Origin of the sequence: Thalassococcus profundi (assembly GCF_003344785.1) — a bacterium.
Classification (GTDB): Bacteria; Pseudomonadota; Alphaproteobacteria; order Rhodobacterales; family Rhodobacteraceae; genus Puniceibacterium; species Puniceibacterium profundi.
This window is the reverse complement of the sequence record NZ_QPMK01000003.1, coordinates 280,828-394,283: the sequence shown is the minus strand read 5'-3', so window position 1 is coordinate 394,283 and position 113,456 is coordinate 280,828. Positions and strand designations below refer to the sequence as shown.

Here is a 113,456-nt window from a genome sequence, read left to right as displayed (position 1 = left end):
GCGGGCCAGAGCCCGGATCGGAAGTCCCGCTTCGATATGCGCCAGATAATGCCGCGCGTTTTGCGGAACCCAGTCGGGCAGAGACTGCAGCCTGCCGAAATCGCAATGACCGTCCAAATTCCGTCACCCTTCCGTATGTGATGGTTGTCGCACCGTGCCGGTCCGAGGGCGGGCTCAACCTAAAAGTGTACGTGTTACGTGTTTGTTAACAATGTAACGAAAAAATCATCATTGTTGCTAAAGTCTAAACAGTTGTGAAGACGCCGAACGGCGATCGGCCGCGGGACGCAACACCCGATAAACGTGTGTAATTTGGAAATTTCACAATCAAGGAAATGTTCCATGCACGATATTCTGAGCCTGCTCGCCACCCTCAGCCGCCCCCGCCTGCTGGTGCGCGCGGCGCGGTTGGGGGCCAACGACTACCGCCGCCATCCGCACCTGCGGCGGCTGCTGGGCAGCCACGCCCTGCCCGGGCACGGCGCGTCGGTCATGCGTCTGCTGGAGATCGAGGCCGAGTTCGACGAACAGCGCCGCAGCCGCGACGCCGCCTATTCGGTCAGCGATCACGTCGAGGTGCTGAGCGCGGTGATGGGCGAGGCCCGGCTGTTGCGCGCCCAGCTTTCCGCCGGGCGCGACGCGGTTACATGAAGGCGTCGGGCGCTTCGGCCTTCTTTTGGGCCACGAAGGCCTCGAGCGCCTCGGCGATGGCCGGATCGAGCGCCGGCTGCTGGTAGGTCTCCAGCTGCCGTTTCACCCGTACGCTGGCCAGCGCCATGGTGTCGCGCGCGCCCTCCTCGCTCCAGGTTTCGAAGGGCTTGTAGTCGAAGAGGTCCGAGCGCCAGAACGCGGTCTTGAAATTCGCCTGGGTGTGCGCGCAGCCCAGGTAATGCCCGCCGGGGCCGACCTCGCGGATGGCATCCATGGCCTGAGCGTTCTCGTCGATGTCGACGCCGCGGGCCAGGTGATGCAGGCAGCCCAGCTGGTCCGCGTCCATGACGAATTTCTCGTAGGAGGAGACCAGCCCGCCTTCGAGCCAGCCGCAGGAATGCAGCATGAAGTTCACCCCCGCCAGCAGCCCCATGTTGAGGCTGTTCGCGGTCTCGTAGGCGGCCTGTGCATCCGGCAGCTTCGAGCCACAGAACGACCCCGCCGACCGGTAGGGCAGTCCAAGGCGCCGGGCCAGCTGGCCCGCACCGTAGGTGATGTGCGCAGCTTCGGGCGTCCCGAAGGTGGGGGCACCCGAGTTCATGTCGATCGAGGTCACGAAGGCGCCCATGATCACCGGCGCGCCGGGGCGGACGATCTGCGAATAGGCGATGCCCGCGAGGCATTCCGCCATCACCTGCGTCAGGGTGCCCGCCACCGACACCGGCGCCATGGCGCCGCCGACGATGAAGGGGCTGATGATGCAGGCCTGGTTGTTGGCGGCATAGACCTCGAGCGCGCCCATCATCGTGTCGTCGAAGGTCATCGGCGAGTTGATGTTGATGAGCGAGGTCATCACCGTGTTCTGCTGCACGAACTCCTCGCCGAAGAGGATCTTGCACATGTCGACGCTGTCCTGGGCGCGGCTGGGTTCGGTGACCGAGCCCATGAACGGCTTGTCGGACAGGGTCATGTGCGCCAGCAGCATGTCGAGGTGGCGCTTGTTCACGGGGATGTCGGTGGGTTCGCAAACCGTGCCGCCGGAGTGGTGCAGCCACTTCGACATGTAGCCCAGCTTCACGAAGTTGCGGAAATCCTCGATCGTGGCATAACGGCGGCCCTTTTCGACGTCATGCACGAAGGGCGGGCCGTAGACCGGCGCCAGCACCAGGTTCTTGCCGCCGATGACCACGTTGCGCTCGGGGTTGCGGGCGTGCTGGGTGAATTCCTTGGGCGCGGTGGCGCAGAGCTTTTTGGCCAGGCCGCGCGGGATGCGCACGCGCTCGCCGTCCACCTCGGCGCCTGCGGCGCGCCAGCGGTCGAGCGCGGCGGGGTTGTTGACGAAGTTGACGCCGATTTCGGCCAGAACGGTTTCGGCATTGGACTCGATGATGTCGAGCGCCTCTTCGGTCAGGACCTCGAAATTGGGGATGTTGCGCTCGATGTACTTCGCGGTCTCGACGCTGACGGCGGACCGTTCCGCCCGCCGCGCCGCTCCGCCGCCGCCGCGTGTCCTGCGCCGTGTCTCTGCCTCTGCCATGATCCGCATCCTTGTCCCTGCACCCGGATCCGTCCCCGGGGTTGAGGGCGGTTCTATCGCGCGTGCGCGGAGGGCCATTTGCGATTTGCGCCGTTTCAGGGGGGAAAGCGACATTGGCGGGGGCAAGCGGGGTTGGTTCCGGGCGTGGACCGGGGGCGAGACCTCGCCCGGCAGCCAGCGGGGTGCCGCTCGGTCTTATCCGCTGCGTGCTTTATCCCAGCCACATCCGGACGACCGCGAGGCGTAGCGCCAAGACCAGCCAAAGCGGCAGCCCGGGGGGGCTGGCTGCCGCTGCCCGGCGGCTGCAAGCAGCCTTGATTCCGGGCGGGGACGCGGGTCCAATGTCGCCCGGCAGCCAGCGGGATGCCGCGACCGACCGCTCCGCTCGGCATTTCATGCCTGCACCATCCGGACGACCACGAAGATTGGCACCAGGCTCAAACAAAGCGGCAGCCCGTCTCGCCAGAGGCGAGCCGCTTTAGGGGAGCGCACCTCCGGTGCGTCTGCCTGGCTGCCGCTGCCCGGCGGCCGCAAGCGGCCTTGGCTCCGGACGAGGGCGCGCACCGGGCTTAGGATCTGATAAAGCCGGCACCGCCTACCCCCGCAGCCGCCACCCCTTCTGTTCGGGCAGGAACACCTCGATTGCAGCGGAGGCCACCACCGTCACCTCCCCGGTCTCCGGGTTCACGACATCCATGCCCCCCTGAACCGCCCGCACCGTCACGGTCCCGCGCGGCATCGCCGCCGCCAGGGCGTGGCAATCCACCGCGTCGGGCTGCGCCACGGCCACTGTCACGCGGACCTCCATCTGGCGATGATCCATCCCCAGCGCCGGAAGAATCGGCAGCGACGAATGCCGCATCGCGTCCTCGATGGCCCGGCTCGCCGCCTTGGTATAGTCCTGACCGTGCAGGTCGTTGCCCATGCCCATCTCGATGATCATCCGCCTCATGCCGCACGCTCCATGTCGAAGCTCACCGACAGGGCCACGTTGGCGATCACTGTCGCATTCCCCTCTCCTTCGGGTCGCGGGATGTCGAGCCCGCCGAAGACAACCCGCACCTGCGGCTGGCCGTAGGGGAAGAGCGCCGCAATCGCCGCCACATCCACCGCCTCGGGCTGCTGCACGCCGATCTGCACGTCGATGATCATGTCCGCCTTGTCGAAGCCGAAAAGCTCCGCCAGGTTGATCGAATTGTGCCACAGCGCGTCCCGCACCGCGCGCGCGGCGGCCTCGGTATAGTCGCCCCGGCGCAGCGATGTGCCCATTCCGAATTCCGTCAGCAGTCGCATGGCCCGTTTCTCCTTAGCGGCGTCGCGGCGCTTATTGCACTTTCGCAAGCGCCTGCCTATCAGAGCATATGATTCAGACCCAGCACGACCGCCTCCTCATCATCGACTTCGGCTCCCAGGTGACGCAGCTGATCGCGCGGCGCCTGCGTGAACTGAACGTCTATTGCGAAATCCATCCGTTCAACCTGGTGACGGATGCCTTCCTCGACGACTTCGCCCCGAAGGCGGTGATCCTCTCCGGCGGACCCGCATCGGTCATCGACGAAGGCTCCCCCCGTCCGCCCGCCAGGGTCTTCGAGCTGGGCGTGCCGGTGTTGGGCATCTGCTACGGCCAGCAGGTGATGATGCAGATGCTGGGCGGCAAGGTCGAGCGCGGCCAGGGCACCGCCGAATTCGGCCGCGCCTACGTGAAGCCCACCGAGGACCGGATCGACCTGCTCAAGGGCTGGTTCCTCGAGGAGCGCGAACAGGTCTGGATGAGCCACGGCGATCATGTAAGCCGGATCGCGCCCGGTTTCGCCGTCTACGGCACGTCGCCCCATGCGCCTTTCGCGGTCACCGCCGACCTCGACCGCCGCTTCTATGCCGTGCAGTTCCACCCCGAAGTGCATCACACCCCGAACGGCAAGACGCTCTACGAGAATTTCGTCAAGGACGCGGGGTTCAACGGCGACTGGACGATGGATGCCTACCGCGAGGAAGCGATCCGCAAGATCCGCGAACAGGTGGGCGACAAGAAGGTCATCTGCGCCCTCTCGGGGGGCGTCGACAGCTCCGTCGCGGCGGTGCTGATCCACGAGGCGATCGGCGACCAGCTGACCTGCGTCTTCGTCGATCACGGCCTGATGCGGCTGAACGAGGCGCAGGAAGTCGTCACCATGTTCCGCGAGCACTACAACCTGCCGCTGATCCACGCCGATGAATCCGAGCTGTTCCTGGGCAAACTGGACGGCGTCAGCGACCCCGAGACCAAGCGCAAGATCATCGGCGGGCTCTTCATCGACGTCTTTCAGAAATATGCCAACGAGATCGAGGGCGCGGAATTCCTGGCTCAGGGCACGCTTTATCCGGACGTGATCGAAAGCGTCAGCTTTTCCGGCGGGCCCTCTGTCACCATCAAGAGCCACCACAACGTGGGTGGCCTGCCCGAGAAGATGGGGCTGAAACTGGTGGAGCCGCTGCGCGAGCTCTTCAAGGACGAGGTGCGCGCGCTGGGGCACGAGCTGGGCCTGCCGGCAAGCTTCATCGGCCGCCACCCCTTCCCCGGTCCGGGGCTTGCCATCCGCTGCCCCGGCGAGATCACCCGCGAAAAGCTCGAGATCCTGCGCAAGGCGGATGCGGTCTATATTGACCAGATCCGCAAGCACGGGCTTTACGACGAGATCTGGCAAGCCTTCGTCGCGATCCTGCCGGTGCGCACCGTGGGCGTCATGGGCGACGGGCGGACCTACGATTTCGCCTGCGCGCTGCGCGCCGTCACCTCGGTCGACGGGATGACCGCGGATTACTATCCGTTCAGCCACGATTTCCTTGGCGAGACCGCGACGCGGATCATCAACGAAGTGCCGGGCATCAACCGCGTCACCTATGACATCACCAGCAAACCGCCGGGCACCATCGAATGGGAGTGACCCTGACCGGAACGCTGACCTGCCCGCCCGAAAGGGTCGAGGACCTGCGCGCGGCCCTGCCCGATCACATCCGGCTGACACGGGCCGAGCCGGGCTGCGAAGCGTTCGACGTGACCGAGACGCGCACAGGCGTGTTTTCAGTATCGGAACGCTTTGCCGACCGCGCCGCATTTGACGCGCACCAGGCACGGGCTGCCCGCAGCCCCTGGGCCGAGATCACCCGCGGCCTGCCGCGCGACTACACGGTGGTCGAGGCATGAGCGACGCCACCGGAATTCTCGAGATTTCCGACCCGTTTTCTACGCAGAAAACGGCGTCGCGGTCCGGTCCGGCTGATACCGGCCTTTGCCCGGTTTCGATCCCGCGCCCGCGCCCCCGGGAGCCGCAATGACCGATACACTCCGCGCCTGCCTCTGGATGTCCGGGGCGATCGTCTCCTTCACCTCCATGGCCATTGCCGGCCGGGCGGTGAGCCTCGACCTCGATACCTTCGAGATCATGATGTACCGCAGCCTGATCGGCGTGGGGATCGTGATCGTGGCCGCAACGCTCGCGGGCACACGCCACCAGATCACCCGCCGCAGCCTCGGCACCCATGCGATCCGCAACCTCTTTCACTTCACCGGACAGAACCTGTGGTTCTATGCCATCGCGGTCATTCCGCTGGCGCAGGTCTTCGCGCTGGAGTTCACCTCGCCGCTCTGGGTCATGCTGCTGTCGCCGCTGATCCTGGGCGAACGGCTCACCCGGACGCGGGCCATCGCCGCCGTCTTCGGCTTCATCGGCATCCTGATCGTCACCCGGCCCAGCCCCGAGACCTTTCACATCGGGCTGGTGGCGGCGGCCTGCGCGGCCATCGGTTTCGCCGGGTCGGCGGTCTTTACGCGCAAGCTCACCCGGACCGAGACGATCACCTGCATCCTTTTCTACCTCACGGTGATGCAATCGGTCTTCGGTATTCTCTGCGCCGGGATCGACGGCGACATCGCCCTGCCCTCTGCGGCCAACTGGCCCTGGATCGTGCTCATCGCCTGCGCGGGGCTCGTCGCGCATTTCTGCCTGACCACCGCGCTGGGGCTTGCGCCCGCCACGGTTGTGATGCCCATCGACTTCATCCGGCTGCCGGTGATCGCGCTTGTCGGCTGGGCGCTTTATGCCGAAGCGCTCGATCCGCTGGTGCTTTTGGGGGCTGCTGTGATCTTCGGCGCCAACTACTTCAATATCTGGCACGAAACACGATCCGTTACAAAAAGGTGACGCTGCGTTGCGATGCGTCACCATGACGTACGGTCAAAATTGACGCATTTGCGATGCGCCGCGTAGTTTCCACCCAGAGGAGAACAACCGACTTTGGGATGAGGGTCACTCTTATGAAAAGAACACTGCTTTGCGCCTCGGCGCTCGCACTCGGCGCCGGTTCGGCCATGGCAGGCGGCCTCGACCGTTCGGGCCAGAGCGTCCTGGCGATCTTCGACGCGAACAACACCACCAGCGTCAGCTTCGGCCACGTCATGCCCAGCGTCACCGGTGAAGACGCCGCCGGCAACGATTACGACGTCGGCGAGGATTACCAGCAGTATGGCTTCAGCTATACCAACCAGATCAACGAGCAGTTCAACTACTCGCTGATCTTCGACCAGCCCTATGGCGCCGATGTCGACTACAACAACAACCCCGCGACCAGCGCGCTTGGCGGCACCTTCGCCGACCTGAACAGCCGCGCGCTGACCTTCGTGGGCCGCTACAAGGTCACCGACCGCTTCAGCGTCTTCGCCGGCATCAAGGCCGAGCAGGTGAACGCCGAGGTGGGTCTGAACGGCACCGCCTACCGCACGCCGATCGCCTTGGGCGCCGCGGCCGCCACGGCGAACAATACCTTCGGCACCTCGAACATCACGCCGCAGCTTCTGGGCGCCAATGCCGGCCTCGCAGGGGCGGCCGCACAGGCCCAGGCGGCCGGTGTGCTCGACTCCTTCCTGCCGCCGGTTCCGGTCGGCGGCGGCGCCACGGCGCCCGCCTCGGCTGTCCTCGCGAACCAGACCAACGGCGCGCTCACCAACTTCTTCCCGACCGGCGGCTACCGCTTCGAGATGGAGGACGACACCCGGCCGGGCTACCTGATCGGTGCGGCCTACGAGATCCCCGACATCGCCCTGCGCTTTGCCGCCACCTACCATTTCGAGATCGAGCACAAGGCCGACACGACCGAACGCCTGCTGGGCCAGACCATCCGCGACGAAGTGGAATACGTGACACCGCAGTCGCTGAACCTGGAATTCCAGACCGGCATCGCCGAAGGCACGCTGCTGACCGCGGGCTATCGCTGGACCGAGTTCTCGGCCGTCGACGTGGTGCCCACCGCCTTGGGCGCGGACCTCGTGAACCTGGAGGACAGCCACCGCTACACCCTGGGCGTGGGCCGGCAGTTCAACGACAAGTTCGCCGGGTCGATCACACTGATCTACGAACCCGAAGGCGACAGCGACACCGTGTCGCCGCTGGGACCGACCGACGGCCAGTTCGGCGTGACCCTGGGCATGCGCTACGTCAACGGTCCGTTCAACATCTCGGGCGGCATCAACTACACCAAGCTCGGCGATGCGGATGCGGGCGTGCAGGATGTGGCCGTGGCTTCCTTCGAGGACAACTCGGTGGTCGGCATCGGCTTCAAGGCGCAGATGAACTTCTGATCACAGAGCCCTGTTTCGGAAATAAAAGCGGCCCGCGAATTCGAATTCGCGGGCCTTTCCTGTTTGCGCAGGTTTCGGGTCGGACGCGGGGCTCGGCTGGCCTATGGATGTACCCGCCAGGCTCGGAATCGCGCCGGTGGCGCGATACGAGAGACGCTGTCTCTCGTGCTCTCTGGAGGTTTATCGGCAAGATGAAGGAGGGGCGAATGGAGGCCTTGTGCGTGATGAACGGCGGTGCGGCGTGAAACAGGCGTCGCTGTCGCCGCGCGCCTGGGCCGAGTTGTCGTTGCTGGCGCTCATCTGGGGCGGGTCGTTCCTGGCCATCCGCACGGCGCTGGACGAGATCGGGCCGCTGACCTCGGTGCTGCACCGGACCTTCTGGGCGATGCTGGTGCTCTGGGCGGTGGTTCTGCTGCGTCGCCAGCCGCTGCCGCGCGGCCTTCGGATCTGGGGGGCGTTCTGGGTGATGGGCCTGCTGAACAACGTGCTGCCCTTTTCGCTCATGGCGTGGGGGCAGCTGCACATCGCCACCGGCCTCACCTCGATCTTCAACGCGGCCACGGCGATCTTCGGCGTGCTGGTCGCGGCGGCGGTCTTTGCCGACGAGCGCCTGAGCCTGCGGCGCGGGCTGGGCGTGGCCCTGGGCTTTGCCGGGGTGGCGACGGCGATCGGGCTGGACACTCTCACGCAGATCGACATCCGCAGTCTGGCGCAGCTGGCGGTGCTGGCCGGAACGCTGTCCTATGCCTGCGCCGGGGCCTGGGCCCGGGTGCATCTGCGCGGCGTGCCGCCTCTGGTGGCGGCGGCGGGCATGCTCACCGCGTCGACTCTGATGATGGGTCCGCTGGCCGTTCTGGTCGAGGGGCCGCCATCGCTGGACCTGAGCCTGCGCAGCTGGGCTGCCATCGGCTATTACGCGGTTCTGGCCACGGCGCTGGCTTATCTGCTGTATTATCGCGTGCTGGCGATGGCCGGGTCCGGCAACCTGCTTCTGGTGACGCTGCTGATCCCGCCGGTGGCGATCACCCTGGGCGCGCTGCTGCGCGACGAGGCGCTGGCGCCGCAGGCCTATACCGGCTTCGCGCTTCTGGCGCTGGGGTTGCTGGTGCTCGATGGCCGCATCTTCGCCCGGGGTGCCAAGAGGGTTTGACGCCTGCCCCGGCTCTGGCTACCACACCGGGCAGACCCCGTCCCGCCCCGGCGCAAAGGCCCGACCCATGATCTACGACACCGCCGCCCAATGGCATGCCGCCCCGGCCAAGCGCGTCGTGCTTTTCGCCATGTCAGGGCTGGGCAAGACGCATGTGTCGAACCTTCTGCGCGAGGCCGGCGGCTGGTTTCATTACTCCATAGATTACCGCATCGGCACGCGCTACATGGGCGAATACATCGCCGACAACGCCAAGCGCGAGGCGATGAAGGTGCCGTTCCTGCGCGATCTGCTGATGACCGATTCGATCTACATTGGGTCCAACATCACCTTCGACAACCTGTCGCCCGTGTCGACATACCTCGGCAAGCCCGGCGATCCGGCGCGCGGCGGCATGGCCATGCATGTCTACAAACGCCGCCAGGACCAGTTCGCGCAAGCCGAGAAGCAGGCGCTGCTCGACACCTCATACTTCATCGACCGGGCCGAGGACCTTTACGGCTATCCGCATTTCGTCTGCGACACGGGCGGTTCGATCTGCGAATGGGTCGATCCCGAGGACCCCGCCGACCCGATCCTGACCGAGCTTGCGCGCCGCTGCCTGCTGGTCTGGATCGAGGGCAGCGAGGCCCATACCGAAGAGCTGATCCGCCGCTTCGACCGGGCGCCCAAGCCCATGGCCTACCAGCCGCAGTTCCTGGCGCGTGTCTGGGCGGAGTATCTCGAAACCCACGACCTGACCGAAGAGGCGGTGGACCCCGACGCCTTCATCCGCTGGACCTATGCGCAGGCGCTGGCGCACCGGCAGCCACGCTACGAAGCCATGGCGCGGCACTGGGGCGTGACCGTGCCGGCGGCCGAGATGGCCGCGGTGCGCAGCCCGGCGGATTTCGACACCGTCATCGGCACCGCGTTGGAGCGTCGCGCCGCGTCCTGACGGTTCCATCCGTCACCGGCCAAAAGCGCCCGCCTGCCCGTTTTTCCGCCGACGCGCCGCGGCGCTTTTGCAATTTCCTGCCCATCGCCGGCCTGCCCCGCACGTGACCCGAGACGAATCACGTCGCACTGCGTAAATGCGATTCAGGCCCTCCACCAACGAGGGGGCCACAGCAGAGGCAGACCAAAATGAAGTTCAAGCTTGTCACCATCGTTCAGGCCGCCGCTCTTGCGCTGCTCAGCGTGTTCGGCGCCTTTGCCGCCACACACAACCCTCCGGCCTGTGCCAAGACGCAGGTGGAGACCGTCTGCGAGCTCTGATCCGGGCTCGACGAGGGAAAACTTGCGCGGCCTCCGGAGCGATCCGGGGCCGCGTCTTCACATGGAATCCGGCGCGGTCGCGTCCTGCAGGGCGGGCAGGAATCGCTGCTCGTAATCGCTGCCGACCAGCGGTCCGGCAAAGCGGAAAAGCACGGTGCCGTCGCCATCCACGATAAAGGTCTCGGGCGGCGCGGTGACGCCCCAGTCGATGGCCGTGCGGCCCTGCGGGTCGAAAGCCACGGCGGCGAAGGGATTGCCGTCGTCGTCGAGGTAGCGTTCGGCCGCCCCGGCAGTATCCTTGAAGTTGACGCCGACGATCTGCATGCCCTCGGCCTGCATCTCCAGCAACTTCGGGTGTTCGGCGCGACAGGGCGGGCACCAGCTGGCCCAGAAGTTCACCAGCGTGACCTCGCCCGATTGCAGCATCCCCGGCTCCAGTCCCGGGAAATCGGCCAGCGTCTCTTCGGTGATCGCGGGGGCCGGCTGGCCGACGCGGGTCGATGGCAGGCCCTGCGGGTCTTCGCGGAACATACCGGTGTAGAACAGCGTCGCCAGACCCGCGAAGACCAGCGGTGGCAGCACCACCAGGGGAGAGATCCTAGCCATTGCGCTTGCTCCTTTGTTCGACCCGCTCAAGCTCCGCCCGGACCCGGCGCGCGCGCCAGAGGCTGAGCGCGACCAGCAGCACGATAAGCGCCAGCGACACCGCGTAGGACGACAGCACGGCGCCCGCGTATTTGCCCAGATCGGGGATCATGCGCGCTGCTCCCGTGCCAGAAGCGCCCGGGTGCGGCGGGCACGGATTTCGGTCTGGGTGCGCAGGAAGACCAGCGCCACGAACAGCAGCACGAAGCCCGCGATGCACACGAGCAACGGGAAATAGAAGACATCCGCCACGTTTTCCTCCTTGTCGAGGCTGAGGGATGCGCCCTGGTGCAGCCCCTGGTTCCAGAAGTTGACCGCGTAGCGCGACAGCAGTGCGAAGACCGACCCGACGAGGCAGAGGATCGACGTGAGGTCGGCGGCGGTGTCGTCATCCTCGATCGCGGACCAGAGCGCCATGTAGCCCAGGTAGAACAGGAACAGGATCAGGAAGGACGTGAGTCGCGGGTCCCAGGCCCACCAGGTCCCCCACATCGGCTGTCCCCAGATCGCGCCCGTGGCCAGAGCGATCACGGTCATGGTGGCGCCCACGGGGGCGGCGGCCTTCGCGGCGAGGGCGCTGACGTGGTGGCGGCGGACGATCCAGATCAGCGAGGTCACCAGCATCATCAGCCAGGCGTTGATCGCCATCAGCGCCGAGGGCACGTGCAGGTAGATGATCTTGACCGTCGAACCCTGTCGGAAATCGTCCGGGGTGAAGAAGAACCCCCAGACCAGCCCGACGACGAGGCAGGCCAGTGCCAGCCACGAGACCCAGGGCAGGACGGTATCCGTGGTGCGGATGAACTTGACCGGGTTGGCGTATTCCCAAAGCGACATGTGCGGCGATTTCCCTCTGCTCCCTGCTGTTTAGATGACTTGGAGGCGGTCGGAAAGCCAAGGTGACAGTTCCGCGCGGGGTTGTGACCCTGCGAAAGCGGTGGCGCGCTGCCGGCAGACGGCGGTGAGGCGATTCTGGCGGGCCGTTTCGCGCTTTCATTCCACCCTACGGACACGGATGAGCGGCGAGAACGGCACCGGTCCGAAAGCCTCCCGTGCCGCGCCATCGCCAGACCGCGGGATGGCGACCCTCCCGTACAGCTTCGCGCTTTATGCCCGAAGTCTCCGTACGCCACACACGCTCCGAGTGGACGGCAGCCAATCGCCAGCCCGGGGGGCGGTCTGGCGATGGCGCGGCACCTGCGGTGCTGTTCGCGCCGGGGCGCTCTGCTCAACGCAGGTTGATCCTGTGAAGGAATGCAGGGGCTAACGCATTAAATCGTAGGATTGCGACCGCTCCTTTCAGCATTGCGGTTTCTCCTCAACCCACTGCGCTTCCCGGATGCTCCGAGCGGACGGCACCCAATCGCCAGCCCGGGGGGCGGTCTGGCGATGGCGCGGCACCTGCGGCGCTGTTCGCGCCGGGCACTTCCTCGTTCTCAGCGCAGGTTGATCCGCAGCACCGCCGCCGAGGCGAAGGGCAAGAGCGCCAGCACGCCGCAGGAAATCCCGGCCAGCATCAGCAGCGGGGTGGACACCGCCAGCCCCTCTGCGCCGCGCCGCGCCACCTCGGCGCCGAAGATCAGGGTCGGCACGTAAAGTGGCAGGACCAGCAGCGACAGCAGCAGTCCGCCGCGCTTGATCCCCACGGTCAGCGCCGCGCCGAAGGTGCCGATCACCGACAGCGCCGGCGTGCCGAGCGCCAGCGACACCACCAGCCAAAGGTATCCCGGCCCCGGCAGGTTCAGCAGCACGCCCAGCACCGGTGCTGCCAGCACCAGCGGCAGGCCGGTGGTGATCCAGTGCGCCAGCGCCTTGACCGTGACGATGCCCTCCATCGGCAGCGGCGCGGTGGCCAGCAAATCGAGCGATCCGTCCTCCCAATCGAGCGCGAGGATGCGGTCGAGCGACAGCAGGCACGCCAGCAGCGCCCCGATCCAGAGCACACCCGGCGCGATCCGCGTGAGCAACGCGGTGTCCGGCCCGACGCCGAAGGGCACCAGCACCGTGACGATCAGGAAGAACGCGAGGCCAAGCCCGAATCCACCCCCGGCCCGCACCGCAAGCTTGAGATCCCGGAGCAGCAGCGCGATCACAGGAACGCCTCGTCGGCGGCGGCGGCCCGCGGCGTGGCGCGGAAGGCCGCGACGTCCAGAACCTCGGCCTCTGCCAGCCCGAGGTCGATATGGGTGGCGAGGACGGCGCTGCCGCCCTGCCCCAGATGCGCCCGCACCGCTGATGCGAAAAGCGCCACCGAGGCGGCATCCAAAGACACCGTGGGTTCGTCCAGCACCCAGACGGGCCGCCCGCTCACCATCAGCCGCGCCAGACCCAGCCGCCGCTTCTGTCCGGCCGACAGGGTGCCCGCCAGCCGGTCGCGCAACTCTTCAAGGTCGAAGGCCGCGACAGCCGCGTCTATGTCCGAGGTTCCGAATACCGAGGCCCAGAACGCCAGGTTCTCGGTCACGCTCAGCATCGCCTTGAGCCCGTCCGCGTGACCCGCATAGGCGATGCGATCCTCCGCGCCTTCGATGCGCCCGGCTTCGGCGGGCTGCAATCCGGCGATGGTGCGCAAAAGCGTCGTCTTTCCGGCGCCGTTCGGCCCGCGCAGCACCAACGCCCGGCCCGGCGGCAGGTCGAAAGCCACGCCGTCCAGCACCGGCACGCCGCCGCGCGCGACGCTGAGATCGGAAACCGTCAGATTCATGCCAGAGGCTTAGCGCGTCTCGTTCCCCGGCAAAAGCGCCAAACGCCGGCTCAGACCGGGACGGCGGCCACCGCGACCCGGCGCCCTTCGGACAAGAGCACGTTGTAGGTGCGGCAGGCGGAGGGCGAGTTCATCACCTCGACCCCGATGCCGCTGTCTTCGAGCCGTTGGCGCAGGCTGGTGGGAAGATGCGCGATCTCGGCCCCGGTGCCGACGAAAAGCACATCCACCTCGCCCGCCAGCGCCAGCAGCGTGTCGGCATCCTCGATGCCGCCCCAGCTTTGGGTGCCATTGGCGCTCAGGCAGATGGCGCCTTCGATCGGTTTACCAGCGATACGGAAAAAACCGGGGCCATAGCCATCGACCGGCAGGGCATCGGTGAACGTGACTTCATTGAGGCGCATGTCAGCTTCCTCTATCCCATAAGGGCAAGCCGGAAAGGATTGCCATAGCGATAATAGCATAGGCCACGGCACGATAAAGTCTTTCAAGCTTAGGTTGAAAGAGCCACTGGCCAATCGCCGTACCGATGCCATACGGCACCAAGAGCACCAGTCCAAGCGCCACCGCAGCGCCTGTGAGCGCGCCCTGCACCGCCATGAGCGGCAGCAGCAGAAGGCTGGTCAGGGTCAGAAAGACCACCGCCGTGGCGCGGGACTGCGCCACACTGTCGCGGCCCGCGAGTTGGAACAGCACCATGACCGGCCCCATCAGCCCCGTCGCCCCGCCGACGAACCCCGACGCGCCGCCCACCAGCGCCCGCAGCCGCAGCGTCGGCGCGAGCCGCGTGCGCCACCCGGCCATCAGCGCCACCAGCGTCACCGTGCAGACGCCGACAACCGCCCACCGCAGCAGCGTGACATCCGCGTGGCGCAGCACCCAGATGCCCAGCGATACGGTGATCGTCGCGGTCAGGATCATCACCGACACGCCGCGCCGTTCGACCTGGCCCAGGGCGCGCGGCACAACGGTGACCAGAGACGACAGGGCCGAGACGTTGAAGGCGGCGACGGCGACCTCGATGGGCAGCAGGCGGGCGGCGACCGGCATCACCACCATGGCGGCGCCGAACCCGGCAAAGCCGTAAACGATGCCCGAGATGAAGACCGTCCCGATCAGAAGGCCCAGCCCCGGCAACGCCAGGGCCTCGGCCAGCAGGTCAGGCATCGATGTCGGCGTACTGATTTCCGGCGGTGGCGTCGGGCTTGGTCCAGTCGCGCTTGACCCCAAGCCACAGCAGGATCGCACTGGCCACGAAGATCGACGAATAGGTGCCCACCAGAATGCCCCACATCATCGCGAAGACGAAGCCGCGGATCACGTCGCCGCCCAGCACGAACATGGCGACCAGCGCCAGCATCGTGGTCAGCGAGGTCATGATCGTCCGGCTGAGCGTCTCGTTGATCGAGATGTTCAGCACTTCCTTGAGGTCGCGCTTCTTGTACTTGATCAAGTTCTCGCGCACACGGTCGAAGACCACCACCGTGTCGTTGAGCGAATAGCCCACGATGGTCAGCAGCGCCGCGATGATCGCGAGGTCGAACTTGATCTGAAGCTCGGAAAAGACGCCGATGGTCAGCAGAACGTCATGGACCAGCGCCAGCACCGCGCCCACGGCGAATTGCCATTCGAACCGCAGCCAGATGTAGATGAGCACCGCGCCGATGGCCAGAAGCACCGCGATCACCGCGGTCTGGATCAATTCCCCCGACACCTTGGGACCGACGGATTCCACCGAGGCAAAGGTGATGTCCGGCGCAACCTCGCTCAGCGCCGCCTCGATCTGGGCGATCAGATCGGCCGACACCGCCTCCTGATCGTCCTGTGCCTGTACACGGATCATCGCAACGTTGCGGTCGTCGCCAAAGCTGGGGTCGAAGACCTCGGAAATGGTGATGTCGCCCAGCTCCAGCGGCTGCAGGGCGTCGCGATAGGCGCCCACGTCCACGGCGCTCGGGCTTTCGGTGCGGATCGTCGTGCCGCCCCGGAAGTCGATGCCGTAGTTCAGGCCCTGAAGCAGGAAGGAGACGAAGGCCACGACCATCATCAGCGCCGAAATGCCCAGCCACAGCTTCGAGCGGCCGAAGAAGTCCCAGTTGGTGATCTCGGGTACGAGACGCATGCGCATGGGGTGGCCCTCTCAGACTTCGATGGTTTTCGGACGGGTGCGCCCGAACCAGATGACGATCATCAGCCGCGTGACGAAGATCGCGGTAAAGACCGAGGTGATGATCCCCAGCCCCAGCGTGATGGCGAAACCGCGCACCGGCCCCGACCCCATGGCAAAGAGGATCGTCGCCGTGATGATCGTGGTGAGGTTGGCGTCGACGATGGCGCTCAGCGCCTTTTCGTAGCCCAGTTCGATCGCTCGCGCCGGCCCCTTCGCGGTGCGCAACTCCTCGCGGATCCGCTCGAAGACCAGCACGTTGGCGTCGACCGCCATGCCGACGGTCAGCACGATGCCGGCGATGCCCGGCAGGGTCAGCGTGGCGCCGATCAGGCTCAGCAAGCCGAAGAGCAGGGCGATGTTGAGGATAAGCGCGATGTTGGCGAAGATGCCGAACAGCCCGTAGCTCAGGAACATGAAGACCAGCACGGCAGAGAAGGCGACGACCGTGGCGATCTTGCCCGCGTCGATGCTGTCCTGCCCCAACTCCGGCCCGATCGTGCGTTCCTCGAGGAATTCGAGGCCCGCGGGCAGCGCACCGGCGCGCAGCAGCACGGCGAGGTTCGTGGACTCCTCGACCGAGAAGTTGCCGGTGATGATGCCCGACCCGCCGGGAATATGGCTCTGGATCACCGGCGCGCTGATGACCTCGTCGTCGAGCACGATGGCGAAGGGGTTGCCGATGTTCTCGGCGGTGTAGTCGCCGAACTTGCGCGCTCCCGCCGGGTTGAACCGGAAGCTGACCGCGGGACGGCCGTTCTGGTCATAGCTGGGTTGGGCGTCGACCAGCTCTTCGCCGGTGACGACAGGCGCCTGTTCCAACTCGTAGAACACGCCCTCCTCGTCCAGCGACGGCAGGATCTCGTTGCCGATGCCGGGGCTGTCATTGGCGCTCGCGCCGCGGCCCACGACCGGCTGGAAGGTCAGCTGCGCGGTGGTGCCGATGATCTCCTTCAGCTCGGCGGCGGACCCGATGCCCGGCACCTGGATCAGGATGCGGTCGCTGCCCTGGCGCTGGATCGTCGGTTCGCGGGTGCCGACCTCGTCGATACGGCGGCGGATGATCTCGAGGCTCTGGCGCACGGTCCGTTCGTCGGTGGCCTGCCGCTCGGCTTCAGAGAGGCGCACGACGATCTCGTCGCCATCGCCCGACACCGCAAGGTCGGTCTCTCCGGCGCCGGTCAGCGACACCACCGGCTGCGCCAGCCCGCGCACCACCTCGAGCGCCCGGGCCATGCCGTCGGGCTGCGAGATGCGGATGCGCAGTTCCATCGGACCAGAGGGCTGCAGGCGGATCGTGCCCACCGTGTCGCGCTCGGGCCGCAGCGCGTCGCGCACCTCGGGCCAGAGCGCCTCGAGCCGCTGGGCATAGACATCCTCGACCTGCACCTCGGCCAGCAGATGCGCGCCGCCGCGCAGGTCGAGACCGAGATTCACCAGCCCCGACGGCAGGAAGGACGGCCAGCCCGCAGCGACCGCTTCGCGCTCGGGCGTGGCGCCCTGCCGCTCGATCGCGGTCACCGCGTCGTTATGCGTCTCGACCCGGGTGTAGAAGGCATTGGGCAGCGCGAGAAACACGCCAAGCGCCACGATGCCCCAGATGAGGATGCGTTTCCAAAGATCGATCTGAAGCATGACGGGCGCCTAGGGCAGGAAAATCAGGAATTGGCGGGTTCGGTCTTGGACAGCACCTGCGCGATGGTGGACTGCACCACGCGGACCTTGACGCCTTCGGCCAATTCGACCTCGATCTCGTTGCTTTCCTTGACCTTCACGACCTTGCCGATCAGCCCGCCCTGGGTCACGACCTGATCGCCCCGGCGCAGCCCCTCGACCATCTTCTGATGCTCCTTCAGCTTTTTCTGCTGCGGGCGGATCAGCAGGAAATACATGATCGCGAAGATGAGGATGAGGGGAATGAACTGGGCGAAGGCACTGCCGTCCATGGGATGCTCCTGTCACAAAGGCGGGGCGCACCCCCCGCAGAATTTGGCATTACCTATGTCGTGAGACGGGGCTTTGCAAGGCGACAAACCGGCCCCGCCGCTCGACGATCGAAGCTGCCGCCACCCCCGCCCTACACCTCCCGGCAAAGATGTTGCATAAGGCAGGCGCGACTCATTCCAAGGATCCGCCCCATGCACGACCTCCGCGCCCTTCGTGACGACCCCGCCGCCTTCGACGCCGCCCTGACCCGCCGCGGGGGCGAGCCGGTCTCTGCGCAGGTCCTGAAGCTCGACGAGGACCGCCGCGCCGCGATCCATGCCGCCGAGACTGCGCAAGCCGACCAGAAGCGCGCTGCCAAGGACGTGGGCGCGGCGAAGGCCAGCGGCGACGAGGCCGAATTCGACCGCCTGCGCGCCATGGTCGCCGAGAAGAAGGCCGAGGTGACCGAGATGCAGGCCCGCGCCAAGGCGCTGGACGAGGAGCTGACCGCCCTGCTCCTGGGCCTGCCCAACCTGCCCTACGCCGACGTGCCTGACGGTGCGGATGAGTCGGACAATGTCGAGATCAGGCGCTGGGGCACGCCACGCACATTCGACTTCACCCCGAAGGAGCATTACGAGATCGCGGGCGTGATCCCCGGCATGGATTTCGAAACCGCCGCTAAGCTCTCGGGCAGCCGCTTCATGCTGCTCTCGGGCGGGGTGGCGCGTCTGCACCGGGCGCTGGCGCAGTTCATGCTCGACACCCATGTGGAACAGCACGGGCTGGCCGAGACCTGGACGCCGGTGCTGGTCCGCGACGAGATGATGCTGGGCACCGGGCAGTTGCCCAAGTTCGGCGAGGACAGCTACCGCACCACCAACGGCTGGTGGCTGGTCCCCACCGCCGAGGTGACGCTGACCAACATCGTCAACGGGCTGACGGTCGACGAAGGCTACCTGCCCCGCCGTTACGTCGCCCACACCCAGTGCTTCCGCTCGGAAGCGGGCAGCGCCGGGCGCGACACCGCAGGCATGTTGCGCCAGCACCAGTTCGAGAAGGTCGAGATGGTCTCGGTCACCCATCCGGAGAAATCTGAAGAGGAACACGCCCGCATGACGGCTTGCGCCGAGGCCATCCTCGAAGCGCTGGAGCTGCCCTACCGGACCGTGGTGCTCTGCACCGGCGACATGGGCTTCGGCGCGCGGCGGACCCATGACATCGAGGTCTGGCTGCCCGGGCAGAACACCTACCGCGAGATCAGCTCGGTCTCGACCTGCGGCGATTTCCAGGCCCGGCGGATGAACGCCCGGTTCAAGCCCGCGGACGGCGGAAAGCCGGCATTCCTGCACACGCTGAACGGCTCCGGCCTCGCCGTCGGGCGCGCGTTGATCGCGGTACTCGAAAATGGCCAGCAGGCGGATGGATCCGTGACGCTTCCAGAGGCGTTGCATCCGTGGCTGCGCGGCAAGAYCGTGCTGACGGCCACAGGGGAGCTTGCCTGACGATGACCCGCATCTGGTCGATCCTGACGCTGATCGCGGCGCTGGCCTTCGCCGCGTCGCCCTGGCTGGCGCCCGGCTTCAACGGCTTTTCGCCGGACCAGTTCCCGGTGCCGCAGGACGACCCTCCGGTACAGCCCGCGGGCTATGCCTTCGCGATCTGGGGTCTGATCTACGTCTGGCTGATCGCCGGCGCGGCCTACGGCGCGGTCAAGCGCGGTGACGACCCCGACTGGGCCGAGATGCGCCCGCCTCTGGTCCTGAGCCTCGCGCTCGGTGCGGTCTGGCTGCCCCTGGCGCAGGTTTCGGTGCTTGGCGCGACGGTGCTGATCTGGATCATGCTGGCCACGGCGCTGCGGTCGCTCTTCCGCGTCGGCGACACCGACCGGGCGTGGCAGCAGGCGCCGGTGGCGGTCTACGCCGGCTGGCTCACCGCCGCCAGCAGCGTCTCGGTCGGTCTGGTGCTAGCGGGCTACGGCCTGCTGCCCGAGACGCCCGCCGCATTGCTGGCGCTGTGCCTCGGTCTCGCCATCGCGCTCACGGTGCAGTACCGCCTGCACCGCGCGCCGGAATACGGCATCACGGTGATCTGGGCACTGGTGGGCATCATCGTTGCCAACACCGCCCCGCTCAACATCGCCGTTGTCGGCCTGTCGATCATCGGCATCCTCGCGATCCTGGCGCTGCGCGGCACCGATACGGAATAGCGCACCCTTGGGCTACGCCGCCCCCCACAGGTCACGCCGGTCCGCCGCGGTCCGTCCCGAAACCTCAGGGACTCAAAGCGCAGCCCCCGCCACCCCGATCCCTCTTCATCTTGCCAAATAAATCTCCGGGGAGCGCGAGGGGCTGGCCCCTCGCTCCCGCCCTCACCACGGGCAATGAGGTCAGCCCTTGCGCGGCCCCTTCCCAAGGTGTTTTGTCAGCGCCCCGGCGTTGACCTTGCGCTTTCCCTTGTAGGGGTTCTTGTCGGACTGGCCGCGCATGTGCAGCCGGATCGGCGTGCCGGGCATGTCAAAATCGTCGCGCAAGCCGTTGACAAGATAGCGCGAATAGCTGTCGGGCATCTTGTCGGGATGCGAACACATCACCACGAACCCCGGGGGCCGGGTCTTGGCCTGGGTCATGTAGCGCAGCTTGATCCGGCGGCCCTGCGGCGCGGGCGGCGGGTGCTGTTCCAGCATGCCCGCCAGCCAGCGGTTGAGCTGCGCGGTGCTGACCCGGCGGTTCCAGACCGCATAGGCCTTGAGGATCGCCGCGTGCAGCCGGTCGAGCCCACGCCCGGTCTTGGCCGAGACCGTCACCAGCGGCGCGCCGCGCAGCTGCGGCAGCAAGCGGGTGAACTCCTCGCGCAGCATCTTCAGCTTGCCCTGCCGGTCTTCCTCGATGTCCCACTTGTTGACCGCGACCACCACCGCACGGCCCTCGCGCTCGGCCAGGTCGGCGATGCGCAGGTCCTGCTGTTCGAACGGGATCGCGGCGTCCAGCAGAACCACCACCACTTCGGCGAACTCGACTGCGCGCAACCCGTCCGAGACCGACATTTTCTCGAGTTTTTCCTGCACCTTGGCCTTCTTGCGCATGCCCGCCGTGTCGAAGATGCGCATCGGCACGCCATCCCAGTCGCGGCGGACGGAGATGGCGTCGCGGGTGATCCCGGCCTCGGGACCGGTCAGCAGACGCTCTTCACCGAGAATCTGGTTGATCAAAGTGGATTTTCCGGCGTTGGGGCGGCCTACCACGGCGATCTGCAGGGGCTTGGCGTCGGTGATCGGGCGCGGCGCGTCCTCGTCCTCTTCGCCCACGTCCACGTCGAGTTCCGGCGCCTCGTTCTCGGCCTCCTTCGCCTTTTCCTCGAAGGCATCGGCGAGCGGCATCAATTGCGAATAGAGGTCGTTCAGCCCCTCTCCGTGCTCCGCCGAGAGCCGCACCGGCTCACCGAGCCCCAGCCCGTAGGCTTCGAGCACACCGGCATCGGCGGCCGAACCTTCGCCCTTGTTGGCGGCGAGGATCACGTGTTTCGACCGTTTGCGCAGGATCTCGGCAAAGACCTCGTCGGTGGGCGTGATCCCCACCCGCGCGTCGATCATGAAGAGGCAGACGTCGGCCATGTCCACGGCCCGTTCGGTCAGCTTGCGCATCCGGCCCTGCAGCGACTCGTCCGTGGCCTCTTCCAGCCCTGCCGTGTCGATGACGGTAAAGCGCAGATCGCCCAGCCGCGCCGCGCCCTCGCGCAGGTCGCGCGTGACGCCGGGCTGGTCGTCGACCAGCGCCAGGCGCTTGCCCACAAGGCGGTTGAACAGCGTGGATTTGCCCACGTTGGGGCGGCCCACGATGGCGAGGGTAAAGCTCATCAGACGACTCCGGCTGGTGTCAAGCCGCCCGCCTAGCGCATTTTGGCCTCAACGGAAAGCGAGGAGTTCGCCGCGCGTATTGACCACGTAAAGCACGCCGCCCGCCACCACCGGCCGTGTCGTCGCGCCATTGGCCAGCGGTGCCGTGCCCACCAGCCGCCCGTCGGCGGGATCGAAGGCGCGCAGCGCGCCGTCGGATCCGGCGACGATCAGCCGGCCACCGGCCAGGATCGGCCCGTGCATGGCGTAGAAGCTGTCGCGGCGGCGTTGCGGATTGCGTGTCGGCTCGTAGCCCGGCAGGTCCACCGCCCAGACCTGGCTGCCATCGGTGGCATCGAGCCGGATCAGCTGGTTGCGGTCCGAAACGAAATAGACCGAATCGCCCGCCGGCCAGATCGGGTTCAGCGCGCCGTCCCGCGCGGTCCAGAGCCGGTCGCCGGAATTGACGTCGAAGGCGACGACCCGGCCCGAATGGTTGCCGACATAAAGCGTGTTGCCCGAGATCAGCGGGTCGCCGGTGATGTCGTCGATCTTGCCGATGGAGAAGCCGTTGCGGGTGCCCGCCACGTCGGCGTTCCAGAGCCGCAGCCCGCCCTTGCGGAAGGCCGATTGCAGCGTGCCGCCGCCGAAGGAAAAGATCACACGGTCGTCGTTCACCGCCGGTGCCGGGGCGCCCGCGACGTTGTTGATGTCCGACACCCCGTCGATCTGCCAGCGCACGCGGCCGGTATCGGCCTCGATGGCCCAGCCGACGCTGTCGCCCGAGGTCACGTAGACCAGCCCGTCCAGGTAGGTCGGCGCGCCGGTGGCGGTGTTGTCCACCTCCTGCGTCCAGAACTCCGCCCCCGTGGCGGGATCGAGCGCCGTGACCGTGCCGAAGCCCGAGGCGGCATAGATCCGCCCGCCGCCCGCGGCCAGCCCGCCACCCTGCGCCTGGCTGTTGTCGTCGCGCAGCGGCGTAAGATCGCGGGTCCAGAGCACCTGGCCCGCGGTCGAGACGGCAGTGACCGTGTGCGCGCTGTCCATGGTGAAGATGCGCCCGCCCGCCACGATCGGATCGACGTTGAGGCGCACCCGCTTCTTGTCGCCCTGTCCGATGTTCACCGACCAGAGCGGCGAGAACGCGCCGGAATAAGCGGCGTGATCGGTGCGGGTCGCGGGGCTCACGGCGCTTTGCGGCCAGTCGGCGTTCGAGCGCATCGCCGGCAGCGCCGCCGCGCGCGCCTGGTTGACCGGGTCGGCCTCGGGCGCTTCGCCCAAAAGGCCGGCGCGGATGCCAAGGCGTTCGCCGGGCAGGATGACCTCGCGTTCGGCGCAGGCGGCCATCGTCAGCAGGCACAGCCCCGCCAGACCGGTCTTGATCGTGAGATGTCGCAACGTGCTGCCCTTCGTCTTGGTGTCATTCTCCGCGGGACGCGAAACGGCCGGCGGCGGTCAGGCCGCGTCCAGGCTGCCCCCGAGCGCTACAATCAACTGAGAGGCGCGGCGGCGCAAGCCTGCCGTGACCTCGGAATCCGCAAGGATGGCCTGAAGTTGCGTCAGCGCCGCCTCGGTGTCGCCGGTCTCGACCGCGATCAGGGCGAGCTGCTCTTCGGCCAACAGGCGCAGCGGATTGCCCGCGGTGGCCAGCGCCTCGAACCCGATGCGGCGTTCCTCGACCGGCAGGCTGTCTGTGCCCTGCACCAGCGCCTTGAAGGCGGCGATGTCGCGGTAGATCTGCGGTGCCTCCGCGGTGGTGGCGGCAGCCTGCAGACGATCCGCGGCGGCCTCGGCCTGTCCGGCGTTGGCCTCTTCTGCGGCGATCAGCATGTCGAGCAGAACGCCCGACTCGGGTGCCGGCGGCGTGATCTCGCGCAGCGCGTCGGCGCGGGCCTCGGGTGCTTCCAGTTCGAGCGCCGCGAGGATGGCGTCACCGAAAGCCTGGGCCTGTGCGCGGTCCTGTGCGGCGGAATATTCGCGCCAGCCCGCCCCGGCGACCAGCACCACCACCGCCAGGATCGCGATCCAGCCATAACGGCGCATCAGACCGAACAGACGGTCGCGGCGGACCTCTTCGGACACTTCGTCGATGAAACTGTCGCTGTCGCTCACCCTGGGCCTCTTTCGTCCTGAACTCGCCCCCTCTTAACCTGTGCGGCAAGGGCTGCCAAGGCGTCAGAACGCCTTGGTTTTCAGCAGCGGCGCCGGGCCGGAGGGGCGTGTTGGCAGGGGCGCCCGGCTGTCGCTTGCCCCCAACTGCGGCTTTCTTTAATCTGAACCAAGCGGTTTACCGTATAACTTATGACATATTTCGTGTATGCGCGCGTCGAGTCGGCGCAAGAGACAGGATTTCGACCATGCGGATCATTCCCATCATCACGGCGCTTCTGGTGGCGGCGGTCCTCTACGGCGTGATCATCGAACGCGACCGGCTGCTGGACCTGACCCGCGCGCTGAGCCCCGCCGCCCTCACCGGCGCGCCCGAGCCCGACGCACCGATGACCGAGGAAGAGCCGGCGCCCGAAGCCGTGGCCTCGGCGCCCGAAGAGCCCGAGACCGGCGCGGTGCGGGTGATCGCCATGCAGAGCCAGGCGCAGGAAATCGACAGCGCCGTGATCCTGCGCGGCGAAACCCAGCCGACGCGGGAGGTCGACGTGCAGGCCGAAACCGGCGGCAAGGTGATCTCGACCCCGCTGCGCAAGGGCAGCCTGGTCGAGGCCGGACAGGTCCTGTGCGAGCTCGACCCCGGCACCCGCGACGCGAGCCTCGCCGAGGCCCGCGCCCGCGTCGCCGAGGCACGCGCCCAGATTCCCGAGGTCGAGGCCCGCATCCCCGAGGCCGAGGCCCGGCTGGAAGAAGCCAAGGCACGGCTCGAAGAGGCGCGGATCAACGCCAATGCCGCCAGCCGGCTGAGCGAGGGTGGCTTTGCCAGCGACACACGCGTCGCCAACACCGAGGCCGCCGTGCGCAGCGCCGAGGCGGGTGTCAGCAGCGCCGAGGCGGGACTCACCGCCGCCCGCTCGGGCCGCGAAGGTGTGGATGCCGCCATCGAAAGCGCCACCGCGGCGCTGGCCCGGATAGAGGCGGAAATCGACGACCTGACCATCACCGCGCCCTTCGGCGGTGTGCTCGAGTCGGACACCGCCGAGCTGGGCAGCCTGATGCAGACCCAGGGCGGCAACGCCACCTGCGCCACGATCCTGCAGCTCGATCCGCTCAAGCTCGTGGCCTTCGTGCCGGAAACCGAAGTGGCGCGGGTCGAGGTCGGCGCCCAGGCCGGGGCGCGCTTGACGCAGGGCGGCGAAATCGCCGGCAAGGTCACCTTCCTGTCGCGCGACGCCGATCCGACCACCCGCACCTTCCGGGTCGAGATCACCGTCGACAACGGCGACCTTGCGCTGCGCAGCGGCCAGACCGCCGAAATCGCGATCCAGGCCGATGGCGCCATGGCGCATCTGCTGCCCTCGTCGGTGCTGACGCTCGATGACGAGGGCACGCTGGGCGTGCGCACCGTGGCCGAGGACGACACCGCGCTTTTCATGCCGGTGCAGGTCCTGCGCGACACCCGCGACGGCATCTGGGTGACCGGCCTGCCGGACAGCGCCAAGGTCATCACCGTGGGCCAGGAATACGTCACGGACGGCGTTCCCGTGGCGCCAAGTTACGAGGACGTGATCCAATGACCGGCATCGTCGACTGGGCCGCGGGCCGCGCCCGCATGGTCATCGCCTTCATCGTCCTGAGCCTCGTGGTGGGCGCCTATTGCTACGTCTCGCTGCCAAAGGAAGGCGAGCCCGACATCGAGATCCCGGCGCTTTTCGTGTCGGTCCCCTTCCCCGGCATTTCCGCCGAAGATTCCGAGACGCTGCTCGTGCAGCCGATGGAGACCGAACTGGCCGATCTCGACGGTCTGAAGACGCTGGGCGCAACGGCGGCCGAGGGCTATGCCGGCGTGCAGATGGAATTCGAATTCGGCTGGGACAAGACCAAGATCATGGCCGATGTGCGCGACGCCATGACCAAGGCGCAGGCCAAGTTTCCCGACGGGGCAGAGCAGTATTCGATCAACGAGATCAACTTCTCCGAATTTCCCATCGTCATCGTGAACCTCACCGGCCCGGTGCCGGAACGCACCATGGTGCAGGTGGCCAAGGACCTGCAGGACCGGCTGGAGGCACTGGACGCGGTGCTCGAGGCCGGGATCGCGGGCAGCCGCGACGAGATGCTCGAAGTGGTGATCGACCCGCTGCGGCTGGAAGCCTATAACGTCACCGCCTCCGAGCTGATCAACGTGGTGCGCAACAACAACCAGCTGATCGCCGCCGGCGAGGTGGAGACCCGCGGCGGCGCCTTCGCGGTCAAGATCCCCAGCAGCTTCAACGACCAGCGCGACGTCTACGACCTGCCGGTCAAGGTCAACGGCGACCGCGTGGTGACGCTGGGCGATCTTGCGACGATCAACCTGACCTTCGAGGATCGCACCGGCACGGCGCGGTTCAACGGCGAGAACACGGTCGCCCTGCAGGTGGTCAAGCGCAAGGGCTTCAACCTCATCGACACGGTGGCGCTGGTGAAAGCAGAGGTCGCCGCCGCGCGCGCCGAATGGCCCGAGGAATTGCAGGCCGCGGTCGAGGCCGGCACCAGCAACGACCAGAGCCGCCAGGTCGACAGCATGGTGCGCCAGCTCGAAGGGTCGGTGCTGACCGCCATCGCGCTGGTGATGATCGTGGTGCTCGCCGCCCTCGGCACCCGTCCGGCGCTGCTGGTGGGTTTCGCGATCCCGACCTCCTTCCTGCTCTGCTTCGCCTTCCTGGCACTGATGGGCGTGAGCGTGTCGAACATCGTCATGTTCGGCCTGATCCTCGCCGTGGGCATGCTGGTCGACGGCGCCATCGTGGTGGTGGAATACGCCGACAAGCGCATCTCCGAAGGCGCCGGCCCGATGACCGCCTACGTGGAGGCGGCCAAGCGCATGTTCTGGCCGGTGGTCAGCTCGACCGCGACGACGCTCTGCGCCTTCCTGCCGATGCTGTTCTGGCCCGGCGTGCCGGGCGAGTTCATGGGCATGCTGCCGGTCACGCTGATCTTCGTGCTGTCGGCGTCGCTGGTGGTGGCGCTGGTCTACCTGCCGGTGATGGGCGGCGTCACCGGACGGTTCAGCCGCATGCTCAACAACGCCACAGACGCGCTCAAGCGGGCGACGCCCTGGATCGTGCGCGCGGCGCTGGTGCCGGTGGTGCTGATGGGGCTTTTCATCGGCGCGATGATGGTGCTGAACCCGGCCTACCTTTTCCCGCCCGTCGCTCCGGGCTTCGTCGGCATGTTGCCGGGCATCGTGGTCTTCCTGGTCTTCGCCGTCGCCTGTTCCATCGTGCTGGACGCCGCCCGCATCGAACGCCGACGCCGCCGCATCGACGGCACCAAGCGCCGGACGCTCTTTGGCCATGTCATCAAGCTCATCGCCGGCAACCCGGTGATGCCGCTGGTGACCATCGGCGCGGTCGGGTTCTTCGTCATGTCGGTCTTCACCTACTTCGGCCAGAACAACAACGGCGTCGAGTTCTTCGTGGAATCCGAACCCGAACAGGCCATCGTCTACGTCCGAGCACGCGGCAACCTGAGCCTCGAGGAAAAGGACTCGCTGGTCAAACGCGCCGAAGCCATCGTGCTGGCGCATCCCGGCATCCGCTCCGCCTTTGCCTTCGCCGGCGACGGCGGCCTTGGCAACAACACCGGCGGCGCCGAGGCGCCCGCCGACACCATCGGCCAGGTCCAGCTCGAGACCATCCCGTGGGAGGAACGCGCCGACCAGCCGGAGCTTGACGGCGACGTGGTGCTGGCCGAACTCAGCGCCGAACTGGACAAGCTGCCGGGTGTGCAGACCGAGATCCTGAACCTCGCCCAGGGCCCCGCCAGCGGCAAGCCGCTGCACCTGCGCCTTGCCGGCCAGGATTGGGACACGCTGCTGGCGGCCACCGCCACGGCCCGCGACCGGTTCGACACGACGCCGGGCCTGACGCTGGTCGAGGACACGCGCCCCCTGCCCGGCATCGACTGGCAGATCGACGTCGACGTGGAAAAGGCCGGGCGCTACGGCGCCGACGTGGCCACCGTGGGCGCCATGGTGCAGCTGGTGACGCGCGGCCTGCTGCTCGACACCATGCGCGTCGACAGCTCGGACGAGGAAATCGACATCCGCGTGCGCCTGCCGGAATCCGACCGGGTGCTCAGCACGCTCGACACGCTGCGCGTGCGCACCGCCGACGGGCTTGTGCCGCTGTCGAACTTCGTCACGCGCGAACCGGTCGCCAAACTGGCCGAGATCAACCGCATCGACCAGAAGCGCGTTTTCGACGTCAAGGCCGACGTGCTGCCGGACCTGGCCAAGCTGGTGGCGACCGGCCCGGAAGGTCCCGAAACCCGCGCCCTGGTGCGTGTGCTCGAAGACGGTGCCGAAGCGCCCCCCGGAACATCGCTGCTGAGCGATCCCGCCGGGGCCCGCTACGCCCTTGACACCCATGCGGAAGGCGTCAGCGCGCAGGAGGTGCAGGACGCCTTCGACGCGGGCGACTTGCGCGTGGTGCCGGTCAACGGCAACGAACGCATCGCGGCGCTGACCGAATGGCTGGACACCGATCCCTTCCCGGCGGGCATCGAATGGGAATGGACCGGCGACCAGGAGGAACAGGAGGAAAGCCAGGCGTTCCTCGGCAATGCCTTCGCCGCCGCGCTGGGGCTCATGTTCATCATCCTGCTGGCGCAGTTCAACAGCTTCTACAACGCCGTGCTGGTTCTGCTGGCGGTCATCCTGTCCACGACCGGCGTTCTGATCGGGATGCTGGTGATGGACCAGACCTTCAGCATCATCATGACCGGCACCGGGATCGTCGCGCTTGCGGGAATCGTGGTGAACAACAACATCGTGCTGATCGACACCTATCAGGACTACGCCCGCTTCATGCCCCGGATCGAGGCCATCGTGCGCACCGCCGAGGATCGCATCCGCCCGGTGCTGCTCACCACGATCACCACCATGGCGGGCCTCGCGCCGATGATGTTCGGGCTCAGCCTCGACTTCTTCGCGGGCGGCTACTCCATCGACAGCCCCACCGCGCTCTGGTGGAAACAGCTGGCCACGGCGGTGGTCTTCGGGCTGGGCATCGCCACGGTGCTGACGCTGGTCTTCACCCCGTCGATGCTGGCCCTGCGGGTCTGGGTCACCACCTACGCGCGCTGGATCGCGCGGCTGCTGGCACGGCTCAGCCTGGGCCGCTCCAGCCGGGCAGCGCGCGACTGGGCGATCAACCGCGAGGCGCGGCGCGTCGCGGCTCCGACGATCCTGTGGGACGATACCGACCCGGTGGCGCCGCAGCCCGCTTCGGGCCGCGGTCATACGCTGCGCGCAGCGGAGTGATGGGGGTTTGACAGAGGCAGGTGATTCGGCCGATTGGTAGATGAACCGGCCCGATGGCCACATTTGGCACCCAGACCGGTCTGGATGGTCGACGATCTAGCGACAATGCCCGCCAAACGGCCCGCTTTGTCCATATGACCCGCCGCAATTGAGGCAAGACTTTGTCAAAGGCGCGGCGTCGATTATAAGACGGTACGGATTTTGAAAGGACAGATCGTTATGAAGGCCCTGGCTTCGAAACTCGCCCTCGCGGCATTCATCACCCCTCTCACCGCGCTCAGCGCAGCGGCGCAAAGCAGCAGCTGGTGGAGCTTCTGGTACGGCTGGGGCGGAAGCTCGTCGGAAACCACCGGCAACACCGGATCTTCGGGCGGCTCATCGTCGGTTCCGGAAATCGACGCCTCGACCGGCCTGCTGGCGCTGGCAGCCGTGGCCGCAGCGCTTGTGCTGGCCTTGGAATTGAAGCGCCGTCGCAACGCCTGATCCTTCGATCGGCGGAATTTCAAACGGGCGTGCCGCGGCGCGCCCTTTTGTTTTGACGCGGCCACCTTGCGCAGCCCCGTGGGGTCAGATCAGCGACCACGCGCCGCGCCAGAGCGCCACGGCGGCGATGAGGGCATTGGCCAGCCCATGCGCCAGGATCGCATCCGCGAGCCGCCCGCGCCGCAGCATCACCAGTGCAAAGACCACTCCCGCCGCCCCCGCCGCGACAATGCGCCCGTGCAGCAGCGCGAAAAGCGCCGAACTGACCGCAACGGCGGCGACCCGGGACGCCCATGTGCCGGAGTCGAGCCGGGTCAGAACGTAGCCGCGAAAGAACGCCTCTTCGACCACCGGCACCAGCACCGCGGTGCCGAGGATGCGGCAGGCCGCCCAGGCGGCCAGCGACACGCCGCCCAGCCCGGCGATGGCGGCGTCGGCGCCGGGCGCCGGGTCGGGCGCGGTGACGATCCAGAGCAGGCCGATGAGCGCACCCGCCCCCAGAGCCACCGGGTCGAGCCGCCACTCGAGCGCCGTGAAGGCCCCGCGGAAATAGAGCAGTGCCAGCGCCAGAGCCGCCGCCTGAAGCGGGTAGCCAAGGGCCGGATCGGCAAAGAACGCCTGAACCACAAGACCCGAGACCATGAAGACGATAAAGGGCACGATCCGCGCCGCGACCCAGTCCTGCCGCAACGGCGGCACCGTTTCGGCGGGCGCACCGGCGCGGCGGTGCAGCCAGGGCACCGCCTGGACGATCACCAGCACCGCCAGCGCCAGCACCGTGAAGAACAGCCAGCCGGCAAAGCTGTGAAAGCCGTTGATCGCCAGGTCCGGCGACACATGCGCGCCGATCTGCACCAGCACGGCGATGCGGATGACGTTGAAGACCCAGCTGGCCAGCAACGCCAGCGGCAGCACAACGCCCCAGAACCGCAGGGGCCGAAGCGTGTCGCGAAAGAGGATCGCGTAGATCGTCAGGAACCCGGCGATGAGCGCAAAGCCCTCGATCCCCGAACACTGGCTGGCCACCTGGACGTTGAACCCGTCGACACCGACGGTGGCGATCTCGGGCTGCACCAGGACGTTGCCGCCGATGACCGACAGCGTCACCGCCACCGCGAAAAAGGTCAGCCGCGACAGCAGGTCAATGGTCCAGAGCGGCTCCAGCGCCACGGCGAGATCCGGGATCACCAGCGCCAGCGCCAGGATGCTGAGCGGCGCGAACCGGTGCATGCGCAGCCAAGTCAGCCAGCGCCCCGGCGGCATGATCCAGAAAAGCCCCGCCACCGCCGCCAGCGCGGCGCCCGAGGCAAGACCGGTAAAGACCGCCTCGAACCGGGCGTTCAGCTGGTCCTGCGGCACCAGCATCACAGGCAGGAAGATCAGCACCAGCCCCAGCCCGTGCAGGATCGGCCAGAGCCGCGATCCGCCCGCCGCGCTCAGCCGCCTCAGGTCGTCGCGCAAGGCCGGTCGCGCCCAGAGCAGGATCGCGCCGCCGGCCAGAAGGGAGGCGGCACGCACCACCAGCCCGCGCAGCGCGCGGCAGGCGGTCTCGATCTCGGTCAGGCGGCATTCGACCGGGCTCAGCACCTGGAACACCGCGACGATCACGCAGAGTTCGAGAGCAAACAGCGCCCCGATCCAGATGACCCGTCTGCTCACTGCCCCGATCGTCCCGTCTTGGTGTCAATGCGCGCAGACTAAAGGCAAAACACGCCGCAAGCATGACCGGAGCGGGCAAATTCCGGGGCGGTGTTGCGCTGCGGCACGTCGTCAGGCGGCGTCGTCCTCTTCCGCCTGCTGGCGGTGCCAAAGCTGGGCATACCGCCCCTGCCGCGCCAGGAGCGCCTCGTGGGTGCCCTGCTCGACCACTTCACCGGCCTCAAGAACGACGATGCGGTCGGCATCCGAGATGGTCGACAGCCGGTGCGCGATGGTGATGACCGATCGGCCCTTCGCGGCCAGGCGCAGCGCGCCCTGGATCTCCGCCTCGGTTTCGGTGTCGAGCGCGCTCGTCGCCTCGTCCAGCAGCAGGATCGGCGGGTCCTTGAGCAGGGTTCGGGCGATGCCCACGCGCTGCTTTTCCCCGCCCGAGAGCTTGAGCCCGCGTTCGCCCACCATGGTGTCGTAACCGCGTGGCAATCCTTCGATGAAGTCGTGGATCTGCGCCGCGCGCGCGGCGTCCTCGATCTCGGACTGATTGGCGCCCTCGCGCCCATAGGCGATGTTGTAGCGGATCGTGTCGTTGAAGAGCACGGTATCCTGCGGCACCACGCCGATGGCTGCGTGCAGGCTGTCCTGTGTCACGTCGCGCACGTCCTGGCCGTCGATGCTGAGCCGCCCGCCCTGCACGTCGTAGAACCGGAACAGGAGCCGCCCGATAGTGGATTTGCCCGATCCCGAGGGCCCGACCAGCGCCACGTTCTCGCCCGCGCCCACGTTCAGGCTGACGCCGCGCAGGATGGGGCGTTCGGGATCGTAGCCGAAGCGCACATCGTCGAAGCGCACCTCTCCCTTCGTCACCCGCAATTCCGGCGCACCGGGCTTGTCCGCGACCTCGGGCGGCTGGTCCAGAAGGTCGAACATCTGGCCCATGTCCACAAGGCTCTGGCGGATTTCACGGTAGACCGTGCCGAGAAAGTTCAGCGGCATGGTGATCTGGATCATGTAGGCGTTGACCATGACGAAATCGCCCACGGTCAGCGCGCCGTTCTGTACGCCCACCGCAGCCATGACCATAACGATCACCAGCCCGCCGGTGATCAGCACCGACTGGCCGAAGTTCAGGAAGGCCAGCGACGTGGCGGTGCGGATCGCGGCCCTTTCGTATTGCGCCATGGCAGCGTCGTAACGGTCGGCCTCGCGCGTTTCGGCGCCGAAATACTTGACCGTCTCGAAGTTCAGCAGGCTGTCGATGGCCTTCTGGTTGGCGTCGGTGTCCTGGTCGTTCATCTCGCGCCGCAGCTTCACCCGCCATTCGGTGACCTTGAAGGTGAACCAGACATAAAGCGCGATGGTGACGGCCACGACGGCAAGGTACCAGACGTCGAAGAGGAAGAAGAGCACGATCGCGATCAGCACAAGCTCCAGGATCAGCGGCCCGACGCTGAAGAGCATGAAGCGCAGCAGGAAATCGACGCCCTTGACCCCGCGCTCGATGATCCGGCTCAGCCCGCCGGTCTTGCGGGTGATGTGATAGCGCATCGACAGGCGGTGGATATGGGTGAAGGTCTCGCGCGCCACGGTGCGCAGGGCGCGCTGGCCCACGCGGGCAAAGACCGCGTCGCGCAACTGCTGGAACCCGACGTTCATCAGCCGCGCCACGCCGTAGGCGACGGTCAGCCCCACCGCGCCCGCGCCCAGTGTCCAGGCGGCATCGGCCGAGGCTTCGCCCGACAGCGCATCGACGGCGGTCTTGTAGAACAGCGGTGTTGCCACGGCGATCAGCTTGGCCAGGAGCAGCAGCGCCAGCGACAGGCCGACCCGCCGTCGCACCCAGGACGGTTCCTGCGGCCAAAGATAGGGGCCGACCCGGCGGATGGTGCGCCAGCCCGAAGCACGCTCGGCGGCGGCCAGGTCGGCGGCGGAAGTGTCAGGCGGCATGGATCGGTCCTTGGTGGGCTGCGGCTCAGATAGACCGGGCGGCCGGGGAAGACCACCCCGCCCCGCCTGTCCGGATCTCGGGCGGAAAGGCGGCGCCTGTCACTCTGATGGGATGGAGAAGACCTGGCCGGGATAGATCAGGTCCGGATCGCGGATCTGGTCGCGGTTCGCCTCGAAGACCCGCACATAGGCAATGCCCTCGCCATAGCGGTCCCGCGCGATGGCCCAGAGCGTGTTGCCGGGCTGGACCGTCACCGCCTTGACCCGCTCTGCGCCCGACAGCGCCGCGGCGGCATCGAGCACCGCACGGGATTCGCGCAGGAACGGACTTTCGACACGGCTGGTCACCGTGCCACCCGCGTCGACCTCGTCGACTCGCAAGGTGTAGGTGCCGGTGGCCACATCGGGAAGACGCGCGCGCCAGCGTCCGTCGGCGCGGATGCGCGACGCCGTGACCGGCGTGTTGTCGAGGTAGATACGGACGTTGCCCACGCCGGATCCGCGCCCGGTCAGCACCACGTCGCCGTCATCTTCGTAGGTGATGGCCTCGAGCGACACGGTTTCGACGACCGGAGCCGCGGGGTCTTCGGGGCTTTGCAAGAGCTCGATGCCTTCGGCGGTCGAAAGGAACACGGTCGGCGCCGCGCGGGGCGCCGCGGCATCGGACGACGCCGTGGCGACCGGCGTCGAAGCGGGCGATCCCGGCTCGGGCGCATTGGCCAAAGGTTGCGGCACCGCCGGTGCAGCGCTTTCCCCGGCGACGCTTGGCACTGTTCCGGCGTCGGGCGGCGCCGCGTCGGCGGGACGCTCCGGGATTCCGGGCGTGGCCGCGGCGGCACGCGGCTCCGGCGCCGGCTGGACGGTGTCTGTGGCACCGCCTTCCGCCGCTGCACGTGGCGCCTCCGTGTCGGCAGACGGCGGGGCAGCGGCAATCTGCGTGCCTTCCGCGCCCGAGGTCTCGGGTGATCCGCGGCCCATCTCCGCGGGCGCGGTGGCCGCCGCGGTGTCGTCGGGTGCCACGTCGTCCGGTGAACGGGATGACTCCGCCACAGCCGGAGCCGCTGCGGGCGGCGCAAGGATCACCTCTTCCACGGAGGGCACCTCCGCGCCGTCGCGGGTCATGCGCAGGCTCAGCACCTGGGGCCGGGTGCTGGGCGGCAGCGACAGGAAGCTCACGAAACTCCCGGTTTCGTCCACGGTGATCCGGTCCAGCGGCGCGCCATCCAGCAGCACTTCGATTTCGCTGTCCGCTTCGGCCACCCCGGCGAGCACCGTGCTGCCGTCCGGCTCTGCCCGCACGATGTCGACGCGCGGTACCCTCGGGGTCGCGTTGCCGTCGGTTTCGGCGGCACCGGCAGTGTCCTGCGGAGCCGCGGCGGTGTCCGTGCTTTCGCTCTCCGCGGCGGCGGTGTCCGGAGCAGCGGTACCCGGGGCAGCGTCCGTGGCAGCCGCGTCTCGGTCGGCGGCGGCGTCGGAGCCGGGTGCCTCGGCGGTGGTGGCAGCGGCCTCCCCCGTGCCCGCCGTCCCTTCATCGCCGTCCCGCCCGGCGACAGCGTCTGCGGTGCTCGCGTCCCGGGCCATCGCGTCCGCACCGCCGGCTGAGGCGTCCGCACTCGCGGCGTCTCCGGTGCCAGTGGACGGTTCCGACGACCGCGCACTCTCTGCAAGCGCCGGGTCCGCCGGTGCCTCGGTCCGCGACGGCGCCAGCCAGCCCGAGGCATAAAGCCCGATGCTGGCCACGATCAGGCCGGCCACGGCGCCGAGGATCAGTCCCGTCGGGCCTGCTTTCGCTGCAAATGTCGTCATGGCAGTCCTTCCCGCGCGAGAGCCGCGCGCGAAAACATCCCCCGATGCGCGCCGGCCCCATTGAGCGTGTATAGCAACGCCGCTATCACCGGTCAAAACAGCAAACATCGGCGGGAGCGGTTCATGGTGCAAAAGTCTGTCTGTGTCTATTGCGGGTCACGCGCGGGGGCGGACCCGGCCTATACCGCCGAAGCCGAGGCTCTGGGCCGCGCCATCGCCGGGGAAGGCTGGCGGCTGGTCTACGGCGCGGGCGACGTGGGTCTCATGGGCAGCGTCGCGCGCAGCGCCCAGGCCGCGGGGGCCGACACCTTCGGCGTGATCCCGCAGCACCTGGTGGACTGGGAGGTGGGCAAAACCGACCTCACCCGCTTTATCGTCACCGAGACCATGCACGAGCGCAAGAAGGTGATGCTGATGAATGCCGATGCCGTCGTGGTAATGCCGGGCGGCGCCGGATCGCTGGACGAGTTTTTCGAAGTGCTCACCTGGCGGCAGCTGCGGCTGCACGCCAAGCCCATCGTTCTGATGAACGTCGCGGGATACTGGGACCCGCTACTGGCGCTGATGGATCACGTGGTGGCGCAGAACTTCGCCGACAGCTCGCTATTGGGGTTCGTTCAGACCCGCGCGTCGGCGGCAGAGGTCACCGACACCCTGCGGCGCGCCCTTTCCTGACGCCAGGCGGCGCCGGTATAGAGCGCCAGCGCCGCCCAGATCAGCGCGAAGGCGGCAAGGTGCAGCGGACCGAACGGCTCTGCAAAGATCGCCACCGCGCAAATAAATTGCAGCGTCGGGTTGAGGTATTGCACCAGCCCGACGGTCGCCATGGTCACCCGCTGCGAGGCGTAGGAAAAGAGGATCAGCGGCAGCGCCGTCAGCGGCCCCGACAACAGCATCAGCCCGCTCGTGGTCCAGTCCTGCCCGAAAACCCCGTCCTCCGGCGCGCCGCCGCCGCTGTGCAGCCACCAGAGCCAGCCCAGAGCGATCGGCGCGAGGATCAGCACTTCGGCGGTGACCGACACGACCGGGCCGACGGTCAGCCCCTTCTTGAGCAGGCCGTAAATTCCGAAGGTCCCGGCGATCACCAGCGAAATCCACGGCGTCACGCCCTGCCCCACGGTCAACACCAGGACTGCCACCGTCGCGAGCACCACCGCCACCAGCTGCGCGCGGCCCAGCCGTTCCTTGTAGACGACGACGCCCAGCAGCACCGACACCAGCGGGAAGATGTAGTAGCCCAGCGAGGTTTCCGTGTTGCGGCCGATCTGGGTGGAATAGATGAAAAGGAACCAGTTGGTCGAGATCATCAGCGCCGCCAGCGCGATCACCACCGCCTGGCGCCAGCCCGACAAGGCCGCGCGCAGCCGGCCCAGGCGCCGCTGCAGCGTCAGCACCCCGGCAAAGAACACCAGCGACCACAAGGTGCGATGGGCCAGCACCTCGAGCGCACCCACATGTGCCAGCAATTTGTAGTAGATCGGCGACAGGCCCCAGATCGTGCAGGCCAGTACCATCGCCAGAACCCCGGCACGCGCATCCTTCATGATCTGCCCCTTTCGCGCCGTTCCTAGACCGCGGCGCAAGGGGGCAGCAAGCGGCTCAGGCGCGTTCGCGTGAAAGTCCGGGCGCCAAGTGGCCCAGAAGGCACTGATCCAGGATACGTGGAGGCAGACGCCCCATGCTTTCGAAGAACCCCAGGTAGTCGATCAGGATGTTGGCCATGCCGATCCGTCCGTCCCGCAGCTGCATCAGCATATGGAGCCGCGCGCCCCCGCGGCGCCCGGTCTGCAGGTCGCTGGCCCGGACGATGCCGGCCACGGCAATGCTGTCGCCGCTCTCGACCGCGTTGATCGTCTGAAAGGAGAAGTCGGAAAACTGCGCATGCGCCATTCGCCGAAACCGCAGGATGTCGTCGGTGCCGTGCAAGGGCTGCTCTTCGAGCCCGAAGACCGTGGCGTCGTCGTGAACCAGGTCTCCGATATACTTTTCGTGCCCTTCGGCCCAGATGCGCGCCATGAAGCGTTCGACAACGTCCAGATTACGGGTCATTCCATGCCTTTCGCGCGATGCAACGTCCGATGGCTGATCGCGGGACGCCCTGCACACGTTTTAAGTGAAAGTTGTACCGATACCGTACACAAACGCGATATATCGCAGTAAAACGCAGCCGCTATCCCACTCGCGGCAAAGGTTCAACATCACCACAGAGTGCACAGGCAAATATCAGCCGACGTTTTCATTGTCGAAATAGGGCTCCCGCCACGTCGGTCCAATGGCATGGCGGGAACGTCAGGCGGTCACGCCGCCTGGGGGTCGAGTTCCTTGCGCAAGAGCGCCTCGATCTTGTCGATCGGATGGTTGGTCAGGGTCTTGTCGACTTCGGCCACCACTTTGTCCTGCACTTCCTTGTGCAGATGGTCGCGCATCTCTCCCAGCACCTGCGGCGGCGCGACAAGCACGATCCGCTCGAACTTGCCCTTGTGCGCTTGCTTGTAAAGGATGTCGGCCATCTCTGCAGCGAACCGCTCCTTCGCCAACTCGTGCCAGTCGGTGTCCTCGTAGGCGGACCGGCTGTGCGGAGTGCCTCCGTCATGCATGCGCCCGGGCCGGTTGGCGGACTGGTCGTAATCCGACGGGTTCTCCTGTTCCTCGATGCGCACCACGTTCAAGTCCGGATTGGCCTGGTCCACGTCGTTTCGCAGGAACAGCGCCTTTTCGCCATCCGCTACCAGCACCCAGGTTCCGTGTGTCAAAACTGCCATCACACCTTCTCCTTGTCGCCGCTGCTGTTCTTGTCCTGATCCAGCGGCCGCGTCGCCCCGGAAGAGGTTTCGTCATACCGCTTTTCTTCGTCACGGGTGCCGACCTTGCGGTTCATCTCGCCGCCCTTGCGGCCTTGCGCGTCGGGCGCGGGCTCCATGTCTTCAGGTTTTTCGCCAAGGATTTCCTCGGTTTCGCGGGTGCCATCCTTGGATTTGATACGCTCGGCCATGACGTGCCTCCTATCGTTATGGTGTGAGAAGGAAACGCGCCGCGGCATGGCGCAGTTCCTGCCGGACAGCAAAACGCCCCGCCGGCTTTGGGCCGACGGGGCGTCAAGGCAATGGCTTGATCAGTCGCGGATCACATGCGCGATGCGACGTTTTCCCAGTTCACCAGGTTGTCGAGGAAATTGGTGAGGTAGGCCGGACGCTTGTTGCGGAAGTCGATGTAGTAGGAATGCTCCCACACGTCACACCCCAGCAGAGCTGTCTGACCGAAGCACAGCGGGTTCACGCCGTTCTCGGTCTTGGTGACCTTGAGGCTGCCGTCGCTGTCCTTGACCAGCCACGCCCAGCCGGAACCGAACTGACCACCGCCGGCAGCGGCAAAGTCTTCCTTGAACTTGTCGACCGATCCGAAGCTTTCGGTCAGCGCCTTTTCCAGCTCCCCCGGCATGCCGGTGCTGTCGGGGCCCATCATCTCCCAGAACTGGGTGTGGTTCCAGTGCTGGCTGGCGTTGTTGAAGATGCCCGACTGGGCGACGGCATTGGGATCGTAGGTGCCCTTGACGATCTCCTCGACCGACTTGCCTTCCCACTCGGTGCCGGCGATCGCCTTGGAACCGTTGTCGACATAAGCCTTGTGGTGAATGTCGTGGTGATACTCCAGAGTCTCCTGGGACATGCCCTTGGAGGCAAGAGCGTCATGCGCATAGGGAAGATCGGGAAGTGTGAAAGCCATTTTGGACCCCTCTCAGGTTATGTGAATATCTTGCCCAGTACCTGATGCCACTGTCCGCCGTCGTCAAGGCTGGACGCGGAGCAGGTTGGGCGATTGTCACAGTTTAAACGTAAAGAGGCGCATCGGGTTCCCGGATGAAGTGCGGGAACCCGAGATTCAGGTCAGAAAAATCCGACGCCCGCTCCGGGATGGGCGGCGGTGCGCAGCAGGTTGAACATGTACTCCGCGACAGAGCGGAAACAGACGACACGCGCCGAGGTGTCATCGGTCATCCACACCGCGGCGGACACCTGCGCGAACCGGGTGCGGCGGATGTCGCCGGGACCGAAGGCACCGGGTGCCATATCGATGGGCGCGACCTTGGCCACGACCTCGCGCAGTCCAGCGCCGGTCAGGGCAAAGACGGCCCGCGCGTCCGACAGGTTGGCCACCAGCGCTTGCTGGCCCTCGAGCGCCTTGGCCAGCGTCGCGACATGCGCGTCGGCCTGGGCATAGGGGCAGAGGATCATCAGCTCGTCCGGCGACATCCAGAGCACCGAGAAAGTACCCTTGGACAGCACGCGCCGGACCTTGGGCACGCCCGCACCGGTCAGGTCCTGCACCGCGCTCCGCAACGCGTCCGATCCCAGGTCGCCGCGCAGCACGATCATGCCCTGCAAACCGGCATCCGCCACCCGGCACAGCCCGTCGAATTCTGCCATCTGCATGGCGGTGACAGCCTCAGACATTCTGTTTTTCTCCTTCCGGATCAAAGAAGACCGGATTCACGATCCGCGCCTTGACGGTGCCTCCGTCGAGCGTGGCAAAGGACACCTCTTCGCCCATGCGGTCCGGGCCGTTCAGCACGAGCCCCATGGCGATGCCCTTGTCCAGCGTCGGCGAATAGTAGGTCGAGGTCACGCGGCCTTCGGTGTTGCGCTGCCGATTGGCGTTCTTGCCAGACGTCACCGCATAGGCGCCGTCGGGCAGGACCGAGCCGTCGACCGTTTCGAGCCCCACCAGCTTCCAGCGGGTCGGATCGGTCATGTGGCTGCGTTCCTGCGCGCGCTTGCCGATGTAATCCTCTTTCTTCTTCGAGATCGCCCAGCCAAGCCCAAGGTCCTGCGGAATGATCGTGCCGTCGGTTTCGTCTCCGATCATGATAAAGCCCTTTTCGGCCCGCATGATGTGCAGCGCCTCGGTGCCGTAGGGGGTGATGCCCCATTCGGCCCCGGCCTCGAGCAGCTTGTCCCAGAAGGAACGGCCCTGCCCGGCGTCGACGGCGATCTCGTAGCTGAGTTCGCCCGAAAAGGAGATGCGGAACACCCGCGCCTTGAATCCGCCCAGCGTGCCGTCGGCCCATTGCATGAACGGCAGCGTGTCCTTGCTGACATCCATGCCGCCCAGCTTTTCCAGCAGCTTGCGGGCGTTGGGGCCGACCACGGCGATCTGCGCATATTGCTCGGTGACGTTGGCGGTGTAGACCTTCCAATCCCACCATTCGGTCTGCAGCCATTCCTCCATGTGGGCATGGATCCGGTCCGCGCCGCCGGTGGTGGTGTGGCAGAGCCAGGTGTCCTCGTCGAGCCGCGCCACGACGCCGTCATCGCTGAGAAAGCCGTTTTCGGAGCACATAAGCCCGTAGCGGCATTTGCCCACCGGCAGGGTGCTCATCATGTTGGTATAGAGCATATCGACAAAGCGGCCCGCATCCGGACCCTTGACGAGGATCTTGCCCAGTGTCGAGGCATCGAGCAGCCCGAGGCTGTCGCGGGTGGCGCGGACCTCGCGGCGCACCGCATCCTCGACGCTTTCGCCGGGGCGCTGGTAGCAATAGGGCCGACGCCAGTGGCCGACCGGTTCCCAGTGGGCGCCGTTCTCGTCGTGCCAGGCGTACATCGGCGTCTTGCGCACCGGCTGGAAGATCGCGCCGCGCGCCTCACCGGCGATGGAGCCCATCGAGATCGGGGTATAGGGCGGACGGAAGGTCGTGGTGCCGACGCTCGGGATTGCTTCACCCAATGCATTCGAAAGCGTTGCGAGGCCGTTGATGTTGCTCAGTTTTCCCTGGTCCGTCGCCATGCCCAGCGTGGTGTAGCGCTTGGCGTGTTCGACCGATTCAAAGCCTTCCTGCGCCGCGAGCTGCACGTCCGACACCTTGACGTCGTTCTGGAAGTCCAGCCAGGCCTTGGAACGGCGGGCGTAGTTGGCGCCCTGCGGCATCAGCCAGACCGGGGTCAGCGGCGCCTCGTCCACGCTGTCGCCCAGCGGGGCCGAACCGGTGCCGGCAGCGTCGAAGCCCGCGGCGATGGCGGCGGATTTCCCTGCCGTATCAGCGTCTTGCAGGACGCCGTTCAGGAACATCTGGCCATTGGCGCTGCCTGCGGCGACGACGAAGGGCATGCCATCGGCGCCGGTCGGCGCGTTGTGCAGATCGGGGCGGAAGAAGGCGCCGGCCTCGTCCCAGGCAAGCTTGCCGCCGCAATGGGACCAGAGGTGCACGACCGGCGACCAGCCGCCCGACATGGCGACCGCGTCGCACTTGATCTCGTCCAGCACGCCGCCTTCGCCCGCCTGGGAGCCGATGCCGATGCCGGTGACGCGGCGGGTGCCCTTGACCTTGACCACCGCCCGGCCCTTCAGGACCTTGATGCCGCGCGCCTCGGCCTCGGCCATCAGCGCGCCGCCGCCTTCGGGCCGCGCGTCGACGATGGCGGGCACCGAAAGCCCTGCGTCATGCAGGCAAAGCGCCGTACGATAGGCGTCGTCGTTGTTGGTCACGACCACGGTGCGGTCGCCCACGGACACGCCGTAGTTCACCGCGTAATCGCGCACGGCGGAGGCCAGCATGACGCCGGGCACGTCGTTGCCGGCAAAGCTCAGCGGGCGTTCGATGGCACCGGTGGCGGTGACGATCTGCTTGGCGCGGATGCGCCACAGCCGGTGGCGCGGGCCGCCCGTTTCGGGCGCATGGTCAGTCAGCCGCTCGTAGCCCAGCACGTAACCGTGATCGTAGACCCCGGCGGCCATGGTGCGGGTGCGCAGAGTGACATTCTCCATCTTTTCAAGCGCTTCGACGGTGGCATTGATCCATACCTCGGGATCCAGCCCGTCTATGGTGCCGCCATCGACCGGCGCACGGCCGCCCCAATGCGCGGTCTGCTCGATCAGCAGGACCTTGGCACCCGCCTCGGCCGCGGCCTTGGCCGCTTGCAGACCGGCGACACCGCCGCCTGCGACGACCACGTCGACGTAGGCGTAGAAATGCTCGTAGGTGTCGGCATCCTGCGTCTCCGCGTCAGGCGCGCGGCCCAGACCCGCGGATTTGCGGATGAAAGGCTCGTAGACATGTTTCCACAGCGGGCGCGGATGGATGAACATCTTGTAGTAGAACCCGGCGGGCAGGAATCGCGACAGGTGCGTGTTGATCGCGCCCACGTCGAATTCGAGGCTCGGCCAGTGGTTCTGGCTGGAGGCGGCGAGCCCGTCGAAAAGCTCCGCCGTTGTGGCGCGCTGGTTCGGCTCGAACCGCCCGCCCTTGCCGAGGTTCACAAGGGCGTTGGGCTCTTCGGCGCCGCTGGCCACCACGCCGCGCGGGCGGTGGTACTTGAAGCTGCGGCCCATCATCATCTGGTCATTGGCCAGCAGGGCCGAGGCCAGCGTATCGCCCGCCAGGCCGCGCAGATGCTTGCCGTTGAAGGTGAACTTGACCTGTTTGGAGCGGTCGGTCAGGCGGCCGCCGGTGGCGAGACGAGTGCTCATGTGTCAGACCTTTGCGCGGATGGTGAGGCCGGAGCCTCCGGCGGGAGGTTTATTGGCAAGATGAAGGATCACGAGAAGTCCCTCCAACTCCAGCCGGGGCGTTTTTCGCGGATCGTGGCCAGCAGGTCGGCGGGCGGCTCCGTGGTCTGGGCGGAATAGGTGCCGAAGACTTGAAGCGTCGCGGTGCAGCGCGCGGCGTGGAACCACTTGCCGCAGCCGTGCACATGCCGCCAGCGTTCGAAATGTACACCCTTGGCGTTCTCGCGGGCGAAGAGGTAGTCGTGGAATTCCTCTTCGGACGACCCGGGGCCGAAGCGCGTCAGATGTGCCTCGCCGCCGCCGTGCAGTTCGGATTCCTCGGCCTTCACGCCGCAGCAGGGACAGGTCAGGGTCAGCATGGGAACGCTCCTTGGATCGGACGGGGCATCGGGGTGGCCCGGCGGGCGCACGGCAAAAGACCGGCCACGCCAATGGCGCGACCGGCCTGTCGGACCGTTGCGGCCGGTGAAAGCTTAATTGCTGTCGGTGCCCGTTCCGACTGCCTCGCCGCGGTCATCCGGACTGACGTCGACGCTGTCGCCGGCGCCTTCGATGAGGGTGGCGTCGCCGCCGAAGAACATCCATGCAGCCGCCACGACAAGGACGGCGATGATGCCGACCATGAAGGCGCGTCGCCGGTTTTGGCCGGGCGACGGTGTGGCCCGGCTGGTCGTATCGGACGCGCGGTTCGGGTCCGAGGGATGGTGTGTGGTGTGGTTCTGGTCTCCCATGGTGCAGCTCCTTTCGGTGCTTTGCATATGGAAGAAACCAAGAACACCGGGGCGAGGTTCCACGAAAGGACGCGCAGACCGGTGCCGTCCCGCCCGAGCCGGAGCGCGTTTTGAAAGGGAATCGCGCGCATCAGTGCGCCACCCCCGCGGCGACGGATTCGTCGATGAAGCGGCCTTCGCGGAAGCGTTCGAGGCCGAAGGCCGCAGCCAGCGGGCCGGGCTCGTTGCGGGCGATCATCTCGGCGGTGGCCCAGCCCGAGCCGGGGATCGCCTTGAAGCCGCCGGTGCCCCAGCCGCAATTGATGAAGCAGCCGTCGAGCGGGGTTTTCGAGATGATGGGCGAGCGGTCGCCGGTCACGTCGACGATGCCGCCCCACTGGCGCAGCATCTTGAGGCGGCTGACCATCGGGAAGGTCTCGACCAGGGCGCGCACGGTTTCCTCGATATGGTGGAAGGACCCGCGCTGGGTGTAGTTGTTGTACCCGTCGGTGCCGCCGCCGATAACCATCTCGCCCTTGTCGGACTGGCTCATGTAGCCGTGCACGGTGTTGGCCATCACCACGACGTCCATGCAGGGCTTGATCGGCTCGCTGACCAGCGCCTGCAGCGACACGGACTCGATCGGCAGACGGAAACCCGCCATCTTTGCCAGCACGCCGGAATGGCCCGCCACCACGATGCCCAGCTTGTCGCAGTCAATGTCGCCCTGGCTGGTCGAGACGCCGCGCACCTTGCCGCCTTCCGAGCGGATGCCGGTGACTTCGCATTTCTGGATGATGTCCATGCCCATGTCGGAACAGGCCCGGGCATAGCCCCAGGCCACGGCGTCGTGCCGCGCGGTGCCACCGCGGGCCTGCCACAGCCCACCGAGGACCGGGTAGCGCGGACCGTCGAGGTTTATGATCGGGCACAGCTCCTTGACCTTCTCGGGGCCGATGAACTGCGTCTCGACGCCCTGCAGGGCGTTGGCATGGGCGGTGCGCCTGTAGCCGCGCACCTCGTGTTCGGTCTGCGCCAGCATGATGACGCCGCGCGGGCTGAACATGACGTTGTAGTTCAGGTCCTGGCTCATGGTCTCGTAAAGCGAGCGGGATTTTTCGTAGATCGCCGCAGAGGGATCCTGCAGGTAGTTCGACCGGATGATCGTGGTGTTGCGCCCGGTGTTGCCGCCGCCGAGCCAGCCCTTTTCAAGGATAGCGACGTTGCGGATGCCGTGGTTCTTGCCGAGGTAATAGGCCGTGGCGAGGCCATGGCCCCCGGCGCCGACGATCACCACGTCGTATTTCTTCTTCGGGCTGGCCTTGCGCCAGGCGCGGTCCCAGCCGGTGTGCTGGCGGAGCGCTTCGCGGGCGATGGCAAAGGCAGAGTAGCGTTTCATGGGCACGAATCCGGGTCAGGCGTTTCTGGGGCTGGTTTGCACCTCTTGGACGTTTTCCAACGTCTTGCAACCGTCACAAAAGCGCGCAGTTGCGACATGGCGCGGCATCCGCGGCATTTGCCCTTTTTCCCGGGCCTCCGCACAGTTACATGAGCAGGGCAAGGAGAGAGGATTGCCCGCATGACCACCTTCTGGATCGTCACGGCCGTGCTGGCCATTGTCGTGAGCGCGACGCTTGGCATGGCGCTTCTGCGCGGACGGCGGCCAGAGGGCGATGCGGGCGATTACGACCTGCGGGTCTACCGCGACCAGCTGCGCGAGATCGCCCGCGACGCCGAGCGCGGCGTGATCGCTCCCGAAGAGGCCGAGCGCCTGCGCACCGAGGTGTCGCGCCGCATCCTTGCCGCCGACGCAAGCGCGGGCGGTGCGGCGTCCGACGCGGGCCGCCAGCCCGCGCGACTGGGCGCCGTCGCCGCAGCGGTCATGGCGCTGGCGCTGATCGGCGGCGGCTACGGGCTGTATCTGCAACTGGGCGCACCCGGCTACGGCGACCTGGCGCTGGCCGATCGCAAGGCCGCCGCAGAGCAGGCCCGCGAGACCCGCCCGACCCAGGCCGCGGCAGAGCAGCAGGCCGGCCCCGGCACCCCCGCCGCCGATGCTTCGCCCGACTACCTCGACCTGGTGACGAAACTGCGCACGGCGGTGCAGGAGCGCCCGGACGACCTGCAGGGGCAGGTGCTGCTGGCCCGCAGCGAGGCCGCGCTTGGCAATTACGTCGCCGCCTACGAGGCGCAGGAGAATATCGTCCGGATCAAGGGTGACGAGGCCACCGCCAGGGACTACGCCGATCTTGCCGACATGATGATCCTCGCCGCCGGCGGCTATGTCTCGCCCGAGGCCGAGCGCGTGCTCGAAGCCGCGCTGACCCGCGACCCGCAGAACGGCGTGGCGCGCTATTACGGCGGGCTGATGTGGGCGCAGACCGGGCGACCCGATGCCGCGTTCCGGCTGTGGGAACCGCTCTTGCGCGACAGCGCGCCTACCGACCCCTGGGTGCCGCCGATCCGCGCGCAGATCGAGGAAATGGCCTATCGCGCCGGGGTGCAGAACTTCAGCCTGCCGCCTCTCGAGGATGGCCCCGCGCAGACCGGACCCGCCCTGCCCGGTCCCTCTGCGGGCGACATGGAGGCGGCGCAGGACATGAGCCCCGAGGCCCGGCAGGAGATGATCCGCGGCATGGTGGCGCGGCTTTCGGACCGGCTGGCGACCGAAGGCGGCAGCCCCGAGGAATGGGCGCGGCTGATCGCGGCCTACGCGGTGCTGGGCAATGAAGGCCAGGCCATCGCCATCTGGGACGATGCCAAGGAGGTCTTCGCGGGCAACGATGAGGCGCTCGAGACCGTGCGCGAAGGCGCGCGCAACGCGGGGCTCGTGCAGTGACCCCGGCGGCGATCCATGACGATATCGAGGCCTTCGCCGCCGCCCTGCCCCGGCGCCGCGCGCTGATGGGTCTGGACCTTGGCGACAAGACCATCGGCGTGGCGGTCACGGACCTTCTGTGGTCGGTGGCGACCCCGGTCGAGACCGTGAAGCGGCGCAAGTTCACCCTGGACGCCGAACGGCTGCTGACACTTCTGACCGCCCGCGATGTCGGCGGCATCGTGCTCGGGCTGCCGCGCAACATGGACGGCACCGAAGGCCCGCGCTGCCAGTCGACCCGCGCCTTTGCCCGCAACTTCGCGCGGCTCTGGGACGGGCCCATCGGGTTCTGGGACGAACGCCTGTCCACGGTCGCCGCCGAACGGGCGCTGCTCGAGGCGGATACGTCCCGGAAACGTCGCGCCGAGGTCATCGACCACGTGGCGGCCTCCTATATCCTGCAAGGTGTGCTGGACCGGATTCGGCACCTCGACAGCAAGGCACAGGCATGAGCGACGACATCTGGACGCGAAAAGAGATCGAAAGCCCCTGCATCAAGCTGTGCGTGGTGCATCCCGAAGCGCGGATCTGCACCGGCTGTCACCGGACCATCGACGAGATCACCCAGTGGTCGCGTCTGACGCCGGAACGGCGCCGCGAGATCATGGCGGACCTGCCGGACCGGGCCGGATTGCTGCGCCAGCGTCGCGGCGGCCGCAGCGCCCGGCTGAACCGGGCGCGCGCCGAAGACTGAGATCAGGCGCCGACGGTCACCAGCGAGATGTCGCTGGCGGTCAGCGGGACGGCCCCGGTCAGCGCCCGGGCGATGGTCACCTCGGTCCCGTCGATCTCGAGCGTCACGGTGGTCGCTTCGAGCGCCGCCTCGTAGCTCAGATCCAGCTCGCCGACCGTGGCCCCTGCGGGCACGGTGATGACCAGCGTGTCCTCTCCGGGGACGAAGTCGCCGATCTCGGGCACGCCGGTGGTCGATCCGACAGCAAAGCCGAAGCTGTCGGCCCCCGCACCGCCGAAGGCCAGCGCCGCCTCGTTGAGCTGAAGCATGTCGTCGCCCGCGCCGCCATCCATGCGCTGGGTCGCTTCGGAAAGAGTGTCCGCGCCGTCGCCACCGTATTGCTCGGCGCCGCCGAACAACACGTCGTCGCCCGCATCGCCCCACAGCGTATCGGCATCGCCCAGCGTCCCGAACAGGGTGTCGTTGCCCTCCCCGCCCCGCGCCTCGTTGACGCCAAGGCGGCCGTCCAGCACATCGTCGCCCTCCTCGCCGAACAGCGTGTCGTTGCCTTCGATGCCGTCCAGAGTGTCGTCGCCCTCGCCGCCGGCCAGCAGGTCGTCGCCGGTGCTGCCGCGCAGGGAATCGTTGCCGATGCCGCCCTGCAGGTTGTCGTCACCGTCGCCGCCGAAGAGCGTGTCGTCCCCCTCTTCGCCATTGAGCGAATCCGCACCGGCCTCGCCTTCGATCAGGTCGTTGCCCGAACGTCCCAGCAGTGTGTCGTCGCCTTCGCCGCCGAACATGAAGTCGTTGTCCGCGCCGCCGACGGCCAGATCGTCGCCCTCACCCGCGAGCATGTAATCTTCGCCCGGACCGCCCCGCAGCAGGTCGTTGCCGAACCCGCCGTAGATACTGTCGAAGCCGTCGCGACCCTCGACCGTGTCGTCGCCACCGCCGCCGAAGAGCGAATCCGAGCCCGAGCCGCCGTCGATGAATTCATTGCCGTCGGCACCGAACACCGTATCCTCTCCCGCATCCCCGTAGATCTCGCCCGAGCCTGGGATGGTGCCGTCGGGCGTCGATGTGCCGCCGTTGCCGATGAAGTCCTCGCCGGCGCCGCCAATCAACGTATTGGCCCCGCTGCCGCCGTCGATCTCGTCGTCGCCGTCGCCGCCGTCGACGAAATCGCTGTCCGCATCCCCGTAGAGCAGGTCGTTGCCACTATCGCCCAGCAGCACGTCGAGCCCGTCTCCTCCGGTCAGGTAGTCGCCCCCGGCGCCGCCCTGAAGCGTATCGTTGCCCGGACCGCCGAGCAGATCGTCGAAACCGAACCCGCCCTTGAGCAGGTCCGCGCCGGCCTGACCGTCAAGAAAGTCGCTCCCGAACTGGCCCACAAGCGTGTCGTTGCCGGGGCCGCCGTAAAGCGCATCGTTGCCCGCCCCGCCGCGCAGAGCGTCATTGCCGCCAAGCGCTTCGAAAACATCGTTTCCGGCACCGAGCGTGACATCATCGTCGCCGTCCGTTCCCTGCAGCAAAGGCGGCTCGGGCGGCTCTTCGCCACCGTTGTCACCGCCGCCGTCATCTCCACCAAAACTGACGATGCCCGCCAGAAACGCCAAACCCAAAAGCAATAAGACAGCCATGGAATATCCCCCTGAAATTCACCCAGCGGAAAGAGTGCGGGCGTTCCAATGCCTTAGCGAGTCCAATCTTCCGTTTGTTGCCGGATTGGGGGTAATTCTCTGAATTTGACAGCTTTGTTTTCCGTTTAGGCTGCGCCTTCGCCCATAGCGTGCAACCAGGGGTGTGCGCCGCCGGGCATGGGCGGTCGGAAATAGGTCACCATCCGGCCTTCGGGCGGCGCGTCGGCCCCGTCCTGCCAGGGCGCCACACCGTGCAGCGTCATCCGATGCAGCAGCAGCGCCTCGCCCGGGGCGGCTGGCAGTTCCACGCGCCGGCAGATCTCGAACGCGCGGCGGCGGGCGGCGACATAGGCATCGGTGATGTCGGCGCTGGCCCAGTGCTCTGCCGGGATATCCGCCAGGGCCGCGCGCAGGCCCTCTGCGATGACCCTGTGGCTGCCTTCCCACACGACCAGCGGGCTGGCGCCCGGACCGCAGGCGGTCAACGGCAGGCCGAGGATGAAGGCATGCGGCTCCGCGATCCTGCGGCGGCGGTCCGGGCCGTCCGCGATCAGCCCGTCCACATGCGCCGCGTCGCGCCGCAGCCGGTAGCCGAATGCCGCGTCGCTCTCGCCCGCGCGCGGACGCGGATAGCCGGGATAGGTCACCGACAGCTGCGCCGGGTGCAGCGACGGCAGCGGTGCCAGGGCGTCGATCACCGCGCCGCGCAGGGGCGTGCCGTCGATGCTGCCATCTGGAGCCGTGGGCAGCGCGTCCACGCCGACGAACCAGGTACCCTCGCATTGCAGCCACTCGGCCCGCATCTGCGGATCCGCGACGACCGCCAGCGCGGCCCGGTGCGCGGCCTCGGCCCAGGCGCGGATCCGCGGGTCGGGCGCGAAGCGCGTCCAGCCCCGCTCGGCCGCCGCCGCTACCATCCGGCGGCCTTGCGCAGCATGTTGAGCGCCACCAGCAGGATGAACCCGGCAAAGATCCGGCGCAGCAGCACCGCGTCCAGCGCATGCGCCAGACGTGCGCCCAGCGGCGCCGTGACCAGGGTCATCGACACCGCCACGGCGAAGGCGGCCAGGTTGACCGTGCCCAGCATGAAGGGCGGACGGCCCGCGGCCGGCACCTCGACCAGCAGGAAGGCCGCGACCGAGGGCACGGCGATCAGCACGCCGAACCCCGCCGCCGTCGCCACCGCCCGGTGCATCGGCACCGAATAAAGCGTCATCAGCGGCACGCCGAAGCTGCCACCGCCGATGCCCATGAGCACCGACAGGAACCCCACCAGCGGCGACATCACCGCCCGGGTCACTCCCTTGGGCATTGCCGGCCCCAGCCGCCAGTCCTTGCGCCCGAACCCGAGGTAGAGCCCGATCCCGAAGGCCACGATCCCGAAAAGCCAGAGCAGCGTCTCGGAGCGCAGCACAGCCGCGACCAGAACGCCCAGCAGCGCACCGATGGCGATCCCCGGCGCCCAGCCGCGCAGCAGCGGCCAATCCACCGCACCGCGTCCGTGATGCGCCATGACCGACCGCACGGAGGTGACGACGATGGCCGCCAGCGACGTGGCGAGGCAGATCTGCATGAGCTGCGGGCTGTCGTAGCCCAGCGTCTGGAAGACGTAGTAGAAAATCGGAACGTGAATGATGCCGCCGCCCACCCCCAGCATGCCCGCGATCAGCCCGGCAAAGGCGCTGCCGGCGACGAGCAAAAGCAGAAGCGGGACAAGGACGGCAGGATCGGGCATCGGTATCTCCGGGTTGTGCGTGCCGGCAGGTAGACAGCGCCCGGCCCGGATTTGCAATGCCCGGTGCCGATCAGGCGGCGTCTCGCCCGGCCTCGGCCAACCGCTCCAGCGCCGCTTCGACCAGTTCCGGACCCGCGTCCGCGCCGGAGGCGCCTTCGGACAGATGCCGGCGCCAGGCCCGCGCGCCAGGTCGCCCGGCAAAGAGCCCCAGCATATGCCGCGTGACCTGGTGCAGGCGTCCACCGCCGCTCAGGTGTCGCTCGATATAGGGCAGCATGGCCCGCGCCGCCGCTTCGGGACCAGGCTGCGGCGGCGCAGCTCCGAAGATGCGCGCGTCGGCTGTCCCGAGAATATCCCAGGGCTGGTGATAGGCCGCACGCCCGATCATCACGCCATCAAGGCCGCCGTCGAGCAGCGCCGCCGCCTCCTCGAGCCGCGCCACGCCGCCGTTGATCGAGATGTGCAGGTTCGGGAAAAGCTGTTTCATTCGCCGCACCAGGTCGTAGTCGAGTGGCGGGATATCGCGGTTTTCCTTGGGGCTCAGCCCCTGCAACCAGGCCTTGCGCGCGTGGATCGTCACCCGCTCGCACCCCGCCGCAACGATCCGGGCCAGGAATTCGGGCAGCACCTCTTCGGGGTCCTGGTCGTCGACGCCGATGCGGCACTTGACCGTCACCGGCAGGTCGACCGCATCCTGCATCGCCCGGACGCACTCCGCCACAAGGGCCGGCTGCCGCATGAGCACGGCGCCGAAGGTGCCCGACTGCACCCGGTCCGAGGGGCAGCCGCAGTTGAGGTTGATCTCGACATACCCCGCCGCCTGCCCCATCCGCGCCGCCTTGGCCAGTTCCGCCGGGTCCGACCCGCCCAGTTGCAGCGCCACGGGATGTTCCGCCGGATCATGCTCCAGCAGATGCACCGCCCCGCCCCGCACCAGCGCCGGCGCCGTCACCATCTCGGTGTACAGCAAGGCATGACGGCTGAGCTGCCGGTGGAAATACCGGCAATGCCGGTCGGTCCAGTCCATCATCGGGGCCACGCTTAACCGCGCAGACCTTCGGATGTCCGAAATCCCTTGTTTTACTGGCTCTGCGCTCATGGTCACCTGACCGATCTTTCTCGATTTGTGGGCCTTTTGCCCCCGTTTTTCGGGGTGGTGCAACACAATGTTGCACCGGACCCGAATTGTTGCACCGCTCTCCGCCTCCTCCGGAGCCTCGCCTCTTCACCGAGAAGGCGAGGGCTCCGCCGGGTGCGCCGGCAGGAGATATCGAACCCTGGACAAAGTTCCGTCCGGCGCGCGCCGCCCGGTTCGATCTCCCGAACATCGGCAACAAAATCCCGAAAGGAGACCCGAATGGGTACCATCATGGAGCGCCAGAAGAAAGACGGCGCAACGAGCTACACTGCGGTGATCCGTAAAAAGAAGGGCGGCAAGGTCGTTCTTACTCTGACGGAGACTTTCAAGAATGAGACGGCCGCGGAGCGTTGGATCCGCAAGACAGAGCGCGCTCTGTCGGAGAGAGGTGCGCTCGATCGCGCCGTCGCAGCGCGGCATCGCAAGACCTGGGCCGACGTGATCAGTGACTACTGTGATGCGTCGCCAGAAGGCTTTGGCAAGACCAAGGCGGCGAACCTCTCCTATCTCCAACGCCTCGATTTCGGCAACCTTCCCGTAGAGGACACCGACAATCATGACTTCTTCCGCCTGGGGCAGGATCTTCTGAACGGCGTTCAGGCTCCACCGGCAGACCCGCAAGCTGATTGCCCAGAGCACTACATAATGAAGCCTCGTAAGCCCCAGACCGTGAACAGCTACATGGCTACCCTTCGCACGGTCGTCTGCTACGGCGGGCCGATCAGCAATATCGACATGCCGATCGGAGCCTTCGAGGTCGCAATCCTCACATTGAAGCATCAGCGCATGATCGGCCGCTCCGCGACGCGAAACCGGCGGCCCACGCTGGACGAACTCGACAGGCTGTTGACCTACTTTCACGATCGCTATCGGGCCGATCGTCGGCGCGTGCCGATGCACAAGGTGATCGGCGCTGCGATCACCCTTGGCCACCGCCAGGAAGCCCTGTGCCGGATACCTTGGGACGACTTCAATGAAGAAAAGGCACGTCTCATCATTCGGAACATGAAGCACCCGCGCAACACGGAGGGCAACGATGTCGAAACCTGGGTGACGGAAGAGGGCATGAAGATGATCATGTCGATGCCTCGCATAAAGGACCGGGTCTTCCCCTACAGTCCGGACACGATCAGTCGCCTCTTCACGGAAGCTTGCCAGATCCTCGGGATCGAGGACCTCCACTTCCATGATCTCCGCCACGAGGCAATCTCACGCTTCTTCGAAATCGGACTCGGCGGCGGCAGCCGTGAGATTATCATGAAGTATACTGGTCATTCTCCGGACGGCAGCCTTTCCCGGTACATTCATGTCGAGCAGGTCGGCGTCAAATACGCGGACTGGGAATGGTGGCCGATCCTGTTTGCTCCGCTTTGACATTGGTTCCGGGCGCTTCGGACCGTCCTCCGAGCGCCCGAACCTGACCTCGCGTTGACGCAAGAATTTCCGTGGTGACTCGCAGGGAACCAGTTCCTTGCGATGAAACACTCATCGCCCTCATGCCGCCGAAATTCGCCTGCCGCCGCCGACCTATCGGCGACCGATTACGTCCGACTGCTACACCCGTCAGGAAGCATCGGAAAGGTCTCGTTCACCATCATCCGAAGCCGTGACGAGGCGATCACGCGCACTTATTCGGTCGAGACCGCGCCGATCATCGCGGAGTCGCTTCTTGACGAAAGCACCTATCTGACGCTCAACAGATTCAGTGGCCCTCGGGGCGGCGGCCGTCTGGCGCAGATCAACACCCTCTATCTGGATCTCGATGTGCACCGCCTTCCGGGCAGCAACCAGCCCCACGAGCACTGGGTCGAAAAGCTGCATATGGAGCTCGATGCCAAGAGCATACCTCGTCCGTCTGTCGTCACCTTCACCGGCCGAGGACTCGCAGCAATCTGGTTGATTGACCCGCTTCCCAAGCAGGCACGACCCCGATGGAGCGCATGCCTCAGCTGCCTGATTGGCCTGTTCAAGCACCTGGGCGCGGACAGTGCGTGCAGCGATGTAGCGAGAGTGTTTCGGGTCCCCGGCACCACCAACCTCAAGACGGGCCAAGAGGTACGGACGGTCGACGGGACTCTTCGCCGATACAGGTTCGACGATCTTGCAGACCGGATCTTCGAGGCCGCCGGCCGTCCGACACGTCGCCAGCTCTCGAACCGGAAAGCTGAGCAAGCTGAAAAACCCCGATCTGGCGAGCCTCGTGGACTCGCCCCCCGCAAGCGTTTCGCAATGATCTCAAGCGATCTCGACAAGATCGTGAGCCACTGGGGAGGACATGTTCCCGAAGGCAAGCGCAACACGTTCCTCCACCTGGTCGCAACCTGCCTGACGCACACAGCGCCGGAGGCAGAAATTGAAAATGAAATCTTCAGTACCGCGGCCATCGCCACGCCCGGCCTTTCAGAGCGCGAAGTGGTCGGGATCATCAGGAGCGCCGAGAGACAGGCGCAGAAGGCCTGTTCATCGACGCCTGCGCTCGACGGACGGCTGCACTACACTGGCGCGCGGATCGCAGAATTGCTGGAAATCCCCGATGATGTCGCTCGGGCGTTGGGCCTTGAGCAGGTCATCTCAGAGGAGGAGCGCGCCCGCCGAAAGGCATCACGCGAAAAAGGTCGCCGACAGGCCGCTGGGGCAAAATCTCGGGACGAATGGCTCTCGCAGAACTCGGCATCGCGAGAACAACCTTGGAGGGCCGCCGGCATGTCGCGCACGAAATGGTATGAGCTCGGCTTGCACAAGGTGCCACGGGATACATGAGTGATGGCCGGACAGGTCCGTGTCCGCTCCAAGGGCGTAAGCCTCGCCGGAGGCCAAGGCCTGGAGCTTGTCTCCAGGCCACATGGCCCCCTTTCCGGAAAAACCCCACCCGCGCCCGACCGTCCGACAAACCCGCGAAACCACCAGACGACAACCGGTCAAGGTGTCTTTCCTTCCAATAACGCGAGGAAAGTCAGCGCGATCTATTGCGTTAAGCGGCAAGTCCAGAAATTCTGATGGCGAATAAAGATCGCGAGTAATCAACCAGGATGACCAGTCAGAATTTCGATCACCTTCAGGATATTGATCGTCCGCTGGCAATTCTGGCGTCGCACGCCGAGCGATACTTCGTCGACGATGCGAACACGGCCCTCATCAAGACCCGGCAGTTCGCGGAGCGCATGGTCCGGGTCGTTGCCGAGAATGCCGGCGCGGACGTCTCGAACGGCGACACGTTCTCCGACATGCTCCGAAGCATCCGCCGGGATGATCTGGTCCCTGCCGAGATCCTCGACATTCTCCATCGCTTGCGTATCGAGGGCAACGCCGCCGTCCATGGTCACGATGGCGAACGTCGAATGGCCTTCGAGGCCATCAAACTATGCCACCGTCTTGGTGTCTGGCTTCGCGCTTCGGCGACGAGACAGCCGCGCCTGACCATGCCGTTCACTCCGCCGAGGCTGACGGAGGACGATGCGCCCGATCTCAAGGAGCAGGTGGCGGCGCTGAGGTCAGAACTGGAGACGAGGTCAGCAGAAGCCGCCCGCCTCGCCGATGAGGCAGAGAGTGCGAGAAGCGCTGCCCTGGATGCCGAGGACAGAGCCCGCCTCGCGGAAGAAGAACGCGCGATCTATGCCGAGCTGGCCGAGGATGCCGAACGACGCGCAGCGAGACCAATGGAGCGCGGAAAGGCACAGATGTTCATCAAGGCCGCGTTCGACTCGGCCAGAGACATGGACTTCGACGAAGCTGACACCCGCCTCCTCGTGGACGAACAACTGCGGCAAGCCGGGTGGGATGTCGATAGCACAACACTGCGACACTCCAAAGGTACGCGGCCGGAGAAGAATCGAAACTTGGCCATCGCCGAATGGCCGACATCTTCGGGGCCGGCCGACTACGCTCTCTTCGCCGGCCGGACCTTGGTCGGTGTCGTGGAGGCGAAGCGCAAGCGCAAGAACGTGATGTCGGCCGTCGATGTCCAGGCGACCCGGTATTCGCAGGATATCCAGCCCGATGAGAGTTTCGACCTCGCGGGCGGTCCGTGGGATGGCCACAAGGCCCCCTTCATCTTCGCCACGAACGGACGGAGCTTCTATCCAGCGATGGCGACGCAGAGCGGGATCTGGTTCCGCGACACGCGCGACGCGACGAATGCCTCTCGAGCCCTGGAAGGCTGGTTCACCCCCAAGGGTCTCAACGAAAGGCTCGAGGTCGATCGTCGTGCTGCGGAGAAGGAGCTGGAGGACAAACCATTCAGTTTCGGATTCGACCTGCGCCCCTATCAGAAGAAGGCGATAAAGGCCGTCGAGAAGGGTGTGTCCGAGGGTCAGCGAGAAATGCTCATCGCAATGGCCACAGGCACCGGCAAGACGAAGCTGGCCATCGCCATGATCTACCGCCTCCTGGAGGCGAAAAGGTTCCTGCGCGTCTGTTTCGTCGTCGACCGCAGTGCCCTGGGGGAACAGGCAGAAAGCGCCTTTGAGACGACCCGCATGGTCGGCGCCAAGACCTTCGCCGAGATCTTCGGACTCCGAGGCCTCGAAGACCAGGACATAGACCGCGATGCGAAAATCCATATCTGCACCGTGCAGAGCCTCGTGAGGCGTGTGCTCGAGCGAGAGCCCGGGGACAGGCCCCCGGTCGACCAATACGACCTGATCCTGATTGATGAGTGCCATCGAGGCTACCTGCTCGACCGCGAGATGAGCGAGGCGGAAACGACCTTCCGGGACCAGAACGACTACGTCTCGAAGTATCGCCGGGTGATCGAGTATTTCGACGCCGTGAAGGTCGGCCTCACGGCGACGCCGGCCTTACACACGGCGCAGATCTTCGGCGATCCGATCTACCGTTACAGCTACCGTGAGGCCGTCATCGACGGCTGGCTGATCGATCACGATCCGCCCCACCTGATCAAGACGGCGCTCAGCGAGGCGGGCATCACGATCGAGGCGGGAGAGACCATCGACGTGCTCGACCCGCGCACGGGCGAGATCGACACCGCGACACTCCCTGATCAGCTGAACTTCACCGTCGAACACTTCAACCGGCGCGTCCGGGCGCCGAAGTTCAACCAGGTTGTCGCGGCTGAAATCGCCCGCCGGGTCGACATCATGGCACCCGATGCCGGCAAGACATTGGTCTTCGCCACCTCCGACGATCATGCCGACGAGGTCGTCCAGTATTTGCGCCAAGCCTACCGCGACGAAGGTCTCGAGATCCGCGATGACATGATCCAGAAGATCACCGGATCGGTCGACAAGCCAGGCAAGCTGATCCTGAAATACAAGAATGAAGCCGATCCCAGGATCGCCGTGACGGTCGACCTGCTGACCACTGGCATCGACGTTCCGTCGATCACCAACTTGGTCTTCCTGCGCCGGGTGAACTCGCGGATCCTCTACGACCAGATGATCGGCCGAGCGACCCGCAAGTGCGACGAGATCGGCAAGGAAGCCTTCCAGATTTACGATGCGGTAGACCTCTACCCGAACCTGCAGGCCATGACGGAGATGCGGCCGGTCGTGGTCGATCCCAAGGTGTCCTTCGAAACCCTCTTCGACGGTTTCGAGAACGCCGATGATACCTCCCACCAAGAGGAAATTCTCGACCAGATCATCGTCAAACTGTCCCGCAAGGTCCGGCGGATGAACGCGGAGATCCGGGAGCAATACACCGCCCAGGCAGGTGAGACGCCCGAGGAGACACTCGATCGCTTCCGAAACGGCCCCGCACCCGAGGTTCGGGAATGGACCCAGGATCGGCCAGGGCTGGGGAAGTTCTTCGATTTCAAGGGTGACCGCGGTGCCCCGCCCATCATCCCGATCTACACCGGCGACGACACGGTCACGGGTGTCACGCGCGGCTACGGCGAGGGCGTCCGCCCCGCCGACTTCATCGAGGCCTTCGCGACCTTCGTGCGCGACAATGCCAACAAGATCGACGCCCTCAACCTCGTCGTCACACGTCCCCGCGACCTGACTCGCGAGAGCCTGCGTGAACTTCGCCTGGCCCTCGATGCCCGCCACTTCACCGAGAGCGCCCTGCGCACCGCCTGGCGGGATCGCACCAACGAGGACATCGCCGCCTCCATCATCGGTTTCATCCGCCAGGCAGCCCTGGGCGACCCACTGGTCCCCTACGCCGATCGCGTCGATGCGGCCATCCGGAAGGTTGCATCGACTCACGATCTCGACGACGTTCAGCGACGCTGGCTCGATCGGATCGGAGACGAGATGAAGAGCCAGGTTGTCATCGATCGACAGGCCTTCGATGACCCGCCCTTCGCACAGCAGGGCGGCTACAGACGCCTCAACAAGATCTTCAGGGGCGAGCTCGACGCCATCCTCGAAGAGATAAGAACCGAGACATGGGAGCCCGCCGCATGAGTGCCACGCAGGACATCGTCGCCAAGCTCTGGAAACTCTGTGACGTCCTCCGCGACGACGGCGTGACCTACTCCGAATACGTCACCGAACTGACCTTCCTCCTCTTCCTCAAGATGATGGCCGAGACCGGGCAGGAACGTCGCATCCCCGAGGAATACCGCTGGGACACGCTGGCGCGGCGTGAGGGACTGGACCAGCTCACCCACTACAAGCACCTCCTGACCTCGCTCGGCGACCCTGAGGAGCGCGATGCCGAGGGCAAACCTAAGCCCGCCAAGGACAAGCTGGTTCTTGCCATCTTCGAGAACGCCCAGACCCGCCTGCGCAAGCCCGCCAACCTCAAGAGCCTGACCACCGCCATCGAGGACCTCGACTGGTTCGATGCGCGCGAGGAGGGCCTGGGCGACCTCTACGAGGGCCTCCTCCAGAAGAACGCCGAGGACAAGAAGTCCGGCGCCGGGCAATACTTCACGCCGCGCCCCCTGATCGACAGCATCGTCCGGCTGACGAAGCCCCAGCTGGGCGAGCGCATTCAGGACCCGGCGGCCGGGACCGGCGGCTTCATCGTCGCTGCCCATCGGCGCATCTACGAGGAAAACAACGAACTCTACGGCCTGGCCGAAGGCGCCGCCGAGAAGCAGATCCGCGACTGCTACACCCTCTCGGAGCTCGTCCCCGACACGCACCGCCTCTGCCTGATGAACATCATGCTGCACGGCATCGAGGGCGACGCGCAGTCCATGGACACCCTGACCGACGAGGGCAGCCACCTGCCCAAGGCCGACCTCATCCTGTCCAACCCGCCCTTCGGCACCAAGAAAGGCGGCGGGCGACCGCAGCGGAGCGACTTCTCGACCACCGCCGGCACCTCGAATAAACAGCTGGCCTTCGTCGAGCACATCATCCGCGGCCTCGTGCCCGGGGGCCGCGCCGCCGTGGTCGTGCCCGACAACGTGCTCTTCGAGGACGGCACCGGCCGCGCCCTGCGCCAGATGCTGATGAACTGGTGCGACCTGCACACCATCCTGCGCCTGCCCACCGGCATCTTCTACGCCCAGGGGGTGAAGACCAACGTCATCTTTTTCACCCGCAACGCCGACCGGAGCGAGAGCGGCTGGACGGAGGCCGTCTGGGTCTACGACATGCGCGCAGGCGCGCCCTCCTACGGCAAGACACGGCCTCTGCGGGCCGAGGACTTCGCCGATTTCGAGGCGGCCTTTGGCGACGATCCCAATGGTCGCGCCGAACGGCAGGATCAGGGCGAGGAAGGCCGCTTCCGTCGCTTTTCCCGCGAGGATATCGAGAAGCGTGGCGACAACCTCGACATCTCCTGGCTGCGCGATGGTGAGGAAGAAGCCGAGGACGGCCTGACCGATCCCGACGACATCACGGCGGCGATCCTCGGCCACCTGCGCGAAGCCACGCGCGAGATCGAAGCACTGGTGTTGGAACTGGAAGGCGAGGAAGAGGGCGCAGCACCGGCGGCGGTGGCGGCGGAATGAGTGATCTACCGCAAGGCTGGGAGGCCGCAAAACTTGGCGACATCCTTCGCATCCGAAACGGCTTTGCCTTCAAGAGTAAAGATTTTCGAGACGAAGGCATTCCGCTTGTTCGCCAAACGGAATTAACCGGGGACCTCGTAGACCTCTCGAAGTGCAAGTATTTGCCTACGGAGTTTCGTGAAGCCTATGAGCGTTTCCTCGTCAAGAATGGCGATATTCTTCTCGGAATGAGTGGGTCACTCGGCGAACCTTCGATTTATCAGAACGATGAGCCGGCACTTCAAAACCAACGCACTGGACTGGTCGAGTTCGACGTCGCAGAGCAGGACTTGAAAGACTTCGCATTGAGAGCCTTGGCCTTGACCGAGCGCGAATACTCGGAAAAAGGCAAAGGGATTGGCGTTCAAAACGTCAGTGCGTCTGAAATCGAAAGCGTCTCAGTGCCCGTCCCCCCACTCCCCGAGCAGAGGCGGATCGTGGCGAAGCTGGACCGGCTCTCGGCGCGCTCGGCCGCCGCGCGCGACCACCTCGCCCGCACCACCAAACTCGCCACCCGCGCCAAGCAGGCGACCCTGCGGAGCGCCTTCAATGGCGTCCTTACGGGCCACTCTGAGTTTAGTGTCGAACCGCCGAACTATGACTACTACTGGCCGATTCCTGAGGGGTGGAAATGGCGACAAGTGAGAGATGTCGGCGATGTCTCACTCGGGCGGCAAAGGTCACCGAAGAACCACAGCGGTCCCTTCATGCGGCCGTATATCCGGGCTGCGAACATCACGTGGCGGGGTATAGACACCTCGGACGTTCTTGAAATGAATTTCGATGCTGCCGACTTCGCGCGGTTCCACCTCGAGCCCGGGGATGTCCTCCTTAATGAAGGATCTGGAAGCGCCAAGGAAGTTGGGAAGCCGGCCATCTGGCATGGTGAAATCGAAGATTGCTGCTTTCAGAACACGGTTCTGCGCGTGAAACCCAAGCACTGTTCGTCCGAGTATCTCTACTGGTATTTCTACGCGACAGCTCTGGCTGAAGGGTTCGTTTCGAACACCCAAGGGATCAACATTCAGCACATCGGCAAGAAGGGACTCGCGGATTTCCACATCCCGCATCCGCCAGAGGACGAACAGACAGAAATCGTCCGCCGCATCGAAGCCGCCTTCGACCGCATCGACCGCATGACCGAGGAGGCCACCCGCGCCGCCCATCTCCTCGACCGGCTTGACGAGCGCCTTCTGGCCAAGGCCTTCCGCGGAGAGCTCGTCCCCCAGGACCCCGACGACGAACCCGCCGAAGCCCTCCTCACCCGCATCCGCGAAGCCCGCGCCGCCGCTCCGAAGGCGACGCGAGGCCGGAGGAAGACAGCATGAAGGACGGTAATTGGACATGGCCTGAAGAGACCGTGGACTTGACGCCCGAGCAACATCGCTGGCGGGCGCGGGATGTGTCCTACTACCGGGGACCATGGAACCGGTTGAAGGCGATGATCCCCGGTTTCGAACTCGCACCCTTCCGGCTTGAGCCTGATGCCCCGGAAAACCAACATCTGCGGATGGTTGTGCGCAAGCCTGTCACGCAAACCGAGCAGGCGATCCCGATCGGCACGGTATCTCCGTCTTATTCGCTGGCATCACACAGCGAGGTTGCGGACCTCTGCTTCGAGGGCCTCAAACGCTGCGGCGTGAAGCCGGAAGAGGTCCGTCCTGAATTGGGTCTCTCCGAATTGGGCGAATGGATGAACTTGCGGCTCGTCCTACCCGAGCGCTTCGCGATGCAGGAGGCCACAGGGCAGCAGACTGCACTGCGTCTCGAATGCTTCAACTCAGTCGATGGGTCGTCCCGACTGGTCATCGTGTTCGGCTGGCTGCGTTTCGTCTGTGCAAACGGTCTGATCATCGGCAAGACCATGATCCAGATCCGCGAACGCCACGATGGATCACTCGCTCTTGAAGAGATCCCAGACCGCATCGAGCGGGCCTTCAAGACAGCCGACGCCGACAGAAGAAGACGACTGCGGCTTCATGAGGTCCAAGTAGAGGAGAAAGCACTGATCTCTTGGGTGGACGGCCCGGTCGCCAAGACATGGGGAAAGAAGGCCGCTGCGCGGATCCTATACATCTGCCGCACCGGTCGTGACGCCGAGTTTGATGATCCCTTCGCCCCGGGTGAGGCCTCAGAAAAGCCCATGCGGCAGCGGGACCCGGTCCCCGGCTCGGCGGTGCCGGCCAGAAACGCCTTCGAGATCATGCAAGCCATGAGCTTCGTCGCAACTGGGCGAAATGACGCCTTGGAGAGGCAAAGAATGCAGCGTGAAGTGGACCAGCTCCTCGAAGTGTTGAAGCCTTCCTGAAGAGTGCTCCAACTGCCGCGAGGCTCGCAAAGCGCCATGCCAACGCACGCAACAGGAACCTTTGGAAGAATGACGACGCAATACCGGAGCGCACCGCTCACGGCTGACCCAGCAAACGGCATGATCCTGCGCGCTGACATCCACCGTCTTTTCGACGCTGGCCTTCTGTCGATTGACGGGGCCGGCTCCGTCTCGGTCAGCGCCGACGTGACCGACGCAGAGTTCCGGCGCTTTCACGAAGGGGTTGCTGCGACAGGCGCGGATCTGGCCAATCTGCAGGCCCGCCCATCTGTCATCGGCGGAGCGTAGATTTCTCGCCGATTTTCCCTCCGCAGTTTTTTTGCCTATCTCAAAAGAACCATCTTCTCAGCACCACCCCGTCGGGGTGGTAGCGCGAGGTAACGGTATTACCGGCGCTTACCATTACCGAAAATGGGAGCCGGACATGGCCCAGAAGAAAAACAACATGTCGCTGGACAAGCAGGTTCGCGACGCAATCCAAAAGCTGACCGCCAACGGCAAGCCGGTCACGAACCAGGCAGTGCGCGACATCCTCGGAGGCGGATCATTTCGCGACATCGCCCCCAAGGTCAAACAAGTCACTGCAGAGATCGCGGCGAAGGAACAGGCAGCGCGGGCCGCACCCGAGATGCCCGAGGATTTTCGCGACGCCGCAGCCGCCATGTGGCAGATGTCCTGGGAACTCGCCGACGAGATCGCAGCATCGGACCGTCGGGCTCATGCCACTGAAATCGAGCGCCTGAAAAGCGAAGTCGACGAGGCGCTCGCGAATTGCGCGCTGGTCGAAGACGAGCGGGACGGCGCTGAGATGCGGGTCCAAGACCTGGAAATGAGGCTCGACGAAGCTCGGGCCCTCCTGCACGATGCGCAACTCGAAATCGCGCGTCTGGATGGGCGTCTGATGGAGCGCGAAAAGGACATCGTGAGCCGGGTAAGGCGGCAGAAATTGCCCCGTGCGCCGGAGGGGCCGACAGAGAACAACACCGACACGCCTCCCGAGACAGAGGACGACGCACAGCTGGACATGTTTTCCAAGGGCAAGGCCGGCAAGAAGAAGCCCGACGACCCCGAGCCCATAGCCGCGGAGTGAGCCCGGCTATGAAACAGTTCCGACGCATCCGGACCGAAAGATTGCGATCCGGATGCGCCGCCGACATCACCCCCGAACCAGAAGTCGTTGCCGATTTCTCCTGACGATCCGGATCGGATCCCTGCGGACGGCCTTCTCGGGCGTCTCCACGCTCTTTCTGCTGAACGGTGTCGTCGCCGATGAGTTCACCCAGGCGCTCCTGGCCCTCGATGTCGCCCGCGAAGTGGGGATCGAACGGATCGTATATCTCTCGGTCATCCACAGCGACCTCTACGTGAACGTGCCGCATTTCGCGGGCAAGTTCGGGGTCGAGCGGATGATCGAACAGATGGGGCTTAAAGCCACCATCCTGCGGCCCGCCTACTTCATGGACAACGAGATCACGATCAAGGATGCGATTGCCGGCTACGGCATCTACCCGATGCCGATCGGGACTCGGGGCATCGCCATGATCGACGCCCGCGACATCGCAGAGATCGCAGCCCTCGAACTGATCCGGCGCGAAACGGCGGACGGGCCGCTGCCGCTGACCCGGATCAATCTCGTGGGCCCGGATACGCTCACTGGGCCGGATGTGGCAGCCGTCTGGTCCGAGGTGTTGGGCCGCGAGATCACCTATCCGGGGGAGGATTTCGCCGGGTTCGAACAGAGCCTGCGCCAGTTCATGCCGTCCTGGATGGCGCTCGACATGCGGGTGATGGCCGAGCGCTTCGTCACCGACGGCATGGTGCCCGAGGCGGGCGACGTCGACCGGCTGGAAACCCTGCTGGGCCGGCCGTTGCGCAGCTACCGCGACTACGCTGCCCAGATCGTGGGCTGACCTCGCGTCCGACCCTTCAAAGGGGGCACGACGCCCCCACCACATCAAAGGACATCCGCTATGATCTATTCGACCGCCACCGTCCCGGTGAACCCCGGAGGCGAAGCTCCGCTGACCCGCGAGCAGGTCTGGGCCGGGCTGGAGCTGAAGGCGCGCGATGCGCGTGAGTTCCTGCCGCCCGGCCTCTGCACCCGCTGCGACGTCACCGAGGAAAGCCCGACCCACTTCGTCCGCGACGCCACCATCGGCGGCACGGACCTGCGCGAGATCATCACCTTCGAGCCCGGCCGCAAGGTGACCTTTTTCCAGGCCACCGGCCCGCGCGAGGGGGCAATCGTCAACGAGATCATCGAGGACGAAACCGGCGCGCTGCACCTGCGCTTCTACTGCTACCTCGGGCTGCGCGACAAAGCGCCCGGTGGCCCCGCAGAAGAGGCCGAACAGGCGCAGTTCGACAGCGAGCAAGGTTACAAGGCCGCACTGCTGTCTACCTTGAAGCGCACACGTGCGTTGGTCGCCGAGAGGCTGAATTGAGATGACCACCGGCTGGCAGAAGACTGCCGGCCGGACTGGACACGGCAGCTATGTGCTATCGTTCAAGTTTGATCCAAGTTGGAGACGAGAGCCGCAGTGCAACAGCCAATGCAACAGTTTTCATCCACGCCCGTTTCGGCCAATGAAACAAGGCATCTCAGGACCGACCGGCACCATCCATCACCGTACTCGAGGTTCGAATCCCCCTGTTCTTGCCATCAATGATCGCACCGTCGAGAACGGCCAGAAGTGACTTTGGAGCGCAGCTACTGAATGCTGACGCTGAAGTCTGCATCGCCGACATTCATCGTGGTCGCGGTGCCGGAACGACTGCGGATATGCCGAGCGCAAGTCGCTGGCGCGCTTCCCACCCGCATCTAAAGGCGATCAGCTCTCAAGGCCTGGGGCGTCGTTCCTGTCCATTTCCTGAAAGCGCGCTGGAACGCTGTCGGGTCTCTATAGCCGACGAGGTGCGCGATCTGCTGGTTGTTCAGATCGCTCTTCACGAGATAGCGGATGGCCAGTCCTTTCCTCGTTTCGTCCAGAAGAAACTGAAAGGTTACACCCTCGTTGGCCAGACGCCGCATCAAGGTGCTTCGGCTCATTCTTAGGCGTCCGCAGACATGGGCAATCGTGGGGTCCGTGACCGAGAATGCCTCCAGCATCGTCGCACGGACCCGTTCCGATAGGGGAATGCCCTTGGACTGGATCATCGACTGGGCGTGAAGATCAGCCTCGGTGGCCTCCCAAAGCTCGGGATTGTCAGAGATGAAGGGAATGCGCGTGTCTGAACGGGCATAAGTCAGGGCAGCCTCCCCTTCGTCCGGGACCTGTCCGAACACGTCGGCCAGCCGATCGCGTTCGTCCTGCGGGAGAGGCAGGCACACCTGCAAGGGCCGGATCGCTTGCCGCGCAAGTGCGTTGGCCTGCGCGTGAAGATAGATGACCTGGGGGCTGCTGAAGGATCCCGGCAAGGTAATGTCGGGGCGATCCGGGGCGACGCGAACGCTGAACTCCGACGTCGTGCGGGACACGACGAACCGCATCGGTCCGAACAGGCTCTTGAACTTTGACATCCGGCCGATGCCGGTCTCGAAATCGGGCGCCGTGGACAACGCGAAGAGAACCGGGATCGCGGGACCGCCCGCCATCCGCAAGCCGAGAAGCTTCGAGACGTCCTGTTGCGTCGACAGGTCCATCATCGCCGCCCAAAGCGCCAGGTATTCTTCGGCAGAGACCAGAAAGGCCCGGTCGTTGCGCTCGGTGGCAACGATCCCCGCGCGAACCAGAACCTTGTCCCATGCGACCCCAAGCATCCCGCAGATCGGTCCGGACAGGACGGCGGATGTGTAGAGCGGGGATCTTTCCGGTTCCTGCATTCTGATACCCCTTTGGTGGGAAACCGATCCGCTTCACCAGAAACGCATCCCGCTCCGCTCGCAACAGACCTGAGACGATCTGCACGTCAATGAGCCGATCTGCATGTCCCAAGCGGTGGATGGGCATCGTGCCCAAGGCCTAACCTGTTCATGACACCTGTGATGGGAGAGATCGACTTGGACCTGAAATCGAAGATCATTCTCGTGACCGGTGGTGGCTCGGGTATCGGGCTCGAATTGACGCGGCAACTCACAACGCTCGGCAATACAGTCATCATCTGCGGGCGGGACGCTGGCAAGCTTGCCGAGGCCGCGCGGGTGACCGGGGCGCAGGCCATCGCCGGGGATGTGACCAGCGCTGACGATCAGGACCGTATCCTGTCGGGCATCGAGGAGCAGCATGGCCGGCTCGATCTTTTGATCAATAATGCAGGCATATTTCTGCCCTACGACTTCGCGACAGATCCCGACGCGCTGCACAAGATCGAGAGCGAGATCGCGATCAATGCCACCGCACCGCTGACCCTGACGCGGCGGGCACTGCCGCTCTTGAAAATGAGCGCGCAGCCGGGAGTTCTTTTCATCGGATCGGGCGGTGCCTTCGTCGCGTTGCCAGGAACGCCCGTCTATTCGGGGACCAAGGCGCTGATCCATCACTGCGCGAAAACCCTGCGCCATCAGTTGCAGCCCCACGGCATTACCGTGTTCGAAGCTCTGCCGCCGGTCGTCGAAACCGACATGACATCGGTTCTGAAGTCCGACAACTTCAAGAAGATGAAGCCCGCCGATCTGGTGCGAGCTATCATTGAAGGCCTGCGCCGGAACCAGACCGAGATGCTGGTGGGACAGTCGCGGCAGATCAAGCTCATGAGCCGGATCGCACCCGCCTTCCTGTTCCGCCAATTCGCCAAGACCGAGTTTCACTGACCCCATGGTCGAGGCCATCCAATGACTCCCGAGCCCTACCGCAGCCGTGTTCATGCGCTGACGATCATCACCTCAGCCGGGTTCTTCGGCGCGAACCTGTTCATCGGGGCGTCGATGGGCGTCTATTGGCTGAGCCTGCCTCCGGCAGACTTTGTCGCGCAATTCTTTCCGCAATTCAGCAATTTCCTCTACACGATCATGCCCCTGTTCCTGGCCATGCTGGCGGGCCTGATCCTGTCGGCCCGGCTGGACTGGGCCGTGGTCCCGGCCCGGCGCAACTGGGTGATCGCACTGTGGCTCTACCTGGGGCTCTCGCTGATCACGATCCTTTATCACATGCCGCTGAACGTGCGCCTTGCGGCGGCGATCGACTCGCCGGTGGGGGATGCGCTGAATTTCTACACGGAGATCGCCCTCATCGGCCCTGTGACGGAAGAGAACGCGGACACGGTTCGCACGATCTGGCTTCTGGGTCATGTCCCCCGCGTTCTGATCACCCTTGCCATCCCCGTCTACGCGCTGCGGGCTATGGCCGCCGTACCCATACGTTGAAACGAATTGGTCCAACGCACAGCAGGTTTCCGACAATGACGCCCGACACCTATCGCAAGACGGTCAATGTCGTGGCCGTCATCTCATCCGCGGCCTTTGCGGGTGGGGGCCTGCTCATTCTCGTCTCCTACGGCATCCGATGGCTCGGGACCGATCCTCTGATCTGCAGGGCAGGCTTCTGGGACGAGTTCCTGAACTTCGCCCTCACCATCATTCCGCTCAACCTGATCACGCTGGTCGGCCTCGTGCTTTCGGTTCGGCTCGATTGGCAGAACCGCCCGGTGCGTCGCCTGTGGATGTGGGCCGTCTGGCTTTACGTCGCCAATACCTTATTCACGCTGGGCTATTTCATCCCCCAGAATATCCTGTTGATCTGGGATATTTACACAGCCTCAGAGGCATCGAGCGTTCGGGCGACCTGGCTGGGTCTGCATGTCGTCCGGGTGGCAATTGCTCTGGCCGTTCCGGTTTTGGCCCTGCTGGCAATTCTCAAGCACTCTGAAAGGACCCCAACATGACACCGACGGTCAAATGGGCGATCACGCTCCTGATGGGTGCCACGATTTTCCGAGCACAGACCATCCTGTTCCTGCCTCAAGTGCAGATGTACGGCGGCCCGGCCCCTGACGGCTGGTTCGGCCCGTGGCTCAGCGACACGATCATCGGCTTTATCCTGCCGGTGATGCTGTACCTGTTCTGGACGCGGCGCGGTTTGGCGGTCTGGGGAGCGCTGGTTGCCTACAACGCCGTGGGGGCCTTCGACTATTCCCAAGGCCTGATTACGCAGGCGATCAGCCCCATGCCGGTCGAAATGGCTTCGGCCACAACGGTCTACCTGGGGATCGGCCTCTTCATGGTCGCCCAGCTCTTGGCCCTCGGGCTGCTGTTCCGCCGCGATGTCATCGCGGACTTCAGAGGAGCGGTTGCGAGATCAGCGGGTCCCGCTTGATCGCTTGTCGCGATGACCCGTTCCCTACTTGGTCTCCGGGTCCTGAGACTGCGAACGCGTCAGGGCCTGCCGAAAAGACGACGGCGCTTGTCCGGTCCATCTTCGGAAACTTCTGGAGAAGCTGTTGGCGTCGCGGTAGGCGAGGACACCCGCGATCTGGTCGGTGCGCAGGGTGGTCTTGGTCAGGTACCGGATCGCGATGTCGCGCCGCGTGGCGTCGAGCACCGACTGATACGACGTGCCTTCCGCGCGCAATCGCCTCTGCAACGTGCTGCGGCTGATCCCGAGGGCAAGGGCCACGTCCTCGGCCCCTGTCCGCCCCGCCGGCATCAGATCGACCAGAGCGCCCCGCACCCGGTCTGCAACCGGCCAGCGGTCGTTCTGCGCCGCCAGTTGAAGCTTCAGGTCGGCTTCGACATCCGCCCAGAAGGCAGGATTCTCGGAAATGAACCGGCGTTTCGAATCCTCGGGCGAAAAGGCGACATAGGCGGCATGCGACCGTTCCGGCATGATCCCGAGATGGCCGGCGATCATGCGGCGTTCCTCCTCCGATCCGTCGAAACCCGCGGCGACCGGGCAAACATGTTGTGCGGCTGCACCGCGAATGTTCTCGACCACGACCACGAGTTGCAGCGCGCCAAGGCTCGGCGGCATCGGAGCCCGCGCATCGACGCTGTCGAATTCCAATCTGAGCAATCCGTCCTCCCGGAAAACACGCATCAGCGTCGGACCGAGGAGCGATTTGAACTGCGACAGACGCATCAGCCCGATTTCCATGTCGGGTGCGCAGGACAGGGTGAAGAAGACCGGGATCACCGGCCCGCGAGAGATCGCAACCCCCAGGTGGGGCACATAGTCAGCTCGCGGCGACAGAACCTCCATTGTGTTCCAGCAGTCGAAATACTGCTGCGCCGTCACGCGCAGCTCGGTCCGCCCATATGGCAGCTCCCCGAGCCCGGCGGTTTCGAGCATCACCATCGGATCGACTTCGAGAATGCGGCAGGCCACGTCGGTCGCCATGAAAAGAGAATAGGTCGGTTCCGTGTCCATGGCCTCGGTCTTTGAGCTGTTTCGGCCTGCATGCCACGGGCAGAGGATCGCCGCCAGATGCCGACAGGTCCGTGACCGGATTTGCTTGCCCATGACCGTATCTGCATATCGCCGCCCGGTGTCGCCAGACTTACGCTGGGGTCTACGACGCAACTGGCGTCCTTCACTTCCCGGCCGGAGACCGCCATGGACCTTACGATAAACGGCACTATTCACACAGTAAATTTGCCGGACGACATGCCGCTGCTCTGGGCACTTCGGGACGGTCTGAACATCACGAGCGTCAAATATGGCTGCGGCATCGCACAATGCGGCGCCTGCACCGTGCATATCGACGGTGAGGCCGTGCGCTCCTGCCAGGTGGCACTGGGCGATGTCTGGGGCGAGATCAAGACGATCGAGGCGCTGGGGACACCGGACGCGCTTCATGCGATCCAAAGGGCATGGATCGACCACCAGGTTGCGCAATGCGGTTACTGCCAATCCGGCCAGATCATGCAGGCCGCCGACCTGCTGTCCCGCAATCCAGAGCCGTCCGATGACGATATCGACGCGGCCATGTCCGGCAACCTGTGCCGGTGCGGGACTTACCCCCGCATCCGCGCGGCCGTCCACGCCGCCGCCAGCGCGATGCGGGAGGCTTGAGCCATGGGGCGAGTCAAAAACATTGCCCGCCGCAGCTTTCTGATCGGGTCCGCTGCCATCCTCGGCGGGGTTGCCTTCGGGGCTTGGTTCGTCACGCGCCCGACGCCAAATCCCTTGCTGGATGATCTGGCCGAGGGCGAGGCGGCGCTTACCCCCTTCGTCAAGATCACGGCGGACGGGATCACGCTGATCGTTCCGCGCGCCGATGTGGGCCAGGGTATTGCGTCGACCCAGGCCATGCTCATCGCGGAGGAACTGGATATCGACCCGGCGACCGTCACGCTCGACCCCGGTCAGCCGCATCAGGCCTATTTCAACGGCACCGTCGCGGCGGACGGTCTGTCTTTTCCCGGATGGGATGAGGGGTTCGTCGCGGAGACGGTGCGCGACCTGATGATGAACGTCGCGCGGCTTTCGGGATCGCAATTCACCGGCGGGTCGTCCTCCACCGCCGACCTTCACGAGACGCTGCGGCGCGCCGGTGCCACCGCCCGCGAGACGCTGAAGGCCGCTGCCGCGGCGCGCACCGGTGTGCCGAGAGCCGACCTGCGGACCGAGGACGGTCACGTCGTGCTGCCCGACGAAACGCGTATCCCCTATACCGAGCTTGCCGCAGAGGCGGCAGGGATCGAGCCGGTGACCGACGTCCCCCTGCGCCCCGCGTCCGAATGGACGCGGCTGGGCAAGCCGTATCAGCGGCTCGACATCGTGGCGAAGTCGACTGGTACGCAATCCTATGGCATCGATGTGACCTTGCCCGGGATGCTGTATGCCGCAGTCCGCGCCAACCCGGGGCGCGGCGGCGGCATGGCGAGCTACTCTCCCGATGCCGCGCTGGCGATGCAGGGCGTGCGTTCGGTCGTCGAGGTGGACGAGGGGCTGGCGGTCATAGCCGACAACACCTGGTTCGCCTTCAAAGCCGCCGAGGCGCTTCAGGTCGACTGGCTCCCCCCCGACTACCCGGCCAGCAGTGATGCGATGTGGCAAGCGCTTACCGATGCGCACGCGGATGAGTTCCAGAACAGCCGACTGCGCGACGATGGTGATGTCGAGGCGGCGCTGAGCGGCGCCAAAGTCATCGAGGCGGAATACCGTTCACCCTTCCTCGCACATGCCGCGCTTGAGCCGCTGAACGCCACGGTGCTGGTCGAAGACGATGCGGTGACGATCTGGACCGCGACGCAGGTCCCACACGTGGTGCGGGATGCCGCCGCCGAGGTGACAGGCATCGATGCGGCCAATGTGATCCTCCATGCCCTGCCGGCCGGCGGCAGTTTCGGCCGCAGGCTCGACCATGATTTCGTCGTGCAGGCGATCCAGATCGCCGCCTCCATGCCCGGCACGCCGATCAAGACCACCTGGAGCCGCGAGGAGGACATGACGCACGATTTCCCCCGACCCCTGCACATGTCGCGCGGGCGCGGGGCGGTGGCAGATGGCCGCGTGCTGGCCTGCGATCTCGACTCGATCAGCCCATCGCTGATCGCCTCATGGTTCGGACGCGTCTTCATCGTGCCGCCGGGCCCGGACGCGATGCTGGTCTGGGGTGCCTTCGACCAGCCCTACGCCATCCCGAACTATCGCGTGACAGGCTATGCCGCGCCGCCGCTGATGCCGATTGGATCATGGCGCTCTCCCGGGGCCTGTTCCAACAGCTTCTTCCACGAAAGCTTTTTGTCCGAGCTGATCCACGCCGCAGGGGCGGACCCGCTCGAGGAGCGGCTGCGCCTGATCGACCACGCGGACTCGCGCCGGGTCCTGGAAGCCGTGGGCGAGATGTCGAACTGGTCAGGCGCCGACATCGGTCCGGGGCGCGGACGGGGCATCGCCTTCGCCTACACGCATGGCGTACCTGTCGCCGAGGTCATCGATGTCACCCTGACCGAGCGGGGCATTCGCATCGACGAGGTCTGGATCGCCGCCGATTGCGGCACCGTCTTCGACCCGGTCAATGCCGAGGCGCAGTTGACCGGGGCCGCCGTCTACGGACTTGGCCACGCGATGAACTGTGAGCTGACCTACGACAACCACACCGTGCAGCAGACGAACTTCGACGCTTTCGAGGGGATGCGCCTGCGCCAGACACCGAAATTCCACACGCGACTTCTGGGGCAAGCTGAAAAGGTCCGCGGTCTCGGAGAACCCGCGACCGCACCGGCGGCACCGGCCCTTGCAGACGCAATCTTTGCCGCGACGGGCCAGCGGCTGCGCGAGATGCCGTTCAACCGATCGGTGGATTTCGCGTGAGACACGCAGAGCGCCTGATGCACGCGATGGCACGACAGGGACCGGGCAAGCCGGTTTGACGACACCCCACTGAAAGGACCATCTCATGGCACATACCGCTTATCCCGCCGGCAGCACGGCGCTGCTTTGCGTCGATCCCTATAACGATTTCCTCGCCGAGGATGGCAAGATGTGGCCCGCCCTCAGCGAGGTCTCCAGATCGGTCGATCTTCATGCCAATCTGGTCAAAGTCCGTGTGGCCGTGCGTGAGGCCGGGCATCCGATCTTCATCCTGCCCCATCACCGCCACCGCGACGGCGACTTCGAGGGGTGGGCACACCTGACGCCGTTCCAGGCCGCGGCCCATGAACACCAGATGTTCGCCGAGGGCAGCAAGGGCGGAGACTGGTACGAAGGGTTCGGCCCCGACCACGGCGACATCGTCGTCAAGGAACACTGGGGCGCATCCAGCTTCGCCAACACCGACCTCGACGTGCAATTGCGCCAACGCGGTATCACCCATGTCATCTTCGTGGGCGCGATCGCCAATACCTGCACCGAAGCCTCCGCACGATATGCGGCCGAGCTTGGCTATCACGTAACCCTCGTGCGCGACGCAACGGCGGCCATGTCGGCGGAAGCGCTGCATGCCGCGCACGAGATCAACGGCCCGACCTATGCCCATGCCATTCACAGCACGGCTGAAGTTGTCTCGGCACTGACCGGCGACGGCGCGCTATGACCCCGGGCGATGCCGAAGCAACATATCGCTTCGTTCAAGCCGGAACTGCCGCCCAACCCCCAGAGGAATGACCCATGAACGACACCCAGTATCCCACGGACCGGACAGCGCTTCTGTGCATCGACCCCTACAACGATTTTCTGGCAGAGGGGGGCAAGATGTGGCCGGCGCTGAGCGAGGTTGCCACATCGGTCGGCCTTCATGCCAACCTGGCCCGGATCCGGGCGACGGCCCGCGAGGCAGGCATGCCGATCTTCATCCTGCCCCATCACCGGCACCACGCCGCGGACTTCGAGGGATGGGCGCACCTGACGCCATCTCAGGTTGCAGCATACGAATACCAGTTGTTCGCCGACGGCAGTTGGGGCGGTGATTGGTACGACGGGTTCGTTCCGGACACAGGCGATATCGTCATCAAGGAACACTGGGGGGCATCCAGCTTCGCCAACACCGACCTCGACGTGCAGCTTCGCCAGCACGGGATCACGCACGTCATCTTTGTCGGACTGATCGCCAATACCTGTATCGAGACGTCAGCCCGACAGGCTGCCGAACTCGGATATCACGTGACGCTTGTCCGCGATGCAACGGCGGCCATGTCGATAGATGCCATGCACGCCGCCCACGAGGTCAACGGTCCGACCTATGCACATGCGATCCTCACAACGGCCGAGGTGGTCGCAAATCTTGGGGTCGAGAAGGCCGCATGATCCCGGCGCCGTGCGGGCAGTCTCTCGATCACGCGGTCGTCACGACCGCTCAGCGCATGGTTTCAGACAATCAGGAGGCTCTCATGAGCATAGCCAACTCAAACGCGGACGGAGGGGCACACAGTCCACGCGGCCAAACCACGTTGGACGAATGGCAACGCATCTTCCTTCAACGGGACTGGGACGCTTTACCGGATCTTCTTGCAGACGATGTGACGTTCCACACCCCCGTCGACGCCGTGCCGCTGCACGGCAAGGATGCCTTTGTCGCCAGCTTGAAGCAGTCATTCAGCATCTTCGAGACCTTCGCCTACGCGCGGGACTTCGCGGGTGACGACGGCCATGTGCTGGAATTCCGCGGCAGCGTCGGCGGTGCGACCTTCACCGGAATAGACATCATTCGCTTGGATGAAGCGGGAAACGTGACCGACCTTGTCGTCATGATCCGACCCGCGTCGGCCTTAATGAAGCGTGGAGGAGAAGCCGCCTCATAATCCCTGGGGGCGCGGCCGGAACGCTGTTTGCGAAACGCGCTGCGTCGGACATGCCCTGAGGACGGCTTCGCCGAAGTGCTTTCCGCATCGCCATCGCGACGATCCATTTTCCGGCGTTTGGCACTCGGACTTTGGCATCGACGGGCGCGGACGGCAGTGCCCATCGATTTCCTCGTCACCCGACCTCATTTTCGAGATAGTCATAGCATATTGGGCGCACAGACCGGGCGCCCGAACCGGAACCTCGGCCCTCCTCCGTAAAAACGCGGCGGAGGGACCAGACTCCAACCTGGAGGTCCCATGGCCGAAGCGCGCGCCGTTTTTCTCGAGGGCAGCCTTTTTCGCCACATCACGGTGATGGCGTTGACCTCGTCGGTGGGGCTGATGGCGGTCTTCGCGGTCGACTTCATCGACATGGTGTTCATCGCGATGCTGGGCAACGCGGAGCTGGCCGCGGCGGTGGGGTACGCGGGCGCGATCCTGTTCTTCACCACCTCCTTCGGCATCGGCATGGCCATCGCGGCGGGCGCATTGGTGGCCCGGGCGCTGGGACAGGGCAATGCTGACCTGGCCCGCGCGCAGGCGGCGGCAGCGCTTGTCTGGGGAGTGATCTTCGGCGCGATCTTCGCCGCGGCGGTCTGGCTGAACCTCGAGGCACTGGCCGCTCTGATTGGGGCATCGGGCGAGACGCTGGATCTCGCCGTTCTCTATCTCAGGATCATCGTGCCGAGCCTGCCGTTCCTGATTGTCGGGATGGTGGGCGGCGCGATCCTGCGGGCCCATGGCGATGCGCGCCGCGCGATGATGGCGACGATCTGGGGGGCGCTGGTCAATGCGGTGCTCGATCCAATCCTGATCTTCGGGCTTGGGCTCGACCTGACGGGCGCGGCTCTGGCCAGCGTGGCGGCGCGGCTTGTCATCGCTGGCACGGCGCTGATCCCGATCTTTCGCCACCATGGCGGACTTGTGCGCCCCGGTATCCCGGAGTTGTCCGTGGCCCTGATGCCCATCGTGACCATCGCCGCGCCGGCGATCCTGACCCAACTGGCGACGCCCCTCGGACAGGCCGTCGTCACCCGCGCCATGGCAAGCTTCGGCGAGGCGGCGGTGGCGGGCATGGCCATCGTGAGCCGGATGACACCGGTCGCCTTCGGCGTGATCTTTGCGCTGTCCGGCGCCATCGGTCCGGTGATCGGGCAGAACTTCGGCGCGGGGCGCATGGATCGGGTCAGGCAGGCCTGGCGCGACGGGCTGCTGTTCTGCGGGATCTTCACCCTGGCCATGACCGCGATCCTCTTTGCTCTGCGCGGCCCGATTATCGCACTCTTCGATGCCGAAGGCGTCACGCGCGACCTGATCGTACTGTTCTGCGGCCCGCTGGCGCTGGCCTTCTTCTTCAACGGGGTGATCTTCGTCGCCAACGCGGCCTTCAACAACATGGGCCATCCGTTCCGCTCCACTTGGATCAACTGGGGGCGGCACACGCTGGGCACCGTGCCTTTCGTGCTGGCGGGCGGCGCGATGTTCGGCGCGGCGGGTGTGTTGATCGGTCAGGCTTTGGGCGGCGTGATCTTTGCTGCCATGGCCGGCGCGATGGTGCGGCGGATGATGGATGGAGAAGCGGGAACGCCCGCGCCGGAAGGGCCTTTCGACCGCCAGGCGCGGCTCATGAGCCTGATGCACCGCCGCCGCTGACCCAGCCGCCGCGACGTGGCAAAATTCGTCTTCCGTGTGGAGACCAGCTGATGATGACCGGAAGAGGCTCACGCAACCGACTTCGCGGCTATATGGCCCTTTCCTACAACCTCGGAACAACACTGAAGAAACTGGCCGCAGCCATGTAAATCTATCCCTTTCGCATGAGCAGATACCGTTCCGAGAAGGAACCGAACGTCCGGTTTCGAGCATTGCCTCGGATGTTGCCTCAGTCGCCGCGATTGATCGCGTTCCGCCCTTTCTGACGACCGGAACACGTCCGACGAAAGTGCTTCCAGGTGAACTTGGTGCTACGATTGATGTGAAACTGAGATTAGAGACGAGTTTCAGGTGCAACATTCGGTGCAACAGATTTCGCCTGCGTCAGTTTCGGCCAACAAAACAAGGCATCTCGGGATGCCTCGCCACCATCCATCATCGGGGCCGCAGACAATCTAGCGTGATGATTTATTTGCATTTTTGTGTATCTTCAAACTGTTGGCGGCGGATGCTGCTACGCTGGAATACGCCTCAATATCCCCGAATTTGCCCCTCTACGACGACTCATTGCACACACAGCACACACGAAAATGGCCTCCATCACCAAGCTCCCCTCCGGTGCCTACCGGGTCCAGATCAGACGAAAGGGCCGCTACGCGAGCGAGACGTTCTTCCGCCGCGACGACGCCCATCGTTGGGCCCGCCAGGCGGAGACCCGGGTCAATCAGGGGCTGGCGCCGAACAAGTCGTCCGTCTCCCGCCTCCAGACCTTTGGCGACCTCATTGATCTTCATATAACCGATATGTGCGAGGTAGGGAAACCGCCGCGTTGCTAGCCAAGGCCGCCACGCTCACGACGCTCAAGCGCGATCTGGGCAAGGAGAAGATCGGGCACCTCGACCGGCAGAAGCTGATCGACTACGGCAAGATGCGGGCGGAGCAAGGTGCGGGCCCGGTGACGCTCGGGATCGATATCGGGGTGATCAAGATGATCATTACCCACGCGGCAGCCGTACACGGGCTCGACATTTCTCCCGAACCCGTTGATCTGGCACGTGTCGCGCTCAAGCGTCTCGGCCTGATCGGCAAAGGCACAGAGCGGGATCGTCGCCCCACCACGGACGAGTTGAACCGCCTCTTCCGCTGCTTCGATGACAACGAACGCGTGACGACACCGATGACGCGGATCGTGAAGTTCGCTGTGGCCACCGCCATGCGGCTCGACGAAATCTGCCGCGTCGAATGGACCGATCTCGACGTCGACCGCCGCATGCTCCTGATACGCGACCGAACAGACCCACGCAACAAGACCGGCAACGACCAGCGGATCCCGCTCTTCGCCGCCACGGGGTTCGATGCCTGGGCGTTGGTAACCGAACAGGCCAAGGAACTCGGGCACGCAAGAGGCCGGATATTTCCCTACAACTCGAGATCGGTCGGAACCGCCTTCCGGCGCGCCTGCGTCGAGGTCAGCGTAAAGGTTCCGCATTTCCACGATTTGCGCCATGAGGGCACAAGCCGCCTGTTCGGGGCCGGATTCGCGATCGAACAGGTCTCGCTGGTCACCGGCCACAAGGATTGGAAGATGCTGCGCCGGTACACGCATACCAGCGCCGCCCGCGCGCCATTGCGCATGCGGATGTGCTGGCCGGGACCTTCGGGCTCGACATGGCCAAGGCGGGCTGGACGGCGACAGGCGCCAACTGCCTTGACCGCGTGACCAAGGCGCGCATCCTCGAGGCCGTGTGCGAGGCGAAGGGTGAGGACGCCGCCGACCGGATCGCCGGGCTGAAGAAGACGGAAATGGTGACGGCCGCCGAGGACCTGCTCGTGGGTACCAGCTGGCTGCCGGACCCGCTGCGCACGCCGCCGCTGCCGGAAGAGGACGCGCCGGAGATCGAACTGGTCGACCATGCGGACACCGCGGATGAAGAGCCTTCGAACGACGATCCTGACAGCGGCGAAGCGCAATCGGCGGAAGACGGCGGCGAATCGGCTATCGGAGATTCCGCCCCCTCGGCAGAAGATGATCCCGTCGCCGGTGACGCCTTCGCCCGGACAGCAGCCGAGTGACCTTCGAGCAGGTCGGAGCGTTCGTGCCCTGGCACAGGTCCCCCGGACCTTTGCCGACCGGGCACTCACTCCCCCCGAGTTCCGGCAGCCGGGGTCCGCCAGAAATGGCGGGCCCCTTTTTCTATCCACGACAGGAGGCACAAAGCATGCACAGCCCCGCCGCCGACATCGCCCGCCGCCTTGCCGAGGATGCCGAGGCCGTCTGCCGTCACTACCTTACGAACGGGCGCAAACAGGGCCGCTACTGGATCGTTGGCGATGTGCAGAATACGCCGGGCCGCAGCCTCTACGTTCGGCTGACCGGTCCGAACTCCGGCCTTGGTGCGGCTGGCAAGTGGACCGCTTCCGCAACCGGGCAGCACGGGGACCTTCTGGACCTGATCGCCCTGAACATGGGGATCACCACGCTGAGGGGCACGCTGGACGAAGCGCGCAGGTTTCTGAGCCTGCCGCAGACAGACAGGCACCGCGCCAACAATCCGCCAGCCTCTCGCGGCTCACCCGACGCGGCGCGGCGGCTCTGGGCCATGGGCCAGCCCATGTCGGGCACCTTGGCGGAACGCTATCTCGAAGGGCGCGGCCTCACTGGGCTGGGCAATCTCGATAGTCTCCGGTTTCACCCGAACTGCTTTTATTGGCGCGAGGATCACGCACTGAACGATCCGCCCGAGACTTGGCCCGCCCTGCTCGCCAAGGTGACGGACCTCGATGGACGGCTCACCGGCCTGCACCGCACCTGGCTAGACCCCGCCACTTCGGACAAGGCCCCGATCATTCCACCGCGCAAGGCGATGGGCAATCTCCTCGGCCATGGTGTTCGCATCGGCAAACCGGTCAGCGTGCTGGCCGCAGGCGAAGGGCTGGAGACCATGCTCTCCCTGCATCTGGCCCTGCCGAAGCTTCCTGTCGTGGCGGCTTTGTCCGCCAACCATCTCGCAGCCCTGCAGCTGCCCGCCGATCTGCGACGCCTATACATCGCCGTCGATGCCGATCCGGCAGGCCTGTCCGCCGCGGACCAACTGGCGTTTCGGGCCAGACAGGTCGGGATCGACGCGATCCACCTCTCCCCCCGTCTCGGCGATTTCAATGACGATCTGCGGGCCAATGGCCGCGACGAATTGTGCGCGCATCTGCGGCCGCAACTGGCACCCGAGGATGCCGTGGCCTTCCTCGACCACGCCGATCATTGATCGGGATCGGCGCAGTCGGCCAGCGCCTCCGCGATCAGAGCCACGCCTTCCGGCCTTCCGAGAGCGGGCTAGACGGAGCAGCGCCTGAACGGGCCCGCAATGGCAAGCCATCCTCCGCTTTGCTTCGGCCGCCGCAGGCGCGGCGGTGCAGACCCGCCCGGCCCCCGCTTTTCCGTCGCCCGGGAAGGCCGCGAGAGGCGCGGTCTTCGACAACCGGAGACAACATCATGACCGAGCCCCATGTTCAAACCCGATCCTCGACCGCCGTCGTGCTCGAGGAACTGCAGCTCTACGGCTGGCGCCCCTTCACGGACGAGCCCGATCCCCGCCCCTTGCCGGAGGCCGATGCCATTCGCACCGCCGTCGCCGACATCTTCGACGCGCTCGTCTCGACGCTGTCCGACACGCGGCTGGTGCTTTGCAGCGGCCCCATGCGGGCGAAGAAGATGATATATCCAAGAGCCGCAGCGGCCAGCGCCCCGAACCCGGCCGCCGCCGGGAGCGCCCAGATCAGCGTGTTTCCGGTCGCGGGAGCGAGGTTGATGGAGACGACACTGCCGAAATAACCGCCCAGTCCGTAAAAGACCGTCTGACCGAGGCTCAGCAGTCCGCCACGCCCCCAGACCACGTCGAGACTGAGACCGAGAAGCCCGAAGATGACCCAGGATGTCGCGACGAAGGCCAGATAGGGGTCGATCTGTCCGGCCAAGGCGAGAGCCAGGAACACCGTGACGGCCGGAAAGACAAGGCCCGCGTGTTTGTAGAGTCTTGCAGAGAATGACATGGCGGGCCTCACAGTTTGCGGCGCCACTTGGCCGAGATCCCCATCGGGTAGAGCCAAAGCAGCAGTGCGGTGATGACGAAGAAGAAGACGTCGCCGACAACGGAGGTCATGAAGATTGCGGTCACGGATGCGCCTCCCCCGAGACCGATTGCCGTGAGTGCGCTGCCGGTCAAGGTGACGGGTCCAGCCACGACCACCGTCAGGAACGCCTTGATGACGAAGGCAAATCCCATCGAAGGGGTTGCGGGTACGATCGGAAGGAGAACCGCACCTGCAAACCCTGCCAGCCCGCACCCGACCGAGAAGGTCAGCATGTTGGTGCGGGAGGACTCGATTCCGATGGCCTGTGCCATTTGCGGCACCTGGATCGAGGCGCGCGCCTTCATGCCGTAGACCGTTTTCGTCATCAGAAGATAGACGAAGACCAGCATCGCGGCAGCCACACCGATCATCAGAAGCGGATAAGCATCTCGACCCGGAATGGCGCAGCGCGGGCGGCGTTGATTTCGGGCGCCGTCCTGATAGGGTGCCCCCCACCTAGGGGTGTCCCGACAAGGGGCTGAGATATCGCTGGCGCGTCGGTCGCAGGGTCGTCGCGCAGCGCGGTGACCCTTTGAACCTGATCCGGATCATGCCGGCGAAGGGACAGGACAGCAGCGCCCTCTTGCCCTTGCCGGCCTCAACATGACGAGGCCGACGTGACATCTCCATCGACAGACCCGCGCCCGATATCGGCGACCATTGCCGTCCTTATTCGCGACAACCAGGTGCTTCTCGTGCGCCGCGCAAATCCGCCCGATGCGGGCCTCTGGGGCTTTCCGGGCGGGAAGGTCGACCACGGCGAGACGCTGTTCGGCGCCGCGACACGCGAACTGACCGAGGAAACCGGCGTCGTCGCCGCGCCGCTCTGCGTAAGCACGGCCCTCGACGCGTTCGACCGCGACGCCGCCGGCACCCTGCACCGACACTTCATTCTGATCGCCGTGCTGTTCCGATGGCTCGCCGGAGAGCCGGTTGCCGGCGACGACGCTCTGGAGGCGCGATGGGTCGATCTGGGCGTACTGAAGGAAAACGAACTCGCGCTGAGCCGCGATGTGGCCGAGGTCGCGCTCCAGGCCGCAGCGCTGATGTCGGAGGTGCCGGCATGATCGCCAATGTCCTGACCATCGCTGGCACCGACCCTTCGGGCGGCGCCGGCATCCAGGCCGATATAAAGGCCATGTCGGCGCTTGGCGCCTATAGCTGTTCCGTCATCACGGCGGTGGTCGCGCAGAACACTAAGGGTGTCCGCTCGTTCCAGGCGCTCGACCCCGATTTTGTCGCCGCCCAGATCGACGCAGTGCTGGACGACCTGCGCATCGACGCGGTGAAGATCGGCATGATCGCAAACGCGGGCATCGCCCGCGCCGTGGCCGACCGGCTGCGCCATCACGGGGCGCGCAACATCGTGCTCGACCCGGTGATGGTGGCGAAAAGCGGCCATGCGCTGCTGGACCCCGAGGCGGTCTCGGCGGTGCGCGACAGCCTTGTGCCGCTGGCTCGTGTCATCACCCCGAACCTGCCCGAGGCGGCCGTCCTGCTGGATCGCGACGACGGTTGGACCGCCGAGACGATGCAGACCGCCCTGCCCGCGCTACTGACGCTCGGCTCCGAGTACGTGCTGCTCAAGGGGGGCCACCTGGCGGGCGCAGAGAGCACCGACCTGCTGGCCGGACCCGAGGTCACGCAGACCCTGCGCGCCCCGCGTATCGCCACGACCAACGATCACGGCACCGGCTGCACCCTGTCCTCGGCCATTGCCGCGCTCTTGCCCCATCACGATATGGCCGAGGCCGTGGCCCGCGCCAAGGCGTACCTGCACGCTGCGCTTGCCGAAAGCGTCTCGCTGGATGTGGGCCACGGCCATGGGCCGGTGCATCACTTCCACGCGTTCTGGGGGTCAGGCGGTTAGGGCGTCGATCCTGTCCTTGAGGGCGCGGGCGGCGGCCTCGGGGTCCGGCTGGCCGCAGATCGCCGACACCACGGCGACGCCTTGCGCGCCGGCCTTCAGGGCCTGTGCCACATTCGCGGCCTTCAGGCCGCCGATTGCCACGGCGGGCACGGGGCTGGCCGCAACCTGCGCCGCCAGCCCGTCGAAGCCCACGGGCGCCTTGTGATCGCGCTTCGACGGCGTGGCAAAGACCGGCCCGGCACCGATGTAGTCGACCAGCGCCGGATCGACGGCGGCAGACAGCGCGGGCGTCTCGACCGACAGGCCCAGCACCATCGCCGCACCAATCCGTTCCCGCGCCTCGGCCACCGCCATGTCGCCCTGCCCGATGTGCAGCCCGTCCGCACCGATTGCGATGGCGGCCTCCACGTCGTCGTTCACGATCAGCGCCGCGCCGGTCCCCGCCAGCGCCGCCTTCAGCGCACGCCCCGTCTCGATCATCCTTGCCGTGTCGGCGGTCTTGTCGCGCAGCTGGACCACCGTGGCCCCGCCCGCCACGGCGGCGCGGGCCGTTTCGACCATGCCGACCCCGGCGCAAAGGCCGGGATCGAGCACGAGGTAAAGCGAGAGGTCGGGACAGCGTCTCATGCCGGGCCCGCCGCGTCGTGGATGACCGCGCCTGCCAGCGCCTCGGGCGTGACCGCCGCCAGCGCGTCGATAAAGCGCGGCGCAAAGCTGCCCGGCCCCGCGGCGCCCTGATGCGCCCGCGTCCCGGCCACGGCGAAATGCGCCAGCGCGCCGACGGCGGCGTCGAACGCGTCCTCGGCCACAGCCGCATAGGCGCCACAAAGGCAGGTCAGCGAACAGCCAAGCGCGGTGTTCATCGGCATCAGGGGCGACCCGCCCTCGATCCTCACCGCGCGGCTGCCGTCGGTCACATAGTCCACCGCGCCGGTCACCGCGATCACGGCGCCGCTGGCCTGCGCCAGCCGCCGCGCACCCTCTTCCGCCGCCGCGACCGGATCGCGTCCGTCGACGCCCTGCCCTTGGCTTGTCTCCCCCGCCAGCGACAGGATTTCCGAGGCATTGCCCCGGATGATCGTCGGACGTTCGGCCACCAGAGCCTGCACCACCTCGCGGCGATAGGCGGTCGCCTGACAGGCGACCGGGTCCAGGACCCAGGGCCGCCCGGCCCGGTGCGCGCCGCCGATTGCGGCCTGCATGCCCTCCACGAAGGGCGGTGACAGGGTGCCGATGTTCACGGTCACGGCCCCGGCGATCCCGGCGAATTCCTCGGCCTCTTCGGCGTCCGAGACCATGGCCGGGCTGGCCCCTGCCGCCAGCAGCACGTTGGCCGCGACGTTCATGGCGACGTAATTGGTGATGCACTGGACCAGCGGCGGCGTGGCGCGCAGGGCCGTCAGAAGCGTTTCAGGGGTCTGACTCATGCCTTGTCCTCCAGCGGGATGTAAAGGTTTCCGCCCTCGCGGAATTTCTCGGCCATGCGTTCCATGCCGTCCCTCTGCGCATCGGCGCGGATGTCGTGGGAAATTTTCATCGAACAGAACTTCGGCCCGCACATGGAGCAGAAATGCGCGACCTTGTGCGCCTCTTTCGGCAGGGTTTCGTCATGCATCGACCGCGCGGTTTCGGGATCGAGCGAGAGGTTGAACTGGTCTTCCCAGCGGAACTCGAACCGCGCGCGGCTGAGCGCATCATCGCGAATCTGCGCCGCCGGATGTCCTTTGGCCAGGTCTGCTGCATGGGCCGCGATCTTGTAGGTGATGACGCCGGTCTTGACGTCGTCGCGATCCGGCAGCCCGAGGTGTTCCTTGGGCGTCACGTAACACAGCATCGCCGTGCCGAACCAGCCGATCATCGCCGCGCCGATGCCGCTGGTGATATGGTCATAGCCCGGCGCGATATCCGTCGTGAGCGGCCCGAGCGTGTAGAACGGCGCCTCGCCGCAGACCTGCAACTGCTTGTCCATGTTCGCCTTGATCTTGTGCATGGGCACATGCCCCGGCCCCTCGATCATCACCTGGCAGTCCTTCGCCCAGGCGATCTGCGTCAGTTCTCCGAGCGTTTCGAGTTCAGCAAATTGCGCCTCGTCATTGGCATCCGCGATGGAGCCGGGGCGCAGCCCGTCTCCAAGGCTGAAGGACACGTCATAAGCCCTTGCGATATCGCAGATTTCATCGAAATGCTCGTAGAGGAAACTCTCGCGGTGATGGTGCAGGCACCACTTCGCCATGATCGAGCCACCGCGCGACACGATCCCCGTCACCCGGTCCACGGTCATCGGGATCATGTGCAAGCGGACCCCTGCGTGAATGGTGAAGTAGTCCACCCCCTGCTCGGCCTGTTCGATCAGCGTGTCGCGGAAGACCTCCCAGCTCAGGTCCTCGGCCACGCCGCCGACCTTTTCCAGCGCCTGATACAGCGGAACGGTCCCGATGGGCACGGAGCTGTTGCGGATGATCCAGTCGCGGATGTTGTGGATGTTGCGCCCCGTCGACAGGTCCATAACCGTATCCGCGCCCCAACGCGTGGCCCAGACCATCTTTTCCACTTCCTCGGCCATCGAAGAGGTTACCGCCGAATTTCCGATATTGGCGTTGATCTTGACGAGGAAGTTGCGCCCGATCGCCATCGGCTCGGCCTCGGGGTGGTTGATGTTGGCGGGGATGATCGCCCGGCCCAGGGCGATCTCGTCGCGCACGAACTCGGGCGTGATGACATCCGGGATCGCCGCGCCGAAACTTTCGCCGTCGCGCGCCTGCTTTGCCGCCTGCGCCTTGCGCCCGAGGTTTTCCCGGATCGCAACGAATTCCATTTCCGGCGTGACGATCCCGGCGCGGGCATAGGCCATCTGGGTGACGGCCCGCCGCCCGGCGGCACGGCGCGGGGCGTGGCAGACGGGAAACTCCGGCACCAGCCGCGCACCCTCGGCAAAGCCGTTGTCCTCGGGCTTCACGTGGCGGGCGCCGTAGCTCTCGGTATCGCCTCGCGCCGCGACCCAGCCCTCGCGCAGGCGCGGCAGGCCCCGGTCGATCGCGATCTCGGCCTCCGGGTCCGTATACGGGCCGGAGCTGTCATAGACGGTGACGGGCGGCTCGCCCGCCGTGGAATGCAGGTCGATCTCGCGCATCGGTATACGGATATCTGGGTGGCGTTTCCCCGCGTGCCAGACGCGTCGGGAGGCGGGCAGCGGGCCCGTGGTGACGGTTGGGGTCAGGTCTTTCATCGGTGGGAGCCTCCAGAGCTCAAAGCGTTGGAGACCCAGTTCTGCGCCCGAATGGGATTGCCGGTGTGGTCATCGCCCCCACATGCATGACGTGGTCGGCGGCCCGCGCGGCCAGTGCACCATCCCTACGCCAGTGTGAACTGGATCAGGTTCATCGGGTCACTGCGCTGCACGGGTGCCAGCAGTATCTCAGCCTCTTGTCGAGACCCCCCGGGTGAGTGCGGGCAGGCTGCGCGGCAAACGCGCCGATGTCAACACGCGCGGCGCACATACCTACCCGAATTCCCAAATCCGGAGTTCGGATCAATTCGTTATTCCAGGCGATCCAGGTCAGCTAGGCTGCCTCCCGCAGCGGAGGGTGACAGCCATGCAAAAAGGAGAACAGATCGGTTTCATCGGGCTGGGAACCATGGGCGCGCCGATGGCTCTGAACCTGCGCCGCGTCGGACAGCCGCTGATGGTCTGGAACCGGACGCCGGAGCGCGCCGCGTCCCTGAAAGAGGCCGGGGCGAAGGTGGCGGCCGATGTGGGCGACCTCTTCGTCCACTGCACAACGGTCATCCTGATGCTGGAGAACGCGGCCGCGACCGATGCCGTGCTGGGCCGCCGCACCGGGGCTTTCGCGGGCCGCGTCGCCGGGCATTTGATCGTGTCGATGGGCACGACGTCTGCACAGTATTCCCGGGGCCTGTCACGCGATATCGCCACCGCAGGCGGGCGCTACGTGGAGGCGCCGGTCTCAGGCTCCCGCAAACCGGCGGAGGCGGGGCAACTCGTCGGCATGCTCGCCGGACCTTCGGAAGAGATCGAACGCCTGCGTCCCCTGCTGGCGCCGATCTTCAAGCAACTTTTCGACTGTGGCGCCGTGCCCGCCGCGCTACAGATGACGACGGCGGTCAACACCTTCCTGATCACCCTGGTCATCGGCCTTGCCGAAGCTGCGCATTTCGCCGCGCGCCACGGGCTCGACATGGACCGCTTCGCCAACATTCTCAACGCCGGGCCGATGGCCAGCGATGTCTCCCGCGTGAAGATCGACAAGCTCTGCCGCCGCGACTTCAGCCGACAGGCGGGCATATCGGACGTGCTGAAAAACAGCCGCCTGGTCGTCGAGGCCGCAAAGGCCGCCGGCACCGCCCATCCGCTGATGGAACTCTGCGTGGGATTGTATGAGGCGACAGAAAAGATGGGCGGCGCTCAGCAGGACATGATCGCCGTGATCCACGCCCTCGAATCCCGGGCAGAGAGGCCGCAGTGACCCGGCCCCTAGCGCGTCACCGCCATCACCGCGCTGCCACCGCTCATTATCCCGCCGCCGGCATAACCCATGCGGCGACGCGCGCGATGACCGTCAAAGAGCCGACCAGCCTGCTCTGCGATCAGCGCGTATCCGGCCAGCAGCACCACGACAACAAGGCTCGATGTCACCGTCAGCACCGCAAGCTGCAGGGGCAAATCGCCTTGCGGGTCGATGAACTGCGCCAGAAAGGCCATGTCGAACACGATTGACCTGCCCCAACGAAGTGGTCCGGTTTCAGTCTTAGTGCATGATGGGCCTCGGCGCTACGGCCGGCGTGGCCGGCGAAGCGGCTCCGGATGGCGGAGCCGGCCACTGCACAACCTCTGGAGCTGGCGGTCGATAGCCCAACGATGAGTGTGGGCGCTTTGTGTTGTAGTGTTGGCGCCAGCCCTCGATGACGATCTTCGCCTCGGCTAGGCTATAGAAGATTTCGCCGTTGAGCAGCTCGTCGCGTAGCTTGGCGTTGAAGCTCTCGCAATAGCCGTTCTCCCACGGTGATCCTGGCTCGATGTAGGCGGTTCGGGCGCCGACGGCAGCGATCCACTCCCGCACGGCCATAGCCACGACCTCCGGTCCATTGTCCGACCTGATGTGATCCGGCACACCTCGCAGGATGAACTGGTCCGACAGAACGTCGATGACATCCGTCGATCTCAGCCGACGATCGATCCGTATAGACAGACACTCTCGCGTGAACTCATCGATCAGGTTGAGCATACGGAACTTCCTTCCATCGTGGGTCCGGCTCTCGACGAAGTCGTAGGACCAGACATGGTTAGGCCGCTCCGGTCGCAGACGGACGCACGACCCGTTGCCCAGCCAGAGGCGACTTCTCTTCGGCTGTTTCTGCGGGACCTTCAGCCCCACCCGCCGCCAGAGCCGCTCGACCCGCTTCACGTTCACGGCCCAGCCGGCATCTCGGAGGAGAGCCGTGATGCGCCGATAGCCATAGCGGCCATACTGAGAGGCGAGCGCGATGATGTCTGCGGTGAGCGCCTCTTCGTCGGGACGCCCGCGCGGCACCTTCCGCTGGGTCGATCGGTGCTGGCCGAGCACACGACAGGCAAACCGCTCCGAGACTCGGAACTTCTGCCGGACATGGTCGACGCAAGCACGGCGGCGGGCGGGGCTCAGTAGTTTCCCGAGGCAGCTTCTCGCAGGATCAGCTTCTCGAGCGTGAGATCCGACACGGCCTTCCGGAGCCGCTCGTTCTCCTTCTCCAACTCCTTCAGACCCTTCACCTGGTTCGTCTTCAACCCGCCATACTCCTTGCGCCAACGGCAATAGGTGAACTGCGTGACGCCGATCGTGCGCACCGCCTCGGCCACAGACCGGCCTTGCGACACCAACACGTCGACCTGCCGGAGCTTCGCGACAATCTCTTCGGGTTCGTGCTTCTTCTGGGGCATTCCTTCGTCCTACATCTGGCTCGAAAGCCTACTTCACGGAGGACCACTTTTTAGGGGGCAGACCAGCCGCGCTGCGCCTGCGACGCCCCGGACAGGACCGCGGTGTTGTTGGCCGCTATGAACATCTGGAACGCCGGGGTCAGCACGATCAGCGCCGCGATATAGCCTCCGACGCCGAAAATGCGCGGCAGAAACGCAAGGCAGAGCAGTCCAAGCATGGTTTGCACCAGCCCGGCAACCATCACGCGCCGGGCGTCGAAGCGGTCGGTCAGCCGCCCCGCAGGCACCCCGGCGAGCGCCGCAACCACCGGTCCGACGGCCAGCACAAGCCCGACCTCGGCCTCCTCCAACTCAAGGGAGAACGTCAGAAAAAACGGCCCGACGACCAGCGTCGCCATCATCACGGTGCCGATCAGGCTATTCATGGCAAACGCCGTCCCCGTCCTCCTGTCCAGGAGCACGGTCACTGGGACAAGCGGCGTGCGCACCCGCGCTACGACAGCCACGAAGATCACGGTCGCGGCCAGCGCAGCCGACACGAGAAAGGCGGTTGAAGCAGGCAAGCCCGGGGCGCCGCCGCTCGCGGCGAGAGAATAGGCTCCGAGCGCAACGATGAGCGCAGCGGTCCCCAGGGGATCGAGCGATCCGAACGTCGCCGGGGGCCGTGTCCCGTCGCGCCGGATGGCGAGAACCGCAACGACCAGCGCCAGCCCGGCCATCCCGGCAAGCAGCCAGAAAGCCATCCGCCAGTCGCTCCAGGCCAGAATGAGACCGCCGAGCGCGGGGCCGAGCGCGGTTCCGGCGGCAGAGGTGGTTCCCAACAGGCCCATGAACGCGCCGAGATGCCCGGACGGCACCATATCGCGCGCGATCGACATCGGCAGCGCGATCAGGATCGCCCCGCCCGCCCCCTGACACGCGCGCGCCAGAACCAGGACCCCGATGCTCGGCGCCGTCGCACTCAGGACCGACGCGGCCGCAAAGATGACCAGCCCGGCAATCAGGACCCGGCGATGGCCGAGCAGATCGCCAAGCCGCCCGGCCGACACGATGGTCACCGTCACCGCCACCAGATAGGCCAGCATAACCCATTGCGCCTCCGAGACGGTCGTTCCGAAGCTGCGTGTCAGGCTCGGCAGCAGCACCGAGGCAATGCTGATGCCGAGCGAGGCGGTCAGGGTGGCGGACGCCAGCGCCACCAGGATGGACAGCGGCGCGCGTCTTTCGGTCGGTCGTGTCATGGTCGATTCTCTTGCGTTGACGATTGGCGAGGGCTACCCTGCCACTTCAAGTCAACTTGAGGTCAACCGTGAAACTGATCGATATCGGCGTCCTTTCGGAACAAAGCGGTATGTCCACTTCGACGCTGCGCTATTACGAGGACATCGGCCTGATCCAATCGGTCGGGCGGCACGGTTTGCGGCGGCAGTTCGATGCGCAGGCTGCCACGCAACTTGCGTTGATCTCATTGGGCAAGATGGCCGGGTTCTCGCTGGACGACATAAAGGAGATGTTCGCCAAGGACGGCGCACCGCAATTGCCGCGCGCCGAACTGCACCGGCGTGCAGATGCGCTCGACGCCCAGATCCGCGGTCTCACCCGATTGCGCGACGCACTGCATCATGTCGCGGATTGCCCGGCCGAAACGCATATGAAATGTCCGAAGTTCAAGCGCCTGATGGACTTCGCCGCCCGCGCGAAAGCCAGACGACAGGCATGAGAGCTTCCGCCCGAATAGCGCGGCTTACACCTCGGCGGCGTGCCGAACCGCGTATCCGCCCGCTGTCGGCTGCCGTTCCGCGCCTTTCCGCGCCCGCTGCCGGTGCAGCAAGTCGAGGCGCTGATCGACCGGGCGGAGGGCTGTTCGTCTAGTGGCCGCGGTGCGGACCGGCGGCCCACCTCAACCTTGAACCGTAACCTCCTGAAAGGACAGCACATGAGCACATTCGACGAAGACCTCTTCCTGAAAGGCCTGGAGCAGCGCAAGGCGACGCTGGGCGCGGACTATGTGGAGGGGACCATGGCCGCCGCCGACGATTTCTCCCGACCCTTCCAGGAGGCAATGACCGCCTGGTGTTGGGGGTTCGGCTGGGGCGACGACGCAATCGACGCCAAGACCCGGTCGATGATGAACCTGTCGATGATCGGCGCGCTGGGAAAGATGCACGAATGGGAGCTGCATTGCCGCGGTGCTCTCAACAATGGCGTCACCCGCGAGGAACTGCGCGCGATCATCCACGTCATCGCCATCTATTGCGGTGTGCCTCAGGCGCTGGAATGCTTCCGCGCCGCCCGAAAGGTGCTGGACGAGTCCTGAGCGCGCGTTATCCGGTCAGTGCATGGTCCTCGATCAGGGCGAAACCGCCCTCGGTCCGTTCGCCCACCAGCGCGATCCGGTCCAGAACGAAGGGCGCGGGCAGCGGCGGCAGGTGCTGGCGCAGTGTGTCCGTCCATGCGCCGATGTCGGCGCGCGGCAGCCGGCCCGTCAGCGTGAGGTGAAAGCGGAAGTCCTCCATCACGTAAGGATAGCCCCAGCGGGACAGATGCGCCTCTTGTCGCGGGCTAAGCTGCGCCGCGCGGCGTCTGGCAAGTTCCGCATCGGACGGGGGGGCGCGAAAGCCGTCGAGGTCGCGCACGCAGGCGGCCGCGATGCGTCCGATGCCCTCCGCGTCGCCCTCGGGGACCAGCGCCAGGAACCGGCCCAGCGGCACGAGCGCAAGCCCGTCGCAGCGCGCCGGCGCCAGTCTTGACGCCAAAGCCGTCACTGCGTCGCGCAAGGCGTCGAAATCCCGCCCCTCGGCCTGCCGGAACGGCGGTTTCAGCGTGCCGTGAAATCCGTATTTCCGCGGCGCCTCCGTCGCGTCGCGCAGCCCGGGCAGATCGAGTTGCACTGCCGCCGCGCCGCGCCTGACATCCCAGCCCAGCCAGCGCGCGCCGAAGTCCGCCAGCGCGCCTTCGGGCGGCAGGTAGTAGATCGCGTAGCGCGTGAAAGTCATACTGTTTTCCATGCTTTGGCCCCCGGCCGACCGGCACCGCGGCGGTCAGTAGATCGCCGTTTCCCGCCCCTGCCCTTCGCGGATTTGCGCGCGGTACATACCCTCGCAGTTGAACGGCATCGAGATCGCGCCGGTGTGGTCGACGGCGATCAGGCCGCCCGATCCGCCGATCCGCACCAGGTCCTGCATAACCACAGCCTCTGCCGCACGTCCGATATCCTGCCCCAGCAGCCGCATGCGCGCGTCGATCTCGTGCGCCACGCTCAGCCGCAGGTAGGCTTCGCCGTCACCGGTGGCGGACACGGCGCAGCTGGCATTGTCGGCGAAGGTGCCCGCGCCGATCATCGGGCTGTCGCCGACGCGGCCCGAGCGCTTGGCGGTCATCCCGCCGGTCGAGGTGGCCGCCGCGAGGTTGCCTTGCCGGTCGCGCGCCACCGCGCCCACGGTGCCGTGCCGGCGCGACGGATCGTCGTCGAGCGTGCCCTCGGCCTCCATCCGCAGTGTCTCGTCCAAGGCGTCCCGGCGCTCCTGCGTGAAGAAATAGTCCGCCTCCTCGAAATCCAGCCCGGCGGCGCGGGCGATCTCCAGCGCGCCAGCGCCGATCATCAGCACATGGTCGGTGCGCTCCATCACCGCGCGGGCGGCGAGGACCGGGTTGCGCGGACCGAAAAGCCCCGCCACCGCCCCGGCGCTGCGGTCGCACCCGTCCATCACCGCCGCATCCATCTCGTGCGTGCCTTCGCGGGTGAAGACCGCGCCGCGCCCGGCATTGAAGAGCGGCTCGTCCTCCAGCGCGCAGACCGCTTCGGTCACCGCATCGAGCGCGCTGCCATCAGCCTCCAATACCGCCTCCCCGCGCGCCATCACGCGGGCCAGCGCCGCGTGGCATGCCGCTTCGCGCTCGGGGGTCATGCTGTCGCGGGGCAGCACGCCCGCGCCGCCGTGGATGGCAAGGCTGAAAGATCCGCTCATGGTGAAGGCTCCGATGCTGGTTGGACGTTCGCATTCTCGAAAGGTCGGCCCCATATGATGCCGCAAATGCCGAAAACCTGTGCGGCAAAGGTGCTGTTGCCGCACCAAACCATCAATTCGAGTCTGGCAGCGCTGTCAACCGCCTGAGTTGCTGCTACACTCGGCCACAACATAGTGTGTTGTTCCTGGAAAGAGGTTCGAAATGAATATGCCCGTGAAGGTGCCAGCAAAAGGCGCTCTGATCGCCATCGGAGGGGCCGAGGACAAGACCTCGAACGCCGGTATCTTGCGCCGTGTCTTGAAACTGGCGGAGAAGGACACGCCAGTGGTCGGCGTGATCACCACCGCCAGCAGCATCCCCGACGAGGTCTTCGGCGGCTACAAGGACGTCTTCTCCGAGATCGGCGCGGGCGAGGTGCTGGACATCCGCATCCGCGACCGCAAGGATTCCGAAGCGGAAAAATACGTTGACATGATCAACCGGTCCGACATCGTCTTCATCTCCGGCGGCGACCAGATGCGGCTGACCAACATCCTCGGCGCGTCCAATGCCATCGCCGCGATCCGTCAGCGCCACGAAGAGGGCATGGTCGTGGCCGGCACCAGCGCCGGCGCCGCCTGCCAGTCGCACACAATGGTCTATGGCGGTCCCGCCGACGACTGTCTGCGCAAGGGCGCGGTGAAGATGGCCGCGGGCTTTGGTTTCGTCGACGATGTGATCGTCGATACGCATTTCCTCGAGCGCGGTCGGTTCTCGCGGCTGATGGAAGTCGGGGCCACGAATCCCGAGTACCTCGGCGTCGGTCTCGGGGAGGATGCTGCAGTCATGTTCGACGGCCCCCTGCTCCGGGTCTTCGGATCCGGTCACGTGATCCTCATTGACAGCACGGGCATTAGCGGTTCGAATGTCTTCGATCTCGCAGACGGTGAGGCGATAAGCGTCCACAACGTCACAATGCACGCGCTGGTCGAAGGTTATGCCTACAGCATAACGGACCGGCGGGTCCTGAGCCCGGAAGAGCTTGGGGCCGAAACCCTGGAGCATGCTTTTGCATATACTTGAATGCCGCGCCCTGCGCGGACCCAACTTTTACAGCCGTTACCAAGCCATCTACATGCGGCTCGACATCGGAGAGCTCGAAGACCGGCCCAGCGACCAGGTGCCGGGCATTGCCGAAAAGCTGGAACGCCTGATCCCGACGATCTACGAACACCGCTGCTCGGTCGGTGAGGCGGGCGGCTTCCTGCAGCGGGTCCGCAACGGCACCTATGCCGGGCACATGGTCGAACACGTCGCCATTGAACTGCAGAACATGATCGGCTTTTCGGTGGGCTACGGCAAGACCGTGGACAGCTATGAAAAGGGCATCTACCACGTCGTGTTCCGCTACCGCGACGAGGCGACGGGCCTGGCCGCCGCCGAAGCCGCCGTCGCCATCGTCGAACAGCTCTACAACGGCGAAGACGTCGACCTCGGCCCGCATATCGACCACCTGAAAGAGGTGCGCGATGCCAATGCGCTCGGGCCCTCCACCGGGTCCATCGTCAACGCCGCAAAGGCGCGCAACATCCCCTGGTACAACCTGACCGAAGGCACGAGCTACACGCAGCTGGGGCACGGCATCAAGCAGCGCCGCTTTCAGGCCACGGTCACGGATGCCTCCGGGATCATCGGCCACTCGATCGCCGATGACAAGGAATGGACCAAGCAGATCCTCGACGACGCCGGCGTCCCGGTACCGCGCGGCCAGGTCTGCTATTCCTTCGAAGAGGCGCAAGAGGCCGCCGCCTGGATCGGCTGGCCCGTGGTCACCAAGCCGCTGTCGGGCAACCACGGCCGCGGCGTCACCACCGACATCGCCAATGACGCCGACCTGCAGGCCGGCTGGGACGCCGCCCTCGCCCGGGTGCGCGACGATTCCGGCGCGGTCATCGTCGAAAGCTACATCAAGGGCGAGGATCACCGGATGCTGGTGATCGGCGGCAAGCTTGTCGCCGCCGCCCGCCGCCGCCCCGCCCACGTCGTTGGTGACGGCGAAAAGACCATCCAGCAGCTGATCGACATCGAGAATTCCGACCCCCGCCGCGGCGTCGGGCATGAAAACCTGCTGACGCAGATCCACGTCGATGTGCAGACCGAGAGAATGCTCGATCAGGCCGGGTATACGTTGGACACCGTCCTGCCCGAGGGCGAGATCGCCTTCCTGAAATCCACCGCCAACATCTCGACCGGCGGCACCGCGACGGACCTGACCGACGAGGTGCACCCCGAGGTCAAGTTCGCGATGGAACGGATCGGCCGGCTGGTCGGGCTCGACATCATCGGCATCGACCTCCTGGCCGAGAACCTCTCCGTGCCGCTGGACCAGCAATCGGCGGGCGTGGTCGAGGTCAACGCCGGCCCCGGCTTCCGCATGCACATGGCGCCGACCCACGGCACGCCGCGCCCGGTGGGCGAGCATGTGCTCGAGATGCTGTTCCCCGACCCCACCGACGACGGGCGCATCCCGATCACCGCGATCACCGGCACCAACGGCAAGACCACGACGACGCGGCTCACCACGCACATCCTGCGGCAGGCCGGCCATTCCGTCGGCATGGGCTGCACCGGCACCGTCGAGATCGACAACAACGTGATCCTGCGCGGCGACTATTCCGGCCCCGCCGCGGCACAGGCCGTGCTGCGCGAACCCACGGTGGAGCACGCGGTGCTCGAGGTGGCGCGCGGCGGCATCATGCGCCGCGGGCTGGGCTTCGACGAATGCGACGTGGGCGTGCTGCTCAACATCGCCTCCGACCACCTGGGCGAGCGCGACATCCACACGCTGGAAGAGCTGGCGCGCTGCAAGACCGTCGTGGTCGATGCCGCAAAGCGCAAGGAGAACGGCGGGTACTGCGTGCTCAACGCCGACGATCCGCTGGTGATGGAGCACGGCACCTACTGGGCGCGGGGCGAAATCATCTATTTCACCATGAACCCCGAGAACCCGGCGCTGGCCGAACATCTGGCCAGCCTCGGCATGGTGCTGACCGTCAAGCAGGGCAAGATCGTCATGCTGCGCGGCAAGGTCACGGTCGAGATCGTCGAGGTCAACGACGTGCCCATCGCCTTCGAGGGCCACGCGCCCTTCAACGTGCAGAACGCCATGGCGGCGGCGGCGGCGGCGATTGCCCACGGGATCGAAATCGACGACATTCGCGCGGGGCTGCTGACCTTCCACCCGACGCCCGCCCAGATGCCCGGCCGCACCAATTATTTCGAGGCCGACGGCGTGAAATGCCTGATCGACTACGGCCACAACGTGCCTGCTCTCGTGGCGCTCGAACCGCTGGTCAATGGCCTTGCCACGCAGCGCAAGATCGGCGTCGCCACCGCCCCCGGCAACCGCCGCGACGAGGATCTGTCGGCGCTCGGGGCACAACTGGCCAAGATGTGCGACACGCTCTACGTCTACGAGACCGACTCGCGGGGCCGCGCCGAAGGCGAAACCGCGAAGCTGATCCACGACGGCGCCGTCTCCGAAGGCAGCGCGTCGGTCGAGACGATCATGGGCGAACAGGAAGCGGTGGCCCGCGCCATCGGCGAGGCCGAGCCCGGCGATTTCCTGCTGCTGCTCGTCGACGATATCGAAGGCACGACGGACCGGCTCAAGGGCCGCAGTTTCCCGACCCAGGCCGAGATCGCCAGGGTATGAGCCCACCCCATCCCGGACCTGCGCGGGCGCGCCGCCGTTGTGGCCGCCGGCCGGGTCCGCCCCTCTGAGGGAGGACATAACATGACCAAGAACATTTTCGTTGTCGGCCTCAACGAGCTGAACGCCGAACGCCTCAAGCGCCTGCGCGGTGTCGAAGACGTGACCTTTCACCCGCTTCTGACGCCCGCGCAGGTGTCCGATACGCAGGATTTCGACATTCCCGCCATGCTGGAGGAGGCCGAGGCCAGGCTCGACGCCTTCGACGGCTCCATCGACGCCATCGTCGGCTATATCGACTTTCCGGTGTCGACCATGCTGCCGATCCTCTGCAAGAAATACGGCACACCGCAGGCCTCGCTGGAATCGCTGCTCAAGTGCGAGCACAAGTACTGGTCCCGCAAGGTGATGGCCGAGGTCATCCCCGACCACATCCCCAAGTTCACCGCCTTCGACCCGTTCGACGACGACGCGCTGTCCAAGATCGGCGAGGCCGACCTGCGCTTCCCGTTCTTCGTCAAGCCGATCAAGTCCTCGGGCTCTCGGCTGGGCTTCCGCATCGACAGCCCCGAGGATTTCGATTATGCCATCGAAAAGCTGCGGGCCGAGATCCGGTCGATCGGCGAACCCTTCGACCACGTGCTGAGCCAGGCCGACATCCCCGACGACATCAAGGCGGTCGAGGGCCATTACTGCATGGCCGAACAGGTCATCGGCGGCCGACAGTGCACCGTCGAAGGCTATGTCCACAACGGCGAGGTCTTCCCCTACGGCACCGTGGATTCGATCCGCTATCCGCAGGTGCTGAGCTTTTTCTACTATCTCTATCCCTCGACCCTGCCGAAACGGGTGCAGGACACGATGAACGAGATCACCCGCACGATCATGGCGCACATCGGCTATGACAACGCGGGCTTCAACATCGAATATTACTGGGACGAGGTCAGCAACAAGATCTGGCTGCTCGAGATCAACACCCGCATCGCGCAGTCCCATTGCGACCTCTTCGAGATGGTCGACGGCGTCAGCCACCAGCAGGTGACGGTGGACCTGGGCCTGGGCCGCAAACCCGACATGCCCAGCGGCGAAGGCCCCGAGAACGTGGCGGCGGAGTTCTTCTATCGTGTGTTCTTCAACGACGCGACTGTGGCGCGCGCGCCCTCCCGCGCCGAGGTCGAGGTCGCGGCGGAACAGGTGGAGGGCACGCGCATCTCGTCCTACGTCACCCGCGGCTCGAAACTGTCGGACCTGCCCGAGCAGGACGCCTACAGCTTTGCGGTGGCGTCGATCTGGATGGGGGCCAGCAAGCAGTCCAAGCTCTTGTGGAACTACGAACAGGTGATGAAGAAGCTGAACTACGAATTCACCGATATCGTCGAATAAGGCTGCCAGTAAGGGCTTCGCGCGGAATCGAGGCGCGCCGCCGCGCGGTCGCCGGACCGCGGGATGGCGAAACGGCGTTTGTGCAGCACACTTTATGCCGCCACATCCGAACGACGCTGCATCGGTGCGCTGACGCCAGCAAATCGCCAGCCCGGGGGGCGGTCTGGCGATCGCGCGGCGGCGCAGCAAGCTGCGCCTTGACTCCGCGCGCCCAGCCACCGCCCAACGCTGGACATCCCCCGGCCCGCCCGGTACCCGGACCACGCCCCCACCCCAACCGAGTGTCCGCCATGAAGATCGATCATCCGCTTGCCGTTCCCGTCCGGGAAATCGAACATCTCGAGATCCCGATGCCCGACGGCACCCGCCTTGCCGCGCGGGTCTGGATGCCCGAGGACGCTGAAGGTCAGCCGGTCCCCGCGATCCTCGAGTACATCCCCTACCGCAAGAACGACAAGACGCTCGAACGCGACCACGCCCGCGCGCCGTGGATGGCGGCACAGGGCTATGCCTATGTGCGCGTCGACCTGCGCGGCACCGGCGAATCCGAAGGGCTCATGCTGGACGAATACACCCCGCTGGAACTGCAGGACGGCTGCGACCTCATCGCCTGGATCGCGGATCAGCCCTGGTGCGACGGCGGCGTCGGCATCGTCGGCATCTCTTGGGGCGGCTTCAACGGCTTGCAGCTGGCGGCCCTGCGCCCTCCGGCGTTGAAGGCCGTGGTGTCGATCTGTTCGACCGACGACCGCTATGCCGACGACATCCACTACATGGGCGGTACCTTGCTGGGCGATCACCTGTCCTGGGCGTCGGTGATGTTCGGCATCAACACCCTGCCCCCCGATCCCGCCCACGTCGGTGACCGCTGGCGCGACCTGTGGGAACAAAGGCTCGACGGCTCGGGCCTGTGGCTGGACAACTGGCTGCGGCACCAGACCCGCGACGATTTCTGGAAACACGGCTCGATCTGCGAAAATTTCGCCGATGTCGAGGTGCCGGTCTATGCCGTCAGCGGCTGGGCCGACGGCTATTGCCGCGCGGTGTTCCGGCTGGTCGAGAACCTGAAATCGCCCGCCAAGGGCATCGTCGGCCCCTGGTCGCACAAGTATCCACACCAGGGCGCCCCCGGCCCCGCTGTGGACTGGCTGACCGAGGAGACGCGCTGGTGGGATCAATGGCTCAAGGGCCACGACACCGGCATCATGGACGAACCGCCTTTGCGGCTCTACCTGCAGGACCACGCCGAACCGAAGGGGTTCTACACCCACCGCGACGGGCGCTGGATCACGGAGCCCGCCTGGCCCTCGCCGAACGTCACCCGCACTGCCCTTTCGCTCGGCGCTGATGGTGTCCTCGGTGGCACGCCGGACGGGCAAGAGGCCGCGCGGACGATCCGCTCTCCGCTCTGGGTCGGGGTGCAGGGCGGCAAGTGGTGTTCCTACGCCCACGTGGGCGACCAGCCGGGCGACCAGCGCCGCGACGACGCCGGGAGCCTCGTGTTCGAGACCGCGCCGCTGGAGGCCGACATGGACATCGCCGGCGACCCGGTCCTGACCCTCGCGCTGCAGGTAGACCGTCCCGTGGCGCAGGTCGCCGCGCGGCTGATCGATGTGGCGCCCGACGGGGCCGCGACGCGGGTCAGCTACGGCCTGCTGAACCTCACCCACCGCGACAGCCACGAACACCCCGAGGCTCTGGTGCCCGGCCAGACCTACCATGTCGAGGTGCCCATGAAGCACGTGGCGCAGACCTTCCGCGCCGGGCATCGCATCCGCCTGTCGCTGTCGACAAGCTATTTCCCAATCGCCTGGCCTGCGCCCGAACCGGTGACGCTGACGGTCTTGACCGGCGCGTCGGCGCTGTCTCTGCCGGTGCGCACCGACGACGGCGTCGTGCCGCACGATCTCGGGAGCCCGCGCGCCGGTCAACCGCTGGACGTGATCTTCGACCCCGAACCCTTCGGCGCATGGCAGGTGACCGAGGACCGTGACACCGGCCGCGTCACGGTCGAAACCCGCGACCACGAGGGGGGTGCCAGGATCACCGAACACGGGCTTTTCCACTCCGCGGAGGGACACGAGCGCTATTCGGTGCTGCCCGACGATCCGACCTCGGCGACGGGTGAGGTCACCTGGACCCACGAGATGCGCCGCGACGGCTGGTCGGTGAAGACAGTCACCACGACGCAGCTGACCTGTGACGCGACCGATTTCCACATCGCGGCGCGCCTTCAGGCCTGGGCAGACGGCGCGCTGGTGCGCGATCTGGACTGGGACGTCTCGATCCCCCGCCACCTGGTCTGAAGCCGTGCGTTCAGCGAAGAGCCTGATCGGATCCCGTCCCTATGCCTTTCGCGGCGCCAATTGGCATTTCAGAGTCTCGAAGCGCTCTTTCCGCTGCGAGCCTTAGCGAACGGCGCCGCTTGTCTCCCGGTACGGAATCGAGGCCGCCATGGGCGGCCGCCGTGCCAGCGCCGGACCGGCCCCATGGGCCGGCGCTTTGTCGATCCTTGGCTCCGAGCTCTTCGCGACCGCGGACTTGGCGACCATAAAACGCATCAGCTCGACAGTTAGATGCGCCGCCCCCCGGTCCGGCGCTGGCACGACTAAACAACGTCCGCTTCGTCCGCAAAGCCGCTTTTGGGGCCATGAGGCTTCCGCAGAAGTCTTCGGGCGCCTCTTTTGGAGAGAGCAGGACCTGGCCACGCGGTGCGCTACGACATGCACGCGCCTGGTCGACTTTGGCCGCTTACCCGGTTCTGCCTGTTCCGGCGAAAACGCCGCGCCTACTGCTTGACCAGCATCTTGCGCGGGATGTCGCAGAAGACCTCCGGGTCGCCGTCGGTGATGGCGATGGATTCCGTGGTCTCGTAGCCCCAGGTGTCCATCCACAGGCCGGTCATGAAATGGAAGGTCATGCCCGGTTGCAGTTCGGTCATGTCGCCGCGCCGCAGGCTCATGGTGCGCTCGCCCCAATCCGGCGGATAGCTCAGGCCGATGGAATAGCCGCAGCGGTTGTCCTTGACGATCCCGCGCTTCTCCAGCGACTTGAAGAAGGCATCGGCGATGTGGTGGCAGGTGTTGCCCGCCCGCGCCGCCTCGAGCCCGCGGTCCATGCCCTCGAGCACCGCCTCTTCGGCGTCGAGGATCGCCTGCGGCGGCTTGCCGAGGAAGATCGTGCGCGACAGCGGCACATGGTAGCGCTGGTAGCAGCCGGCGATCTCGAAGAAGGTGCCTTCGTCGGGCTTCATCGGCAGGTCGTCCCAGGTCAGGTGCGGTGCTGCGGCATCGGGACCCGAGGGCAGCAGCGGCACGATGGCCGGGTAATCTCCGCCGTGCTGGTGCCATTCGTCGAAGCGCAGCGAGGCGTCGTAGATCTCGGCCACCAGATCGCATTTACGGATGCCGACCTCGATCTTCTCGGCGATGCGGTGGTGCATGCGTTCGACGATCCGCGCGGCCTGGCGCATGTATTCCAGCTCTTTTTCCGACTTCACCGCCCGTTCCCAGTTGATGAAGGCGGTGGCGTCCTTGAACTTGGCATCCGGCAGGCCGTTCTGCAGCCGTTCGAAGGCGCGGGCCGAGAACCAGTAGTTGTCCATCTCGACGCCGATGGTGCCCTTGTTCCAGCCCATGTCGGCGAGCTTTTCGCAGAGGTATTCCATCGGGTGCCGCTCGGTCGACTGCACGTAGTGATCGGGATAGCCGATGACGTTGTCGCGCCCGACCCAGACGGTGCGGTAGGCGCCCTGCGCATCCTGTCCGCGCCCGAACCAGATCGGGTCGCCGGTCGGCCCCACGATGACGCATTGATGCACGTAGAAGGACCAGCCGCCGTAGCCCGAGACCCAGGACATGTTCGACGGGTCCGACAGGATCAGCATGTCGAACCCCTGCTTTTCCATCTTGGCGCGGATGCGCACCAGCCGTTCGCGGTATTCGTCGGTGGTGTAGCGTTCGGGCGTGCGTTGAAGCTTGTTCATGCGGGCCTTTCCAGTCCTGCGCCACCCCTCCCGCAAAAGGCGGGAGGCCGGCGACGTGTCGATTGTTCGGTGTCGGCCCGGCGCGCGCAACCGCATCCTCGCTGCCGGAGATCCGGCGGATGCGGCCCGCGCCCTGGCCGCGTATTGCGATCCTGACGGTCTTGTCGCAGCCTCGCAAGCGCAGTGGCACGGGTTTCCGGTGCGGAGGGGTGTTTTTCGTGCCCCTCACGGTGATCGGACGGCCTGCCCCGCAGGGTCCGCGGCCATCTGCGCCGGGATCGCGGTGCGCGCGATTCGCGTCCCCACTCCCATCAGGGGCCGGCGGTGCCAGACAACGCCGCCTCCAGCTGGCGGGCGAACTTGGCCGAGGCGACGGGCAGCACCCGGCCCCGCATCTGCCCCAGCAGCAGCCGCCCCGCCGGCAGGTCGCGTTCCGAAATCGGCGCATGGGCGATGGCGGCCTGCTGCGCGCTGCGCAGGCCGATGGGGATCTGGAAGCCTACCGCGTCTTCCTCGACCACATAATGCCGGATGAGTTCGAAGGATTCGGTCTCCAGTACCGGATCGAAGGCCAGCCGCCGCCGCGACGCCCCCATCTCGAGCAGGTGACGCACCCCGTAGGGCGCCGAAGGCAGCACCAGCTTGCGGCTGAGGCAGTCGCGCAGCCGCACCTCTGTTTTTCGCGCCAGCGGGTTGCTGGCGCGAAAAACCGCATGCACCCGTTGCGGCAATTCGAACAGCACTTCGAAATCGACCATGTGCACCGGTTCGAACACCAGCGCCAGGTCGCTTTCGAAGGCGGCGAGGTCCTTTTCCGCCTGCACCCGGTCGCGCACGTTGACGCCGAAGGTCACGCCCGGATGCTCGGCCCGGTAGGCAGCGATCTGCTCGGGCAGGAAATACGGCAGCAGCGCCTGGCTGCAGGCGATGCTGACATGACCGCGGCGTTCGCCGGTCAGGTCGGCGACCTGCGCCTGCACGCGCGCCAGATCGCTGCGCTGCGCCCGGATGTGCTGCATCAGAAGCTCGCCCGCCGGGTTGAGCCGCATTCCGCGCGGCAGCCGTTCGAAGATCGGACAGCCGAATTCCTGCTCGAACCCCTGGATCCGCCGGATCAGCGCCGAGGCGGTGAGGTTGCATTCCTCTGCCGCGCGCCGGATCGACCCGGCACGGACCACCGCCTCGATCAGCTCATATGTGCGCAAGTGTCTGATCGCGTGTCCCTTATCTCCATGCGTTGCAAGATTTGCACCGCATTCGTGAATTTATAGCAGTAGAAGTGAACGATGGAACCCCGCACGCTTTTGCCAAAGACGAATCTCAAGAACGTCCAACAGCGCGAGGATTTTTTCATGACCCAAGGCACCACACGGCGGAATTTTCTCAAGATGGGCGCGGGCGCTGCATCGGTCCTGCCCTTCCTGCGGGCAATGCCCGCGGCGGCACAGGGCTCTGACACGATGGTGGTGGTGATCGGCGAGACGATCAATTCGCTCGACCTGCACCGCTCCGGCACCAGCCGCGCCGCCTACCAGGTCGGCATAAACTGCTATGACCGGCTGGTGTCCTTCGGCACCAAGGAAGCCATCGGCGGCGGCCTGTCCTACGACTATTCGGTGATCGAACCGGAGCTTGCGGAAAGCTGGGCCGTGTCCGAGGACGGCAAGACCCTGACCTTCAAGCTGAAGCCCGAGGCGCGGTTCTGGGACGGGCGGCAGGTGACGGCGCAGGACGTGAAGTGGTCCTTCGACCGCGCCGTGACCGTCGGCGGCTTTCCCACCGTGCAGATGAAGGCAGGCGGTCTGGAACGCCCGGACCAGTTCGAAGCGGTGGACGACGCGACCTTCGTCATCACGCTCGACCGCCCGTCGAAACTGACCATTCCGGACCTCGCGGTGCCGGTGCCCTACATCATCAACTCCGTCGAAGTGCAGGAAAACGCGGCGGAAGACGACCCCTGGGGGCTGGAATACCTGCACACCACCCCGGCCGGGTCCGGCGCGTTCAAGGTGCTGCGGTGGGCGCCCGGCGAACAACTGGTCTACGAGCGCAACGACGACTGGGCCGGCGGTCCCCTGCCCGCGCTGAAGCGCGTGGTCATCCGCGAAGTGCCCAGCCCCGCCACCCGGCGCGCGCTGGTGGAACGCGGTGACGTCCAGATGGCCTTCGGCATCCCCGACAAGGACGCCGCGGAGCTTGCCGACACGATCGACGTCTTCTCGACCCCGGTCGAGAACTGCATCCATTGCCTGTGCCCGAACTTCAGCTTCGAGCCGTTCCAGGATGCCAACGTGCGCAAGGCCATCGCCTATGCCATCCCCTACGAGGACATCTTCCAGACCGCCGCTTTCGGCCGCGGCCTGCCGCTTTATGGCGGTGAAGCGGAGATCGCCGCGGGCGACACCCAGTGGCCGCGCAAGACGCAATACGACACCGATCTCGACAGGGCAAAGGAACTGATGGCCGCCTCAGCCTACCCCGACGGCTTCGAGGTGCCGCTGTCGATCAGCCTCGACCTCGCGTCCTGGATGGAGCCCACGGCCCTGCTGGTGCAGGAGGCGCTGGCCAAGATCGGCATCACCGCCGAGATCGAGAAGATCCCCGGCGCCAATTGGCGCACCGCGGTGCTGGTCGAAAAGCGCCTGCCGCTGCATCTGGAGAACTTCGGCGGCTGGCTCAACACGCCCGACTACTACTTCTTCTGGGCCTACAAGGACGGGCACCTGTTCAATTCGTCGAACTACCGCAACGAAGAGATGGAAGAGCTGGTCGACGCCACCCTGCACATGCCGATGGACGATCCGGAATGGGCCCCGATGATCCAGCGCATGTTCGAGATCGCGCTGGACGAACTGCCGCGCATCCCGCTCTACCAGCCGGCGCTGAACGTGGCGGCGAACGGGGCCGAGGGCTACGAGTTCTGGTTCCACCGCCAGCTCGACGTCCGTCCGATCAGCGTGGGCTGAGCCATGCTGCGCACCCATCCCCGGCTGCGCGCGGTGCTGTTGCGCTGCGCGCAGGCGATCCCGGTCGTCGTCGGGGTCGTGGTCATCAGCTTCGTTCTGACCCGCGCCCTGCCCGGCGACCCGGCGGTCTATTTCGCCGGTGTCATGGCCGACGAGGCCTCGATCCAGGAAACCCGCGTCGCCATGGGCCTCGACAAGCCGCTGCCGCAGCAATTCCTGATCTACGTCGGAGAACTGATGCGCGGCGACCTGGGCCAGTCGCTGACCTCGGGCCGTGCGGTGGCGACCGACCTCGCCAACCGCCTGCCCGCCTCGCTTGAACTGACGCTGACGGCGCTGCTGCTGGCCTGCGCCATCGCCATCCCGCTGGGCGTGCTGGCGGCGACGCGGCCCGGCACCTGGGTCGACCACCTCTGCCGCGTGATCGTCACGGCGGGCGTTTCCCTGCCCACCTTCTTCACCGGGATCGTGCTGATCTACGTCTTCTACTACCTCCTGGGCATCGCGCCCTCGCCGCTGGGGCGGCTCGACTTCATCTACCTCGAACCCGAGCACGTCACCGGCTTCTACCTGATCGACGCCGCCATCGCCGGCGATTGGGAAACCTGGTGGGGGGCCGCCAAGCAGCTGATCCTGCCCGCGGGCACGCTGGCGCTCTTTACCCTGGCCCCTGTGGCGCGGATGACCCGCGCGGCGATGCTGACGGCGCTGTCGTCGGATTTCATCCGCACCGCCCGCGCCGCAGGGCTGAGCCGGAGCCGCGTGCTTTACGGCTATGCCTTCCGCAATGCGCTGCTGCCGGTGGTGACGACGCTGGGCATGGTGTTTTCCTTCGCCCTGGGCGCCAACGTGCTGGTGGAGAAGGTCTTTGCCTGGCCCGGCATCGGGTCCTACGCGGTCGAGGCGCTGGTGGTGTCGGATTACGCCGCCGTGCAGGGCTTCGTGCTTGCGATGGCACTGCTCTTCGTGTTGCTCAATCTGGTGATCGACCTGCTTTACACGGCGATCGACCCCCGCATCGGGTTTGATTCAAAATGACCGACATGCCCGCCCCCGCCAAATCCGCAAACGCGCGCCAGTCCGGCAGCTTCGAGCACCTGGTCTACGTGCTGCGCGCCAACCCGGTGACGCTTCTGGCCTTCGGACTTTTCGCCTTCTTGATCTTCTGCGCCCTCTTCGGCCCGTCGGTGGTGCCCTACGATCCGCTCGAGACCAACGCTGCGAAGGCGTTGCAGCCTCCCTCCATGGAGCATTGGTTCGGCACCGACCAGATCGGGCGCGACGTCTTCAGCCGGGTGATCGTGGCGACGCGGCTGGACCTGTCGATTTCCGTGGCCGCGGTGGCGCTGTCTTTCGTGGTCGGGTCGATCCTGGGCGCCATCGCGGGCTATTGGGGCGGCTGGCTCGACATCATCCTGAACCGGTTCCTCGACACGATCATGGCCTTTCCGCTGTTCGTGCTGGCCATGGGCATCGTCGCGGCGCTCGGCAACACGATCGAGAACATCATCTACGCCACCGCCATCATCAACATGCCCTTCTACGCAAGGCTGGTGCGGGCCGAGGTCAACATCCGCCGCGACGCGGGTTTTGCCCGGGCGGCGAAGCTGTCGGGCAATTCGGACCTGCGGGTGCTGGCGCTGCACATCTTCCCCAATGCGCTGCCGCCGATGATGGTGCAGGTCTCGCTGAACCTCGGCTGGGCCATCCTCAATGCTGCGGGCCTGTCGTTCATCGGTCTGGGCGTGCGCCCGCCGACGCCGGAATGGGGCATCATGGTCGCGGAGGGCGCCAACTTCATCGTCTCGGGCGAATGGTGGCTGGCGGTCTTTCCGGGGCTCTGGCTGATGATCGCGGTCTTCACCTTCAACCTGCTGGGCGACGGGCTGCGCGACATCGTCGACCCCCGCAAGAGGACCTGAGCCATGCTGAACGTGCGGAACCTTGCCGTCAGTTTCCAGACCCGCCGGGGCCAGGTGGACGCGGTGCGCGGCATCAGCTTCGACCTCGCCAAGGGCGAGATCCTCGGCATCGTCGGGGAAAGCGGATCCGGCAAGTCGGTGACCTCCTACGCGCTGATGCGCATCCTCGATGCGGGCGGCGTGATCCGGGCGGGCGAGGCCAGCTATTCCGGCACCGACCTGCGCCGCGCGTCCGAGCGGAACATGCGCGACATCCGCGGGCGCGAGATCTCGATGATTTTCCAGAACCCGCGCGCGGCGCTGAACCCGATCCGCAAGGTCGGCCACCAGATCGAGGACGTGCTGCGCCAGCACGGCCGCGCCACCCGGCAGGACGCCCGCACCAAGGCCATCGCGGCGCTCGAGGCGGTGCGGATCAAGGACGCCGCCGCGCGCTACGACGCCTACCCGTTCGAGCTCTCGGGCGGCATGTGCCAGCGTATCGTCTGCGCCATCGCCTTGGCTTGCGACCCCAAGCTGCTGATCGCCGACGAGCCGACCACCGGGCTCGACATCACCACGCAGAAGGCGGTGATGGACCTCGTTCGTGACCTGATCCGCGACCGCGGCATGAGCAGCATCCTGATCACCCACGACCTTGGCCTTGCCGCGCAGTACTGCGACCGGATCATGGTGATGAAGGACGGGCAGATCGTCGAACAGGGCGACCCCGTGCAGATCTTCTCGGACCCGCAGCACGCCTACAGCCGCAAGCTGGTGGACGCGACCCCGCGCGAGGGCGAAAGCATCCGCAGCCTGCTGCCGCCCGAAGAGCGCAAGGCGCTGATCCCGCACAAGGTGCATCCGCGCCCGCTGCTCGAGGTCACGGACCTCGTGAAGACCTACCAGGGCAAGTCCGGTCCTGTGCACGCGGTGCGCGGCATCTCGTTCCGCATCGACCAGGGCCAGAGCGTCGGGCTGGTGGGCGAGTCGGGCTGCGGCAAGTCCACGACCTCGGAAATCCTCGTGCGGCTGCTGGACCCGACCAGCGGCACGATCCTGTTCGACGGACAGGACATCGCCGGCATTCCCGCACAGCGTTTCGTCAAGGACCCGCGCCGGGCCGATATCCAGATGGTGTTCCAGGACGCCACCGACAGCCTCAACCCGCGCCACTCCGCCCGACAGACCATCGCCGAACCGCTGCGGAGGCTGGGCGGCATGGGAGGATCGGCCCTGGCCGCGCGGATCGAGGAACTGGCGGCCCTCGTCGGCTTGCCCCTTCCCTTGCTCGACCGGTTTCCGCACCAGCTGTCCGGCGGACAGAAGGCGCGCGTGGGCATCGCCCGGGCGGTGGCGCTCAACCCGCGCTTCCTGATCCTCGACGAGCCGACCGCCGCGCTCGACGTGTCGATCCAGGCGGTGGTGCTGAACCTGCTGGTCGATCTGCGCGCCAAGCTGGGGCTGAGCTACCTCTTCGTCAGCCACGACCTGCACGTTGTGCGGCTCTTGTGCGACCACGTGCTGGTCATGAAGGACGGCGCCATCGTCGAGGAAGGCCCGGCACATCGGGTGATGTCAGAGCCGACGCATCCCTATACAAGGGAGTTGCTGGCCGCCGCGCCAAAACCCCCGGCCCGCCGCATCGCCGCGGCGTGATCCCAGGCCCCGAGACCCGAAGCCCCAAGACCGAAAGACCGTGCCGATGCTCAGTTCCCTGCCCTTTACAATCGCCGCCCTCCAAGACGCCTATGCCAGGGGCACCCGCCCCGAAGAGGTCGTCGACGAGGTGCTGGCGCGGCTCGACCGGATCGGCGATCCAGGCATCTTCATCCACCTTTGCGACCGCGACAGCCTTATGGCGGAGGCCTGTGCACTGGGGGCCTATGATCCGGCGAAACCGCTCTGGGGCATCCCCTTCGCGGTCAAGGACAACATCGACGTGGCGGGGCTGCCCACCACGGCCGCCTGCCCCGCCTATGCCTATACGCCCGAAAGGGACGCCTTCGTCGTCGCCCGGTTGCGCGCGGCGGGGGCGCTGATGATCGGCAAGACCAACCTCGACCAGTTCGCCACCGGCCTCGTCGGCGTGCGCACACCCTATGGCGCGCCGCGGAATGCCGTCGACCCGGAGATCGTGCCCGGCGGGTCCTCGGGCGGGTCGGGCGTGGTCGTCGGCCACGGCGCCGTCGCCTTCTCGCTGGGCACCGACACCGCAGGGTCGGGCCGCGTGCCCGCGGCGCTCAACAATATCGTCGGGCTGAAACCGACGCTTGGCGCGCTTTCGGCCGGCGGCGTGGTGCCCGCCTGCCGCACGCTCGATACCGTGTCGGTCTTCGCGCTGACGGTCGACGACGCCTTTGCCGCCTTCGAGGTGGCCCGTGGCTTCGACCCGGCGGATGCCTATTCGAAACCGCTGCCGTCCAAGCCTCTGACCGCGCCCCTACCGGCCCTGCGGATCGGCGTGCCCGACGCGGCCTCCAGCGCGTTCGACGGCGACAGCGTGCAGCAAGAGACATTCGCCCGCGACGTGGCAAGACTGGCCACACAGGGTGCCGAGATCGTCGAGGTGGATTTCACCCCGCTCTACGCCATCGCCGCCATGCTCTACCAGGGCGCCTGGGTGGCCGAGCGGCACACGGTGATCGCCGACCTTCTGGCGCGGGACCCCGAGGCCGTTTTGCCGGTGACGCGCCAGATCATCGGACTGGCCGAGACGATGAGCGCCGACGACGCCTTCCGGGGCATTTACCGCTTGGCCGAACTCAAACGCGAGGCCGAGCCACTGCTGGCCGGGCTCGACATGCTCTGCGTGCCGACCATCCCACGCTTCGTGACGGTGGCCGAGATCGAGGCCGACCCGGTGGGCCCGAACTCGATGCTGGGCACCTACACAAACTTCGTGAACCTGCTCGACCTGTGCGGCATCGCCGTGCCGACCGCACCGCGCAGCGACGGGCGGCCCGGAAGCGTCACGCTGTTGGCCAGGGCCGGAGAGGATGCGGCCATCGCCGCCGTCGCCCGCGGCTTCGAAGCCGATTGCCCGCGGCCCCTTGGCGCCACGGCGCATCCCGTGCCGACGCCCGCAGCTCTGCCCGCCGCGCAGGATGACCGGATCGAGCTCGCGGTCTGCGGCGCGCATATGTCCGGGCTGCCGCTCAACGGCCAGCTCACCGCACTCGGGGCCAGCTTCCTGCGCGCGGATCACACCGCGCCTTGGTACCGCTTCTACGCCCTTGCCGGCGGTCCCCCCGCGCGTCCCGGACTTCTGCGCGACAGCGGCCCCAAGGCCGGCGCCGTCGCGGTCGAGGTCTGGTCGCTGCCCAAGGCCGCCTTCGGCAGCTTCATCGAACAGGTGCCCGCGCCGCTGTCGATCGGATCGGTCGAGCTGTCGGACGGCACCCGCGTCAAGGGGTTCCTCTGCGAGGCCGACGGCATCGCCGGGGCGACAGAGATCACCCATCTGGGCGACTGGCGCGCCTACCTGGACCAGCCGCTGGAAACCGCCTGATGGGGCGCGTCGAGCAGCGGTTGCAGGCGGCGGGCCTGACCCTGCCGCCCGACTGGACCCCGCGCGGCCGGTTCCTGCCCTACCGACGCGACGGGTTGGTCGTATACCTCTCGGGCCAGATCTGCGAATGGGACGGCGCCGTCACCCATACCGGCCCGGTGGCGGACACGCCCGACGCCATTGCCCAGGCCCGCAAGGCGGCGCAGGTCTGCGCGCTCAACCTGCTTTATCGCCTGCGCGAGGCTTGCGACGGCGACCTCGACCGTGTCGACGGCATCCTGCGGCTGGGCGGCTTCGTCAACTGCGCCCCCGGTTTCGGCGCGACCCCGGCGGTGATCGACGGCGCGACCGAGGTGTTCCTGACACTCTTCGGCGACGCCGGCTGGCATGCGCGCACCGCCGTCGGCGTCTGCGGCCTGCCCGGCAATGCCGCCGTCGAGGTCGATGCCGTGGTGCGCCTGCGCGGCTAGGCCCCGGGAGGCTGCGGGCGCGGGATCGGCGGCGCCTTGGATTCCAGCGATGCCGCGACCGACAGCAGGCGCAGGTCGTCACCCGGATGCCCGGCCAGCATCACCGCCCGCGGCCGCCCGAGGCTGTCCAGCCCCCATGGCAGGCTCACCAGCGGGCCGCCGACCACGGTCCAGGGCGTCAGCCAATCCTGAAACCCGGTCGTGCCGTCGATCAGCGGCGCACCGTCGGGCACCGGCAGGGTCAGGATGACATCCACCTCTTGCATCTGCCGCCAGAACGCCATCCGCGCCGCGTCCAGCGTGTTCCTTGCCTCTGCCACCTCGCCGGGCGACAGCGTCGCACCGGCCTCCAGCCCGGCGCGGAACTTCGGTTGCAGCAGGCCGATCCGGTCCGGGTGCAGGAGCGCCGCATGGGTCTCGGCCGCCTCGGCCTGCATCACGCAACGATGCGCGGCGACGATGGCGGCCACGTCGATCTCGGGCACCACTTCGCGCGCGGCGCCCATGGCGTCGGCTGCGTCCTGCCACGCCGCGTGCGTCTCTTGTGTGGCCCGCGTCTGCGTTGGCAGCAGGAGGCGCGCAGATCGCAACGGATCGGCCGTCTCCGCGGCGTTCGGCGCCAGGACGGAAAACGCCGACCGCGCCACGGCCACGTCGCGCGCGATGATCCCCACGGTGTCGAAGCTTCGGGCCAGCGGCGTCATGCCTTCAACAGGCAGCACGCCATAGGTCGGCTTGACCCCGACGACGCCGCAATAAGCCGCCGGACGGCAGAGCGATCCGGCGGTCTGCGTGCCCAGCGCAAGGTCCACCAACCCCGCCGCCACCGCCGCACCCGATCCGCTGCTCGACCCGCCGGGCGTGCGGGTCAGGTCGTGTGGGTTGCGGCAGGCGGTGGGATCGGTGAAGGCGAATTCCGTCGTGGTCGTCTTGCCGACGATCCGCGCCCCCGCCTGCCGCAACGCCGCCACCACCGGCGCATCCGCCTCTGCCGGCGCGGCGCCCTCGCAGGCGGCGCTGCCGTTCCGGGTCGGAAGGCCCGCCACGTCGATGATGTCCTTGACTCCGACGGTCAGCCCCCGAAGCGGGCCGGAGGATGGCGCCGCCCGGGCGTCCGGTGGGCAGAACGCCACGAACGACCGGATGTGCGGCTCCCATGGCGACAGATCGGAAAAATCTCGCGAATCGTCCATGGGGCGCGGTCCTTGGAGGGTCGGGCTCGGGTCGCGCGGAGGGGCGTCGATCTCGCCGCATGGTCCGGGGCCCGCGGTCCCGATTGGTAAAGCCGACATGCACCGCGGTCCATCGGTATCGGGCATCCCGGTCGGCCGGACAGTCCCGCCGAGACGGACTGCCCAATTTCCGGGCTGATTGGACGCTTAGCGGCGGGTCCGGGCCCGAGAAAGCATTTTGTCGAATGTTGACAGAACCTGACGCGCTGCCTACGCTTCGATTCTGGGGAGGACGTTTTTCAGCTCATGAAACAATCGAATACGCGCCCGCAGGCGCTTGAGAACGATGAGCCCGAAGGCTCGAGTACGGGTGCAGCGCACGGAATTCACCTCCGATGAAAAAATCCCTGGGACACCTGATCGTCAGCGGACGCTGGGACGACAACGTCGCCATCGTCGATCTCGACAAGGCGCTGCTTCCCGAAAATCACGAGACTTCGAACGCGGTGATCTCTCGGCCGCGCGCCACCCCCGATCTCGACCTTGATGGGGATGGCACGCCGGACGCCCGGGCCAGCGGACAGCCGGTCGCGGTGGCGGTCGATGCAAACGGGCGTTTCGCCTATGTCGTCTGCCATTCCGGCTCCGCCACGCCAGAGGCCGCGGGCGCCTACCAGCACGGCCACCCCGGGCTGGTGACGGTGCTCGACGTCGCCAGGGCGCTCGACCCGACCCATGACGACACGCTGGGCGCGGTCGCGGAGTTCGTTCCGACCGGGCGGACCGGACCGGTCGGCTGCGCTCTGTCGCCGGATGGCGCGGTGCTGCTGGTCAATTGCGGCGAAGCATCGGAAAGCGAGGACGGCGGCGACGAGGTCACGGTAATCGACGTGGCGACCCGTAGCGTTTCGGCGCGCACGCCGCTGGTGCTGAACCCGGATCACCCGGCCCGTACACCCAGCACGCAAGACAGCCCGCACGAGACCTTCGGCCATTACCCCAACCCCACCGGCATCGTGATCTCGCCGCACGGAGGCGGCACGGTGTTCATCGGCAACGGCGGCTTCAGCGACGTGTCGGTGCTCGACCTCGCGAAGGCACGTGCCGGGTCGGATGCGGCCGAGATCAACCGAGTCGCGACGGAAACCGGCCCCTTCGGCATGGCGCTAAGCCCGGACGGGACGCTCGTCGCCGTCGCGGCGCGCGAAAGCATGTCGCGGGACTACGAGGGCGAGACGGTGTCGCTGATCGACGTGGCGCGCGCGGCTGCCGGGCGCGACGATGCGGAACGCGCCCGCATCAAGGTGGGCGGCAGCACCGACGACCTGCACAGCCGGCCCTTCGGCGTGGCCTTTTCCGAGGATGGCAAACGTCTGGTGGCCTCGTGTTTCCGCAGCAACGCGGTGTCGATCCTCGATGTGGAGGCCGCGGTGGCCGGACAGCCCTGCGAGCTGCACCTCATCCATCCCGAGGCGCCCGGCGGCGGGCCGTCGCGGCCCCGGGGCATCGCCGTCAGCGGCAAGTATGCCTGCGTGATCGGCGGCGCGAAGGGCGGATCGCGCAGCAGCCTCGTCTGGCTGATCGACATCGACACCGGCACCGTCGCCGCGACGGTCACCGAAGTCGGCAACGAATCCTATTTCCTGGCCGCCGTGCCGCCCCGCGGGGCGTGACACGGACGGACCGGGACAAGGCCCCGAAGAGGGCCGATTTCGTGAAACCCTAGGGAGGAAAGACAATGATTGACGTGACCAAGAGGACAGCCCTCGGGCTGATTGCGGCGGCCGCGGTCTGCGCCGGGACGGCCCAGGCGCAGGACACGCTGGAGCTGAGGATGTCGGTGGAAAGCACGCCGGGCGCCTCGACCCAGCAGATCCTCGGCGTGTTCCGCGACGCCCTGAAGGAGGAACTGGGCGATGCCGTGGCCATCGAGTATTTCGACAGCGGCACGCTCGGCGACGAGATCGTGCACATGCAGCAGGTGCGGACCGGACAGCTCGACGTCATCCCGATCGGATCCGACGCCGTGCAGCTCGATCCGAAATTCGCGGTCTTCGACATCCCGTTCCTGTTCAGCAGCCGCGAACAGGTCTCGGCGGTGCTCGACGGGCCGATTGGCGAGGAGCTGGACCAGTCGTTCCAGGAGAACGCGGGCCTGAAGGTCCTGGGGTTCGGCGAGATCGGGTTCCGCCACATCACCAACAACGTGCGCCCCGTGGTAACGCCCGCCGACCTCGAGGGTCTGAAACTGCGCACTCCGGGCAGCGCCACGCGGATCATGTCCTTCGAGATGCTCGGCGCCTCGCCGATCAAGATGAACATCGGCGAGGTCTACCTGGCGCTCCAGCAGGGCGTGATCGACGGGCAGGAAAACCCCTTCGGCAACATCGCCAAGTGGTCCTGGGATGAGGTGCAGAACTACATCTCGCTGTCGCGCCACGTCTACACGCCGATCACGCTGGTGATGAACCTGCGGCGCTACGAGAGCCTGACCGACGAACAGCGCGAAGCGGTACATGCCGCCGCGCGCACGGCGGTCGAGGCGAGCCGCGCCTACGGAGCCGAGAACGACTCCTCGCTCGAGGCGGTGATCCGCGAACGGTCCCCGGACGTGCAGTTCAACGAGATCGACACGGCCAGCTTCCGCGAGATCGCAGGCCAGATCGGCGAACGCATCGGCGAAACGGCAGGGCCCGAGTTCACCGCGCGCTTCGTCGCCGCCGCGAACGAGTGACCGGCTGAGCACAGCCGCCAGACCGCCGCGGCTTCGGTCGCGGCGCATGGACCGTGCGCGCACCCCTGCGCGCGGTCCGGACACCGCCCCTTGCGCCATAGGACCCCCATGACCCGAGACAGCAGCGATCGCGACACGATAGATGTCGCCGAGGAAATCGACCGTACCGCCCGCCAGATGGAACTGGCGGATCCGGACGACGGCCTGGGCCGGCTCGACAAGATCATCAACCGTAGCGTCGAGGCCATCGGCGTGCTGGCGCTGACGACCATCGTCGCCGTCGTCTTTGCCAATGCCGCCTCCCGCTACCTGCTGAACCACAGCTTTTCCTGGGCCGAGGAACTGGTGCAGATGACCATCCCCTGGCTGGCCATGTCGGGGGTCTTCCTGTCGATGCGGCGCGGCACGATGATCCGCATCGACTACTTCTTCGAGAAACTGCCTGCCGCCGCGCAGCCGGTCATCGCGAAGGCGGGTTTGGCCTTCAACTGCCTGGTCCTCGCCACTTTGGCCTACATTTCCTACGACTTCGTGCGGCTCTTCGGCGGCGACATGACGCTCTACACCGGGCTGCCGGTCGGCTTTTCCACCTCGGCGCTGCTCTTCGGCGCGGCGGGGGTG

General features: G+C 66.3%; 108 protein-coding genes and 2 riboswitches (2 of these 110 only partly in view). Of the genes, 59 read left to right on the top strand and 49 right to left on the bottom strand.

The window, feature by feature from the left end; genetic code table 11:
- Window positions 1–117: the 5' end (the start) of a DUF6456 domain-containing protein gene (locus tag DU478_RS06115; RefSeq protein WP_233501132.1), read on the bottom strand. The gene continues 999 nt to the left of window position 1, outside the view; only the first 117 of its 1,116 coding nucleotides appear in the window; its start codon is at window positions 115–117; its stop codon lies beyond the left edge, outside the window.
- A 225-nt stretch (window positions 118–342) separates the two neighbouring features.
- On the opposite strand from DU478_RS06115, the gene DU478_RS06110 reads away from it, so the two are divergent.
- The gene (locus DU478_RS06110) at window positions 343–651 is read left to right on the top strand and encodes a DUF6477 family protein (RefSeq protein WP_114510051.1); all 309 of its coding nucleotides are present in this window, start codon (window positions 343–345) and stop codon (window positions 649–651) included.
- Here the strand turns inward: DU478_RS06110 and DU478_RS06105 are convergent.
- From DU478_RS06105 to DU478_RS06095, 3 genes are all read right to left on the bottom strand, one after another.
- On the bottom strand, window positions 644–2,188 hold the full coding sequence (locus DU478_RS06105; RefSeq protein WP_114510050.1) for a trimethylamine methyltransferase family protein: 1,545 nt from the start codon (window positions 2,186–2,188) through the stop codon (window positions 644–646). The genes DU478_RS06110 and DU478_RS06105 overlap by 8 nt on opposite strands.
- Before the next feature lie 595 nt (window positions 2,189–2,783).
- Window positions 2,784–3,140, bottom strand: a complete 357-nt coding sequence (locus DU478_RS06100; protein WP_114510049.1) for a Lin0512 family protein — start codon at window positions 3,138–3,140, stop codon at window positions 2,784–2,786.
- Window positions 3,137–3,481: a Lin0512 family protein gene (locus tag DU478_RS06095; RefSeq protein ID WP_114510048.1), complete on the bottom strand. Its 345-nt coding sequence runs from the start codon at window positions 3,479–3,481 to the stop codon at window positions 3,137–3,139. The genes DU478_RS06100 and DU478_RS06095 overlap by 4 nt, the downstream gene beginning before the upstream one ends.
- A 68-nt stretch (window positions 3,482–3,549) precedes the next feature.
- Here DU478_RS06095 and guaA point away from each other — a divergent pair, with 68 nt between their 5' ends.
- The 7 genes from guaA (at window position 3,550) to DU478_RS23545 (ending at window position 10,209) form a co-directional block, all read left to right on the top strand.
- On the top strand, window positions 3,550–5,112 hold the full coding sequence (guaA, locus tag DU478_RS06090) for a glutamine-hydrolyzing GMP synthase (protein ID WP_114510047.1): 1,563 nt from the start codon (window positions 3,550–3,552) through the stop codon (window positions 5,110–5,112).
- Window positions 5,103–5,372, top strand: a complete 270-nt coding sequence (locus DU478_RS06085; RefSeq protein WP_114510046.1) for a putative quinol monooxygenase — start codon at window positions 5,103–5,105, stop codon at window positions 5,370–5,372. Before guaA ends, DU478_RS06085 begins: the two co-directional genes overlap by 10 nt.
- Window positions 5,373–5,499: 127 nt before the next feature.
- Entirely contained in the window at window positions 5,500–6,369 is an 870-nt protein-coding gene (locus DU478_RS06080; RefSeq protein ID WP_114510045.1) for a DMT family transporter, read from the top strand.
- Between the two features lie 113 nt (window positions 6,370–6,482).
- Entirely contained in the window at window positions 6,483–7,802 is a 1,320-nt protein-coding gene (locus DU478_RS06075) for an outer membrane protein transport protein (protein WP_158545750.1), read from the top strand.
- Between the two features lie 241 nt (window positions 7,803–8,043).
- Window positions 8,044–8,952: a DMT family transporter gene (locus tag DU478_RS06070; protein WP_233501131.1), complete on the top strand. Its 909-nt coding sequence runs from the start codon at window positions 8,044–8,046 to the stop codon at window positions 8,950–8,952.
- 67 nt (window positions 8,953–9,019) lie between these two features.
- Window positions 9,020–9,889: an ATPase gene (locus DU478_RS06065; protein ID WP_114510042.1), complete on the top strand. Its 870-nt coding sequence runs from the start codon at window positions 9,020–9,022 to the stop codon at window positions 9,887–9,889.
- 188 nt (window positions 9,890–10,077) lie between these two features.
- Window positions 10,078–10,209 carry a hypothetical protein gene (locus DU478_RS23545; RefSeq protein WP_267897086.1) on the top strand — a complete coding sequence of 44 codons (132 nt, stop codon included), beginning with the start codon at window positions 10,078–10,080 and terminating at the stop codon, window positions 10,207–10,209.
- A gap of 57 nt (window positions 10,210–10,266) precedes the next feature.
- Here DU478_RS23545 and DU478_RS06060 read toward each other — a convergent pair whose 3' ends face one another.
- The 10 genes from DU478_RS06060 to yajC form a co-directional block, all read right to left on the bottom strand.
- Window positions 10,267–10,815, bottom strand: a complete 549-nt coding sequence (locus DU478_RS06060) for a DsbE family thiol:disulfide interchange protein (RefSeq protein WP_114510041.1) — start codon at window positions 10,813–10,815, stop codon at window positions 10,267–10,269.
- Window positions 10,808–10,966 carry a heme exporter protein CcmD gene (gene ccmD, locus DU478_RS06055; protein WP_114510040.1) on the bottom strand — a complete coding sequence of 53 codons (159 nt, stop codon included), beginning with the start codon at window positions 10,964–10,966 and terminating at the stop codon, window positions 10,808–10,810. The genes DU478_RS06060 and ccmD overlap by 8 nt, the downstream gene beginning before the upstream one ends.
- A complete protein-coding gene (locus DU478_RS06050; protein WP_114510039.1) occupies window positions 10,963–11,691 on the bottom strand; it encodes a heme ABC transporter permease in 729 nt (242 codons plus the stop codon). The genes ccmD and DU478_RS06050 overlap by 4 nt, the downstream gene beginning before the upstream one ends.
- A gap of 599 nt (window positions 11,692–12,290) precedes the next feature.
- Window positions 12,291–12,947 (bottom strand): heme exporter protein CcmB, encoded by a 657-nt coding sequence (ccmB, locus tag DU478_RS06045; RefSeq protein WP_114510038.1) that lies wholly within the window; start codon window positions 12,945–12,947, stop codon window positions 12,291–12,293.
- Window positions 12,944–13,558, bottom strand: coding sequence for a heme ABC exporter ATP-binding protein CcmA (gene ccmA / locus DU478_RS06040; RefSeq protein ID WP_114510037.1), 615 nt, complete (start codon window positions 13,556–13,558; stop codon window positions 12,944–12,946). The genes ccmB and ccmA overlap by 4 nt, the downstream gene beginning before the upstream one ends.
- A gap of 50 nt (window positions 13,559–13,608) precedes the next feature.
- Complete coding sequence (locus DU478_RS06035) at window positions 13,609–13,962, bottom strand: Mth938-like domain-containing protein (protein WP_114510036.1); 354 nt, start codon at window positions 13,960–13,962, stop codon at window positions 13,609–13,611.
- Window position 13,963: 1 nt separating this feature from the next.
- Entirely contained in the window at window positions 13,964–14,725 is a 762-nt protein-coding gene (locus tag DU478_RS06030; RefSeq protein ID WP_114510035.1) for a sulfite exporter TauE/SafE family protein, read from the bottom strand.
- Window positions 14,718–15,686: a protein translocase subunit SecF gene (gene secF / locus DU478_RS06025; RefSeq protein WP_114510034.1), complete on the bottom strand. Its 969-nt coding sequence runs from the start codon at window positions 15,684–15,686 to the stop codon at window positions 14,718–14,720. Before secF ends, DU478_RS06030 begins: the two co-directional genes overlap by 8 nt.
- Window positions 15,687–15,698: 12 nt before the next feature.
- Entirely contained in the window at window positions 15,699–17,360 is a 1,662-nt protein-coding gene (gene secD / locus DU478_RS06020) for a protein translocase subunit SecD (protein ID WP_114510033.1), read from the bottom strand.
- Window positions 17,361–17,383: 23 nt separating this feature from the next.
- Window positions 17,384–17,671 (bottom strand): preprotein translocase subunit YajC, encoded by a 288-nt coding sequence (yajC, locus tag DU478_RS06015; RefSeq protein WP_114510032.1) that lies wholly within the window; start codon window positions 17,669–17,671, stop codon window positions 17,384–17,386.
- A 192-nt stretch (window positions 17,672–17,863) separates the two neighbouring features.
- On the opposite strand from yajC, the gene serS reads away from it, so the two are divergent.
- Both serS and DU478_RS06005 read left to right on the top strand, forming a co-directional pair.
- Window positions 17,864–19,156: a serine--tRNA ligase gene (gene serS / locus DU478_RS06010; RefSeq protein WP_114510031.1), complete on the top strand. Its 1,293-nt coding sequence runs from the start codon at window positions 17,864–17,866 to the stop codon at window positions 19,154–19,156.
- A 2-nt stretch (window positions 19,157–19,158) separates the two neighbouring features.
- Window positions 19,159–19,860: a hypothetical protein gene (locus DU478_RS06005; protein ID WP_114510030.1), complete on the top strand. Its 702-nt coding sequence runs from the start codon at window positions 19,159–19,161 to the stop codon at window positions 19,858–19,860.
- A gap of 180 nt (window positions 19,861–20,040) precedes the next feature.
- Here DU478_RS06005 and der read toward each other — a convergent pair whose 3' ends face one another.
- The 3 genes from der to DU478_RS05990 are packed head-to-tail and all read right to left on the bottom strand — an operon-like array spanning window position 20,041 to window position 23,598.
- Window positions 20,041–21,507, bottom strand: a complete 1,467-nt coding sequence (der, locus tag DU478_RS06000; protein WP_114510029.1) for a ribosome biogenesis GTPase Der — start codon at window positions 21,505–21,507, stop codon at window positions 20,041–20,043.
- Between the two features lie 48 nt (window positions 21,508–21,555).
- The gene (locus tag DU478_RS05995) at window positions 21,556–22,884 is read right to left on the bottom strand and encodes an outer membrane protein assembly factor BamB family protein (RefSeq protein ID WP_233501130.1); all 1,329 of its coding nucleotides are present in this window, start codon (window positions 22,882–22,884) and stop codon (window positions 21,556–21,558) included.
- 57 nt (window positions 22,885–22,941) lie between these two features.
- On the bottom strand, window positions 22,942–23,598 hold the full coding sequence (locus DU478_RS05990; protein ID WP_114510028.1) for a hypothetical protein: 657 nt from the start codon (window positions 23,596–23,598) through the stop codon (window positions 22,942–22,944).
- A gap of 245 nt (window positions 23,599–23,843) precedes the next feature.
- On the opposite strand from DU478_RS05990, the gene DU478_RS05985 reads away from it, so the two are divergent.
- From DU478_RS05985 to DU478_RS05975, 3 genes are all read left to right on the top strand, one after another.
- Complete coding sequence (locus DU478_RS05985; RefSeq protein ID WP_114510027.1) at window positions 23,844–25,169, top strand: efflux RND transporter periplasmic adaptor subunit; 1,326 nt, start codon at window positions 23,844–23,846, stop codon at window positions 25,167–25,169.
- Entirely contained in the window at window positions 25,166–28,900 is a 3,735-nt protein-coding gene (locus DU478_RS05980; protein ID WP_114510026.1) for an efflux RND transporter permease subunit, read from the top strand. Before DU478_RS05985 ends, DU478_RS05980 begins: the two co-directional genes overlap by 4 nt.
- Window positions 28,901–29,119: 219 nt before the next feature.
- Complete coding sequence (locus DU478_RS05975; RefSeq protein WP_114510025.1) at window positions 29,120–29,383, top strand: VPEID-CTERM sorting domain-containing protein; 264 nt, start codon at window positions 29,120–29,122, stop codon at window positions 29,381–29,383.
- Between the two features lie 84 nt (window positions 29,384–29,467).
- On the opposite strand, the gene xrtE is transcribed toward DU478_RS05975, so the two are convergent.
- The 3 genes from xrtE to DU478_RS05960 form a co-directional block, all read right to left on the bottom strand.
- Window positions 29,468–31,042, bottom strand: a complete 1,575-nt coding sequence (xrtE, locus tag DU478_RS05970; protein ID WP_233501129.1) for an exosortase E/protease, VPEID-CTERM system — start codon at window positions 31,040–31,042, stop codon at window positions 29,468–29,470.
- A 111-nt stretch (window positions 31,043–31,153) separates the two neighbouring features.
- Window positions 31,154–32,983: an ABCB family ABC transporter ATP-binding protein/permease gene (locus DU478_RS05965; RefSeq protein WP_114510024.1), complete on the bottom strand. Its 1,830-nt coding sequence runs from the start codon at window positions 32,981–32,983 to the stop codon at window positions 31,154–31,156.
- Between the two features lie 99 nt (window positions 32,984–33,082).
- Window positions 33,083–34,789, bottom strand: a complete 1,707-nt coding sequence (locus DU478_RS05960) for a LysM peptidoglycan-binding domain-containing protein (protein WP_158545749.1) — start codon at window positions 34,787–34,789, stop codon at window positions 33,083–33,085.
- Between the two features lie 123 nt (window positions 34,790–34,912).
- Here DU478_RS05960 and DU478_RS05955 point away from each other — a divergent pair, with 123 nt between their 5' ends.
- The gene (locus tag DU478_RS05955; protein WP_114510022.1) at window positions 34,913–35,464 is read left to right on the top strand and encodes an LOG family protein; all 552 of its coding nucleotides are present in this window, start codon (window positions 34,913–34,915) and stop codon (window positions 35,462–35,464) included.
- On the opposite strand, the gene rarD is transcribed toward DU478_RS05955, so the two are convergent.
- The 10 genes from rarD to DU478_RS05905 form a co-directional block, all read right to left on the bottom strand.
- Window positions 35,407–36,333, bottom strand: a complete 927-nt coding sequence (gene rarD, locus DU478_RS05950; RefSeq protein ID WP_114510021.1) for an EamA family transporter RarD — start codon at window positions 36,331–36,333, stop codon at window positions 35,407–35,409. The two genes, DU478_RS05955 and rarD, sit on opposite strands and share 58 nt — an antisense overlap.
- 55 nt (window positions 36,334–36,388) lie before the next feature.
- Complete coding sequence (locus tag DU478_RS05945; protein ID WP_114510020.1) at window positions 36,389–36,838, bottom strand: nuclear transport factor 2 family protein; 450 nt, start codon at window positions 36,836–36,838, stop codon at window positions 36,389–36,391.
- A 248-nt stretch (window positions 36,839–37,086) separates the two neighbouring features.
- The gene (locus DU478_RS05940; RefSeq protein WP_114510019.1) at window positions 37,087–37,551 is read right to left on the bottom strand and encodes a host attachment family protein; all 465 of its coding nucleotides are present in this window, start codon (window positions 37,549–37,551) and stop codon (window positions 37,087–37,089) included.
- The gene (locus DU478_RS05935) at window positions 37,551–37,781 is read right to left on the bottom strand and encodes a hypothetical protein (protein WP_114510018.1); all 231 of its coding nucleotides are present in this window, start codon (window positions 37,779–37,781) and stop codon (window positions 37,551–37,553) included. Before DU478_RS05935 ends, DU478_RS05940 begins: the two co-directional genes overlap by 1 nt.
- 131 nt (window positions 37,782–37,912) lie before the next feature.
- Window positions 37,913–38,512: a superoxide dismutase gene (locus DU478_RS05930; RefSeq protein ID WP_114510017.1), complete on the bottom strand. Its 600-nt coding sequence runs from the start codon at window positions 38,510–38,512 to the stop codon at window positions 37,913–37,915.
- A 161-nt stretch (window positions 38,513–38,673) separates the two neighbouring features.
- A complete protein-coding gene (locus DU478_RS05925; protein WP_114510016.1) occupies window positions 38,674–39,240 on the bottom strand; it encodes a sarcosine oxidase subunit gamma in 567 nt (188 codons plus the stop codon).
- Window positions 39,233–42,253, bottom strand: coding sequence for a sarcosine oxidase subunit alpha family protein (locus tag DU478_RS05920; RefSeq protein WP_114510015.1), 3,021 nt, complete (start codon window positions 42,251–42,253; stop codon window positions 39,233–39,235). Before DU478_RS05920 ends, DU478_RS05925 begins: the two co-directional genes overlap by 8 nt.
- A 68-nt stretch (window positions 42,254–42,321) precedes the next feature.
- Complete coding sequence (locus DU478_RS05915; protein WP_114510014.1) at window positions 42,322–42,651, bottom strand: sarcosine oxidase subunit delta; 330 nt, start codon at window positions 42,649–42,651, stop codon at window positions 42,322–42,324.
- 114 nt (window positions 42,652–42,765) lie between these two features.
- Complete coding sequence (locus DU478_RS05910) at window positions 42,766–43,023, bottom strand: hypothetical protein (protein ID WP_114510013.1); 258 nt, start codon at window positions 43,021–43,023, stop codon at window positions 42,766–42,768.
- Between the two features lie 130 nt (window positions 43,024–43,153).
- The gene (locus DU478_RS05905) at window positions 43,154–44,401 is read right to left on the bottom strand and encodes a sarcosine oxidase subunit beta family protein (RefSeq protein WP_114510012.1); all 1,248 of its coding nucleotides are present in this window, start codon (window positions 44,399–44,401) and stop codon (window positions 43,154–43,156) included.
- A gap of 180 nt (window positions 44,402–44,581) precedes the next feature.
- On the opposite strand from DU478_RS05905, the gene ccmI reads away from it, so the two are divergent.
- The 3 genes from ccmI (at window position 44,582) to DU478_RS05890 (ending at window position 46,574) form a co-directional block, all read left to right on the top strand.
- Window positions 44,582–45,841, top strand: coding sequence for a c-type cytochrome biogenesis protein CcmI (gene ccmI / locus DU478_RS05900; RefSeq protein WP_114510011.1), 1,260 nt, complete (start codon window positions 44,582–44,584; stop codon window positions 45,839–45,841).
- A 65-nt stretch (window positions 45,842–45,906) separates the two neighbouring features.
- Entirely contained in the window at window positions 45,907–46,332 is a 426-nt protein-coding gene (ruvX, locus tag DU478_RS05895; RefSeq protein WP_114510236.1) for a Holliday junction resolvase RuvX, read from the top strand.
- Window positions 46,329–46,574: a DUF1289 domain-containing protein gene (locus DU478_RS05890; protein ID WP_114510010.1), complete on the top strand. Its 246-nt coding sequence runs from the start codon at window positions 46,329–46,331 to the stop codon at window positions 46,572–46,574. The genes ruvX and DU478_RS05890 overlap by 4 nt, the downstream gene beginning before the upstream one ends.
- A gap of 2 nt (window positions 46,575–46,576) precedes the next feature.
- On the opposite strand, the gene DU478_RS05885 is transcribed toward DU478_RS05890, so the two are convergent.
- From DU478_RS05885 to dusA, 4 genes are all read right to left on the bottom strand, one after another.
- Window positions 46,577–48,193 carry a calcium-binding protein gene (locus tag DU478_RS05885; protein WP_114510009.1) on the bottom strand — a complete coding sequence of 539 codons (1,617 nt, stop codon included), beginning with the start codon at window positions 48,191–48,193 and terminating at the stop codon, window positions 46,577–46,579.
- Window positions 48,194–48,318: 125 nt separating this feature from the next.
- Entirely contained in the window at window positions 48,319–49,110 is a 792-nt protein-coding gene (locus DU478_RS05880) for a hypothetical protein (protein WP_114510008.1), read from the bottom strand.
- Window positions 49,104–49,928 carry a sulfite exporter TauE/SafE family protein gene (locus DU478_RS05875; protein ID WP_114510007.1) on the bottom strand — a complete coding sequence of 275 codons (825 nt, stop codon included), beginning with the start codon at window positions 49,926–49,928 and terminating at the stop codon, window positions 49,104–49,106. The genes DU478_RS05880 and DU478_RS05875 overlap by 7 nt, the downstream gene beginning before the upstream one ends.
- A gap of 70 nt (window positions 49,929–49,998) precedes the next feature.
- Window positions 49,999–51,027 carry a tRNA dihydrouridine(20/20a) synthase DusA gene (gene dusA / locus DU478_RS05870; RefSeq protein WP_114510235.1) on the bottom strand — a complete coding sequence of 343 codons (1,029 nt, stop codon included), beginning with the start codon at window positions 51,025–51,027 and terminating at the stop codon, window positions 49,999–50,001.
- Between the two features lie 258 nt (window positions 51,028–51,285).
- Between dusA and DU478_RS05865 the strand changes: the two genes are divergently transcribed.
- The 10 genes from DU478_RS05865 to DU478_RS05820 all read left to right on the top strand — a co-directional run bounded on the left by DU478_RS05865 (window position 51,286) and on the right by DU478_RS05820 (window position 63,751).
- Entirely contained in the window at window positions 51,286–52,440 is a 1,155-nt protein-coding gene (locus DU478_RS05865) for a tyrosine-type recombinase/integrase (protein WP_114510006.1), read from the top strand.
- A 102-nt stretch (window positions 52,441–52,542) separates the two neighbouring features.
- Window positions 52,543–53,826: a hypothetical protein gene (locus DU478_RS05860; RefSeq protein WP_114510005.1), complete on the top strand. Its 1,284-nt coding sequence runs from the start codon at window positions 52,543–52,545 to the stop codon at window positions 53,824–53,826.
- A gap of 269 nt (window positions 53,827–54,095) precedes the next feature.
- Window positions 54,096–57,437: a type I restriction-modification system endonuclease gene (gene hsdR / locus DU478_RS05855; RefSeq protein WP_114510004.1), complete on the top strand. Its 3,342-nt coding sequence runs from the start codon at window positions 54,096–54,098 to the stop codon at window positions 57,435–57,437.
- The gene (locus tag DU478_RS05850; RefSeq protein WP_114510234.1) at window positions 57,434–58,939 is read left to right on the top strand and encodes a class I SAM-dependent DNA methyltransferase; all 1,506 of its coding nucleotides are present in this window, start codon (window positions 57,434–57,436) and stop codon (window positions 58,937–58,939) included. The genes hsdR and DU478_RS05850 overlap by 4 nt, the downstream gene beginning before the upstream one ends.
- Entirely contained in the window at window positions 58,936–60,306 is a 1,371-nt protein-coding gene (locus DU478_RS05845) for a restriction endonuclease subunit S (protein WP_114510003.1), read from the top strand. The genes DU478_RS05850 and DU478_RS05845 overlap by 4 nt, the downstream gene beginning before the upstream one ends.
- Complete coding sequence (locus DU478_RS05840; protein ID WP_114510002.1) at window positions 60,303–61,286, top strand: DUF932 domain-containing protein; 984 nt, start codon at window positions 60,303–60,305, stop codon at window positions 61,284–61,286. Before DU478_RS05845 ends, DU478_RS05840 begins: the two co-directional genes overlap by 4 nt.
- A 69-nt stretch (window positions 61,287–61,355) precedes the next feature.
- Window positions 61,356–61,595 carry an HNH endonuclease signature motif containing protein gene (locus DU478_RS05835; protein ID WP_158545748.1) on the top strand — a complete coding sequence of 80 codons (240 nt, stop codon included), beginning with the start codon at window positions 61,356–61,358 and terminating at the stop codon, window positions 61,593–61,595.
- Window positions 61,596–61,731: 136 nt separating this feature from the next.
- Window positions 61,732–62,397, top strand: a complete 666-nt coding sequence (locus DU478_RS05830; RefSeq protein WP_114510000.1) for a DNA-binding protein — start codon at window positions 61,732–61,734, stop codon at window positions 62,395–62,397.
- A gap of 52 nt (window positions 62,398–62,449) precedes the next feature.
- A complete protein-coding gene (locus DU478_RS05825) occupies window positions 62,450–63,217 on the top strand; it encodes an NmrA family NAD(P)-binding protein (protein WP_114509999.1) in 768 nt (255 codons plus the stop codon).
- A 60-nt stretch (window positions 63,218–63,277) separates the two neighbouring features.
- Complete coding sequence (locus DU478_RS05820) at window positions 63,278–63,751, top strand: AtaL-like protein (RefSeq protein WP_114509998.1); 474 nt, start codon at window positions 63,278–63,280, stop codon at window positions 63,749–63,751.
- A 377-nt stretch (window positions 63,752–64,128) separates the two neighbouring features.
- Here the strand turns inward: DU478_RS05820 and DU478_RS05815 are convergent, their stop codons facing one another.
- Window positions 64,129–65,130 (bottom strand): helix-turn-helix domain-containing protein, encoded by a 1,002-nt coding sequence (locus DU478_RS05815; RefSeq protein WP_114509997.1) that lies wholly within the window; start codon window positions 65,128–65,130, stop codon window positions 64,129–64,131.
- A gap of 162 nt (window positions 65,131–65,292) precedes the next feature.
- Here DU478_RS05815 and DU478_RS05810 point away from each other — a divergent pair, with 162 nt between their 5' ends.
- Genes DU478_RS05810 through DU478_RS05795 form a run of 4 tightly spaced genes read left to right on the top strand, consistent with a single transcriptional unit; the run spans window position 65,293 to window position 67,558 of the window.
- A complete protein-coding gene (locus tag DU478_RS05810) occupies window positions 65,293–66,057 on the top strand; it encodes an SDR family oxidoreductase (protein WP_158545747.1) in 765 nt (254 codons plus the stop codon).
- Window positions 66,058–66,078: 21 nt separating this feature from the next.
- Window positions 66,079–66,609 (top strand): hypothetical protein, encoded by a 531-nt coding sequence (locus tag DU478_RS05805; protein WP_114509995.1) that lies wholly within the window; start codon window positions 66,079–66,081, stop codon window positions 66,607–66,609.
- Between the two features lie 35 nt (window positions 66,610–66,644).
- Window positions 66,645–67,127 (top strand): hypothetical protein, encoded by a 483-nt coding sequence (locus DU478_RS05800; protein ID WP_114509994.1) that lies wholly within the window; start codon window positions 66,645–66,647, stop codon window positions 67,125–67,127.
- Entirely contained in the window at window positions 67,124–67,558 is a 435-nt protein-coding gene (locus tag DU478_RS05795) for a hypothetical protein (RefSeq protein ID WP_114509993.1), read from the top strand. Before DU478_RS05800 ends, DU478_RS05795 begins: the two co-directional genes overlap by 4 nt.
- Before the next feature lie 24 nt (window positions 67,559–67,582).
- On the opposite strand, the gene DU478_RS05790 is transcribed toward DU478_RS05795, so the two are convergent.
- Window positions 67,583–68,608 carry a helix-turn-helix domain-containing protein gene (locus tag DU478_RS05790; RefSeq protein ID WP_114509992.1) on the bottom strand — a complete coding sequence of 342 codons (1,026 nt, stop codon included), beginning with the start codon at window positions 68,606–68,608 and terminating at the stop codon, window positions 67,583–67,585.
- Between the two features lie 186 nt (window positions 68,609–68,794).
- Between DU478_RS05790 and DU478_RS05785 the strand changes: the two genes are divergently transcribed.
- From DU478_RS05785 to DU478_RS05745, 10 genes are all read left to right on the top strand, one after another.
- Window positions 68,795–69,253 (top strand): (2Fe-2S)-binding protein, encoded by a 459-nt coding sequence (locus DU478_RS05785; protein ID WP_114509991.1) that lies wholly within the window; start codon window positions 68,795–68,797, stop codon window positions 69,251–69,253.
- A 3-nt stretch (window positions 69,254–69,256) separates the two neighbouring features.
- On the top strand, window positions 69,257–71,500 hold the full coding sequence (locus DU478_RS05780; RefSeq protein ID WP_114509990.1) for a xanthine dehydrogenase family protein molybdopterin-binding subunit: 2,244 nt from the start codon (window positions 69,257–69,259) through the stop codon (window positions 71,498–71,500).
- An 85-nt stretch (window positions 71,501–71,585) separates the two neighbouring features.
- Window positions 71,586–72,221: an isochorismatase family cysteine hydrolase gene (locus DU478_RS05775; RefSeq protein ID WP_114509989.1), complete on the top strand. Its 636-nt coding sequence runs from the start codon at window positions 71,586–71,588 to the stop codon at window positions 72,219–72,221.
- A 74-nt stretch (window positions 72,222–72,295) separates the two neighbouring features.
- The gene (locus DU478_RS05770) at window positions 72,296–72,931 is read left to right on the top strand and encodes an isochorismatase family cysteine hydrolase (protein WP_114509988.1); all 636 of its coding nucleotides are present in this window, start codon (window positions 72,296–72,298) and stop codon (window positions 72,929–72,931) included.
- A gap of 83 nt (window positions 72,932–73,014) precedes the next feature.
- Window positions 73,015–73,425: a nuclear transport factor 2 family protein gene (locus DU478_RS05765; protein ID WP_158545746.1), complete on the top strand. Its 411-nt coding sequence runs from the start codon at window positions 73,015–73,017 to the stop codon at window positions 73,423–73,425.
- A gap of 300 nt (window positions 73,426–73,725) precedes the next feature.
- Entirely contained in the window at window positions 73,726–75,120 is a 1,395-nt protein-coding gene (locus DU478_RS05760; protein ID WP_114509986.1) for an MATE family efflux transporter, read from the top strand.
- A 590-nt stretch (window positions 75,121–75,710) separates the two neighbouring features.
- Window positions 75,711–75,956, top strand: a complete 246-nt coding sequence (locus DU478_RS23280; protein ID WP_233501127.1) for a hypothetical protein — start codon at window positions 75,711–75,713, stop codon at window positions 75,954–75,956.
- Complete coding sequence (locus DU478_RS05755) at window positions 75,950–76,840, top strand: site-specific integrase (protein ID WP_233501126.1); 891 nt, start codon at window positions 75,950–75,952, stop codon at window positions 76,838–76,840. Before DU478_RS23280 ends, DU478_RS05755 begins: the two co-directional genes overlap by 7 nt.
- Window positions 76,789–77,193 (top strand): hypothetical protein, encoded by a 405-nt coding sequence (locus tag DU478_RS05750; protein ID WP_114509985.1) that lies wholly within the window; start codon window positions 76,789–76,791, stop codon window positions 77,191–77,193. The genes DU478_RS05755 and DU478_RS05750 overlap by 52 nt, the downstream gene beginning before the upstream one ends.
- A gap of 146 nt (window positions 77,194–77,339) precedes the next feature.
- A complete protein-coding gene (locus tag DU478_RS05745) occupies window positions 77,340–78,383 on the top strand; it encodes a DUF7146 domain-containing protein (protein WP_114509984.1) in 1,044 nt (347 codons plus the stop codon).
- Window positions 78,384–78,672: 289 nt separating this feature from the next.
- On the opposite strand, the gene DU478_RS05735 is transcribed toward DU478_RS05745, so the two are convergent.
- Together DU478_RS05735 and DU478_RS05730 are read right to left on the bottom strand one after the other, a co-directional pair.
- On the bottom strand, window positions 78,673–79,167 hold the full coding sequence (locus tag DU478_RS05735; protein WP_446307592.1) for an ABC transporter permease subunit: 495 nt from the start codon (window positions 79,165–79,167) through the stop codon (window positions 78,673–78,675).
- An 8-nt stretch (window positions 79,168–79,175) separates the two neighbouring features.
- A complete protein-coding gene (locus DU478_RS05730; RefSeq protein ID WP_233501125.1) occupies window positions 79,176–79,598 on the bottom strand; it encodes an ABC transporter permease subunit in 423 nt (140 codons plus the stop codon).
- 98 nt (window positions 79,599–79,696) lie between these two features.
- A riboswitch (TPP riboswitch) is annotated at window positions 79,697–79,831 on the top strand.
- A gap of 34 nt (window positions 79,832–79,865) precedes the next feature.
- Here DU478_RS05730 and DU478_RS05725 point away from each other — a divergent pair.
- Window positions 79,866–80,315: an NUDIX hydrolase gene (locus tag DU478_RS05725; protein ID WP_114509983.1), complete on the top strand. Its 450-nt coding sequence runs from the start codon at window positions 79,866–79,868 to the stop codon at window positions 80,313–80,315.
- Window positions 80,312–81,118, top strand: a complete 807-nt coding sequence (gene thiD / locus DU478_RS05720) for a bifunctional hydroxymethylpyrimidine kinase/phosphomethylpyrimidine kinase (RefSeq protein ID WP_114509982.1) — start codon at window positions 80,312–80,314, stop codon at window positions 81,116–81,118. Before DU478_RS05725 ends, thiD begins: the two co-directional genes overlap by 4 nt.
- Here the strand turns inward: thiD and thiE are convergent.
- The 3 genes from thiE to thiC are packed head-to-tail and all read right to left on the bottom strand — an operon-like array spanning window position 81,107 to window position 84,344.
- Window positions 81,107–81,745, bottom strand: coding sequence for a thiamine phosphate synthase (gene thiE, locus DU478_RS05715; RefSeq protein WP_114509981.1), 639 nt, complete (start codon window positions 81,743–81,745; stop codon window positions 81,107–81,109). The genes thiD and thiE overlap by 12 nt on opposite strands.
- On the bottom strand, window positions 81,742–82,545 hold the full coding sequence (gene thiM / locus DU478_RS05710; RefSeq protein WP_114509980.1) for a hydroxyethylthiazole kinase: 804 nt from the start codon (window positions 82,543–82,545) through the stop codon (window positions 81,742–81,744). The genes thiE and thiM overlap by 4 nt, the downstream gene beginning before the upstream one ends.
- Window positions 82,542–84,344: a phosphomethylpyrimidine synthase ThiC gene (thiC, locus tag DU478_RS05705; protein WP_114509979.1), complete on the bottom strand. Its 1,803-nt coding sequence runs from the start codon at window positions 84,342–84,344 to the stop codon at window positions 82,542–82,544. The genes thiM and thiC overlap by 4 nt, the downstream gene beginning before the upstream one ends.
- A 104-nt stretch (window positions 84,345–84,448) precedes the next feature.
- Window positions 84,449–84,567: riboswitch (TPP riboswitch) on the bottom strand.
- Between the two features lie 144 nt (window positions 84,568–84,711).
- Between thiC and DU478_RS05700 the strand changes: the two genes are divergently transcribed.
- Window positions 84,712–85,602 (top strand): NAD(P)-dependent oxidoreductase, encoded by an 891-nt coding sequence (locus DU478_RS05700; protein WP_114509978.1) that lies wholly within the window; start codon window positions 84,712–84,714, stop codon window positions 85,600–85,602.
- An 8-nt stretch (window positions 85,603–85,610) separates the two neighbouring features.
- On the opposite strand, the gene DU478_RS05695 is transcribed toward DU478_RS05700, so the two are convergent.
- From DU478_RS05695 to DU478_RS05685, 3 genes are all read right to left on the bottom strand, one after another.
- Entirely contained in the window at window positions 85,611–85,838 is a 228-nt protein-coding gene (locus DU478_RS05695) for a hypothetical protein (protein ID WP_233501123.1), read from the bottom strand.
- Between the two features lie 46 nt (window positions 85,839–85,884).
- Window positions 85,885–87,053 (bottom strand): IS3 family transposase gene (locus DU478_RS05690; RefSeq protein ID WP_114509977.1). Its coding sequence is split into 2 segments (ribosomal slippage): window positions 85,885–86,789 and window positions 86,789–87,053, totalling 1,170 coding nucleotides; the frame shifts between segments, so codons are not numbered across the junction.
- Between the two features lie 50 nt (window positions 87,054–87,103).
- On the bottom strand, window positions 87,104–88,294 hold the full coding sequence (locus DU478_RS05685) for an MFS transporter (protein WP_114509976.1): 1,191 nt from the start codon (window positions 88,292–88,294) through the stop codon (window positions 87,104–87,106).
- Window positions 88,295–88,362: 68 nt separating this feature from the next.
- Here DU478_RS05685 and DU478_RS05680 point away from each other — a divergent pair, with 68 nt between their 5' ends.
- Both DU478_RS05680 and DU478_RS05675 read left to right on the top strand, forming a co-directional pair.
- Window positions 88,363–88,773, top strand: a complete 411-nt coding sequence (locus tag DU478_RS05680; protein ID WP_114509975.1) for a helix-turn-helix domain-containing protein — start codon at window positions 88,363–88,365, stop codon at window positions 88,771–88,773.
- A gap of 216 nt (window positions 88,774–88,989) precedes the next feature.
- The gene (locus DU478_RS05675; RefSeq protein WP_114509974.1) at window positions 88,990–89,370 is read left to right on the top strand and encodes a carboxymuconolactone decarboxylase family protein; all 381 of its coding nucleotides are present in this window, start codon (window positions 88,990–88,992) and stop codon (window positions 89,368–89,370) included.
- Between the two features lie 7 nt (window positions 89,371–89,377).
- Here the strand turns inward: DU478_RS05675 and DU478_RS05670 are convergent, their stop codons facing one another.
- Both DU478_RS05670 and DU478_RS05665 read right to left on the bottom strand, forming a co-directional pair.
- The gene (locus DU478_RS05670) at window positions 89,378–90,049 is read right to left on the bottom strand and encodes a DUF1045 domain-containing protein (RefSeq protein ID WP_114509973.1); all 672 of its coding nucleotides are present in this window, start codon (window positions 90,047–90,049) and stop codon (window positions 89,378–89,380) included.
- A gap of 45 nt (window positions 90,050–90,094) precedes the next feature.
- Complete coding sequence (locus DU478_RS05665) at window positions 90,095–91,021, bottom strand: isoaspartyl peptidase/L-asparaginase family protein (RefSeq protein WP_114509972.1); 927 nt, start codon at window positions 91,019–91,021, stop codon at window positions 90,095–90,097.
- Window positions 91,022–91,223: 202 nt separating this feature from the next.
- Here DU478_RS05665 and DU478_RS05660 point away from each other — a divergent pair, with 202 nt between their 5' ends.
- The 4 genes from DU478_RS05660 to DU478_RS05645 all read left to right on the top strand — a co-directional run bounded on the left by DU478_RS05660 (window position 91,224) and on the right by DU478_RS05645 (window position 98,402).
- Window positions 91,224–92,084, top strand: coding sequence for a cyanophycinase (locus tag DU478_RS05660; protein WP_114509971.1), 861 nt, complete (start codon window positions 91,224–91,226; stop codon window positions 92,082–92,084).
- Entirely contained in the window at window positions 92,071–94,716 is a 2,646-nt protein-coding gene (cphA, locus tag DU478_RS05655) for a cyanophycin synthetase (RefSeq protein WP_233501122.1), read from the top strand. Before DU478_RS05660 ends, cphA begins: the two co-directional genes overlap by 14 nt.
- 81 nt (window positions 94,717–94,797) lie before the next feature.
- A complete protein-coding gene (locus DU478_RS05650) occupies window positions 94,798–96,096 on the top strand; it encodes an ATP-grasp domain-containing protein (RefSeq protein WP_114509969.1) in 1,299 nt (432 codons plus the stop codon).
- 290 nt (window positions 96,097–96,386) lie between these two features.
- On the top strand, window positions 96,387–98,402 hold the full coding sequence (locus tag DU478_RS05645; protein ID WP_114509968.1) for a CocE/NonD family hydrolase: 2,016 nt from the start codon (window positions 96,387–96,389) through the stop codon (window positions 98,400–98,402).
- A 482-nt stretch (window positions 98,403–98,884) separates the two neighbouring features.
- Here the strand turns inward: DU478_RS05645 and doeA are convergent, their stop codons facing one another.
- Together doeA and DU478_RS05635 are read right to left on the bottom strand one after the other, a co-directional pair.
- On the bottom strand, window positions 98,885–100,081 hold the full coding sequence (doeA, locus tag DU478_RS05640; protein ID WP_114509967.1) for an ectoine hydrolase DoeA: 1,197 nt from the start codon (window positions 100,079–100,081) through the stop codon (window positions 98,885–98,887).
- A 311-nt stretch (window positions 100,082–100,392) separates the two neighbouring features.
- On the bottom strand, window positions 100,393–101,286 hold the full coding sequence (locus DU478_RS05635; protein WP_233501121.1) for a LysR family transcriptional regulator: 894 nt from the start codon (window positions 101,284–101,286) through the stop codon (window positions 100,393–100,395).
- Window positions 101,287–101,433: 147 nt separating this feature from the next.
- Between DU478_RS05635 and DU478_RS05630 the strand changes: the two genes are divergently transcribed.
- The 6 genes from DU478_RS05630 to DU478_RS05605 are packed head-to-tail and all read left to right on the top strand — an operon-like array spanning window position 101,434 to window position 108,929.
- On the top strand, window positions 101,434–103,047 hold the full coding sequence (locus DU478_RS05630) for an ABC transporter substrate-binding protein (protein WP_114510233.1): 1,614 nt from the start codon (window positions 101,434–101,436) through the stop codon (window positions 103,045–103,047).
- Between the two features lie 3 nt (window positions 103,048–103,050).
- Window positions 103,051–104,085, top strand: a complete 1,035-nt coding sequence (locus DU478_RS05625; protein ID WP_114509965.1) for an ABC transporter permease — start codon at window positions 103,051–103,053, stop codon at window positions 104,083–104,085.
- Window positions 104,082–104,969, top strand: a complete 888-nt coding sequence (locus DU478_RS05620; RefSeq protein WP_114509964.1) for an ABC transporter permease — start codon at window positions 104,082–104,084, stop codon at window positions 104,967–104,969. Before DU478_RS05625 ends, DU478_RS05620 begins: the two co-directional genes overlap by 4 nt.
- Window positions 104,970–104,972: 3 nt before the next feature.
- On the top strand, window positions 104,973–106,607 hold the full coding sequence (locus DU478_RS05615; RefSeq protein WP_114509963.1) for a dipeptide ABC transporter ATP-binding protein: 1,635 nt from the start codon (window positions 104,973–104,975) through the stop codon (window positions 106,605–106,607).
- 46 nt (window positions 106,608–106,653) lie between these two features.
- Window positions 106,654–108,459: an allophanate hydrolase gene (gene atzF / locus DU478_RS05610; protein WP_114509962.1), complete on the top strand. Its 1,806-nt coding sequence runs from the start codon at window positions 106,654–106,656 to the stop codon at window positions 108,457–108,459.
- Window positions 108,459–108,929, top strand: coding sequence for a RidA family protein (locus DU478_RS05605; protein WP_114509961.1), 471 nt, complete (start codon window positions 108,459–108,461; stop codon window positions 108,927–108,929). The genes atzF and DU478_RS05605 overlap by 1 nt, the downstream gene beginning before the upstream one ends.
- Here the strand turns inward: DU478_RS05605 and DU478_RS05600 are convergent.
- Entirely contained in the window at window positions 108,926–110,122 is a 1,197-nt protein-coding gene (locus tag DU478_RS05600) for an amidase (protein WP_158545745.1), read from the bottom strand. The two genes, DU478_RS05605 and DU478_RS05600, sit on opposite strands and share 4 nt — an antisense overlap.
- 374 nt (window positions 110,123–110,496) lie before the next feature.
- On the opposite strand from DU478_RS05600, the gene DU478_RS05595 reads away from it, so the two are divergent.
- The 3 genes from DU478_RS05595 to DU478_RS05585 form a co-directional block, all read left to right on the top strand.
- On the top strand, window positions 110,497–111,774 hold the full coding sequence (locus DU478_RS05595; RefSeq protein ID WP_114509959.1) for a beta-propeller fold lactonase family protein: 1,278 nt from the start codon (window positions 110,497–110,499) through the stop codon (window positions 111,772–111,774).
- A 65-nt stretch (window positions 111,775–111,839) separates the two neighbouring features.
- Window positions 111,840–112,835, top strand: a complete 996-nt coding sequence (locus tag DU478_RS05590; protein ID WP_114509958.1) for a TRAP transporter substrate-binding protein — start codon at window positions 111,840–111,842, stop codon at window positions 112,833–112,835.
- Between the two features lie 108 nt (window positions 112,836–112,943).
- A protein-coding gene (locus DU478_RS05585) for a TRAP transporter small permease (protein WP_114509957.1) crosses the window boundary here: on the top strand, window positions 112,944–113,456 show its 5' portion. The gene runs 75 nt beyond the window's last position; 513 of the gene's 588 nt are visible here — the first part of the coding sequence; its start codon is at window positions 112,944–112,946; its stop codon lies off the right edge, out of view.

Bases quoted from the DNA above. Each gene is read 5' to 3' on its own strand.
- DU478_RS06110 (WP_114510051.1), top strand. From the start codon at position 343: ATGCACGATATTCTGAGCCTGCTCGCCACCCTCAGCCGCCCCCGCCTG.
- DU478_RS06105 (WP_114510050.1), bottom strand. From the start codon at position 2,188: ATGGCAGAGGCAGAGACACGGCGCAGGACACGCGGCGGCGGCGGAGCG.
- DU478_RS06100 (WP_114510049.1), bottom strand. From the start codon at position 3,140: ATGAGGCGGATGATCATCGAGATGGGCATGGGCAACGACCTGCACGGT.
- DU478_RS06095 (WP_114510048.1), bottom strand. From the start codon at position 3,481: ATGCGACTGCTGACGGAATTCGGAATGGGCACATCGCTGCGCCGGGGC.
- guaA (WP_114510047.1), top strand. From the start codon at position 3,550: ATGATTCAGACCCAGCACGACCGCCTCCTCATCATCGACTTCGGCTCC.
- DU478_RS06085 (WP_114510046.1), top strand. From the start codon at position 5,103: ATGGGAGTGACCCTGACCGGAACGCTGACCTGCCCGCCCGAAAGGGTC.
- DU478_RS06080 (WP_114510045.1), top strand. From the start codon at position 5,500: ATGACCGATACACTCCGCGCCTGCCTCTGGATGTCCGGGGCGATCGTC.
- DU478_RS06075 (WP_158545750.1), top strand. From the start codon at position 6,483: ATGAAAAGAACACTGCTTTGCGCCTCGGCGCTCGCACTCGGCGCCGGT.
- DU478_RS06065 (WP_114510042.1), top strand. From the start codon at position 9,020: ATGATCTACGACACCGCCGCCCAATGGCATGCCGCCCCGGCCAAGCGC.
- DU478_RS23545 (WP_267897086.1), top strand. From the start codon at position 10,078: ATGAAGTTCAAGCTTGTCACCATCGTTCAGGCCGCCGCTCTTGCGCTG.
- DU478_RS06060 (WP_114510041.1), bottom strand. From the start codon at position 10,815: ATGGCTAGGATCTCTCCCCTGGTGGTGCTGCCACCGCTGGTCTTCGCG.
- ccmD (WP_114510040.1), bottom strand. From the start codon at position 10,966: ATGATCCCCGATCTGGGCAAATACGCGGGCGCCGTGCTGTCGTCCTAC.
- DU478_RS06050 (WP_114510039.1), bottom strand. From the start codon at position 11,691: ATGTCGCTTTGGGAATACGCCAACCCGGTCAAGTTCATCCGCACCACG.
- ccmA (WP_114510037.1), bottom strand. From the start codon at position 13,558: ATGAATCTGACGGTTTCCGATCTCAGCGTCGCGCGCGGCGGCGTGCCG.
- DU478_RS06035 (WP_114510036.1), bottom strand. From the start codon at position 13,962: ATGCGCCTCAATGAAGTCACGTTCACCGATGCCCTGCCGGTCGATGGC.
- DU478_RS06030 (WP_114510035.1), bottom strand. From the start codon at position 14,725: ATGCCTGACCTGCTGGCCGAGGCCCTGGCGTTGCCGGGGCTGGGCCTT.
- secF (WP_114510034.1), bottom strand. From the start codon at position 15,686: ATGCGCATGCGTCTCGTACCCGAGATCACCAACTGGGACTTCTTCGGC.
- secD (WP_114510033.1), bottom strand. From the start codon at position 17,360: ATGCTTCAGATCGATCTTTGGAAACGCATCCTCATCTGGGGCATCGTG.
- yajC (WP_114510032.1), bottom strand. From the start codon at position 17,671: ATGGACGGCAGTGCCTTCGCCCAGTTCATTCCCCTCATCCTCATCTTC.
- DU478_RS06005 (WP_114510030.1), top strand. From the start codon at position 19,159: ATGACCCGCATCTGGTCGATCCTGACGCTGATCGCGGCGCTGGCCTTC.
- der (WP_114510029.1), bottom strand. From the start codon at position 21,507: ATGAGCTTTACCCTCGCCATCGTGGGCCGCCCCAACGTGGGCAAATCC.
- DU478_RS05985 (WP_114510027.1), top strand. From the start codon at position 23,844: ATGCGGATCATTCCCATCATCACGGCGCTTCTGGTGGCGGCGGTCCTC.
- DU478_RS05980 (WP_114510026.1), top strand. From the start codon at position 25,166: ATGACCGGCATCGTCGACTGGGCCGCGGGCCGCGCCCGCATGGTCATC.
- DU478_RS05975 (WP_114510025.1), top strand. From the start codon at position 29,120: ATGAAGGCCCTGGCTTCGAAACTCGCCCTCGCGGCATTCATCACCCCT.
- DU478_RS05965 (WP_114510024.1), bottom strand. From the start codon at position 32,983: ATGCCGCCTGACACTTCCGCCGCCGACCTGGCCGCCGCCGAGCGTGCT.
- DU478_RS05960 (WP_158545749.1), bottom strand. From the start codon at position 34,789: ATGACGACATTTGCAGCGAAAGCAGGCCCGACGGGACTGATCCTCGGC.
- DU478_RS05955 (WP_114510022.1), top strand. From the start codon at position 34,913: ATGGTGCAAAAGTCTGTCTGTGTCTATTGCGGGTCACGCGCGGGGGCG.
- rarD (WP_114510021.1), bottom strand. From the start codon at position 36,333: ATGAAGGATGCGCGTGCCGGGGTTCTGGCGATGGTACTGGCCTGCACG.
- DU478_RS05945 (WP_114510020.1), bottom strand. From the start codon at position 36,838: ATGACCCGTAATCTGGACGTTGTCGAACGCTTCATGGCGCGCATCTGG.
- DU478_RS05940 (WP_114510019.1), bottom strand. From the start codon at position 37,551: ATGGCAGTTTTGACACACGGAACCTGGGTGCTGGTAGCGGATGGCGAA.
- DU478_RS05935 (WP_114510018.1), bottom strand. From the start codon at position 37,781: ATGGCCGAGCGTATCAAATCCAAGGATGGCACCCGCGAAACCGAGGAA.
- DU478_RS05930 (WP_114510017.1), bottom strand. From the start codon at position 38,512: ATGGCTTTCACACTTCCCGATCTTCCCTATGCGCATGACGCTCTTGCC.
- DU478_RS05925 (WP_114510016.1), bottom strand. From the start codon at position 39,240: ATGTCTGAGGCTGTCACCGCCATGCAGATGGCAGAATTCGACGGGCTG.
- DU478_RS05920 (WP_114510015.1), bottom strand. From the start codon at position 42,253: ATGAGCACTCGTCTCGCCACCGGCGGCCGCCTGACCGACCGCTCCAAA.
- DU478_RS05915 (WP_114510014.1), bottom strand. From the start codon at position 42,651: ATGCTGACCCTGACCTGTCCCTGCTGCGGCGTGAAGGCCGAGGAATCC.
- DU478_RS05910 (WP_114510013.1), bottom strand. From the start codon at position 43,023: ATGGGAGACCAGAACCACACCACACACCATCCCTCGGACCCGAACCGC.
- DU478_RS05905 (WP_114510012.1), bottom strand. From the start codon at position 44,401: ATGAAACGCTACTCTGCCTTTGCCATCGCCCGCGAAGCGCTCCGCCAG.
- ccmI (WP_114510011.1), top strand. From the start codon at position 44,582: ATGACCACCTTCTGGATCGTCACGGCCGTGCTGGCCATTGTCGTGAGC.
- ruvX (WP_114510236.1), top strand. From the start codon at position 45,907: ATGGGTCTGGACCTTGGCGACAAGACCATCGGCGTGGCGGTCACGGAC.
- DU478_RS05890 (WP_114510010.1), top strand. From the start codon at position 46,329: ATGAGCGACGACATCTGGACGCGAAAAGAGATCGAAAGCCCCTGCATC.
- DU478_RS05885 (WP_114510009.1), bottom strand. From the start codon at position 48,193: ATGGCTGTCTTATTGCTTTTGGGTTTGGCGTTTCTGGCGGGCATCGTC.
- DU478_RS05880 (WP_114510008.1), bottom strand. From the start codon at position 49,110: ATGGTAGCGGCGGCGGCCGAGCGGGGCTGGACGCGCTTCGCGCCCGAC.
- DU478_RS05875 (WP_114510007.1), bottom strand. From the start codon at position 49,928: ATGCCCGATCCTGCCGTCCTTGTCCCGCTTCTGCTTTTGCTCGTCGCC.
- dusA (WP_114510235.1), bottom strand. From the start codon at position 51,027: ATGAGCGCAGAGCCAGTAAAACAAGGGATTTCGGACATCCGAAGGTCT.
- DU478_RS05865 (WP_114510006.1), top strand. From the start codon at position 51,286: ATGGGTACCATCATGGAGCGCCAGAAGAAAGACGGCGCAACGAGCTAC.
- DU478_RS05860 (WP_114510005.1), top strand. From the start codon at position 52,543: ATGAAACACTCATCGCCCTCATGCCGCCGAAATTCGCCTGCCGCCGCC.
- hsdR (WP_114510004.1), top strand. From the start codon at position 54,096: ATGACCAGTCAGAATTTCGATCACCTTCAGGATATTGATCGTCCGCTG.
- DU478_RS05850 (WP_114510234.1), top strand. From the start codon at position 57,434: ATGAGTGCCACGCAGGACATCGTCGCCAAGCTCTGGAAACTCTGTGAC.
- DU478_RS05845 (WP_114510003.1), top strand. From the start codon at position 58,936: ATGAGTGATCTACCGCAAGGCTGGGAGGCCGCAAAACTTGGCGACATC.
- DU478_RS05840 (WP_114510002.1), top strand. From the start codon at position 60,303: ATGAAGGACGGTAATTGGACATGGCCTGAAGAGACCGTGGACTTGACG.
- DU478_RS05835 (WP_158545748.1), top strand. From the start codon at position 61,356: ATGACGACGCAATACCGGAGCGCACCGCTCACGGCTGACCCAGCAAAC.
- DU478_RS05830 (WP_114510000.1), top strand. From the start codon at position 61,732: ATGGCCCAGAAGAAAAACAACATGTCGCTGGACAAGCAGGTTCGCGAC.
- DU478_RS05825 (WP_114509999.1), top strand. From the start codon at position 62,450: ATGCGCCGCCGACATCACCCCCGAACCAGAAGTCGTTGCCGATTTCTC.
- DU478_RS05820 (WP_114509998.1), top strand. From the start codon at position 63,278: ATGATCTATTCGACCGCCACCGTCCCGGTGAACCCCGGAGGCGAAGCT.
- DU478_RS05815 (WP_114509997.1), bottom strand. From the start codon at position 65,130: ATGCAGGAACCGGAAAGATCCCCGCTCTACACATCCGCCGTCCTGTCC.
- DU478_RS05810 (WP_158545747.1), top strand. From the start codon at position 65,293: ATGGGAGAGATCGACTTGGACCTGAAATCGAAGATCATTCTCGTGACC.
- DU478_RS05805 (WP_114509995.1), top strand. From the start codon at position 66,079: ATGACTCCCGAGCCCTACCGCAGCCGTGTTCATGCGCTGACGATCATC.
- DU478_RS05800 (WP_114509994.1), top strand. From the start codon at position 66,645: ATGACGCCCGACACCTATCGCAAGACGGTCAATGTCGTGGCCGTCATC.
- DU478_RS05795 (WP_114509993.1), top strand. From the start codon at position 67,124: ATGACACCGACGGTCAAATGGGCGATCACGCTCCTGATGGGTGCCACG.
- DU478_RS05790 (WP_114509992.1), bottom strand. From the start codon at position 68,608: ATGGACACGGAACCGACCTATTCTCTTTTCATGGCGACCGACGTGGCC.
- DU478_RS05785 (WP_114509991.1), top strand. From the start codon at position 68,795: ATGGACCTTACGATAAACGGCACTATTCACACAGTAAATTTGCCGGAC.
- DU478_RS05780 (WP_114509990.1), top strand. From the start codon at position 69,257: ATGGGGCGAGTCAAAAACATTGCCCGCCGCAGCTTTCTGATCGGGTCC.
- DU478_RS05775 (WP_114509989.1), top strand. From the start codon at position 71,586: ATGGCACATACCGCTTATCCCGCCGGCAGCACGGCGCTGCTTTGCGTC.
- DU478_RS05770 (WP_114509988.1), top strand. From the start codon at position 72,296: ATGAACGACACCCAGTATCCCACGGACCGGACAGCGCTTCTGTGCATC.
- DU478_RS05765 (WP_158545746.1), top strand. From the start codon at position 73,015: ATGAGCATAGCCAACTCAAACGCGGACGGAGGGGCACACAGTCCACGC.
- DU478_RS05760 (WP_114509986.1), top strand. From the start codon at position 73,726: ATGGCCGAAGCGCGCGCCGTTTTTCTCGAGGGCAGCCTTTTTCGCCAC.
- DU478_RS23280 (WP_233501127.1), top strand. From the start codon at position 75,711: ATGGCCTCCATCACCAAGCTCCCCTCCGGTGCCTACCGGGTCCAGATC.
- DU478_RS05750 (WP_114509985.1), top strand. From the start codon at position 76,789: ATGGCCAAGGCGGGCTGGACGGCGACAGGCGCCAACTGCCTTGACCGC.
- DU478_RS05745 (WP_114509984.1), top strand. From the start codon at position 77,340: ATGCACAGCCCCGCCGCCGACATCGCCCGCCGCCTTGCCGAGGATGCC.
- DU478_RS05735 (WP_446307592.1), bottom strand. From the start codon at position 79,167: ATGTCATTCTCTGCAAGACTCTACAAACACGCGGGCCTTGTCTTTCCG.
- DU478_RS05730 (WP_233501125.1), bottom strand. From the start codon at position 79,598: ATGCTGGTCTTCGTCTATCTTCTGATGACGAAAACGGTCTACGGCATG.
- thiD (WP_114509982.1), top strand. From the start codon at position 80,312: ATGATCGCCAATGTCCTGACCATCGCTGGCACCGACCCTTCGGGCGGC.
- thiE (WP_114509981.1), bottom strand. From the start codon at position 81,745: ATGAGACGCTGTCCCGACCTCTCGCTTTACCTCGTGCTCGATCCCGGC.
- thiM (WP_114509980.1), bottom strand. From the start codon at position 82,545: ATGAGTCAGACCCCTGAAACGCTTCTGACGGCCCTGCGCGCCACGCCG.
- thiC (WP_114509979.1), bottom strand. From the start codon at position 84,344: ATGAAAGACCTGACCCCAACCGTCACCACGGGCCCGCTGCCCGCCTCC.
- DU478_RS05700 (WP_114509978.1), top strand. From the start codon at position 84,712: ATGCAAAAAGGAGAACAGATCGGTTTCATCGGGCTGGGAACCATGGGC.
- DU478_RS05695 (WP_233501123.1), bottom strand. From the start codon at position 85,838: ATGGCCTTTCTGGCGCAGTTCATCGACCCGCAAGGCGATTTGCCCCTG.
- DU478_RS05685 (WP_114509976.1), bottom strand. From the start codon at position 88,294: ATGACACGACCGACCGAAAGACGCGCGCCGCTGTCCATCCTGGTGGCG.
- DU478_RS05675 (WP_114509974.1), top strand. From the start codon at position 88,990: ATGAGCACATTCGACGAAGACCTCTTCCTGAAAGGCCTGGAGCAGCGC.
- DU478_RS05670 (WP_114509973.1), bottom strand. From the start codon at position 90,049: ATGACTTTCACGCGCTACGCGATCTACTACCTGCCGCCCGAAGGCGCG.
- DU478_RS05665 (WP_114509972.1), bottom strand. From the start codon at position 91,021: ATGAGCGGATCTTTCAGCCTTGCCATCCACGGCGGCGCGGGCGTGCTG.
- DU478_RS05660 (WP_114509971.1), top strand. From the start codon at position 91,224: ATGAATATGCCCGTGAAGGTGCCAGCAAAAGGCGCTCTGATCGCCATC.
- DU478_RS05650 (WP_114509969.1), top strand. From the start codon at position 94,798: ATGACCAAGAACATTTTCGTTGTCGGCCTCAACGAGCTGAACGCCGAA.
- DU478_RS05645 (WP_114509968.1), top strand. From the start codon at position 96,387: ATGAAGATCGATCATCCGCTTGCCGTTCCCGTCCGGGAAATCGAACAT.
- doeA (WP_114509967.1), bottom strand. From the start codon at position 100,081: ATGAACAAGCTTCAACGCACGCCCGAACGCTACACCACCGACGAATAC.
- DU478_RS05630 (WP_114510233.1), top strand. From the start codon at position 101,434: ATGACCCAAGGCACCACACGGCGGAATTTTCTCAAGATGGGCGCGGGC.
- DU478_RS05625 (WP_114509965.1), top strand. From the start codon at position 103,051: ATGCTGCGCACCCATCCCCGGCTGCGCGCGGTGCTGTTGCGCTGCGCG.
- DU478_RS05620 (WP_114509964.1), top strand. From the start codon at position 104,082: ATGACCGACATGCCCGCCCCCGCCAAATCCGCAAACGCGCGCCAGTCC.
- DU478_RS05615 (WP_114509963.1), top strand. From the start codon at position 104,973: ATGCTGAACGTGCGGAACCTTGCCGTCAGTTTCCAGACCCGCCGGGGC.
- atzF (WP_114509962.1), top strand. From the start codon at position 106,654: ATGCTCAGTTCCCTGCCCTTTACAATCGCCGCCCTCCAAGACGCCTAT.
- DU478_RS05605 (WP_114509961.1), top strand. From the start codon at position 108,459: ATGGGGCGCGTCGAGCAGCGGTTGCAGGCGGCGGGCCTGACCCTGCCG.
- DU478_RS05600 (WP_158545745.1), bottom strand. From the start codon at position 110,122: ATGGACGATTCGCGAGATTTTTCCGATCTGTCGCCATGGGAGCCGCAC.
- DU478_RS05595 (WP_114509959.1), top strand. From the start codon at position 110,497: ATGAAAAAATCCCTGGGACACCTGATCGTCAGCGGACGCTGGGACGAC.
- DU478_RS05590 (WP_114509958.1), top strand. From the start codon at position 111,840: ATGATTGACGTGACCAAGAGGACAGCCCTCGGGCTGATTGCGGCGGCC.